The organism is Amycolatopsis orientalis DSM 40040 = KCTC 9412, from assembly GCF_000478275.1.
In the GTDB taxonomy this organism is placed as follows: Bacteria; Actinomycetota; Actinomycetes; order Mycobacteriales; family Pseudonocardiaceae; genus Amycolatopsis; species Amycolatopsis orientalis.
The window spans coordinates 1-115343 of the sequence record NZ_ASJB01000055.1 but is presented as its reverse complement, the minus strand read 5'-3'; the positions used below and the strand labels follow the sequence as shown (position 1 = coordinate 115343).

At 69.5% G+C, this 115343-nt stretch carries 101 protein-coding genes and 1 pseudogene (1 of these 102 running past the window's edge); 47 read left to right on the top strand and 55 right to left on the bottom strand.

The window, feature by feature from the left end:
• A protein-coding gene (locus L324_RS18290; protein ID WP_037309511.1) for a type VII secretion protein EccE crosses the window boundary here: on the top strand, positions 1-959 show its 3' portion. It extends 115 nt beyond the left edge of the window; only the last 959 of its 1074 coding nucleotides appear in the window; its start codon lies off the left edge, out of view; it ends in the stop codon at positions 957-959.
• 89 nt (positions 960-1048) lie between these two features.
• On the opposite strand, the gene eccD is transcribed toward L324_RS18290, so the two are convergent.
• Genes eccD through L324_RS18260 form a run of 6 tightly spaced genes read right to left on the bottom strand, consistent with a single transcriptional unit; the run spans position 1049 to position 6475 of the window.
• Positions 1049-2425, bottom strand: a complete 1377-nt coding sequence (gene eccD / locus L324_RS18285; protein WP_037309508.1) for a type VII secretion integral membrane protein EccD — start codon at positions 2423-2425, stop codon at positions 1049-1051.
• On the bottom strand, positions 2422-2751 hold the full coding sequence (locus L324_RS18280; protein WP_233223736.1) for a YbaB/EbfC family nucleoid-associated protein: 330 nt from the start codon (positions 2749-2751) through the stop codon (positions 2422-2424). Before L324_RS18280 ends, eccD begins: the two co-directional genes overlap by 4 nt.
• A complete protein-coding gene (locus L324_RS18275; protein WP_037309505.1) occupies positions 2748-3257 on the bottom strand; it encodes a hypothetical protein in 510 nt (169 codons plus the stop codon). Before L324_RS18275 ends, L324_RS18280 begins: the two co-directional genes overlap by 4 nt.
• A gap of 5 nt (positions 3258-3262) precedes the next feature.
• Entirely contained in the window at positions 3263-4612 is a 1350-nt protein-coding gene (locus tag L324_RS18270; protein ID WP_081736389.1) for a WXG100 family type VII secretion target, read from the bottom strand.
• Positions 4613-4629: 17 nt separating this feature from the next.
• Complete coding sequence (locus L324_RS18265) at positions 4630-5673, bottom strand: hypothetical protein (protein ID WP_037309499.1); 1044 nt, start codon at positions 5671-5673, stop codon at positions 4630-4632.
• 25 nt (positions 5674-5698) lie between these two features.
• Positions 5699-6475, bottom strand: a complete 777-nt coding sequence (locus L324_RS18260) for a WXG100 family type VII secretion target (RefSeq protein ID WP_037309496.1) — start codon at positions 6473-6475, stop codon at positions 5699-5701.
• Positions 6476-6629: 154 nt separating this feature from the next.
• Between L324_RS18260 and eccCa the strand changes: the two genes are divergently transcribed.
• From eccCa to L324_RS18245, 3 genes are all read left to right on the top strand, one after another.
• Positions 6630-10571 (top strand): type VII secretion protein EccCa, encoded by a 3942-nt coding sequence (gene eccCa / locus L324_RS18255; RefSeq protein WP_051173962.1) that lies wholly within the window; start codon positions 6630-6632, stop codon positions 10569-10571.
• A gap of 380 nt (positions 10572-10951) precedes the next feature.
• Positions 10952-11569, top strand: coding sequence for an RNA polymerase sigma factor (locus tag L324_RS18250; protein WP_037309494.1), 618 nt, complete (start codon positions 10952-10954; stop codon positions 11567-11569).
• Complete coding sequence (locus tag L324_RS18245) at positions 11566-12339, top strand: hypothetical protein (RefSeq protein ID WP_037309491.1); 774 nt, start codon at positions 11566-11568, stop codon at positions 12337-12339. Before L324_RS18250 ends, L324_RS18245 begins: the two co-directional genes overlap by 4 nt.
• Before the next feature lie 51 nt (positions 12340-12390).
• On the opposite strand, the gene cpt is transcribed toward L324_RS18245, so the two are convergent.
• The gene (gene cpt / locus L324_RS18240; RefSeq protein WP_081736388.1) at positions 12391-12915 is read right to left on the bottom strand and encodes a chloramphenicol phosphotransferase CPT; all 525 of its coding nucleotides are present in this window, start codon (positions 12913-12915) and stop codon (positions 12391-12393) included.
• Positions 12916-13123: 208 nt separating this feature from the next.
• Between cpt and L324_RS18235 the strand changes: the two genes are divergently transcribed.
• Positions 13124-13822, top strand: a complete 699-nt coding sequence (locus tag L324_RS18235; RefSeq protein WP_037309721.1) for a S1 family peptidase — start codon at positions 13124-13126, stop codon at positions 13820-13822.
• Positions 13823-13881: 59 nt separating this feature from the next.
• On the opposite strand, the gene L324_RS18230 is transcribed toward L324_RS18235, so the two are convergent.
• Complete coding sequence (locus L324_RS18230) at positions 13882-14655, bottom strand: hypothetical protein (RefSeq protein ID WP_235783564.1); 774 nt, start codon at positions 14653-14655, stop codon at positions 13882-13884.
• A gap of 78 nt (positions 14656-14733) precedes the next feature.
• The gene (locus L324_RS18225; protein WP_037309485.1) at positions 14734-15687 is read right to left on the bottom strand and encodes a hypothetical protein; all 954 of its coding nucleotides are present in this window, start codon (positions 15685-15687) and stop codon (positions 14734-14736) included.
• 229 nt (positions 15688-15916) lie between these two features.
• On the opposite strand from L324_RS18225, the gene L324_RS18220 reads away from it, so the two are divergent.
• The 6 genes from L324_RS18220 (at position 15917) to L324_RS18195 (ending at position 20169) form a co-directional block, all read left to right on the top strand.
• The gene (locus L324_RS18220) at positions 15917-16258 is read left to right on the top strand and encodes a WXG100 family type VII secretion target (protein WP_073848466.1); all 342 of its coding nucleotides are present in this window, start codon (positions 15917-15919) and stop codon (positions 16256-16258) included.
• A 21-nt stretch (positions 16259-16279) separates the two neighbouring features.
• Positions 16280-16582, top strand: coding sequence for a hypothetical protein (locus L324_RS18215; RefSeq protein WP_005155348.1), 303 nt, complete (start codon positions 16280-16282; stop codon positions 16580-16582).
• Between the two features lie 110 nt (positions 16583-16692).
• Positions 16693-17097, top strand: a complete 405-nt coding sequence (locus L324_RS18210; RefSeq protein WP_037309481.1) for a hypothetical protein — start codon at positions 16693-16695, stop codon at positions 17095-17097.
• Positions 17094-18404 carry a WXG100 family type VII secretion target gene (locus tag L324_RS18205; RefSeq protein ID WP_037309478.1) on the top strand — a complete coding sequence of 437 codons (1311 nt, stop codon included), beginning with the start codon at positions 17094-17096 and terminating at the stop codon, positions 18402-18404. The genes L324_RS18210 and L324_RS18205 overlap by 4 nt, the downstream gene beginning before the upstream one ends.
• Before the next feature lie 30 nt (positions 18405-18434).
• Complete coding sequence (locus tag L324_RS18200; protein ID WP_037309475.1) at positions 18435-19781, top strand: alpha/beta hydrolase; 1347 nt, start codon at positions 18435-18437, stop codon at positions 19779-19781.
• A gap of 10 nt (positions 19782-19791) precedes the next feature.
• Positions 19792-20169, top strand: coding sequence for a hypothetical protein (locus L324_RS18195; RefSeq protein WP_037309472.1), 378 nt, complete (start codon positions 19792-19794; stop codon positions 20167-20169).
• 633 nt (positions 20170-20802) lie between these two features.
• On the opposite strand, the gene L324_RS18190 is transcribed toward L324_RS18195, so the two are convergent.
• Genes L324_RS18190 through nadA form a run of 4 tightly spaced genes read right to left on the bottom strand, consistent with a single transcriptional unit; the run spans position 20803 to position 25568 of the window.
• On the bottom strand, positions 20803-21972 hold the full coding sequence (locus L324_RS18190) for a S8 family serine peptidase (protein WP_037309469.1): 1170 nt from the start codon (positions 21970-21972) through the stop codon (positions 20803-20805).
• A gap of 46 nt (positions 21973-22018) precedes the next feature.
• The gene (gene nadC / locus L324_RS18185; protein ID WP_037309466.1) at positions 22019-22909 is read right to left on the bottom strand and encodes a carboxylating nicotinate-nucleotide diphosphorylase; all 891 of its coding nucleotides are present in this window, start codon (positions 22907-22909) and stop codon (positions 22019-22021) included.
• Entirely contained in the window at positions 22906-24561 is a 1656-nt protein-coding gene (locus tag L324_RS18180) for an L-aspartate oxidase (protein WP_081736387.1), read from the bottom strand. The genes nadC and L324_RS18180 overlap by 4 nt, the downstream gene beginning before the upstream one ends.
• Positions 24558-25568 (bottom strand): quinolinate synthase NadA, encoded by a 1011-nt coding sequence (nadA, locus tag L324_RS18175; RefSeq protein WP_037309462.1) that lies wholly within the window; start codon positions 25566-25568, stop codon positions 24558-24560. The genes L324_RS18180 and nadA overlap by 4 nt, the downstream gene beginning before the upstream one ends.
• 122 nt (positions 25569-25690) lie before the next feature.
• On the opposite strand from nadA, the gene L324_RS18170 reads away from it, so the two are divergent.
• On the top strand, positions 25691-26326 hold the full coding sequence (locus tag L324_RS18170) for an NUDIX hydrolase (protein WP_037309459.1): 636 nt from the start codon (positions 25691-25693) through the stop codon (positions 26324-26326).
• Between the two features lie 40 nt (positions 26327-26366).
• Positions 26367-27083, top strand: coding sequence for an LON peptidase substrate-binding domain-containing protein (locus L324_RS18165; protein ID WP_037309457.1), 717 nt, complete (start codon positions 26367-26369; stop codon positions 27081-27083).
• Between the two features lie 91 nt (positions 27084-27174).
• Here L324_RS18165 and L324_RS18160 read toward each other — a convergent pair whose 3' ends face one another.
• The 10 genes from L324_RS18160 to L324_RS18115 form a co-directional block, all read right to left on the bottom strand.
• Positions 27175-28236, bottom strand: a complete 1062-nt coding sequence (locus L324_RS18160) for a M48 family metallopeptidase (protein WP_037309455.1) — start codon at positions 28234-28236, stop codon at positions 27175-27177.
• 43 nt (positions 28237-28279) lie between these two features.
• The gene (locus L324_RS18155) at positions 28280-28885 is read right to left on the bottom strand and encodes a DUF2567 domain-containing protein (RefSeq protein WP_037309452.1); all 606 of its coding nucleotides are present in this window, start codon (positions 28883-28885) and stop codon (positions 28280-28282) included.
• Positions 28886-29042: 157 nt separating this feature from the next.
• Positions 29043-29246: a biotin synthase auxiliary protein BsaP gene (gene bsaP, locus L324_RS18150; protein ID WP_037309445.1), complete on the bottom strand. Its 204-nt coding sequence runs from the start codon at positions 29244-29246 to the stop codon at positions 29043-29045.
• Positions 29233-30249, bottom strand: coding sequence for a biotin synthase BioB (gene bioB, locus L324_RS18145; RefSeq protein ID WP_037309442.1), 1017 nt, complete (start codon positions 30247-30249; stop codon positions 29233-29235). The genes bsaP and bioB overlap by 14 nt, the downstream gene beginning before the upstream one ends.
• Before the next feature lie 83 nt (positions 30250-30332).
• Positions 30333-31049 (bottom strand): dethiobiotin synthase, encoded by a 717-nt coding sequence (bioD, locus tag L324_RS18140; RefSeq protein WP_173426381.1) that lies wholly within the window; start codon positions 31047-31049, stop codon positions 30333-30335.
• A 174-nt stretch (positions 31050-31223) separates the two neighbouring features.
• On the bottom strand, positions 31224-33422 hold the full coding sequence (locus tag L324_RS18135; protein ID WP_152546898.1) for a SulP family inorganic anion transporter: 2199 nt from the start codon (positions 33420-33422) through the stop codon (positions 31224-31226).
• A gap of 253 nt (positions 33423-33675) precedes the next feature.
• A complete protein-coding gene (locus L324_RS18130) occupies positions 33676-35934 on the bottom strand; it encodes a bifunctional SulP family inorganic anion transporter/carbonic anhydrase (protein WP_037309437.1) in 2259 nt (752 codons plus the stop codon).
• A 239-nt stretch (positions 35935-36173) separates the two neighbouring features.
• Positions 36174-37454: an adenosylmethionine--8-amino-7-oxononanoate transaminase gene (locus L324_RS18125; protein WP_037309435.1), complete on the bottom strand. Its 1281-nt coding sequence runs from the start codon at positions 37452-37454 to the stop codon at positions 36174-36176.
• 25 nt (positions 37455-37479) lie between these two features.
• Positions 37480-38688 (bottom strand): cytochrome P450 family protein, encoded by a 1209-nt coding sequence (locus tag L324_RS18120; protein WP_037309431.1) that lies wholly within the window; start codon positions 38686-38688, stop codon positions 37480-37482.
• 25 nt (positions 38689-38713) lie between these two features.
• On the bottom strand, positions 38714-39067 hold the full coding sequence (locus L324_RS18115) for an SRPBCC domain-containing protein (protein ID WP_081736386.1): 354 nt from the start codon (positions 39065-39067) through the stop codon (positions 38714-38716).
• Positions 39068-39191: 124 nt separating this feature from the next.
• On the opposite strand from L324_RS18115, the gene L324_RS18110 reads away from it, so the two are divergent.
• Positions 39192-39815 carry a nucleoside/nucleotide kinase family protein gene (locus tag L324_RS18110; protein WP_037309426.1) on the top strand — a complete coding sequence of 208 codons (624 nt, stop codon included), beginning with the start codon at positions 39192-39194 and terminating at the stop codon, positions 39813-39815.
• Positions 39816-39821: 6 nt separating this feature from the next.
• Here the strand turns inward: L324_RS18110 and L324_RS18105 are convergent, their stop codons facing one another.
• From L324_RS18105 to L324_RS18085, 5 genes are all read right to left on the bottom strand, one after another.
• Complete coding sequence (locus tag L324_RS18105) at positions 39822-40979, bottom strand: glycosyltransferase family 4 protein (protein ID WP_173426380.1); 1158 nt, start codon at positions 40977-40979, stop codon at positions 39822-39824.
• Positions 40980-41056: 77 nt separating this feature from the next.
• Positions 41057-42109: a C40 family peptidase gene (locus L324_RS18100; protein WP_051173961.1), complete on the bottom strand. Its 1053-nt coding sequence runs from the start codon at positions 42107-42109 to the stop codon at positions 41057-41059.
• A 446-nt stretch (positions 42110-42555) separates the two neighbouring features.
• Positions 42556-42792: a hypothetical protein gene (locus tag L324_RS18095; protein ID WP_044850169.1), complete on the bottom strand. Its 237-nt coding sequence runs from the start codon at positions 42790-42792 to the stop codon at positions 42556-42558.
• A gap of 76 nt (positions 42793-42868) precedes the next feature.
• A complete protein-coding gene (locus L324_RS18090) occupies positions 42869-43861 on the bottom strand; it encodes a hypothetical protein (protein ID WP_037309419.1) in 993 nt (330 codons plus the stop codon).
• Between the two features lie 168 nt (positions 43862-44029).
• Positions 44030-45418 carry an NYN domain-containing protein gene (locus tag L324_RS18085; RefSeq protein WP_037309416.1) on the bottom strand — a complete coding sequence of 463 codons (1389 nt, stop codon included), beginning with the start codon at positions 45416-45418 and terminating at the stop codon, positions 44030-44032.
• 96 nt (positions 45419-45514) lie between these two features.
• Between L324_RS18085 and L324_RS18080 the strand changes: the two genes are divergently transcribed.
• The 7 genes from L324_RS18080 (at position 45515) to L324_RS18050 (ending at position 57833) form a co-directional block, all read left to right on the top strand.
• On the top strand, positions 45515-47236 hold the full coding sequence (locus tag L324_RS18080; RefSeq protein WP_037309414.1) for a DEDD exonuclease domain-containing protein: 1722 nt from the start codon (positions 45515-45517) through the stop codon (positions 47234-47236).
• 40 nt (positions 47237-47276) lie between these two features.
• Positions 47277-47561 (top strand): Lrp/AsnC family transcriptional regulator, encoded by a 285-nt coding sequence (locus L324_RS18075; protein WP_037309411.1) that lies wholly within the window; start codon positions 47277-47279, stop codon positions 47559-47561.
• Positions 47562-47975: 414 nt separating this feature from the next.
• Positions 47976-49061: a hypothetical protein gene (locus tag L324_RS18070; RefSeq protein ID WP_051173960.1), complete on the top strand. Its 1086-nt coding sequence runs from the start codon at positions 47976-47978 to the stop codon at positions 49059-49061.
• Positions 49062-49133: 72 nt separating this feature from the next.
• The gene (locus L324_RS18065) at positions 49134-51200 is read left to right on the top strand and encodes an AbfB domain-containing protein (protein WP_152546897.1); all 2067 of its coding nucleotides are present in this window, start codon (positions 49134-49136) and stop codon (positions 51198-51200) included.
• A gap of 83 nt (positions 51201-51283) precedes the next feature.
• The gene (locus L324_RS40970; RefSeq protein ID WP_081736384.1) at positions 51284-53455 is read left to right on the top strand and encodes an AbfB domain-containing protein; all 2172 of its coding nucleotides are present in this window, start codon (positions 51284-51286) and stop codon (positions 53453-53455) included.
• Between the two features lie 86 nt (positions 53456-53541).
• Positions 53542-57444, top strand: coding sequence for a nucleic acid/nucleotide deaminase domain-containing protein (locus tag L324_RS18055; protein WP_235783563.1), 3903 nt, complete (start codon positions 53542-53544; stop codon positions 57442-57444).
• Positions 57441-57833, top strand: a complete 393-nt coding sequence (locus L324_RS18050) for a hypothetical protein (RefSeq protein ID WP_037309406.1) — start codon at positions 57441-57443, stop codon at positions 57831-57833. The genes L324_RS18055 and L324_RS18050 overlap by 4 nt, the downstream gene beginning before the upstream one ends.
• A 121-nt stretch (positions 57834-57954) precedes the next feature.
• Here the strand turns inward: L324_RS18050 and qcrB are convergent, their stop codons facing one another.
• Genes qcrB through ctaE form a run of 4 tightly spaced genes read right to left on the bottom strand, consistent with a single transcriptional unit; the run spans position 57955 to position 62246 of the window.
• Positions 57955-59622: a cytochrome bc1 complex cytochrome b subunit gene (qcrB, locus tag L324_RS18045; protein ID WP_037309403.1), complete on the bottom strand. Its 1668-nt coding sequence runs from the start codon at positions 59620-59622 to the stop codon at positions 57955-57957.
• The gene (gene qcrA / locus L324_RS18040; protein ID WP_037309400.1) at positions 59619-60752 is read right to left on the bottom strand and encodes a cytochrome bc1 complex Rieske iron-sulfur subunit; all 1134 of its coding nucleotides are present in this window, start codon (positions 60750-60752) and stop codon (positions 59619-59621) included. The genes qcrB and qcrA overlap by 4 nt, the downstream gene beginning before the upstream one ends.
• Complete coding sequence (qcrC, locus tag L324_RS18035) at positions 60749-61567, bottom strand: cytochrome bc1 complex diheme cytochrome c subunit (RefSeq protein WP_037309397.1); 819 nt, start codon at positions 61565-61567, stop codon at positions 60749-60751. Before qcrC ends, qcrA begins: the two co-directional genes overlap by 4 nt.
• A gap of 55 nt (positions 61568-61622) precedes the next feature.
• Complete coding sequence (gene ctaE, locus L324_RS18030; RefSeq protein ID WP_005164165.1) at positions 61623-62246, bottom strand: aa3-type cytochrome oxidase subunit III; 624 nt, start codon at positions 62244-62246, stop codon at positions 61623-61625.
• 95 nt (positions 62247-62341) lie between these two features.
• Here ctaE and L324_RS18025 point away from each other — a divergent pair, with 95 nt between their 5' ends.
• From L324_RS18025 to trpD, 3 genes are all read left to right on the top strand, one after another.
• Positions 62342-62758, top strand: coding sequence for a hypothetical protein (locus L324_RS18025; RefSeq protein WP_037309391.1), 417 nt, complete (start codon positions 62342-62344; stop codon positions 62756-62758).
• Positions 62759-62820: 62 nt separating this feature from the next.
• Complete coding sequence (locus tag L324_RS18020) at positions 62821-63231, top strand: hypothetical protein (RefSeq protein ID WP_037309389.1); 411 nt, start codon at positions 62821-62823, stop codon at positions 63229-63231.
• 4 nt (positions 63232-63235) lie between these two features.
• Complete coding sequence (trpD, locus tag L324_RS18015; protein ID WP_037309386.1) at positions 63236-64267, top strand: anthranilate phosphoribosyltransferase; 1032 nt, start codon at positions 63236-63238, stop codon at positions 64265-64267.
• A gap of 102 nt (positions 64268-64369) precedes the next feature.
• Here trpD and L324_RS18010 read toward each other — a convergent pair whose 3' ends face one another.
• Positions 64370-65350: a helix-turn-helix domain-containing protein gene (locus L324_RS18010; protein WP_037309384.1), complete on the bottom strand. Its 981-nt coding sequence runs from the start codon at positions 65348-65350 to the stop codon at positions 64370-64372.
• Positions 65351-65402: 52 nt separating this feature from the next.
• On the opposite strand from L324_RS18010, the gene L324_RS18005 reads away from it, so the two are divergent.
• Complete coding sequence (locus L324_RS18005) at positions 65403-65822, top strand: cupin domain-containing protein (protein WP_037309381.1); 420 nt, start codon at positions 65403-65405, stop codon at positions 65820-65822.
• On the opposite strand, the gene L324_RS18000 is transcribed toward L324_RS18005, so the two are convergent.
• Complete coding sequence (locus tag L324_RS18000; RefSeq protein ID WP_037309378.1) at positions 65795-66757, bottom strand: GlxA family transcriptional regulator; 963 nt, start codon at positions 66755-66757, stop codon at positions 65795-65797. The two genes, L324_RS18005 and L324_RS18000, sit on opposite strands and share 28 nt — an antisense overlap.
• Positions 66758-66839: 82 nt before the next feature.
• On the opposite strand from L324_RS18000, the gene L324_RS17995 reads away from it, so the two are divergent.
• On the top strand, positions 66840-67730 hold the full coding sequence (locus L324_RS17995; RefSeq protein WP_037309375.1) for a DMT family transporter: 891 nt from the start codon (positions 66840-66842) through the stop codon (positions 67728-67730).
• A 72-nt stretch (positions 67731-67802) separates the two neighbouring features.
• Here the strand turns inward: L324_RS17995 and L324_RS17990 are convergent, their stop codons facing one another.
• Together L324_RS17990 and ctaC are read right to left on the bottom strand one after the other, a co-directional pair.
• On the bottom strand, positions 67803-68222 hold the full coding sequence (locus L324_RS17990; RefSeq protein WP_007029867.1) for a cytochrome c oxidase subunit 4: 420 nt from the start codon (positions 68220-68222) through the stop codon (positions 67803-67805).
• Positions 68223-68262: 40 nt separating this feature from the next.
• Complete coding sequence (ctaC, locus tag L324_RS17985) at positions 68263-69201, bottom strand: aa3-type cytochrome oxidase subunit II (protein WP_037309370.1); 939 nt, start codon at positions 69199-69201, stop codon at positions 68263-68265.
• Between the two features lie 219 nt (positions 69202-69420).
• Between ctaC and asnB the strand changes: the two genes are divergently transcribed.
• Positions 69421-71355, top strand: coding sequence for an asparagine synthase (glutamine-hydrolyzing) (asnB, locus tag L324_RS17980; RefSeq protein WP_037309367.1), 1935 nt, complete (start codon positions 69421-69423; stop codon positions 71353-71355).
• Between the two features lie 56 nt (positions 71356-71411).
• The gene (locus tag L324_RS17975) at positions 71412-72068 is read left to right on the top strand and encodes an alpha/beta fold hydrolase (protein WP_037309364.1); all 657 of its coding nucleotides are present in this window, start codon (positions 71412-71414) and stop codon (positions 72066-72068) included.
• Here L324_RS17975 and L324_RS17970 read toward each other — a convergent pair.
• Positions 72057-72773, bottom strand: a complete 717-nt coding sequence (locus L324_RS17970) for an SMI1/KNR4 family protein (RefSeq protein WP_081736383.1) — start codon at positions 72771-72773, stop codon at positions 72057-72059. The genes L324_RS17975 and L324_RS17970 overlap by 12 nt on opposite strands.
• 61 nt (positions 72774-72834) lie before the next feature.
• Positions 72835-73824 (bottom strand): carbohydrate kinase family protein, encoded by a 990-nt coding sequence (locus L324_RS17965; protein ID WP_152546896.1) that lies wholly within the window; start codon positions 73822-73824, stop codon positions 72835-72837.
• 150 nt (positions 73825-73974) lie between these two features.
• Here L324_RS17965 and L324_RS17960 point away from each other — a divergent pair, with 150 nt between their 5' ends.
• Positions 73975-74154 (top strand): hypothetical protein, encoded by a 180-nt coding sequence (locus L324_RS17960; protein WP_418189789.1) that lies wholly within the window; start codon positions 73975-73977, stop codon positions 74152-74154.
• 87 nt (positions 74155-74241) lie between these two features.
• Here the strand turns inward: L324_RS17960 and L324_RS17955 are convergent, their stop codons facing one another.
• Positions 74242-74619, bottom strand: a complete 378-nt coding sequence (locus tag L324_RS17955) for a HesB/IscA family protein (protein WP_005164197.1) — start codon at positions 74617-74619, stop codon at positions 74242-74244.
• 143 nt (positions 74620-74762) lie between these two features.
• Here L324_RS17955 and L324_RS17950 point away from each other — a divergent pair, with 143 nt between their 5' ends.
• Positions 74763-75419: a DUF3043 domain-containing protein gene (locus L324_RS17950; protein ID WP_037309352.1), complete on the top strand. Its 657-nt coding sequence runs from the start codon at positions 74763-74765 to the stop codon at positions 75417-75419.
• 55 nt (positions 75420-75474) lie between these two features.
• Entirely contained in the window at positions 75475-76464 is a 990-nt protein-coding gene (locus L324_RS17945) for an aldo/keto reductase family protein (RefSeq protein WP_037309350.1), read from the top strand.
• A 74-nt stretch (positions 76465-76538) separates the two neighbouring features.
• Here the strand turns inward: L324_RS17945 and L324_RS17940 are convergent, their stop codons facing one another.
• The 3 genes from L324_RS17940 to L324_RS17930 are packed head-to-tail and all read right to left on the bottom strand — an operon-like array spanning position 76539 to position 78356.
• On the bottom strand, positions 76539-76766 hold the full coding sequence (locus L324_RS17940; RefSeq protein ID WP_037309347.1) for a hypothetical protein: 228 nt from the start codon (positions 76764-76766) through the stop codon (positions 76539-76541).
• Complete coding sequence (locus L324_RS17935) at positions 76759-77610, bottom strand: phosphoribosylaminoimidazolesuccinocarboxamide synthase (RefSeq protein ID WP_037309345.1); 852 nt, start codon at positions 77608-77610, stop codon at positions 76759-76761. The genes L324_RS17940 and L324_RS17935 overlap by 8 nt, the downstream gene beginning before the upstream one ends.
• Positions 77607-78356, bottom strand: a complete 750-nt coding sequence (locus L324_RS17930) for a GntR family transcriptional regulator (RefSeq protein ID WP_037309342.1) — start codon at positions 78354-78356, stop codon at positions 77607-77609. Before L324_RS17930 ends, L324_RS17935 begins: the two co-directional genes overlap by 4 nt.
• A 170-nt stretch (positions 78357-78526) precedes the next feature.
• Between L324_RS17930 and L324_RS17925 the strand changes: the two genes are divergently transcribed.
• Positions 78527-78931: a hypothetical protein gene (locus L324_RS17925; RefSeq protein ID WP_037309339.1), complete on the top strand. Its 405-nt coding sequence runs from the start codon at positions 78527-78529 to the stop codon at positions 78929-78931.
• Here L324_RS17925 and L324_RS17920 read toward each other — a convergent pair.
• Entirely contained in the window at positions 78916-79596 is a 681-nt protein-coding gene (locus tag L324_RS17920) for an IspD/TarI family cytidylyltransferase (RefSeq protein WP_037309338.1), read from the bottom strand. The genes L324_RS17925 and L324_RS17920 overlap by 16 nt on opposite strands.
• Before the next feature lie 93 nt (positions 79597-79689).
• On the opposite strand from L324_RS17920, the gene cobT reads away from it, so the two are divergent.
• Positions 79690-80766, top strand: coding sequence for a nicotinate-nucleotide--dimethylbenzimidazole phosphoribosyltransferase (gene cobT, locus L324_RS17915; protein ID WP_037309335.1), 1077 nt, complete (start codon positions 79690-79692; stop codon positions 80764-80766).
• A gap of 138 nt (positions 80767-80904) precedes the next feature.
• On the opposite strand, the gene L324_RS17910 is transcribed toward cobT, so the two are convergent.
• Positions 80905-82008, bottom strand: coding sequence for a branched-chain amino acid aminotransferase (locus L324_RS17910; RefSeq protein ID WP_037309332.1), 1104 nt, complete (start codon positions 82006-82008; stop codon positions 80905-80907).
• Between the two features lie 117 nt (positions 82009-82125).
• Here L324_RS17910 and L324_RS17905 point away from each other — a divergent pair, with 117 nt between their 5' ends.
• Positions 82126-82437, top strand: a complete 312-nt coding sequence (locus L324_RS17905) for a hypothetical protein (protein WP_037309330.1) — start codon at positions 82126-82128, stop codon at positions 82435-82437.
• On the opposite strand, the gene L324_RS17900 is transcribed toward L324_RS17905, so the two are convergent.
• Both L324_RS17900 and L324_RS17895 read right to left on the bottom strand, forming a co-directional pair.
• Positions 82434-83060, bottom strand: a complete 627-nt coding sequence (locus L324_RS17900; RefSeq protein ID WP_037309689.1) for a ribonuclease FAU-1 family protein — start codon at positions 83058-83060, stop codon at positions 82434-82436. The genes L324_RS17905 and L324_RS17900 overlap by 4 nt on opposite strands.
• The gene (locus L324_RS17895; protein WP_037309686.1) at positions 83053-83907 is read right to left on the bottom strand and encodes a hypothetical protein; all 855 of its coding nucleotides are present in this window, start codon (positions 83905-83907) and stop codon (positions 83053-83055) included. Before L324_RS17895 ends, L324_RS17900 begins: the two co-directional genes overlap by 8 nt.
• Before the next feature lie 133 nt (positions 83908-84040).
• Here L324_RS17895 and L324_RS17890 point away from each other — a divergent pair, with 133 nt between their 5' ends.
• Positions 84041-85543 carry a leucyl aminopeptidase gene (locus L324_RS17890; protein ID WP_037309327.1) on the top strand — a complete coding sequence of 501 codons (1503 nt, stop codon included), beginning with the start codon at positions 84041-84043 and terminating at the stop codon, positions 85541-85543.
• 118 nt (positions 85544-85661) lie between these two features.
• On the opposite strand, the gene L324_RS17885 is transcribed toward L324_RS17890, so the two are convergent.
• Genes L324_RS17885 through L324_RS17860 form a run of 6 tightly spaced genes read right to left on the bottom strand, consistent with a single transcriptional unit; the run spans position 85662 to position 102378 of the window.
• Positions 85662-87521: a hypothetical protein gene (locus L324_RS17885; protein ID WP_037309324.1), complete on the bottom strand. Its 1860-nt coding sequence runs from the start codon at positions 87519-87521 to the stop codon at positions 85662-85664.
• Positions 87518-92605: a hypothetical protein gene (locus L324_RS17880; RefSeq protein WP_037309321.1), complete on the bottom strand. Its 5088-nt coding sequence runs from the start codon at positions 92603-92605 to the stop codon at positions 87518-87520. Before L324_RS17880 ends, L324_RS17885 begins: the two co-directional genes overlap by 4 nt.
• On the bottom strand, positions 92586-95624 hold the full coding sequence (locus L324_RS17875) for a hypothetical protein (RefSeq protein WP_037309319.1): 3039 nt from the start codon (positions 95622-95624) through the stop codon (positions 92586-92588). The genes L324_RS17880 and L324_RS17875 overlap by 20 nt, the downstream gene beginning before the upstream one ends.
• Positions 95621-96781: a Kelch repeat-containing protein gene (locus L324_RS17870; protein ID WP_051173957.1), complete on the bottom strand. Its 1161-nt coding sequence runs from the start codon at positions 96779-96781 to the stop codon at positions 95621-95623. Before L324_RS17870 ends, L324_RS17875 begins: the two co-directional genes overlap by 4 nt.
• Before the next feature lie 13 nt (positions 96782-96794).
• Complete coding sequence (locus L324_RS17865; RefSeq protein WP_037309316.1) at positions 96795-101378, bottom strand: DUF6603 domain-containing protein; 4584 nt, start codon at positions 101376-101378, stop codon at positions 96795-96797.
• Entirely contained in the window at positions 101371-102378 is a 1008-nt protein-coding gene (locus tag L324_RS17860; RefSeq protein WP_152546895.1) for a hypothetical protein, read from the bottom strand. Before L324_RS17860 ends, L324_RS17865 begins: the two co-directional genes overlap by 8 nt.
• A 300-nt stretch (positions 102379-102678) precedes the next feature.
• Between L324_RS17860 and L324_RS17855 the strand changes: the two genes are divergently transcribed.
• On the top strand, positions 102679-103662 hold the full coding sequence (locus L324_RS17855) for an SMI1/KNR4 family protein (RefSeq protein ID WP_037309312.1): 984 nt from the start codon (positions 102679-102681) through the stop codon (positions 103660-103662).
• A 56-nt stretch (positions 103663-103718) separates the two neighbouring features.
• Here L324_RS17855 and L324_RS17850 read toward each other — a convergent pair whose 3' ends face one another.
• Positions 103719-104063, bottom strand: coding sequence for a hypothetical protein (locus L324_RS17850; RefSeq protein ID WP_037309309.1), 345 nt, complete (start codon positions 104061-104063; stop codon positions 103719-103721).
• A 182-nt stretch (positions 104064-104245) separates the two neighbouring features.
• Here L324_RS17850 and lpdA point away from each other — a divergent pair, with 182 nt between their 5' ends.
• From lpdA to L324_RS17810, 8 genes are all read left to right on the top strand, one after another.
• Positions 104246-105619 (top strand): dihydrolipoyl dehydrogenase, encoded by a 1374-nt coding sequence (gene lpdA, locus L324_RS17845; RefSeq protein ID WP_037309306.1) that lies wholly within the window; start codon positions 104246-104248, stop codon positions 105617-105619.
• Positions 105620-105675: 56 nt separating this feature from the next.
• Positions 105676-107454 (top strand): 2-oxoglutarate dehydrogenase, E2 component, dihydrolipoamide succinyltransferase, encoded by a 1779-nt coding sequence (sucB, locus tag L324_RS17840; RefSeq protein ID WP_037309303.1) that lies wholly within the window; start codon positions 105676-105678, stop codon positions 107452-107454.
• Between the two features lie 194 nt (positions 107455-107648).
• Positions 107649-108731: a serine hydrolase gene (locus tag L324_RS17835; RefSeq protein WP_037309300.1), complete on the top strand. Its 1083-nt coding sequence runs from the start codon at positions 107649-107651 to the stop codon at positions 108729-108731.
• 22 nt (positions 108732-108753) lie between these two features.
• Positions 108754-109224 (top strand): ArsR/SmtB family transcription factor, encoded by a 471-nt coding sequence (locus L324_RS17830; RefSeq protein ID WP_037309298.1) that lies wholly within the window; start codon positions 108754-108756, stop codon positions 109222-109224.
• Between the two features lie 37 nt (positions 109225-109261).
• Positions 109262-110146: a TIGR01777 family oxidoreductase gene (locus L324_RS17825; RefSeq protein WP_037309295.1), complete on the top strand. Its 885-nt coding sequence runs from the start codon at positions 109262-109264 to the stop codon at positions 110144-110146.
• Positions 110143-110757 (top strand): phosphatase PAP2 family protein, encoded by a 615-nt coding sequence (locus tag L324_RS17820; RefSeq protein WP_037309292.1) that lies wholly within the window; start codon positions 110143-110145, stop codon positions 110755-110757. The genes L324_RS17825 and L324_RS17820 overlap by 4 nt, the downstream gene beginning before the upstream one ends.
• A gap of 10 nt (positions 110758-110767) precedes the next feature.
• A complete protein-coding gene (gene lipB, locus L324_RS17815; protein ID WP_037309289.1) occupies positions 110768-111511 on the top strand; it encodes a lipoyl(octanoyl) transferase LipB in 744 nt (247 codons plus the stop codon).
• 61 nt (positions 111512-111572) lie between these two features.
• Entirely contained in the window at positions 111573-111869 is a 297-nt protein-coding gene (locus tag L324_RS17810; protein ID WP_037309286.1) for a hypothetical protein, read from the top strand.
• A 70-nt stretch (positions 111870-111939) separates the two neighbouring features.
• Here L324_RS17810 and L324_RS17805 read toward each other — a convergent pair whose 3' ends face one another.
• Together L324_RS17805 and L324_RS17800 are read right to left on the bottom strand one after the other, a co-directional pair.
• Positions 111940-112875, bottom strand: a complete 936-nt coding sequence (locus L324_RS17805) for an LLM class F420-dependent oxidoreductase (protein ID WP_037309681.1) — start codon at positions 112873-112875, stop codon at positions 111940-111942.
• A gap of 25 nt (positions 112876-112900) precedes the next feature.
• On the bottom strand, positions 112901-113518 hold the full coding sequence (locus tag L324_RS17800) for a TetR/AcrR family transcriptional regulator (protein ID WP_037309283.1): 618 nt from the start codon (positions 113516-113518) through the stop codon (positions 112901-112903).
• A 132-nt stretch (positions 113519-113650) separates the two neighbouring features.
• Here L324_RS17800 and L324_RS17795 point away from each other — a divergent pair, with 132 nt between their 5' ends.
• The 3 genes and pseudogenes from L324_RS17795 to L324_RS42420 all read left to right on the top strand — a co-directional run.
• Positions 113651-114181, top strand: a complete 531-nt coding sequence (locus L324_RS17795; protein WP_037309280.1) for a hypothetical protein — start codon at positions 113651-113653, stop codon at positions 114179-114181.
• Between the two features lie 42 nt (positions 114182-114223).
• The gene (locus L324_RS17790; RefSeq protein WP_037309679.1) at positions 114224-115180 is read left to right on the top strand and encodes an oxidoreductase; all 957 of its coding nucleotides are present in this window, start codon (positions 114224-114226) and stop codon (positions 115178-115180) included.
• A gap of 37 nt (positions 115181-115217) precedes the next feature.
• Positions 115218-115343, top strand: a pseudogene (locus tag L324_RS42420) (lipoyl synthase); the annotation flags it as partial.

The following is a 115343-nucleotide window of genomic DNA, read 5'->3' as shown; positions in this document are numbered from 1 at the left end:
GGGAGATCGCCGGGATCGCCGTGCTGCTGGCCTTCACCGTCGACGGGATCCCGCAGGCGGCGCGGATCAGCATCACCGCGGCCGCCGGTGTCCTCGTGCTGACGACGTCGATCCGCTTCGCCGGACGGCATGCCGCGGGCTGGCTGTTCACCTGGGCCGGTTACCGGTTGAAGCGCCGCGCCAAGGGCGAAGTCCCCGATCCGCTGCACCGGCTCGCCGGTCCCGTCCGGGTGCGCCAGCACGTCGACCGCGCGGGCAACCGGTTCGGGGTCGCCGAGGTCGGCGACGGCTGGAGCGCCATCGTGCGGCTCACCCCCGGTGCGATGGAACCCGGCCCCGAACTGCTGGTCGACATTCTGCGCGAGGCCTACGCGGGTACCGGGATCCCGTTGTCCAGCGCGCAGTTGCTGACCTGGACCGTCCCCAATGGACAGTCGCTGCTGCGGGTCCGCTGGCTCACCGTCCGGTACCGGCCAGAGGACGCGCCGATCGCGGCGCTCGCCCGCGGTGGCGGCGAACTCGGCGCGTTGAGGAGCACCGCCTGCGCGGCGCTGTCGCTGATGGGGTCGCTGGCGGAAGCCGGATTCGAGAGCACCGTGCTCGAAGCCGGTGAGGTGGCGGAGGAACTGCGCGTCGCGCTCGGCAGCGGCCGGGACGCGCCCGTGCACGGCTGGCGCTCCTGGGACTGGGGTGGCGCGTCGCAGGTCTGCTACCGGCCACGGTCGGAGCGGGATCTCGCGCGGACGCTGGATCTTCACGTACCCGGCTCGGCGTTCACCGCGACTTCGTACACGCTGCGCCGTACCCCTGGCGGGCGGGAGAGGTCCGAGGTGACCATCCGGGTCGGCGGGCGGCCCGGAGCGGAGCCGGTGCGGCCGAAGGGGATCGCGGTGATCCCGTTGCACGGACGGCACGCGGCGGCGGTCCGGCGGACCCTGCCGCTGGCGCTGGAGGACTGAGGGGACGGTCTGTGGAGGATTCCTTTCCTCTCTGAGGGTAGGGAAGGAATCCTCCACGGACGTAACGTCGCCGCCTGGCGGGGGGTGGCTCAGTTCCGGACGGCCTCGTAGACCCCGGCGATCATGCCGACGAACGGGATCAGCGACAGCAGCACCAGGAACTCGATGATGTCGAGAGTCCTTGCCCAGTAAGGAGAACGGCGCCCCTTCGCGACCCGCGTCGCGTAGGTGAGACAGACGCCCGCCGCGACGACGACGGCGCAGCCCGCGCCGAACACGAACGAACGCGGTCCGCCCGCGGCGAGCCAGAAACCGGCCGCCGCCAAGGCCGCCGCGCCGAAACCGATCAGCACGAGCCGCTGCGAACGACCGGCGAAGGCGCGCGAGCGCAACATCAGCGCCAGTCCCAGCAGCGCGCACAAGCCCGCTTCCCAAGCCCCGCCCGAAGCCGACAGAACCACCGAAGCCGAGACCACGACAAGGCCGAGCGCGACGAGCAGCCCGGTCAGCAACGCCTGCGCGTAGGTCGTCCCGCCGACCATGTCCTCGCCCAGCGAAGGGTTTTCGTCGGCGCGGAACGCGTCCATGTCGTCGGGCACCCGAGGCAGCGGCAGCCTGCCGAGCCGCAGCGCCAGCATCGGCGCCACCGCGGCCAGCGCCGTCGCCACGACGGCGACCACGGCGGCCGCCGAAACCGGGCGGACGTCCGCGAGCACGGTGATGGCGGTGGTGATCGCGCCGAGCCCGGCGGAAACCGTCACCGCGACGAACCAGGGCAGCCGGTCGGCCACCGAAACGGCCGCGATCACGCCGTATACGGTCACGACGGCGAGCCCGACGGCCAGCGGTCCCGCCGACAGCGAGAACAGCGGATGCGGCGGCAGGATCGACATCCCGGCCAGCAGCGCGGCGCCGACCCCGGCGAGCGCCCCGGCGGCACCGGCCTCCGCGTCGCCGTACGCGCGGCTCAGCGCGCCACCGCCGAGCACCAGTACCAGCGCGAGCAGTCCGGTCCCGATCGGCGCCAGCACACTGCCGGACGCGGCCGCCTGCACCAGCAGGCCACCCGCGAGCAGCAGCACCACCGACGCGACGATGCCCGCCTTGCGCGCCACCGCCGGTCCCCAGCGGCCGGTGCCCGATTCGGCGACGCTGGCGATCGAGTCGACGACGTCGTCGAACAGCAGCGGACCCCGCGGGCGTTCCCGCGGGGTCAGGTGCAGCACCTCACCGTCGCGCACCTGGGCGGCGGCGACCGTGAGCCCGAGCGCGAGCGGAGCGCCGCCGAGCCGCGACAGCACCCAGCCCGGATGCTCGGCCGACGCCTGCCCCGAAGCGCCCGCGAGCCGGACGAGCTGCGGGACCAGTTCGGCGAACGTGCTCTGCTGCGGCAGCGCCACGTCGACGCGCGCCCTCGGTGTCACCACCGTGACGCGCCGGGTGGAGCCCGCGATCGCGGCGGTCATGCTTCGATCGACTTGGCGGACTCGATGACCGGGGCGAATTTGGCGCTGCTGGCCTCGGCCAGCTTCTGCAGCCCGTTGTTGACCGCCTCCAGCACGATCTCCGAGAGGTTGCGCGCGTCGTACTGGCGCAGCGCGCGCGGGTCGATGTCGATCGAGGTGAACCGGCCGTCACCGCGCAGCACGACGGTGACCTCGTTCTGCCGCGAGTGCGCCTTGACCTCCATCGCTTCGACCGAACGCTGGATGCGCTGCACCTCTTCGGTCTGCTTGCGGACCTGGTCCAGCAGCTCGTCCATGTCCGGCATGGCGTAGGGGTCGGTGGTCACGAGTCTTCTCCTTCATCTGCGGTGAAATCCCGCCGGACGTGGACACTGCCCACGAAGCGGCGGAAGTCGTCGCCGAGCCGGCGGGCCGTCTCGGGCGTCGCGGTGCAAGCGATTTCGAGGACCAGCCGGTCGGCGCGGCTCGCACCGGGCACGGTCAGCTGCACCTGGGTCTGCACGAGCTCCCGTCCCTCGCCGGTGCGCAGGCGCAGCACCTGCGTCACCCCGGGCGCGGCCGGACTGCCGACTTCCTTGCGCCGCACCACTTCGAGCGCGGCCATGGACCGGCCGAGGCGTTCGACGGCCTCGTCGGCGATGTCCGTGATCGACGCCCCGTCAGGCCGCTGCCCCACGCTCAGGGTGATGTTCGGGGTGAACTCTTCGGCCGATCCGGAATGCACGGCCACGAACACCGCGCCGTCGGCGCCGACCGACGCGGGCTCGACGGGCACCCAGCCGTCCGGGATGTCGAAGCCGAGCGGGAGCGAAACCCGGTCCTGTGCGACCATCCCGCTCACCACGTGCCCACGTAGGAGACCGCGTCGTCCCACGCCTCGCCGACGGCGTCCGCGGCCTGGCCCGCCGCGCCGCTCACCGCGTCGACGGCCGCGCCGCCGTATTCACCGACGGTGTCCGCGATCTTCGGCAGGTCGATGTCGATCTTCGCGCCGACCCCGGCACCGAGACCGAGTGCGAGACCGGCCTTGAAGTTGACCTTGATATGCCCGGCGTCGTAGACGGCCTGGCCGTCGAGCTGCGCGCCGAGTCCATATTGGAGGGTGCCGCTGGCGCCGACGCCGACCCCGGCCACGTCCGCGGCGAGTTCGCCTTCGAGCTTGCCGCCGACGAAAGCGTTGGCGTGCAGGCCGACGCCGTGCGCGCCGGCCTGGACCGAACCGTTCACCTCACCGCCGACGAAGGCGGTCCCCTTAGCACCCGCCGAAGCGACGCCCCATTCCTTCTTGCCTTCGGCTTCTTCCTTGAAGGCGGCCAGTTCGGCGTGCCCGGACGCCTTGACGTCCCAGCCCTGCGAGGAGACCTTGGCGTCCCAGCCCGGCGTGAAGCCGTCTTGTTCCTGCTTCCACTTGAGATAGGTGATCTCGGTGCTGTTCCAGGCCTTGTCGCGCAGGCCTTCCGGCTTCGGCCTGCCGAACGGGGTATCGGCGGCGCGCGGGGCGCGGGTGCCTTCGAGACCGTCCCAGGTGAGTTTCTTCCAGCCCGAATTGCCGAACCAGGACGGATGCGACCGCGGCCGCTTACGCCCGTCGAGCGTTTCGCCGTTGAGCCAGTACAACGGGCCCCGGCCCCATTTGCCGAGTTCGTGCTCGATCCGGCCGACGCCTTCGGGCGGGAACAGCCGCGCGAGTTCGTCGCTCAGTTCGTCGGCGATCTCCCGCGCCGCCTGCGCGGCGCGTTCACCGAGCTGCCTGGCGGCGGAGATGAACGCGTTGACCGCGCCAGCGTTCGCCGTCCGCGCCTGACTGACGAGCTGAGCGGCGTACTGGTCGAACTGCGCGAGGATCGAGTCCACACAGGACTTCGCGCCCTGCAGTGCCTGCGCGCCCGCCCGCAGCCGGTTCGACTGGTCGCTCAGCTTGGCGCCGAGTTCGGCGAGGTCCTGGCTCAGTTCAGCCGCGGACGTCGCGAACGCGATGTAGGCGTCACCCTCCCAGGAGGCGTTGAGCGCCTTCGCCGCCTTGCCGATCTCCTCCGCCCGGCCCGATACCGTCGACGCCCGCTCACCGCACCGCTGTCCCGCCGCGGTCAGCGCCGAGGGGTCACCGGTGACCCGCCGCTGGTACTCGACCACGAGCCGCCGGTAGTTCGACAGGATCGAGCTGACGACGCCCGACGCGTCGACCACACCGCTTCCCCACACGGCTACCTGCCCTTCGCCGGTGAGTCAGCTCCCGCATCGATGTCGATGTGCTGCTCGAAGTGCTTTCCGCCGTAGTTCATGTCGATGTCGATATCGATGTCCTGCCCGCCCGGCGCCTGGACCGTGGACTTCCCGGTGCTCAGGTCGGTGGTGATGGTGACCGTGTTCCCGTTGCCCGCGCCCGGCACCGGGCCGCCGGAACCCGAGCCGCCACCGGAGGGTCTGTCCACCGGGATCCAGGCGTCGGCACCGCCCGGCCAGCCGCCCTGGGACCCGTTGCCGCCCAGCGCGGGCGGCCGGTACTGGGTGAACGGCGGCGCCTCGCCCGGCGTCGAACCACCGCCGGAAGCGCCGCCCGCACCGCCGCCGGAGCCGCCGATCGCGGCCTGTCCCGCACCACTGGCGACCGAACCCGGCGCCTGCGGGGCGGTGACCGGGGTACCGGAGACGGCCGCGTTGCCCGCCGCGCCGCTGCCGGAGTCGTTGTGCCCGAACAGTTTCTGGACCTCGCCGATGATGGCGGCGATCTGGGTGATCTGGTTGGCGAGGTCGACGACGCCGAGTGCCTTCAGCAGCGCGCCGATCGCGGTGATGAACGCGCGCAGCGAGGCACTCGTGGCGGTGGAAAGCGCGACGGCGGCGCCGTAGGTCCACGGATTCGACATCAGGCCCGCGACGGTCGGGTTCACCGCCGAGACCACCGCCTTGTAGGCCGTCTGGGCGGTCTTGATCAGCGTCCCGGCGATGCCGAGCAGTTCGGCACCCCGCTGCACGACCTGGATGATCTTGGTCAGCGAGTTCAGGGAATCGGTGATCTTCTTCAACGCCGAGTCGGACGCGGCGCCGGACCAGATCTTGCCCAGCTGCTCGGCGGCCTTCGTCACCTCGTTGTACATGGTGAGGAACTCGTTGGCCTTCTTGAGCACCTCGAGTACGTGCTTCGCGATCTGCTCCGGCTGCCCGGTGAGGATCTGCGGCAGGATGGTGATCGGCCCGCCCGAGGACGCCGTGGCGTCCATCGCGCTGGAATTCGGGTAAGTCAGCATGGAACCTCGCTCCTCAGGCCGGAAGTCAGACGGAAGCCGGGCGGTAGACGCTGACCTTCGCCAGGCCGTTGATATCCGCCTCGATCAGTCCGTGGTTGTAGAGCTGGCCGCCTTCTCCGGCGATGGCGATGATCGGCTTGCTGTCGGAGAACAGGAGCGGTTCGACCACGACGACGTCCCCGGAGTGCACCCCGCCGGGGATGTCGCCGAAATGGCGTGCCGTACCGGCGTAGACCTCGATGACCCCGACCCGCGCCTGGTTGTCAGCGTCACCGGCCAGCCAGTCGTTGAAGTCCGAGACGCCCTGGAACCGCGTGTCGGTGATCGGGTGGTCGCCGAGCTGCCCCAGCCGCGCGTCCCCCAGGTACCGCAGGACGTTGCCGACCGAAGACGGTTCGCCCGCGCCGCCTGCGCTGTCGTTGATGGCCAGCGTCGCCAGTTCGGCCGCGTGCGAGTTCCCCCAGATCGACGACGTCGAACCGGCACCGCCACCGGGATGCCCGCCGTATCCGCCCGCGACGGCCTCGTCGGCGGCCTGATAGGCGTCGGCGCTGCTCTTGATGAAGCCGTTGATCTGCTGCAGCAGCTGCAGGAGCGTGCGGACCGCGACCACCTGCTGGCTCTGCATCGCCGTGTTGGCCGCCGCCACCGCGCTGCCGAAGGTGGCGAACGACATCGGCTGGAGAACGGTGCGTTCGAGGTCGGCGACGACGTTGATGCCCTGCATGATGATGCCGCCGAGGTTCCCGACCGCCGAGCGCATGGCCTCGGGCTCCGCCCGGTACTCGCCCGTGCCGACCATGGTTCTCCTTCTCTCGTTCCCCCGCGTCTGCCCTGTTCCAGCAGCGTAAGTTCGTCACCAGACGCGGGCGGACGGCAAAAGTACCCACCGCGAGGGCGGCACGAGTGGCCAGAATGATCGGCAGGATTACCCACAAGCGGCCAGAAAGACCCTGATGAGCGCCACTCGCGACCGCCTGCCGGCCCTGGGCGAGCAGCCCGGTGAAATCGTCCTGCAGTCCCCGCCGATGCTGCCGAAGGGCTCCGGCGGCGGAGCCATGCAGCTGCTGATGTTCATGCCGATGATGCTGGGCATGGGCGCCATGTCGTTCGTCTACATCGGACGCGACGGCGGGGTGATGACCTACATCTTCGGCGCGTTGTTCCTCACCGCGATGGCGGGCATGGTCGTCATGTCACTCGGGCGCGGCGGTGCGGCGAAGAAGGCACAGATCAACGAGGAACGCCGGGACTACCAGCGGTATCTGACCGGGCTGCGCGGCCAGGTCCGGGACATCGCGGACAACCAGCGCGCGGCGATGACGGCGCTGCAGCCCGATCCGGCCGATCTGTGGGCGTACATCGAGGCGGGGAAGCTGTGGGATCGCCGCCGGTCCGACTCGCAGTTCGCGCAGGTGCGCGTCGGGACGGGGCCGCAGCGGCTCGCGACCCCGTTGAAGGCGCCGCAGACCGTGCCGCTGGAAGACCTCGACCCGGTGTGCTCGACGAACCTCAAGCACTTCATCCGGACCTATTCGACGGTCGACGGGCTTCCGGTCGCGGTCTCGCTGCGCTCGTTCGCGCAGGTCATGCTGTCGGGTCGCCGCCCGGACACGCTCGGGACCGCGCGGGCGCTGCTGACCCAGCTCGCGACCTTCCACTCACCCGGTGACCTGCGGATCGCGCTGTGCGTCAAGGACGACCGGCTGCACGACTGGGAATGGGCGAAGTGGCTGCCGCACGTCGCCTCCACCGCCGCCGACGCCGCCGGTCCGCGACGGCTCGTCGACGCCGACTCCGGGAAGCTCGCCGATCTGCTGGGCCCCGACCTCGGCGACCGGCCCGCGTTCACGCGGCGGCCGGATTCCCGGCTCGACCTGCCCCATGTCGTCGTGGTCGTGGACGGCGGGCACACCCTCGGCGACACGAGACTCGTCGCCGAGGAGGGCAGGCTCGGGGTCACGGTGGTGGAGGTCGGCACGGAGCAGCCGCGGTCGGTGTCGTCCGAGCGGCTCCTGAGCCTGCACATGAGCCCGGGGCAGCTCGGGATGGTCGTCGGCGACGGGACCGAGCAGCACCTCGGTTTCCTCGGCACACCGGACACCCTGGACCGCGGGGCCGCCGAGGCGCTGGCCCGCATGCTGACGCCGCTGTTCCAGGGCGCCGCGGTGGTCAGCGAGGCGCCGATGTCGGCGACGTTCGGGCTGGCCGGGCTGCTCGGCATCGGCGACCCGCGCGACACCGACACCGCGGTCACCTGGGCGCCGCGTTCGGCGCGCGACCGGTTGCGGATCCCGCTGGGCGTCAACCCCGAAGGCAGGCCGGTCGACCTCGACCTCAAGGAGTCGGCCGAAGGCGGGATGGGCCCGCACGGCCTGGTCATCGGCGCGACCGGATCCGGTAAGAGCGAACTGCTGCGGACACTGGTCACCGCGCTCGCCGTCACGCATTCCTCGGAGAAGCTCAACCTCGCGCTGATCGACTTCAAGGGCGGCGCGACCTTCGCCGGGATGACCGGGCTGCCGCACACCTGCGCCGTCATCACCAACCTGTCCGACGATCTCGCGCTGGTCGACCGCATGGCGGACGCGCTGAACGGGGAACTGCTGCGGCGTCAGGAACTCCTGCACGCGGCCGGGAACTACGCGTCGGTGCGGGATTACGAAAAGGCCAGGGAATCGGGCGCCAACCTGCGGCCGTTGCCGTCGCTGCTGGTGATCATCGACGAATTCAGCGAACTGCTGTCCTCGCGGCCGGAGTTCATCGACCTGTTCGTCGCGATCGGACGGCTGGGGCGGAGTCTCGGGATCCACCTGCTGCTGGCGTCGCAGCGGCTGGAGGAAGGACGGCTGCGCGGGCTGGATTCGCATCTGTCGTACCGGATCGGCCTGCGGACGTTCTCCGCCTCGGAAAGCCGCGCGGTGCTCGGTGTCGCGGACGCCTACCAGCTTCCGCCGGTGCCGGGTTCGGCGTACCTGAAGTCCGACAACGACACCCTCGTCCGGCTCAAGGCCGCCTACGTCTCGGGTGAGCTGCCGCCGCGCAGCAAGATCGTCCGCAAGGACGGTCAGAGCCTCGGCCTGATGCCGTTCACGCTGGCGCCGGTGGAGATCCCGGTGACCGTCGAAGCGGAGGAGCCGGTCGAAAAGGGCACCGGCGAGACGATCATCGGCGCGATGCTCTCGCGGCTCGAAGGCAAAGGCCCGGAAGCACACCAGATCTGGTTGCCGCCACTGGCCGAACCGCCCACGCTGGACCAGCTGCTGCCGCCGATCGGCGAGGATCCCGAGCGCGGGCTGTGCCCGCTGGGCTGGGGCGGCAACGGCAAGCTGATGATCCCGGTGGCGTTGGTGGACAAGCCGTTCGAGCAGCGCCGCGACATGTTGTGGGCCGATTTCTCCGGTGCCGCCGGGCACGCGCTGATCGTCGGCGCGCCGCAGAGCGGCAAGAGCACGCTGATGCGCGACATCGCCGCGATGCTCGCGCTCACCCATACCCCGGAAGAGGTCCAGCTTTTCGTGCTGGACATGGGTGGTGGCGCGCTGGCACCGATCGCCGGGCTGCCGCACGTGTCCGGCTACGCCACGCGGCGCGACGCCCAGCGCTGCCGCCGGGTGGTCGCGGAACTGACGACCCTGCTCGAACAGCGTGAGGAGTTCTTCTCCGCCAACGGGATCGAGTCGATCACGACGTTCCGCCAGCGGCGTTCGGAGTTCAAGGAGAGCACGGAGGGCCGCGAGTTCGGCGACGTCTTCCTGTTCGTGGACAACTGGACCACGATCCGGCAGGAATACGAACAGCTGGAGGAGCAGATCACCAGCCTGGCCTCGCGCGGGCTCGGGTTCGGGATCCACGTCGTCGTCTCGATCAACCAGTGGATGGGCATGCGCGCGCCGTTGCGCGACGCCATCGGCACCAAACTCGAACTGCGGCTCGGTGAACCGGCGGACTCGCTGATCGACCGCAAGATCGCGCAGAACGTCCCGGCGGACAAGCCGGGCCGTGGGCTGACGGCGGACAAACTGCACTTCCTCGCCGCGCTCCCGCGTATCGATTCGGACCAGCGGCCGGAGACCATCGGCGCGGGCGGACTGGATCTGAACCGGCGGATCTCCGCCGCCTGGCCGCGTGCAACGGCGCCTCAGGTCCGGTTGCTGCCACCGGAGATCCCGCTGGACTCGCTGGAGACCGGACCGCGCAAGCAGGTCACGCTCGGCATCGCGGAATCGAACCTGCGGCCGGTGTACCTCGATTTCGCGACCGAACCGCATTTCCTGGCCTTCGGCGACGTGGAATCCGGCAAGAGTTCGCTCCTGCGCGCGATCGCGCAGGGCATCACCGCACGGTATTCGCCGGAAGAAGCGGCGATCGTCGTCGCCGACTACCGGCGCGGGATGCTCGGCGCGGTGGCGGAGTCGCATCTGCTCGGTTACGCCGGATCCGAGACCGTCCTGACCGGGCTGATCGAGCAGTGCCAGCAGGCGATGCGGAACCGGCTTCCCGGCCCGGACGTCACGCCGGAGCAGCTGCGGAACCGGTCGTGGTGGCGCGGGCCGGAGCTGTTCGTCCTCGTCGACGACTACGAGATGGTCGCGACCGTGGGGCGGAACCCGTTGCAGCCGCTGCTGGAATTCCTGCCGCAGGCGCGGGACATCGGACTCCACCTCGTCCTCGCGCGCGGCAGCGGCGGCGCCGGGCGTTCGCTGTTCGAGCCCGTCCTGCAGCGGATCCGCGAGCTTGGGTCGCCCGGGATCGTGATGTCCGGGTCGCGGGAGGAGGGCGCGCTGCTCGGCGACGTCAAACCGGAGCCACAACCGGCGGGGCGGGGCGTGCTGGTCTCGCGGCGGCATGGAACGGGCCTGGTCCAGGTGGCCTGGACGAAACCTGTGGAGGACTGAGCACTCCCACGGACTCGTGACACGACACCGGGGCCTGTCCACAAAGGACAGTTTTCGACGACTCGGCGTCCGGTTGATGCCTGAATGCACGTTCCTGAACGGGGTCGTGAGTGGCAAGGAGCGTTCTAACGCTCCTTGCCACTCACGACCACGGCCCGGCTTCCGCCAGCCAATCCGGACGCTCGCCAAAGCACGACATCTTTGCCTTACCTCTCACCCTGAGTGACAACTCGCGCTCTCGACCACCTCTCGGCATCTCGATCGCGCGTGAACGGTGACGCCGCGCCGGAGAGTCCCCGTTGACTCGGATGCAACGCTCTGGGAGCGAGCGGGGACATGGGGGTGTGACGACAATTGTGGATCAAGGGCGGGGGCGGGCGATGTGGGCCGACGTCGGTGCGGATGACCCGGCCGGCCACGCCGCCAGTGACCGGGCGTTGTGGGAACAAGCCGCGGGTGGCGACGTCGCCGCGTTCGGGGAGCTGTTCGGCCGGCACGCCGGAGCGGTGTGGAACTACGCCTACCGGCTGACGGGGTCGTGGTCGGTCGCCGAGGATCTGACCTCCTCCACGTTCCTCACGGCGTGGCGGCGCCTCGGCGACGTCACGCTGGTGAACGACAGTGCCCGGCCGTGGCTGTACACCGTGACCAGCAATGTGGCCCGCCGTGAACAGCGCCGGCTGAGCCGCTTCACCGGCGCGTTGTCGCGCCTGCCGCGGGGCGGTGTCGTGCGTGATCACGCCGAGGACGTCGCCGGCCAGGTCGATGCGGGCCGCCGGCTGAGGGTGGTCTTGGACGCGGTCGCCACCCTGCCCCGGGCCGAGCGACGGGCCGTCGAACTGTGCCTGATGGGCGGTTTGTCCACCGCGGAAGCCTCCGCCGTACTCGAAATCACCGAAGCGAGCGTGCGCGCCCGGATTTCCCGGGCCCGCAGCCGTCTGCGCGGCCTCCTTCAAGACACCGCCCTCAACGCACTGACCACCGAGGAACTGTCATGACCAACGACTTCGACCTGCCGCCGGACCGCCCGATGCCCGATCATCTGCGGAACGCCCTGTGGAACAGGATCGTGCCGGACCTGGCCGCTCCAGCGGGCGGCGCGCGACTCAAGAAGGTCGGCAAGCCGTTGGCGGTGGCCGCCGTGGTCGTCGGCCTCGCGGCCGGTGCCGCGGTGGTGTTCGCGCCGGTGCGCGACGCGGGTCCGAGCAGTGTCCCGGCACCGGCCGGCCCCGGATCCGGCTCCCCCGCTCGACACATGCCGTCGAGCCCTGAGGATGTGGAACTGGCCAGGGAATGTATCGCCGACCCGATCTCCTACGGACTGGCGGTACCCGAACCGGACAGCTGGTGGCCAGCCGTCAAGATCGATACGGACACCCCGCAGGGCTTCCTGGTCATCCGCAACGAGAAGGCCGCGGCGGTCTGCATCCTCTCCGGCGGCAAGGTCCGCATGATGGGCGCGGACGTCGAGGAGATGGCAGGCAGGCGCGGCGGTTACGCCAAGCTCACCCCCGAGTTCCCCTGCCACGAGTTCACCAGCATCGGCGGCGGCGGTGGGCCGACGTCGCTGTTCGGGATCGCGTCCGACGACGTGACCGCGGTTTCGCTGGTGGGACCGGACAACTCGACGATTCCCGCTTCGCTGCGTGACGGCACGTTCGCCGTGACGGTCAACGACGCACGGGTCAACGATCCGCATGGCGGCTTCCGCTACCGAGCGACCCTGAAGAACGGGCACGTCATCGACGTCTCGCGCAATGCGAGGTAACGCGACCATCGGTGTCCTGAGTGGACAGTGGGGCCGGAGAACGCGCGGTACTCACAGAACCCGCGCGGCGATCTCCCGAGCACAGGCCAAAGCCTCACCGGCCCCAGTGTCCACCTCGACGTCGTAAACCACGCCCCGATGCACGACTTCCGCCTGTGCCTCGGCCATCCCCGCGACCCGATCCCCGCGCGCCATCTCCCGCCCGGCGGCGATCACGCCGTCACACCGGACCCCGACCCACAGCACCGCAAGCCCGTCCAGCGCGTCACGCCATCGCCGCTGCGACCCGGCCCCGCCCAGGAAGGCGTCGTCGATGATGACCCGGGCACCCGACCGCACCATCGCCGCGACCCCCGCCATCCACGCGTCCTCGATGCGCCGGAACCCGGACCCCACGCTCACCCCGCCGTCCGCGGCGAAGTCGATTCCATCGGCCACAGTGGCGGGCATGGCGTCGATCAGGGTGTCCACGCCGAGTGTGAGCCACGGATCCGGCAGCACCGCCTGGAGACACCGGGCGATTCCCGATTTGCCCGAACTGGAGCCGCCGTTCAGCACGATCACCTGAGTCTTCACCAGAACACCCTAAAAGCCGCGGATGTCCCCATGCGCTTCGACCCCGGTGTCCACATCCGACTGTCCCACCCGGACGGCCCAATACTTTCCTCGCACCGGTTACCGACTTCGGTAGGTTACAAAAAGTCTTACCGCCGCCTAACTTGGTGAAACCGTTTCAACTCGAAACGAACTCCCCGACGCAGGCCGAAGGGCGTATTCAATGCGTATGTCCAAGATCGTCGCAGCGGTGGCCGGTACCGCCGCGGCACTGACCCTTGCCGCCACTCCCGCCGCGAACGCGGGCCAGGACATCATCGGCGGCGGCACCGTGAGTTCCGCACCGTGGGGCGCCCAGATCTACTGGGACGACGCCACCGCGTTCGGTGGTTTCAACTGCTCAGGCACGATCATCGCCCCGCAGTGGGTCCTCACCGCGAAACACTGCCTCAACGCCCCCGGCATGCACGTCAAGGTCGGCAACGTCAACCTGAACCAGGGTACCGAGGCCGACGTCGACCAGCAGAAAGCCGCCCCGAGCGGCGACATCGCCCTGCTGCACCTCACCTCCGCGATCAGCACGACGTACATGAAGCTCGGCAGCGCCAACCCGGCGACAGGCACCACCAACCAGATCTACGGCTGGGGCCGCACGGAGGGCACCAACCCGCCGTCGAGCGTCCTGAAGACGGCCAACGTCCGCATCACCGGCACCAGCAGCGACGCGTACGGCGGCCAGGCCATCGCGAGTGTCGGCATCGACGGTTCGGCGTGGCACGGCGACTCGGGCGGCCCGCAGCTTTCCGGCGGTGTCCAGGTCGGTGTCTGCTCGACCGGCAACAACTCCGGCTCGAACCCGCAGGGCACGCAGAACTACGCCAGCGTCGCGGCCAGCCGAAGCTGGATCCGCACCGTCGCGGGAGTCTGATCAGCTGAGGAAAGGGGCCGCCCGAAACCGGACGGCCCCTTTCTCGACGCGCGGAAACCCTAGGCGCACTTCGACTTCGGGTTGACCATCGACACCGATCCGACCTTGTCCCCGTTGACGGTGAACTCGTAGACCCAGTCCGGTTTCCCGTCGACGGGCACCTGGAACCGGCCGTTGTCGCCCGCCTTCATGCCCTTGGCGTCGTAGGCCGCTTTGAGGTCGGCCAACGAGGACCCTGCGCCGATCCCTTCGGCCGTCTTGGCGTCCGGCGGAGCCGCGAGTTCACGCAGCCCGTCCTTGCCGAAGGAGGCACCCCCGGCGGCGACGAACGCCTTGTCCCGCTCTTCCCGCTTGCCCGCGAGATCGGCGGACGCGAGCGCGGCGTCGGCGTACAGCTTGGCGTCCGCGGCGTCCTTCTCCGCGGCCTTGGCACTGTCCGCGGCGGACGAACCCGGTTTCGGATCCGGATTCGCCTGCCGCTCGTCGGCCTTCTTGTTCAGCTCCTTGGCCTTGGCCTCGACGTCGGTCTCCGCCTTCATCCGTGCCGGGTCGGGTGCCGGACCACCGGTATAGGAGAAATCGGTACAACCGTCCAAAGTAGACGTCGGTGCCGAAGCGAGCTTTCCGCCCGCCAGCGCGGCGTCCTTGGCCATGCCCGGAGTGAGACCGCGGTATCCCGCCGGGCCGAACACCTCGGGCGCCGCCGGCTTGGCTCCGTCGGGAGAGCCAGGCGACGACGAACACGCCACCCCGCCGATCAGCACCGCCGCGGCGGTGAGCACGACGCCCGCGCGTCTGCCCGAAATCCTCCGATTGATACGTGTCTCGTGCACGCTTACCCCCTTCATCACCCGGAAACTATCGGATCCCCGAGTAAGTCCCGAGTGGATTTCGTGGAGGTACGGTGAAGATCACGCAAGCCGGTGCATCGGCCGCGGCTGCCGCAGCGCGAGCGCCGATCCGGCCGCCACGACGGCGATGATCCCGGCGCCCGCGGCCAGGGTCCAGAAGTCGGGGTGCACGATGGACTGACCGCGCTGCGCCTGCCACGTGAGCAGCGCCAGCAGTCCCGCGAAGCCCACGGACGCGGTCCGGACGAGATTCCGCCGCACGAATTCCGCTTCGAGCACCGGGTACCGCCGAGCGAGCATGAGCAGTCCGAAGGCGATCAGGGGCAGCACCTGGATCGCGTGGATCCCGACGAAGTGCGGGATGCGCATGTCGCCGCCTTCGGTGCTCCACCCCAGCACCGGCAGTCCGGGACCGCCGTCGGGCACCCCGACCGCGTGGGCGCCGACGATCGACGGCCGCTCCCCGGACCGGAACTGCGCCTTCTGCTGCTCGTTCGGGCCGAACATCAGCATCGCGATCCCGATGCCCACCACCGACAACGCGGCACCCGCGCGTAACGCGGAGTTCATCGCCCGGTCGGGAAGACGCTGGAACAACAGGAGAATCGCGATGGCCGCCGTCGCGCCCCAGCCCGTGAAGGCACCATTCGCGACCATGTTGTTGATCCACTGGTCGTCCGGGGTCGCCCGGTTGAAGTGCAGTGTCCGGCCGCGCACGATGATCTGCCAGAACAGCAGCGCCATGTCCAGGCCGAGGCCGACCGCGAACACCGTCCCGAGCCACCAGCCGATCCGGCGGCCCCGCGTCAGCTGTCCGATCAGCCAGGCCAGGGTCACCGCGTAAAGGCCGACGGAAATCGTGAACTTGAGCGGTTTGAGCCAGATGGGCGCGTTGACGAGGCTGCGATCATCGAAAACGAGACCGCCGAGCGCGATCACCCCGAGTACCGCCATCGCGGCCGCCAAGATCATCAGCGGCCGATGCCGTATCGTCACGGATCCCTTGTCCACCATGGATTCGAGCGTGCCGGTGGGCCCCTGCCGAGACACTGGCGCACTCCCCCGGATCGGTGGTGGGGAAGGCCCTACCACCGACCTGTGGGTAATAGTGCCGTCACCGTGACCGGCAGTTGTGCCGTTTGACCACACTCCCCGGTTTTCTAGCGTGTCCTTCACAAGAGCAGACAGGGGCGCCCTGGTGCTCACCGGGATTTCCAGCGAGATGAGAGGAGGTGGCCCATCGATGACCGGTACGGGATATCAGGCTGACGCAGCCGCGATGGCGCGCGCCGTCCAGGGGTTCGAGGAAACCGCGTCGAACGCCAAGACGACGATGGCCAGCTTGGAGAGCGAGCTGACCCAGACCCTGCACAACTACAAGGGTGACCAGGCGGTCGCGTTCTGGGATCTGCAGCGTCGTCTGCAGGAGAAGATGACCATCGCCGTGAACGAGCTCAACACGATGTCGCGCCTTGTCCACGAGAGCAACCGGAACTACAACTCGGGTGACGAGCAGGTCCGGGAAAGCCTGACCGGGGTCAGCGGAACCGTCGACCAGACCGTGATCCACCGGCTGAACCCCTGATCCGCGAGAGGACCACCAATCATGGCTGACGTCGTCGAAATCAACTTCGCCGCGCTGCAGCACAGCTCGGCCTCGCTGGCCGCCAAGGCCAAGGCGCTCACGTCCCAGCTCGAACAGCTGCACACGAACCTGCAGCCGATCACCCAGACCTGGTACGCCTCCGGCAGCTCCGCCGGTGAGGCGGCCCGCGCGTCCGAAACCCGCCTGCGCCAGGCCACCGCGGACATCGTGGCGATCATCGCGCAGTTCGGTGGCAAGGTCGGCGACGCCCACGATCTCCAGCACAGCCTGGAGAACCGCAACCAGGGCCTGTTCGCCGGCTGATCCCCCAACCGTCGGCCGGCCGGTGCTTTCACCCCCCTCGGCACCGGTCGGCCGGCTTTGCGCGTAGTCGTCCTTCGATGGCATGGCCGATCACGAGAGAGCCGGGATCAATGCAAGACCAGTCGTACTACGTCCATCTGGAATCACTGAAGGACTTCGTGCGGGAACTGGAGACCCAGATCCACGCGATGTCCAAGCCGAACGACTTCCTGCTGACCCTGAGCGAAGAGCCGTTGCTGTTCGGCGAGTTCGGGGAGGCGGGTTCCCTCACCAAGGCCCATCAGGCGGCGGTCGCCGAGATGCAGGGCCTGCTGGATCAGGTCAAGGGCGCCATCACCTTCGCGCAGGACGTCACCACGACCGTCGCCGACGGCTACGCGGCGGCCGACGACTCGGTGGCGGGCGACATGAACCACTCCAGCCGGCAGACCGGATTGCTCGATCCGCTGCTCAACGTGCTCGGCGGAGTCCTCGGCGGCAACGGCGGCTCTCACGGCGGGGGGATCAAGGGATGACGAACACCGCGCACACGAACTTCGCCGCCTACTCCCATCAGCAGCTCTACGCGATGTTGCAGGCGGGCGACCCCAACACGGCGCGCCACGCGGCCCACAAGTGGCAGTCCACGGGTTCCACTCTGTTCGAACAGGCCGAAAACCTGACCGGCGAGCTGAAGGACTTCTCCGGCAGCTGGACCGGCGGCGCGGCCGACAAGTACCACACGATGATCACCGACCTCGTCGGCGGAATCCGCAAGGTCGCCCAGACCGCGAACGCGATGAACCACCTTCTCGAGGACGCGGCGGACGCGCTGGTGAAGGCCAAGAAGGAGATGCCGCCGCCGGTCGCGGTGCCGGACGTCTCCCCGGCCGACGTGGCGCTCGCGGTCAATCCGCCGTTGCTGCCCCCGGATTCGTCACAGGCGACGATCATCAGCGCCGCCCAGCAGCGGCAGCAGGCGATCGCGAACGTCGAGGCCCAGCAGCAGGCCGCGGGTGCGGCCAGCGCGGCGCACAGCAAGGCGATCGTGGTGATGACCCAGCTCGCGGGCGAGTACTCCTCGGCCGAGGAGTCGATTCCCGCCTCGCCGTACGCCGTCACCCCGCCGCCGGTGACCGGTGGCGGCACGGCCCCGGGCGGCGGCGCCGTCGGCAACGACATCGGCGGCACTCCCGGCGTCGGCGTTGTCCCGGGCGACAACACGCACCCGCTGCCTTCGGACGGCTCGACCCCGCCCACCACCGGGCAGCCTGGTCAGCCCATCAAGTCGAACCCGTTGTTCGGCGACATGTTCACCGCCGGTCTCGCCGCGGCCTCGGCCGCCGCGTTCGGCCGGTTCGGCTCGATCATGCCGCGGGTGCCCGGCTGGGCGGCAGGCAAGAATCCCAAAGAGGACAAGAAAGACGGCGAAGTCGTCGGCGGAGGCGCTGGTGCGGGCACCGACGCGACCGCGGGCGGCGCCGGAGGCGGCATCCCGATCGGCGGTGGCGGCGCGCCGTCGCTGGACGGCGGCGCGATCGGCGCGGGCGGCGGGTTCTCCGGTCCCGGCGAGGCACCGGCCGCGTTCTCGGGTCTCTCGGGCGACGGTTCGGCGGGCAGCGCGATGAGCGGGCTGGCAGGCGGAGCCGCCGGTGCCGCGGGCGCGGCGGCGGCCAAGGGCGCGATGCCGATGATGCCCATGATGCCGATGGGCATGGGCGCGGGCGGCGACCTCGGCTCCGGCCGCCGGATCCCGCCGTGGCTCGTGGAGACCGAGAACGTCTGGGGCCAGTCGTCCCCGGTCGCCCCGGCCGTGCTCGGCGAAGAACCCGAACAGTACTGAAATCCCTGAAGCAGGAGAGGCGGCTCGGTGATGGCATCCAGTGCGGGCGGTTACCGGGTCGCCCCCGCCAGGCTCGAAGCGGCGGCGGCCGAACTCGAACAGCGCGCCGGCGTGCTCAAGACCGCGCAGGCCGCGCTGGCGGGTGAGAACGTGCCCGCCACCGCGTTCGGCCACGTTTCCGCGTCCGGCGCGGCTTCGGCGACGTACACCAAGACGATCAAGGACGTCGCCGGCAAACTCGAGGGCCGGGTCACCAGGGCGACCGTGATCCACCAGGGCCTGACGGCGGCGGCGGGCGGCTACCGGCGCACCGACGTCCAGGTCGCCGCCTCGTACCGGGCGCTGATGCCGGAGAACCCGTTGCCCAAGGCCGGGAATCCGGCGGGCGTCGGCGGCGCGGCCGACACCGGCAAGTGGGCCACCGCGATCGCCGAGAACCGCGTCAAGGTCTCCGACGCGCTGACGTCCGAACGCGACAGACTCGCGAATCTCCTGGCACACGGCGGAAAAGCCGACGACATCGCGAACTCGCGCACCAGGATCGCGCTGTACGAGGACATTCTCGCCAACGACCGGCAGATCCTGCGGTTCGACCCGTCCGGGAACGGGCGCATCGCCGAACTGGTCGGCCGGATCGAACCGGGCACCCGCAACGTCGGCCTGTTCGTGCCCGGTGTCAACACCTCGTTCGGCAACTTCCAGAGCTACGCCGATCTCGGCAAGAGCCTGGTCGCCGCCGACGCCACCGGACGGACCGCGATGGTGGTCTGGGCCGACGGCGTCTTCCCCCAGAACGTCGTCACCGAAGGCCCCGCCGCGCATTACGCCCAGACGATGGCCCCCGAACTCAAGGCGTTCGGCGACGAACTGCGCGGGCAGATCGACAGCCACGCCGGCCCTGGCGTCGTGGTCACCGCCGTCGGGCACAGCTACGGCGGCGCGACCGTGGGACTCGCGGAACAGCTCGGGCTCAGGGCCGATCAGGTGCTGCACGTCGAATCCGCGGGCATGGGCCACGGGATCTGGGGCCCGAACGACCTGCCCGCCAGCCAGGCCGGGGTACAGCGATACTCCATGACGGCTCCCCTCGACCCGATCGTGGTCGCGCAGGGCAACGCCGGCCTGATCGAATGGCTCGGCGCCGGGCACGGAGCGGACCCCGACCGCTTCCCCGGCGTCGTCGAACTGGAAACCGGCCGCGACGCGAACGGGGACCTGCAGTGGGGCTTGGATTCCCACAGCGGGGTCCTCAAGCCCGGTTCGGATTCGTGGAACAACATCTACGGTGTGATCACGGGCGGACCGGTCACGCACGAGGGCTTCACGGGTGGCTCCCTGCGGGAGATGGCCGTCGAAGGCATCGGCCGAGGCTTGTGAAGGGTTGGTCATGATCACCAGGAACACCGGGCTCGAGCCGCTGGCCGAAGACCTGACCGCGGTCATCGACGGTGTCGCGGGCACCTTCGGCAGCAGCGCGGAGCGCACCGTGGAAGGCGAACTGGACTGCGATCCGACCCAGCCGGGCCGCCTGTTCTGCTGGCAGTACGGCCTTCGGGTGGACGACGCGACCGACGCGGTGCGCAAGCTCGTCGACGTCGTCCTGCCGATGCTGGAAGGCCAGGGCTGGCGGACCCGCGATCGCAGCAACCCGCGTGAGCTGATCGCGCAGTTCAGCCGCGACGGCGCCGACTTCAACGTGCATGTCTCCCGCGTCGGCGACGGCGTGGCCATCGTGGGCTCGACAGCCTGCGTACCCGTCCCCTAGAACCCCGGGGGTCGCGAAAGACCTCGTGAGCGGCAGTGGTGTCCCCCAGTACGCCGCTGCCGCTCACGAGGCACTGTCCGGTCTCGCAATTAGTCCTCTGATTGCGTTTCGGGTGTCGTCACGAATCACTTTCCAGGCCATAAGTGTTCGGCTTGAGCAATTTGCGCGGTCTCGCGCGCTGGTCGTGAGTGATAAAGAGCGTTCTATTTGGCGAGTAAGGCAAACTTGGCGTGTTGCGTGCGCTATCGGCTCGCGCCGCGGTCTGATGTCTCCAATGTGGCATTGGGGGCGCTCAGCGTCTCCAATGCCACATTGGAGACATGCCCGGCTTCCGGAGGCTTTCGCGACATGATCGGCAGCAGCGGCTTCGGGAGAACGCGCAGTTGGGGGTGTCGGTCACGACAACTTTGCCTTACCCCTCAAATAACCCTCTTTGCCACTCACGACCCCATTCAGGACCGTACAGGCAGGCATCAATCGGACATCGATTGACCGCAACTGTCCCTTGTGGACAGTTGCGAGGCGCTCTGTCTCACCAGGGAGCCATGCCCCGGCGGACCCTCGAAGTACATGATGGCCCCCTTCCTTGCGCCTGGCGCAAGGAAGGGGGCCATCATGTACTGGGGAAAGCCCCTACCGCTCCACGAAACGCGAAGGCCGCCAGCCGCGGCGCTTGCCCCGCCGGACCGCGGCCACCACCACGCCCGCCGCGACGGCCGCGGCCACCCCGGCGAGGGCGAGCACACCGGAAGCCTTGTCCGCGCCACCGCGCGCGGGGGCGGCCGCGGGGACGACGACGGTGTCCGGGCCGACGCTCGGCGGCCCTCCCGGTCCCGGGGTCCCGGCCGGGATGGCGGCGGAAACGGCGGCGTAGGCGTCGATCGAGCCCCAGCCCCGGCGCGGATCGTGCCCGCCGCCCGGGCCGCGGTGCGCGGTCAGGGTCAGCCGGGCGACGACCTGTTCCGGCGAAAGCCCGGGGTGATAAGCGCGCACGAGCGCGGCGACGCCCGCGACATGGGCGGCGGCGAGGCCGGGATCGCTCACCGGCCACCGGTGCGCCACGGTCCCGCCCGCGCCGGCCGAGGTGCTGACCAGTTCGGCGCCGGGTGCGGAAATCCCGAGGTAGGAGCCGGATTCCGCCTGCACCGCCTCACCGGCCTGATTGGTCGACCCGACCGCGAGCACGCCGGGCGTCGCGGTCGGATAGGACGTCTGGCCCTGCTGTGTCCCCGCGGCGGGCGACACGATCAGCGCGCCCTTCTCCCTGGCGCGCGAGACGGCGCCGGACAACGCGGGGCTGTCGGAAGCGGCCGGGACGGCGATCAGGATGATCCCGGCACCGCGGTTGAGCGCCGTCTCGATCGCGGACGCGAGCTGACCGGGATCGCCGCCGCCGTTCGCCTGCGTGTAGCGCAGCGGCAGGAGCTTCACCCCGGGAGCGATCCCGGCGAAGGTGGTGGACGGATCCGGTTGCGCGCCGACGATCCCGGCGGCGATCGTGCCCCGGCCGTCGCAGTCCTCGGCCTCGGTGCCCTGCCCGCCGACGAGCTGGCCGCGGGCGAACTGGCCGTTGCCGCCGTCCACCCCGGTGCCGATCACCGCGACCAGCTGCCCGGTGCCGCGCGAAAGCGGCCAGACCCGTGCGGGATCGATCAGCCGCTGGCCCCACGGAACGGCGGCGGTATAGGTCCCCGTCGGGTTCGCGCACTGCTCGGCGACCGCCGTGGCCGGGACCGGTGCGCCGAGCAGTGCCATGAGACCGGCGCATCCCGCGACGGCACTTTTACCGGCAAAGCCCACCATTCCTCCAGAATTCCCTTGTCACACAAGGAAATTCTACTGCCGAAGGTCAGCGCAGGTCCATCCCGAGGTCGAGGGCGGGCGAGGAGTGGGTCAGCGCGCCGACCGCGAGGAAGTCCACACCGGACTCCGCGTAGGCCCGCGCGACGTCCAGCCGGAGTCCGCCCGAGGATTCCAGCCGGGTCTTCGGCGAGACCTCGTCGCGCCGGTCGACGGCCTTCGCGCATTCGTCCGGCGTGTAATTGTCGAGCAGCACCTCGTCGGCCCCCGCGGCGAGCGCCTCCTCCAGCTGGGTCAGGTCGTCGACCTCGACCTCGCAGTGCAGTTCGGGCGCGTGCGCACGGGCCGCGGCGAGCGCCGCGGTCACCGAACCGGCGGCGACGACGTGGTTGTCCTTGATCAGCACCGCGTCGCCGAGGCCGAGCCGATGGTTCACCCCGCCGCCCGCACGGACCGCGTACTTCTCCAGCAAGCGCAGTCCGGGCAGGGTCTTGCGGGAATCGCGAACCTGACAACCGGTACCGTCCACTTCGGACACCCAAGCCGCGGTCGCGGTGGCGATGCCGGAGAGGTGGCACAGCAGGTTCAGCGCGGTGCGTTCGGCGGTGAGCAGACCGCGCACCGGACCGCGCACCACCAGCGCGGGCTCGCCGGCGGTCAGCCGGTCACCGTCGTCGCGGGCGGCCAGGATCTCCAGGTCCTTGCTGAGGACCAGGTCGAACACCGCGAGCGCCACCGGGATCCCGGCGACCACGCCCGCCGTCCTCGGCGTGAGTTCGGCCAGCGCGTTCGCGGATTCGGGCACGGTGGCGTTCGTCGTCGCGTCGGGCCCGTACCGCAGATCCTCGGTCAAGGCCGTCGTGACGACACGGTGCACATCGAGGACGTCGAGACCGTGATCGGCCAGCGCCTTGGTGACCCACGGGGAGAATTCGCTCATGCCACACCCTCCAAAGCGATCGGATCGGCCAGCACCGGCTGCCCCGACGGGCTGAGCCGGATGAGCTGGCCGCGTTGCCAGACGTTGTCGTCGCGTTCGGGGAAATCGGTCCGCACATGGCAGCCGCGGGACTCCGTCCGGCGCGCGGCCGCCGCGACCAGTGCTTCCGCCACCAGGGTGAGCGCCGCGTCTTCCACGATCCGAGGCGTCCACAAAGGACTTTCGATCACCGAAAGATCCAGCACTGAACCGACGACCGAAAGACCTTCTGCGTCCCGGCCGATCGCGGCGTAGCGGCTCATCGCGCGCTGCAGCGCGTCGCGGTCGGCCACCGGAACCTCCGCCGGAGGCACGAGCACGCCGCGGCGCGGGTCGGCGAGCCTGCCGGTGGCGAGATCCGCCGCGACCGCTTCGGCCGCCCGCCGACCGGCCACCAGGCCTTCGAGCAAACTGTTGGAGGCCAGGCGATTCGCGCCGTGCAGACCGGTCCTCGCGACCTCACCCGCCGCGTAGAGGCCGCGGACACCGGAACGTCCGTCCACAGTGGTCACCACTCCGCCGCAGGCGAAATGCGCCGCGGGCGTGACCGGGATCGGCTCCGTCGCCGGGTCCAGCCCGATCGCCGCACACGCCGCGTGCACCGTCGGGAAGCGTTTGGCGAACCCGGAGATCCCTGTAGCGTCAAGGAAAACGTGGTCGTCGATTCCGCCGGGCGCCTGCACCATCCGGCGGGTGATCGCCGCCGACACGACGTCCCGCGGCGCGAGATCACCGAGCGGATGCACCCCGCGCATGACCGAAGCACCCGTCGCGTCGTGCAGGGTCGCGCCTTCACCGCGCACCGCCTCGGTGACCAGCGGGAGGCGGCCGCGCGCACCGGGTGTGAACAGCACCGTCGGGTGGAACTGGACGAACTCGACGTCCGCGACCTGCGCCCCCGCGCGCAACGCGAGCGCCAGCCCGTCCCCCGTGGCGATCTCCGGATTCGACGTCGCCTGGTAGAGCTGCCCCAGCCCGCCACTGGCCAGCAGCACCGCCGGTGCCCGCACGACACCGGGCACACCGTTGTGGTCCAGGACGGTCACGCCGACGACCTCGCCGGCGGGGGTGCGGATCGCGTCGACGGCGATGTGGTGTTCCAGCACCGGGATCCGCCGGTCGCCGGCCTTCGCGACCAGCGTCCGCTCGACCTCCGCGCCGGTCGCGTCGCCACCGGCGTGGATGACACGGAACGCGCTGTGCCCGCCTTCCCGGGTACGCGCCAGTTCCTCATGGCCTTCGACGGCCGGGTCGAAGCGGGCGCCCTCCGCCCTCAACCTGGCCACCGCGGCCGGGCCGCCGTCGATGATCGAGCGGACGGCGTCCTGGTCGCACAGCCCAGCGCCCGCGGTGACCGTGTCCGCCGCGTGCTTGCCGACCGAGTCGCCCGGCTCGTGCTCACCCTCCAGCACGACCGCGATCCCGCCCTGTGCCCAGCGGGTGTTCCCGTCGGAGACCGCCGCCTTGGTGACGACCAGGACGTGCAGCCCGAGTTCCCGCGCGCGCAGCGCGGCGGTGAGACCGGCGACCCCGCTGCCGATCACCACGAGATCGGCGGCGGCCTCCCACACCGGGTGAGTTTTCGCCTGAAGGGCGGTAACCGGGTCGGTCATTCTCCGCCGCCAGGCTGCCCGATCTCGATCATGCGCTGCACGGAAGCGCGGGCACGGGCGGCGGTCTCGGCGTCGACGTGGACCTCGTCGGCACCCTCACGCAACGACCGCAGCAGGGCGGCGGGCGTGATCATCTTCATGTACCGGCAGGACGCCCGGTCGTTGACCGCGCGGAAGTCGATCTCCGGCGCGGCCTTGCGCAACTGGTGGATCATGCCGATCTCGGTGGCCACGAGCACCGACTTCGCCTTGGTGTCGCGGGCGGCGTGGACCATGTCGCCGGTCGAGAGGATCTTGACCCGCTCGGGGGCGACAGCGCCCTCCCCGGCGAGGTACAGCGCCGACGTCGCGCAGCCGCATTCCGGGTGGATGAACAGGTCGGCGTCCGGGTTCTCCGAAGCCCGCTCGGCCAGCTCGGCACCGTTGATCCCGGCGTGGACGTGGCATTCCCCGGCCCAGATGTGCATGTTCTCGCGGCCGGTCACGCGCTTGACGTGCGCGCCGAGGAACTGGTCCGGCAGGAACAGAACCTCCTGGTCAGCAGGGATGGAGGCGACCACGTCGACGGCGTTCGACGAGGTGCAGCAGATGTCGGTCTCCGCCTTGACCTCGGCGGTGGTGTTCACATAGGACACGACGACCGCGCCGGGGTGCTCGGCCTTCCAGGCGCGCAGCTGCTCGCCGGTGATCGAGTCCGCGAGCGAGCAGCCCGCCCGCGCGTCCGGGATCAGGACCGTCTTCTCCGGCGCCAGGATCTTCGCCGTCTCGGCCATGAAGTGCACGCCGCAGAAGACGATGGTGGACGCGTCGCTGCTCGCCGCGATCCGGCTGAGCGCGAGGGAGTCACCGGTGAAATCGGCGATGTCCTGGATCTCGGGGACCTGGTAGTTGTGCGCGAGCAGGACGGCGTCGCGCTTGCGAGCGAGGCTCCGCACCTCCTCCGCCCAGGCCGCGTCGGCGACGACGCCACCGTAGGGAGTCAGGTCGTTCTGCAGGATGCTCGTCATCGTTCTGGCCCTCCGGACCGATTTGTCCACTGTCGGTTTTCGCCTTATAATCGAAAACCGTGCGAAGTCATCTTAACACCCAGACCCCCCTCGCCCACGAGGTTTTGGGAGCGGTCCTGCAAGTGCGCTCGGACACACTCCGGGTCCTGCTGTGGCGTCGTGCGCTCGATCCGCATCTGGGCCGCTGGTCCCTTCCCGGCGGCAGGCTGCGCCCGGACGAAGATGTCGAGGCGTCGATCCGGCGGCAGCTCGCCGAGAAGGTCGACATCTGCCAGCTGAAGCACGTCGAGCAGCTGGCGGTGTTCAGCGCGCCGGACCGGGTGCCTGGGCCACGCGTTGTGGCGACGGCGTTCCTCGGCCTCGTACCGTCCGATGTGGACCCGGAGATCCCGGAAGACACCGAATGGCACGACGTCTCCGCGTTGCCGCGAACGGCGTTCGACCACGAGTCCATCGTGCTGCGCGCGCGGGACCGGCTTCGTTCGAAGCTCTGCTACACGAATCTCGGGTTCGCGCTCGCCCCGGAAGAGTTCACCGTATCGGCGTTACGGCGGCTGTACTCGGCAGCGCTGGGTTACCGGGTGTCCGCGACGAATCTGCAACGCGTGCTGTCCCGGCGAGGGCTGCTCGTCCCCACCGGGCACACCGCGCCGCCCGGCCGCAGCGGTGGCCGTCCGGCGGCGCTCTTCTCCTTCGCGGGCAAGGGGATGCAGATCACCGACCCGTTCGCGGTGTTCCGCCCGCCCGCCGGGAAGTGACCGTCCTGCGAAGTCCTCGCGGTCCCCGTACCTTGAACGGGTGACCGAGCCGAGCGAGGAGTCCACCGGGAAGGCGATCTTGCCGCTGTTCCCGCTACAGACAGTGCTTCTGCCCGGAACACACCTTCCGTTGCACATCTTCGAACCGCGTTACCGGCAGCTGATGACGGATCTCGTGGGCGACGTCATCCCGGACCGCGAATTCGGTGTCATCGCGCTGCGCACGCCGGTGATCAGGGAGGTCAGCGGGCCCGAGCACGTCCACGAGGTCGGCTGCAGCACGGTGCTGCGCGAGGCAAAACGGCTGCCGGACGGCAGATTCGACGTCGTCACCACCGCGCGGCGCCGGTTCCGCCTGCTCGAACTCGACCGGGTTTCGGCGCCCTACCTGATCGGTTCGGTCGAATGGGTGCCCGACGACCGGGTCTCCACCGTGCCCGGCGAGACCGTGACCAGGCTCGCCGACGTCGCCAAGGCCGCGCACCGGCGCTACTGCGAGTCCGCCTGGCACGCCGACGACTGGACCACGCCGCCGGACGACGGCGACATCGCCGCCCTCGCCTACCGGCTCACCGCGGACTGCCTGCTCCCCTTGGAGGACCGGCAGTACCTGCTCGAGGAGACCAACCCGCTGCGGCGGCTGCGGATCGCGTGCCGCCTGCTGACGCGGGAGGCCGGGTTCCTGAACACCCTCGGCGCGGTGCCGATGCCGCCGGGGGAACTCGGCGAGTTCACCCGCCCTTCGAACCTGAACTGAACCCCTCGAGACTGAACCCCTCAAGCGCCATGAAAGGTCCTTTCCTTGCAAATTTTGCAAGGAAAGGACCTTTCATGGCACGCGCGAGACCCTACTTGCCGGACTCCTGGGCAGGACCTTCGTCGTCCGAACCGTTGCCGCCGCCGAACTTGCTCCACACCTTGCCCGCCGCCCCGGACACCGCCTCGCCGACGTCGCTGAACACCTTCGTCAGCGGGTCGGCCGAGCTGTTCCAGGAGTCCTTGTACGACTTCGCGGCCGACTTCAGGTCGTCGGTCCAGGTGGAGGACGGCGAGTCGGCGTCACGACGCGGATACTCGCCGGCCAGGATCGTCCGGTACTCCTCCGAGGCGGCCCATTTCTGCAGCTGCGCGGCGCGCACGACGGCCAGCGGATGCGACATCGTCTCGACGTAGCGCAGCTTGAGGTAGCTGTCCCGGATGTCGTCGACCGACTCGTACTCCGAGGCCTGCTGCAGGAACGCCGGGATGTCGATCTTCGCCGGGTCGACGCCGCCCGCGACCAGGATCTGCGATCGCAGCGCCGCCGTCGGGTCCTGCGAGCACAGCAGCCCGGCGCGGTCGCAGGACAGCTCGGCCTTGCGGTACCACTCCCGCAGCGCGGCGATGACGACGCGGATGCCGATGGCGCTCACCGGCGTCCACGACATCGACATCTGCAGGCCGATCAGCCGGATCATGATCGTGCGGTACACCGCGTGCCCGGACAGCACGTGCCCCATCTCGTGCCCGATCACGAACCGCAGCGACGCCAGGTCCATCGCCTCGACGGCCGCGGTGTTGAGCACGATGAACGGCTCGTCCATGCCGATCGTCTGCGCGTTGACCTCGGGACTGCGGGCGACGAACAGGTTCGGCACGCGGTCGAGGTCGAGCGTTTCGGCGCATTCGTTGCGCAGCTTGTCCAGTTCCGGGTACTGCTTCGGACCGACCCGGATCGCGGACGCCAGCGCCATGAGCCGCTCGCCGCGTTCGGCGTAGAAACCGGAAACCGCCTTCACGACCTGCGCGAATCCGGGAACCGCGCGCAGGGTGGCCAGCGCGCCGCGGTCGACGGGATGTTCGTAGGCCCGCGGGCTGATGCCGGGGAACCGGACGGCGTTGTGCCGGGAAACCTCGATGTCGTCAGTCAAGAAAAGCCCCCTAGAGAAGTCCCGGCCCACCCTAGAGGAAAACTCAGCCGAGGCGGCGGCCCAGGTCTTCCCGGCCGTTCCACGCGGTCAGCAGCGTGTAGGCCAGCGTGGTCATCAGCGGCGCCGCGAGCATGATCCAGGTCGACTCGATCTGCGGCGCCTTCAGGATGACGTCGCCGACGGCTGGTGCCGCCCCGATCTCGTAGCGGCCGTTGGCGAACGAGACACCCATCGTCGTGCCGAGCCAGCCCGCGAGAGTCGCGCCACCGGTGGCGGCGATCAGCACGACCGGGCCACGGCGTTCCCGCAGGAGCCAGGTCACGATGCCGACCAGCAGCCCGGCGGCGAGGGCGAGGAAGCCGTAGATGGCGAGGTCGTCGAAGCGGTGCCAGCTCTCCAGTTCCAGTGGCGCGAGGCCGCCCTCGGCGTTGATCACCCGCATGCGCTGCGGCGGCGCGAGCCGCGACCACAGCCACGCCAGCGGGAAGCCGAGCAGCCCGGCCGTGGACAGCACGCTGACCGCCGGCAGCAGATCGGCCTTGACGACGACCTTGGGATGCGGGCGGCGCGGCTTCGGCAGCATGGGCACCGACCAGGGGTCGGGCACGCTGGAAGACAGGTGTGCCGGTTTGCCCGACGTCTCGCCCAACCCGGACTCCTCCCTCACGCTGCTTGTGCAGAGCGTAACCAATGACGCCCCCAGCGCACGCAACCCGGCACCGCGTCGCACCCCTCTCTCACGCGTTTCGTCCTCTGGATGCGGTACTTGCGCGTGCAACTACCGCATCAAGAGGACGAAACGCGAGTCAGCCGGAGAGCGAGCCGTGGCGGCTGCACCGCGCGGTCCAGCCGACCGGGGTGATCTGGACGACCATCCGCCGCGCGCAGAACGTGCAGTAGCGCGGCGGTTCGAGCGCCGTTCTCGGGTTGTGGCAGGCGGGATGTTCCGCGCCGCCGTCGGACGGCTGTCCACAGTGGACGCAGAACGCCGGTCGGTCAGAGGACGTCACTGATCGCCTTCACCGGCATCTTCAGCTCTTCGAGCATCTCCAGATCCGCGGTGGCCGGGCGGCCGAGGTTGGTCAGGTAGTTGCCGACGATGATCGCGTTGATGCCGCCGAGCATGCCCTGCTTGGTGCCCAGGTCGCCGAAGGTCAGCTCGCGGCCGCCGGAGAACCGGAGCAGCGGACGCGGCATCGCCAGCCGGAACGCGGCTACGGTGCGCAGCGCGTCCTTGCCCTCGACGACCTCGTAGCCCTCGTACGGCGTCCCCGGCTGCGGGATGAGGAAGTTCATCGTGCACTCGTCCGGGTTCAGCTCGGCCAGCTGCGCGGCGAACTCGGCACGCTGCTCGATGCTCTCCCCCATGCCGATGATGCCGCCGCAGCAGACCTCCATGCCCGCCTCGCGGATCATGCGCAGGGTCTCCCAGCGCTCTTCCCACGTGTGCGTGGTGACGACGTTCGCGAAATGCGAGCGCGCGGTCTCCAGGTTGTGGTTGTAGCGGTGCACGCCCATCTCGACGAGCTCGTCGACCTGCTCCTGGGTGAGCATCCCGAGCGAGCAGGCGATCTGGATGTCGTTGCCGTCCTCGCGGATGGCCTTGATCCCCTCACGCACCTGCGAGAGCAGCCGCTTGTCGGGACCGCGGACCGCGGCGACGATGCAGAACTCGGTCGCGCCGGTCTCGGCGGTCTGCCGGGCGGCCTTGACCAGGCCGGGGATGTCCAGCCACGCCGAACGGACCGGCGTCGGGAACCGGCCGGACTGCGAGCAGAAGTGGCAGTCCTCCGGGCAGCCGCCGGTCTTGAGGCTGATGATGCCCTCGACCTCGACCTCGGGGCCGCACCAGCGCATCCGGACCTCGTGGGCCAGCGCCAGCAGATCGGTCAGGTGCTCGTCGCCGAGCCGCAGCACTTCGAGGATCTGCTCTTCGGCGAGCCCGACGCCACGCTCGAGGACCTGGTCACGCGCCACGGCGAGGATGTCGACGGTCTCCGGGGCTGTGGTCACGGGGCGGCTCCTGTTCGGGTGGGGCGTCAAAGCGAAGACACATCATCGTGCACGACCGGAAGGCTCTCACACAGCGATGAAGGTCACTTCTGGGCGGAGGCGCTGCCGACGAAGCATTCCGGGTCGAACTCCCCACCGAACCACGGCGAGAGACCCGCCCTGGCCCGCGCGGCGAACTCCTCCCGCCCGGCCGTGCCCAGCCCGGCGGGCAGCACACCCAGCAGCGGGGCGCCGGCGGCGACCGGCAGGTCACGCAGGTTCGACACCGCGGCCAGATCCGGTTCGTCGGGCCACGAGCCGATGATCACCCCGGCCACGGTGAGCCCGCGCCTGGTCGCGACCTCGGCGGTGAGCGCGGTCGCGTTGAGCGTGCCCAGCCCCGCCTCGGCCACGATGATGACCAGCGCGCCGAGCGACCACGCGACGTCGGCCAGCGTGGCGCCGTCGGCGTCGAACCGGACCAGCAGGCCGCCCGCGCCCTCGATGAGGGTGAGGTCGTGCTCGCCGTTGAGATCGCTCGCGGCGGCGGCGATCTCGCTCGGGGACAACGTCGGCTGCCCGGACAACCGCGCGGCGGCTTCCGGTGACAGCGGATCCGGGTATCGCCGCAGCTCGCGCGTGGTGACCGGACCGGCGAGGCGCAGGACGTCGGCGAGGTCGCCGGGCTCGTCCGGCCCCACCCCGGTCTGCGCCGGTTTCAGCACGGCGACGCGCTGGCCCTGGCCGGCGGCCAGGGCGGCGATGGCGGCGGTGGAGATCGTCTTGCCGACACCGGTTCCGGTGCCGGTCATGACCAGCATGCTCACGTGAGCTGAATCTAGTGGGTCGGGCTGGAGGGGAGCTGAAGGGGACCATCCCCGCATGCGATCGGGTGAAGGGCCCTTTCGCCTCATGTGATCGGGCGAAGGGCCCTTTCGCCTCATGTGATCAGGTGAAGGGCCCTTTTACCTCATGGCATGCGGGGAAGGCGTCCTTCAGCTCCCGGAAGCGGTCACGGCACCCACCGGGACGAAGGACGGGCTCCCGTCGTCGGTCAGGTAGACCTGGGCCGCCCCGACGTCGAAGTACATCCCGGTCAGGTGCAGTTCGCCGCGCGCCTCCGCTTCGGCGATCAGCGGATAGTGACGCAGGTGGTCCAGCTGCTGGAGCACGTTCTGCAGCGCCAGCCGGTTGACCTCGGACTCCGGCCGCTCGCCGTCGAGGGTCACCGTGACCTTGCGCTTGGCGCTCGGCTCGGCGTGCCGCAGCCAGGAGGCCAGCATCGGCGCGCCGTCGGGGGCACCGGTGGCCAGCGCCTGCATCGCGCCACAACCGGAATGCCCGCAGACCACGATCTCGCGCACCTTCAGCACGCCGACGGCGAACTCCACGGTGGCGCCCATCGACGGGTCGGCCTGGCGCGCGGGCACCAGGTTCCCGATGTTGCGGACGGTGAACAGGTCGCCGGGACCGCTGGTGGTGATCATGTTCGGCACGATCCGGGCGTCACCGCAGGTGATGAACAGGGTGTGCGGCGACTGACCGCCCGCCAGTTTGCTGAGCGCGGGCTGCATGAGCGCGGCGGTGCGCCGCTGGAACTCGGTCGCCCCGCGACGGGTCGGCCCGCCGCGCTGGCCGGGCACCTCGACGTCCTTGGCCTGCCAGTCCGACCAGGGCGCGAGGAACCGGGGCACCGAACGCACCGCGTCCGTCCGGGTCAGGGTGGGATCGCCGGACTTGCCGTTGGCGAACCACGGATGCCCGATCTCGTCGACGACCACCTCGCCGCCTGCCCGTTCGTGCGCCTGCTGCCAGTTCGAAAGGCTTTCGAAAGCGGCGTGGTCGAGGTAGTCGACGACAAGCTCCAAGGTCACCTTCGCGCCGTTGGGCACGGTCGCGAGCACCCGGCTCAGCCTCGGCACCGAAAGGAACGTGAGGACGCCTTCGACGACGACGCGCCACTCGTCACCGTGGCGTTCGGCGTGGATCCCGGACCACACCGTGCGCCGCAGCATGAGCAGGACCGACAGCGCGATGCCGAGCAGCACGCCGGTGAGCAGGTCGAAGACGACGACACCGGCGAGCGTCACCAGGTACAGCCCGAGGTCACCGTGTTTGAGGACCTGGCGCATGTGCCCGGGGTTGACCAGTTTCGCGCCGACGTGGACGAGCAGGCCCGCCAGCGCCGCGAGCGGGATGTTCTGGATCAGCCCGGCGAACGCGGCGACGAAGACCAGGATCCAGAGCCCGTGCAGGATCGCGGACGCGCGGGTGCGGGCCCCGGTGGCGACGTTGGTCGAGCTGCGGACGATCACGCCGGTGACCGGGAGGCCGCCCAGCGCGCCGGAGGTCATGTTCGCGGCGCCCTGGCCGATCAGTTCGCGGTCGAGGTTCGAGCGCGGCCCGGTGTGCATCTTGTCGACCGCGACGGCCGACAGCAGGCTCTCCACGCTCGCGATCAGCGCGATGGTGATGACCGCGATGGCGAACGCGCCCCATCCGGTGTCCGGGAACTCGGGGGCGAAGCGGATGTTGAGCAGGTCACCGGGCAGGTCGACGCGGGGCAGGGTCATCCCGGCGACGACGGACAGCACGGTCGTCACCGCGATGGCGGCCAGGGGGCCGGGGATCTTCCGGACGGACTCGGGCAGCCGCGGCCACAGCAGCAGGATGCCGATGGTGAGCACACCGATCAGCGTGGCGGTGTCGTGATGGCCGACGATCTGCGCGGGCAGCTGGGCGATGTTCTTGAGCGCGGAGCTCTGGGCCGAGCCGCCCAGTACGACGTGGAGCTGGCCGAGGACGATGGTCACGCCGATCCCGGCGAGCATGCCGTGCACGATGGCCGGCGAGATCGCGAGTGCCGCGCGGGCGATGCGGCTCAGCCCGAGCAGGATCTGCAGCGCCCCCGCGGCGACGGTGATCGCGCAGGTGGTCGCCCAGCCGAAGGTCGCGATCGTTTCGGCCATGATCACCGTCAGCCCGGCGGCCGGGCCACTGACCTGAAGCGGGGAGCCGCCGAGCGCGCCGGCGACCACACCGCCCACCACGGCCGCGATCAGCCCGGCGACGATCGGTGCCCCGGAGGCGAGCGCGATCCCGAGTGACAGCGGGACGGCGACGAGGAACACCACCAACGAGGCGGGCAGGTCGTGCCGGAGCACGGCGAGAGGTCGTTTCGAGGACACCAACATGATCACCAGGAAACTGGTGATTTGTCCGCTATGCACCACCTGATCGAGTGAATATCGTCCTACAACTGGGTGGCGTGGCCCACTTTCGGGCTGCTTTGTTACCGGGAGATGTCCCGGGCGTTTCGAACAGCCCCGCCCCGTCCCGGATCCTGGGAGTTATCGATCGGCCACCCGCCCAAGCCGCGTTGCGCGTGAAGGCCTCCTTCCCTCGGCTGAGCCGAGGGAAGGAGGCCTTCACGCGCTTCCGGAGGAGTCAGGACTTCACCGGCGAAGCGGCCGAGGTGAACGACCGGTGCGCCGCGTCGAGCAGGTACACGCTCGCCTTCCCGACGTCGAAGTACATTCCCGTCAGCCGGAGTTCACCGCGGGCCAGCGCGGCCTCGACCACCGGGTACGTGCGCAGGTTTTCCAGCTGCCGCACCACGTTGTGCAGCGCGAGCTGATCGGCCTCATGGCCGGGACGGGCGCCGTCGAGCAGCACCGGCCCCTCGCTTCCCCTGCGCCGCACCGTTTCCTCGCCATGGCGCAACCAGCCGCCGAGTTGAGTGAGCCCGGCCGGCGCGTCGCCGAGCAGCGCCTTCATCGCACCGCAGCCGGAATGCCCGCACACCACCACTTCCCGTACCCTCAGCAGCCCGACGGCGTACTCGATCGCCGCCCCCACCGAGAAATCCCCATCGGCACTGGCCGGCGGGACGAGATTCCCGATGTTCCGCACGGTGAACAGATCCCCCGGCCCGCTCGTGGTGATCAGGTTCGGCACGATCCGCGCGTCGCCGCAGGTGATGAACAGCGTATGCGGCGCCTGCCCGTGCGCGAGCCCGTCCCAGGTCCGCCGCAGCAGCGGCGCGGTCCGCCGCTGGAATTCCGAAGCACCACGGCACAACGGGACGCTGCCGCCGCGCTGGCCCGGCAATTCGAGGTGCTCCGCCTGCCATTCCGACCACGGCGCGAGCCAGCGCGGCACCACCCGGGACGCCACACCGCGCCGCACGGTCGGCACGCCCGCCTTGCCGCGCTCGAACCACGGATGCCCGATCTCGTCGACGACGACCACGCCGCCGGTCCGCTCGTACGCGCGCTGCCACCCGCGCAAGCAGTCGAAAGCGGCGTGGTCGAGATAGTCGACGAAGAGTTCCAGCGTCACTTCGGACCGTTCGGGGACTCCGGCGAGGACGGTCGTGAGCCTTGGCACGGAAAGGAAAGTGAGCGCGCCTTCGATGACGACGCGGGTCCGCGCGCCGTCCGGTTCGATGTGGATGCCGGAGAACAGCATCCGGCGCAGCATGAGCGCGAGCGACACCGCGATCCCCGCGGCGACCCCGGTGAGCAGGTTGACGGCGACCGCGCCGGTCAGGGTCGCGAGATAGACGGGGAGGTCGCCGTGGCGGCGGACCTCACGGAGGCTGGTGACGTTGACCAGTTTGGCGCCGACGTAGACGAGGAGCCCGGCGAGCGCGGCGAGCGGGATCAGTCGCAGCGCGCCCGCCAGGAACAGGCAGCAGCCGAGGATCCAGGCGCTGTGCAGGATCGCCGACATCCGGGTGCGGGCGCCCGCTTCGAAGTTGGTCATGGTGCGGACGACGACGCCGGTGACCGGGAACCCGCCGAGCGATCCGGCGGCGATGTTCGCCAGCCCCTGTCCGATCAGTTCGCGGTTGAGGTCGGTGCGGGGCCCGTCGCGCAGCTTGTCCACGGCGAGGGCGGAAAGCAGGCTTTCCAGGCTGGCGATGAGCGCGATGGAGAGCACGGCGCCGGTGATCGCCACCCAGGAACCGGACGGCGCTTCGGGGACGAAACCCAGTCCCGGCAAGCCGTTCGGCAGGTCGACGCGCGGCAGGTCCATGCCGGCCGCGACGGAAAGGGTGGTGGCGACGGCGACGGCGGCGAGCGGACCGGGGACGCGGCGCACCGAACGCGGCATCCGGGTCCACGCCAGCAGGACGCCGACGGTGACCACGCCGACCAGGGCGGCCTGGTCGTGGTGGCCGACGATCTGGCCCGGCAGCGCGAGGACGTTCGCGATCGCGGAACCCTGCGCCGCTCCGCCCAGCACGACGTGCAACTGGCCGAGGACGATGATCAGGCCGATCCCGGCGAGCAGGCCGTGCACGATCGCCGGCGAGATCGCCAGCGCGGCCCTGGCGAAGCGGCTGACGCCGAAGAGGATCTGGACCAGGCCCGCCGCGGCGGTGATGGCGCAGGTGGCGGCCCAGCCGAAGGTGGCGATGGTCTCCGCGAGAACGACGGTCAGCGCGGCGGACGGTCCGCTGACCTGGAGGGCGGAACCACCGAAGAGGCTCGCGACGAGTCCGCCGACGACGGCGGAGATGAGTCCGGCGAGCAAGGGTGCCCCGGCGGCGTGTGCCACGCCGAGGGAAAGGGGAACGGCCACGAGGAAGACGACGACCGAGGCCGGGATGTCGTGGCGGAGGGTGCTCAGGAGGGTCGAAGTGGAGCGGCGGCGGCCCGGAGGCCCGGTGTCGTGCTCGTCACCAACGATGTCGATCATGGGGGCAGGAAACCGGATCCGCGCCGAAAAGTCCGCTACGCAAAGGTTTCTCAGGTTTGCTTGTGCGCCCAAGAACTAGGGCATACCGGCCTTTTGCGACATACCACCCCGAAAAGGTCTCGATCGGACTCGCCCGTTCGCCTGACCAAGATCAACACATGATCACGCGCTGTACCCAGCGTGGCCTTCCAGGTTTCCTGTGGCTGCCGTCACACTCTTTATGGTGAACTTTGCCGTTTTTACGCTTTTTGTGCGGCCGAGACCATTGCGGAAGTGATCTCCGCGAGGTCCTCGGCGCCGGAGATGTAGGGCGGCATCGCGTAGATCAGGTTCCGGAACGGCCGCAGCCAGACCCCGTTCGCGGTGAGGACCTCGGTCGCCACCGCCATGTCCACCGGGTGGTCCAGCTCCACCACGCCGATGGCGCCGAGCACCCGCACGTCGGTGACCGAAGACAGCTCGCGAGCGGGTTCGAGCCCGGCCTTCAGCGCGGCCTCGATCCGCGGGACGTCGGACTTCCAGCCGCCTTCGGCCAGGATCCCCAGCGAGGCGTTGGCCACCGCCGAGGCCAGCGGGTTCGCCATGAACGTCGGCCCGTGCGCGAGCACCGGCAGTTCCCCGCGGGAGATGCCGTCGGCGATCCGCGGCGTGCACAACGTGGCCGCCATCGTCAGGTAACCACCCGTCAGCGCCTTGCCGAGGCACAGGACGTCGGGCGTGACCCCGGCGTGCTCGGCGGCGAACATCCGGCCGGTGCGGCCGAAACCGGTGGCGATCTCGTCGAAGATGAGCAGGACGTCGTTGGCCTCGGTGATCTCGCGCAGCGCGCGTAGGTACGCGGGCGGGTGGAACCGCATACCGCCGGCACCCTGCACGACCGGCTCGACGATGACCGCGGCCAGTTCGCCAGCGTGCCGCTCGATCCCGGCCGCGAGCAGGTCGAGGTACTCCTGATCCGGTTCGTCGCCGAACTCGCCCGGCGGTTTGGGCAGGAACAGCTGGTCCGGCAGGATGCCGCGCCACAGCGAATGCATCCCGCCGTCGGGGTCGCAGACGCTCATCGGCGTGAACGTGTCGCCGTGATAGCCGCCGCGCCAGGTCATCAGGCGCCGCTTCTCCTTACGCCCCACCGACTGCCAGTACTGCAGGCACATCTTGACGGCGACCTCGACCGACACCGACCCGGAGTCGCACAGGAAGACGTGCCGCAAGCCCTCCGGGCTGAGATCGACCAGCGTCTTCGCCAGCCTGATGGCCGGTTCGTGGGTGAGCCCGCCGAACATCACGTGACTCATCCGGCCGGCCTGGTCGGCCAGCGCCGCGTCCAGCACCGGATTCCGGTAGCCGTGGATCGCCGCCCACCAGGACGACATGCCGTCGATCAGTTCGCGGCCGTCGTCGAGGGTGAGCCGGACACCGCTCGCCTCGCGGACCAGCAGGGAGTCGATCGTGCTCGGCATCGGCCCGTACGGGTGCCAGACGTGTTCCGCGTCGAGCGCGAGGAGTTCTGCGGCGTCCATCCCGCGACCCTACGACACGCCCTTCTCAGCGCAGGCGCACAGGGAGGGTCTCCAGACCGTGGACCAGGGCGCTTTCCCGCCACCGCAAGGTTTCCGGCTCGGCGTCCAGGCCCAGCCGAGGGAACCTCTCCAGCAGGCCACGCAAAGCGATCTCCGCCTCCAGGCGGGCCAGCGGGGCACCGACGCAGTAGTGGATGCCGTGACCGAACGCGAGATGCCCGGTCGCCGACCGCGTGACGTCCAGCCGGTCCGGGTCCGGGAAGCGTTCCGCGTCGCGATTGGCGCCGAGCAGGGAGACGAACACGAACTCGCCCGCCGGGATCTCGACGTCGCCGACCTGGACGGGTTCGGCGGTGTACCGGATGGTCGCCAGGTGGATCGCGCCGTCGTAGCGCAGGAACTCCTCGACCGCTCCGGGCAGCAGGGCGGGATCGGCGCGGAGCGCCGACAGCTGGTCCGGCCGGCGCAGCAGGGCGAACACGCTGTTCGAGATCAGGTTGACCGTCGTCTCGAAGCCCGCCACCAGCAGCAGAAACGCCATCGCCAGCAATTCCTCGCCGGAGAGCGAATCGCCTTCGTCACTGGCGTGGATCAGGCCCGAAAGCAGGTCCTCGGCGGGCTTCGCGCGCTTTTCGGCGATGAGGTCGACGAGATACGCGTGCATCTTCGCCGCCGCGGCTTGGAGGTCCTCCGGCGTCGACCAGGCGAGCATCGTGTTCGACCACCGCGCGAACGACGACCGGTCGCCCGCGTGCACGCCGAGCAGTTCGCAGATCACCTGGATCGGCAGGGGAACGGCGAAAGCGGGCAGCAGGTCGACGCGCTCCGCGTCACCGATCCCGTCCAGCAGTTCCGCGGTGATCTGCTCGATCCTCGGCCGCAGCCGGGAAACGGTGCGCGAGGTGAAGGCCTGATTGACCAGTTTGCGCAGCCGCGTGTGATCCGGCGGGTCCGAGTTGAGCATATGCCCGCCGAGTGCGCGGACCGCGCTGTCACCGGCCGATTCGAAACCGTCGCGTTCGAAGAGCCGCTGGATGGCCGCCGGGTCCTTGCCGACCCGGGAATCCGCGAGGATCGCGCGGGCCTCGGCGTGCCCGGTGACGATCCAGGCGTTCAAGCCTCGCGGCATCCGGACCTTGCGAGCCGGGCCTTCCTCCCGCAGCAGCGCGGAGATCCGGTGCGGGTCCTGGAGAAAATCCTCTGTCAGCTGCCTCGGTTCTTCGGATGACTGCATCGGTACGCCTCCCCCGGCGCGCCGGTCAGCGTTCGGCCAGCGCGGCCACCACTCGCTCGGTCACCTCGGTCCAGTATGCCCGCTGCTCCTCGCGCTCGTCGGCGCCCGCGAGCCATTCCTGGTGGAAGCGGAGCGTGGTCTTCTGCTCGGTGCCCCTCACCGTGATCTGCAGGGTCGAGTCGTGATCCCAGTCCTTCGGCCGCCAGGTCAGCCGGAGCTTGTCACCCTCGGAACGGCCGCGGATCTCGCCGGTCGTCCCGTTGGCCGTCTCGTAGGGCGCGCCCAGCTCACTGCCGAGTTCGGCACCCGGGCCGAGCCAGATCCCCACACCCTCGCGCCCGACCAGGAAGTCCCACACCTGTGCGCCGCTGTACGGCACGGTTTGGGAAACGCCTACCTGCCAACCACTTCCGGCTGTTTTGGCCACTGCTTTCGTCACCGGCCCATCCTCCCACCGGGTGTACCGTGCGAGGTTCACCGGTCCGGGTGGAGGATCTCTTTCCGTGCGCTACCGTCCGATTTCTCCCACTCTGCTGGTCTCCGAACTGACCGAACGCATCACGGCGATCACGGCCCGCCGCCGGATCGCGGTCGCCGTCGACGGCGCGGCCGGTGCGACCAACACCACAGAACTCGCCGACGCCCTGGTCGATCCCCTGCGCGTCGCCGGTCACGCGGTGTTGCGGATTTCGGCGAAAGACTTCCTCCGCCCCGCCTCGCTGCGCTTCGAACGCGGCAAGGAAGACCCCGACGCGCGCTACACCGACTGGCTGGACCTCGGCGCCCTTCGCCGCGAGGTGCTCGATCCCCTCGCCGAGGGCGGCAGCGGGCGGGTCCTCCCCTCGCTGTGGGACCCGGTCCGCGATCGCGCCACCCGTGCCGAGCGCGTCGAACTGCCCGAAGGCGGTGTCGTCCTGTTGGACGGCGAGTTCCTGTTCGGCGCGGGCCTCGCGTTCGACCTGAGCGTGCATCTGTGGCTTTCACCCGCCGCACTCAAACGGCGGGTGCCCGACCGGTGGGCGCTGCCCGCCTACGAGCGGTACGAACAGGAAGTCGATCCGACGGCACTGTCCGACGTGGTGGTCCGCGTCGACGACCCGAACCACCCCGCGCGCTACGAGCCCTGACGGCCCTTACCGCACCGCCGCGACCGGGTCGCCGTCGAGGAGGCCGGAAAGCCTGCTCGCCATGGTGTCCCAGCGCCAGTTCCCGGCGACCCATTCGCGACCGGCGGCGCCCATCCGCCGCGCCCGCACCGGATCGGCCAGCAACGCGGCCAGCGTCTCCCTCAGCTGCTGTTCGTCACGGCCGTCGACGACATGCCCGGTGACCTCGTCCAGCACCGTTTCCGGGGCACCGCCGGAATTCCCGGCGACGACCGGCAGCCCGGTCGCCGAAGCCTCCAGATACACGATACCGAGCCCCTCGACGTCGAGGCCCTTCCCGCGCGTCCGGGCCGGCATCGCGAAGACGTCACCGGCGTTGTAGTGCGCGGGCAACTCCTTCCACGGCACCGATCCGGTGATGACGACGTTGTCCCCGACCCCCAGCGCGTCGACGAGGCCGGTGAGCGTCTTGCGGTACGGACCGCCGCCGACGAGCAGCAACGCCACGTCCGGGATCTGCCTGCGGAGTTCGGGCAGGATCCGGATGAGCATGTCCTGGCCTTTGCGCGGCACCAGCCGGGAGACGCAGACGATCGTCGGACGGTCGCCGAGGCCGTGCCGATCGCGGATCTCCTTGCCCGCGGCGGCGTCCGGCCGGTACAGCGCGGTGTCGACGCCGCACGGGAGCATCTCCAGGCCAGCCATCGGGCCGAAAGCGGCCGAAAAGCGGGAACGCGTGTACTTGCTGACGTAGGTGATCACGTCGACGGTGTCGCCGATCCGCCGCAACGCCTGCCGTGACCCCGGGAGCATCGACCAGCCGACCTCGTGGCCGTGCGTCGACGCCAGCACCCGGCGGGCGCCTGCCGACCGCAGCGAATGTCCCAGCAACGCGAGCGGCGCGGCCGCGCCGAACCAGACGGCCTCGCAGTCGCGGGCCCGCATGATCTCCTTGGCCCGCTTGAGAACGTCCGGTGTCGGCAGCATCAGGGACGTCGGATGCCGGACCACCTCGAACGGGGCGGCGGCGTCGAACTCGGTGTGCGAGCCGGTGCTCGATTCCCAGGACGGCGCGTAGACGACGAGGTCGTCTGCGGGCAGGCGGGTGGCCAGCGAGTTCAGGTAGTTCTGGATACCGCCTGGCCGGGGCGGGAAGTCGTTGGTCACCAGCAGGGTCCTCAGCACCCCTGCAGGCTACTTGGCCCTCCGCACGCGAAAGGGGCGGCACCGCTTGCGCGGTACCGCCCCTTTTCGGGTGTTCGTCAGGCAGTCGGGCGACGGGCGCCGACGTAGTTGTTCTGCAACGGCGACACCTTGACGACGTCACCGGAGGTCGGCGCGTGCACCATCATGCCGTTGCCGACGTACATGCCCACATGCGAAACGGGCGAGTAGTAGAACACCAGGTCGCCCGGCTGAAGCTGCGACCGCTCCACAGGGGCGCCGAAGGTGGACTGCTGACGGCTCGACCGCGGCAAGGTGAGACCGGCCTGCTTGTACGCCCACAGCATCAGACCCGAGCAGTCGAAGGTGGACGGACCGGTCGCGCCCCAGACGTAGGCGCTGCCGAGCTTGCTCTTCGCCGCCGCGAGGGCCGCCGCGGCGGCCGGGCCCGGGGCGGGCAGGTTGGGGAAGGCGCCGCCCTTGTCCTTCTGGGCGGCCTTGTCCGCGGCGCTCAGGTTGCCGCTGGCCCGCTCGATCTCCTTGAGCTGGTCGTTCAGCGTCTTCTGCCGCGCCTCGATGTCCGTCGTCAGCTTGGCGGCGGCGTCACGGGCGGCGGTGGCCGTGGCCTGCGCGTCCGCTGCCTGCTTCGCGGAGGCGGCGGCCTGGGCGACAGCACCGCTCAGGTTGTTCAGGGCGGCGTTCTTGTTCGAGGCGAGGACCTCGAGTGCCGAGGACCGGTCCAGGAAGTCCTGGGTGGACGCGCCCGACAGGAGCGACGACAGCTTGTTCAGCTGCACACCGCTGGTGAACGACGCACCGGCGAACTTGTTGACCTCGGCCTGGAACGTCTTCTCGTCACCGGCCGCCTTGAGACCGGCGTCCTTGGCCGCCGCGGCGTCCGCGGTGGCCTTGTCGAGCTCTGCCTGCTTCGCGGCGAGATCATCCTTCGCCTTGAGGAGGTCTTCGTTGGCCTTCTCCGCCTGCGCCGCGAGGTCGCGGTACTTGGCGAGAGCGTCCGAGCCGGACGGAGGCTGTTGGAGGGCGGGGGCTGGGGCAGCAGTGGCAGCAGGCTGGGCGACCGTTACGGCGGTGATCACCGCGGCCGCGGCCAAAGCTCCTGACACCACGCGCTTGACTGGATGCGACTGCACGGTCGCGCGTGTCTCCTTTGCTGTCGGCCACTGACGCAGAAACCCGGACGAAGAGGTCGGGGGCCCTCTTCCGCGAAGCCGCGTCGCCGGCCGTGAGGCCCGCGCGGTTCCCCGCGTTCCTGCCCTGCACCTGGCCGACTGCTAACGCAACAGGTTTGGCACAAGGCTGGTTTCTGGTGCAACTCCCCGACAAAGCTGCCTCAGTGGCGATCCCGTGTCGTCGTCTGGCGACGACTTCCGGCCACGAGATCTCGGACAGGTTACGAAACCACAGGCACCGCGTCCACCACACCCACCGCAAAAACTCTCCGTGATGCGCCGAAACACCTTCGGACCAGCATGAGCGGAAAGTTGTGACGGGCGTTACATCCTGGGGGCTATCGCGACTACCTACCGTTCACCCGGTCGGATCGACCACTCGTCGAATGCCCCGGTCGCGGCGTGTCTCAAGCTGTCATCCGGCGCCTCTGTTCGACCATCTCGACCATCCGGAGGCGGGGGATCATGCCCGCCTCCGCGAGCGCGTCCACCGCTTTTCGCTCGTCGGCGTCCCATTCGAGCGACGACGGCGCGCCAAGGAGGACGCTGACGACACAGTCATGACATGCGTCACCCCGGACCGCGCAGCGGTCGCAATCGATGACGAGCGTCTCTATGTCCGCTATATCGGCGATCGGTTCCATGGCAGACAGCGTAAGAAGGGTCACCGACAGTTTCGGCCTCGTGAGTGGTAATGACGGTTAGAACCGTCATTACCACTCACGAGCATTTCGGGCAGGTGACGTGCTCGCCCGCCGGGCGCCACCCCTCCCTGACGAGGATCGTGCGGACCTCGGCCGCGACCTGGCACGGGGAATCCCGGACGTCCTGCCAGCCGTAGACGAGGCGCGCCCGGTCCGCGAGTTCCGCGGCGTTGTCCCGGCGACGGTCCCGGAAGGCGACGGCGGCCATCGCGTGGGTCGCGCGGCCGTCCAGGCGGACGGTGACGGCCGCGCCGTACGAGTCGTAGGTGATGTCCTCCCATAACGTCTTCCCGTCCACCTCGACGGGCGTCTGCCGATCACCCGGTGGCAGCCCGTGCGCTTCCTCGACCTGTTCCTCGAACTCCACTTCGAGTGCCGACATGAGCCCGCGGGCCACGAGTTCGAGACCCCGCAGGATCTCGGCGCGGAACCGGAACGGCGGGCGCATCGAGACGCAGTCCCGCATCGCGTGCACCGCGACGCGGCTCCGGCTCACCAGGTCGACGACGACGTTCACCGCTTCCCGCGCGGTCGGTGCGGAGACCGCCAGATCGACGATCGTGTCGGTGACCCTGGTGCGGGGTGGCCACGTCTCCACCGTCGAATGGTCGAGTGCCCGTGAACGATGCACCTTCACCAGTGGAGGCTGGGAGATCGCCGAACTCGAATAGGGCACGGTGATCTCCACCGGGCCCTCGGTCACCGGCACCAGCCCCCATTCCTCGGCCGCCGTGCGGTGGCTCAGCACCGCGAACCCACCGCCGTAGCGGAGAGCCGCGTGGATCCCGGCCGCCCGTGGGAGAGCGCCCGTGAACGTGGCATAGACGCGGGGCAGCACCCGCTGCCATCGCCCCGCCTCCAGATTCGCGACGATGTCCGCCGCCGAGTGTCCGTAGGCCCGGAGCTGGGCTCTGGTCACGATGCCGTGCTGTTCTCGCAGCAGGATCGGCCAGCTCGGCCGTTGTCCGGCCGGGATGGCTTCCTCCGACCAGCGTTTGTGTAAAGGCACCTATCCACCATCACCCGCTGGTCCAGGGCGTGGAGACACCGCGGGCGAATCTGTGGACAAAGGAAGTGGTTGTGGATAACCGGTCCGGCAGTCATCAAGTCTCGTGAGTGGTAATGACGGTTAGAACCGTCATTACCACTCACGAGGCCCGATGACCTGCTGTCGGCTTCACACGCGGCTGAGCCGCGACACCAGGACCGCGGACGGCACCGGATGCGCGCCTTTCCGCCGCACCGAGTCCGCCACGGCCCGGTCCGTGCTCGCGACCACCATCGGCCGCCCTGGCGGCTCGGCCGCGACCAGGGACCGGATGACGTCGTCCGCGAGGACGCCGCGTTCGGAGAACAGCACCCGCACCCCGCGCGGCACCGCCGCGGGCACGGAAAGCACCCCGGCACCGTCGAACACCACGGTCACCTCGGCGCCGGTCCGCGCGGCCAGCGCGGAAAGCTGGTGGATCAGCCGATCGCGCTGGTCGGACAGCGCCAGCTCCGGATAGCCGGTCTTCGTGACGTTGTAGCCGTCGACGATCAGGTGCACGTTGGGCAGCGCGAGATGCCGGTCGAGCGCGGTGACGTCCTGGATCTTGCCGCCCGCTCCCAGGCCGGACGTCGCACCGCGGACCAGATCCGCCGGACGCTGGCCGCGCGCGCTCACCGAGAGTTCCCGGCGCAACCCGCCGACGGCGCCCTCGATCGTGTCCAGCAGCAGCCCGAGCCTGACCTCGTCGGCCTGACGCGCCTCGCGTGCCGACTGACGGGCGATCTCGGCGTCCGTGACGGCCTTCTCCGCCCGCGCCCGCTCGGTCGCGACACGCTGCCGCTCACGGTCCAGCTGGGCCTTCAGCGCCTTGATCTCCTCGGCGCGCTCGGCCCCGCCGGCCTCCAGCTCGGCGCGGGCCTCGGTGACCGCGTCCCTGGCCTGACGCAGCTGGACACCTTGCTCGCGCAGGCGTTTCAGCAGTTTCTCGACCTCGGCTTCGCGTTCACCCCTGGCGTTACTCGCGACTTCCCTGGCCTCGCGCAACTCTTCGCGCGCCTGGGCCAGTTCGGTCTCGAGTCGCTGGTTACGGGCGAGCGCGGCGTCCCGTTCGGCGCGTAACGCCGTTTCGTCCGCGTTCTTCGCCACCAGCCGGACCCGTCCGGCGGCACCCGCCTCGCCCAGCAGCACGGCGGCGGCCGCGGCGGCGACGGAATCGGGGTCGTTCGGGTCGAGGGCGTCCTTGCGGTGGTCGCGCAGCCATTCGGTGACCGCGACCCGGAACTGCGACGACTCCCCCAGCGCGGCGAGCAACGCCGTCCCGCCGAGTTTCGCGCGTTTGGCCGGGGCGAACTTCGCGACCGGGCGCAGCTGCCTCGGCACGTCGGCGACCGGCAGCTTGCCGACCGCGGCCGCCGCCAGCTCGGCGATCCGCTCCCGTACCGCCTCCGGCAGGCCGGTCCAGCTTTCGGCCGGTACCTCCTCCGACGGCTCCGAGTCGTCCGCGGACGCCACGACACCCGAGGGTCCGCCGATGGCGTCCTCGGGCAGTTCGGGCACTGCGGGCTGCGGTTGCATCGCTCCAGCGTAGGCCCCATGGCCTCGCGGCGCGCTGGATGGGACGGCGTGCGGCGATCCCGGGATTGTCGGTGCCCGCCCCTAGTGTGCCCGATCATGGACACCGGACGGCGGCCCGGCGCGGCGCAACTCGCCTTCGACGAGCTGGGAACCCCTTTGCGGGACACCACTTTCGTGGTCTTCGACCTGGAAACCACCGGAACGAAACCCGGCCCGGACGGGATCACCGAGATCGGCGCGGTCAAGGTCCGCGCCGGCGAGATCCTCGGCGAGTTCGCCACCTTCGTCAATCCGGGGATGCCGATCCCGCCGCAGATCGTGGAACTCACCGGCATCACCGGCGCGATGGTCTACGACGCTCCCCGGATCGAGCGGGTGCTGCCCGCGTTCCTGGAGTTCGTCTCCGGTGCCGTGCTCGTGGCGCACAACGCCGCCTTCGACACCGGTTTCATGCGCGCGGCCTGCGAAGGTCACGGGTACCGCTGGCCCAAGACGGCCGTGGTGTGCACGGTCCGGCTCGCCCGCCGGGTGATCTCCCGCGACGAGACGCCCAGCTACCGCCTTTCCGCGCTGGCCGCGTTGTTCGGGGCGCGCACGACACCCAACCACCGCGCGCTCGCGGACGCGCGGGCCACCGTCGACGTCCTGCACGCGCTGCTCGAACGCGTCGGCAACCTCGGCGTCCACACCCTCGAAGAACTGCTCGACTACCTGCCCGAGGTCACCCCGGCCCAGCGGCGCAAACGGTCGCTGGCGGAGCACCTGCCGTCCAGGCCGGGGGTCTACCTGTTCCGCGGCCCGAGCGACGAGGTGCTCTACGTAGGGACCTCGTCCGACCTGCGCCGACGGGTCCGGCAGTACTTCACCGGCTCGGAGAGCCGCGGGCGGATCCGGGAGATGGTCGCGCTGGCCGAACGGGTCGACGCGGTCGAATGCGCGCACGCGCTGGAGGCCTCGATCCGGGAACTGCGGCTGATCGCCGCCCACCGCCCGATGTACAACCGCCGTTCCAAGAACCCACGGCACGCCTGGTGGGTCGCGCTGACCGAGGAGGCGTTCCCACGCCTGTCGGTGGTCCGCATGCCGCGGGACGGGATGCTGGGGCCCTTTCGCAGCCAGACCGACGCCCGCTCGGCCGCGGACACCCTCGCCGGCGCCTCCGGGCTGCGGACCTGCACCCAGCGCATCTCCGCGACCGCGCCCAACGGCAAACCGTGCGTCCTCGCCGAACTCGGCCGCTGCGGGGCACCGTGCGCCGGGCGGCAGACGGTCGAGGCGTACCGGCCGGGCGTGCTGGCGGTGTCCGGTCTCATCGCCGGGACGGACGGGCGGCCGCTGCGGGCCGCCGCCGATCAGCTGGCCAGGCTCGCCGAGGCCGAACACTACGAACAGGCCGCCCAGCACCGCGATCAGCTGGCCGGGCTGATCCGCGCGGTCGGCCGGGCACACCGGCAGTCGGCGCTGGCGGGTATCCCGGAACTGATCGCCGCGGGCCCCGACGGCAACGGCGGCTGGGAACTCGCGGTGATCCGGCACGGCAGGCTCGCGTCGGCGGGGGTCGCCCGGCGCGGAGTGCCGCCGATGCCGGTGGTCGAGATGCTGGTGGCCTCGGCGGAAACGGTGATCCCGGGTCCGGGGCCGCTCTTCGGCGCGATCCCGGAGGAGGTCCGCATCCTGTTGCGCTGGCTGACCCGGCCGGGGGTCCGGCTCGTGCGCACCACGCACCCGTGGGCGGAACCGGCCGCCGTCGCGGGCGGCTGGCAGGAATGGCTGGATCTCGCGGCGAGCGCGACGGCGTTGGAACACGTGGCGGGCTAGGATCGCGGCGACGGAATCATCAACGTAGGAGGACCCCCCCGTGATCACCGCGATCGTGCTGATCCAGGTCGAAGCCGATGCGATCCCCGAAGCGGCCCAGGCGATCGCGGACATCGCCGGGGTCCGCGAGGTGTACTCCTGCGCGGGTGACGTCGACCTGATCGCCTCGGTCCGGGTCGCGGCGCACGAGGACCTCGCGGACCTGATCCCGGCGAAGATCGGCAAGGTTCCCGGCGTGCTGAGCACCGTCACGCACATCGCCTTCCGCTCGTACTCGAAGGCCGACAGCGAGTCCGCGTTCGACATCGGCGTCGAAGGCGCCTGACGGCAAACGAAAACCCCGCCCCGTCGGTGACTTTTTCACCAACAGGGTGCATCTTGCGCGAACCGGGCAATCGCGGTTAAGTAGGATCAGAACCGGAATTTCACTGGGGGAATTTCGGTACTGGGGATTTTGAGGTATGTACCGATGATCGATCCGCCATGGGATCGCGGCGATTGTCGCCGCCCTCATCCAGCGCGAGCCACCGTCGGCCGCAATGGCCGGACCACCTCTCACCGAAGCCGTCGACCACGCGGTCACTGACGAAAACCAACGATTTCCCGGTGAACGAAACATCCACCGGGAAGTCATTGGCGTTTCCGCGACAAGTTTCGAAAACCCTCTAATTCATCCCCCGGCAGCTTCCGGGGGATTCTCGTCGAACCCACTTACACCGAAGCTTACTGGGGGCTTGGAGTGTACAAGCGTATTTTGTCCTGCGCGCTTTGCGCCGCGGCGCTGTTCTCCGGGACGGTCGCCGTTCCGGCGGGATTCGCCGCCGAAACCGGAGTACACGCCGCGGCCGCGGCGATGACCCCCGGCGAGATCGCCCGCTGGGAGGTACTGACCTACGCCAGGTACAGCGTCCACAGCACGGTGAAGACGGACGCGTGGGCCGCCCTGCTCAGCGCAGACCCGGAAGCGGCGTCCATCGAGTTCCTCCGTTCTCCGGGCGGCGGGCTCGAATACGCGACACAGCGGGCGCTCAACCGCGACGAAGGCAACAAGCGATTCCTCCGGCGACTGCTGGAAACCCACCTCCGCGCGTATTCGCCAGAGGTGTACGAAGCGGCGAACCTCTACTTGACGTCGTCCGCGTCCAAACGGGAACAGTTCTGTCACGGCGGCGGCTACGAAGCGGCGAAGGGGCGGGATCAGAGATTCCGCGCCGAGCTCGGCGAGCAGAAACGCGCCCTCGCCGAGGAGGACCGCCGATACGTCCGGACGCTCGCCGAACGGGACCCGGGTACTCAGGTGCGATTCGCCGCGGCCTACGCGGTACGCGAGGGATCGACCGACGACGACCTGACCGATTTCTTCGCCTGGGGCTGGGCACAGGGCGCGCGACTGGACGTCGAGAACTTCCGGGAAGAGATGCTGCGCGAAAACCGTCAGTGGCAACTGACGATCGCCCAGCTGATCGTCGACGCCGAAGCCGCCGAAAAGGCGGCGCGGGAAATCGAAGGCGAGGCGGGGAAGGAGGCCCGTGACCAGGCGGCGGCCGCCTGGCGCAAGGTCGGCACCGGCGCTTCGCCCGCGCGGTCGAAATGGGAAGAGGCGAGGGACTTCGCCCAGCAGCAGGCGGAAACCTGGCACGCCATCCTGCTCGCCGCGCAGCAGGCGGCGCAGAACCCCAACTGGAAAGCGGTCATCGATCCCGCGAGGACGACGGAAGGCGACTGGACGGACAACCGTTCCCTCTCCGGCGAAAACGTCGCGTACTGGGAGTCGCTGCTGCAGAAGGCACTCGAAGGCGAGCAGAGGATCAAGAACCCGAGCTGATCATCCCGCCGCCCGGTTTCCCGCGGCGGCTTCCTCTCGAGAATAGGTGACTGGGGTATGCGAAGAACGTCCATGTCAAGGCCATGGCTCAGCCGTGGCATAGCGGTGGCCGCCGTCGCCGCCATGTTCACGGGGCTGCTGGGCGCACCGGCGGGTGCGGCCGAACCACCACCCGGCCAAGGGGGGCCGCCCGCCGTGCCCACCGCGGAACCCGACATCGGGTCGACCACGGTTCCACCGGCGTCGCAGCAGGACAAGGTGCTGGCCGTCGAGGCCATCGAGGTCGGCGACGCGACCGACGATTGGCTGAGACTGTCCGACAAGAACTTCGTCTTCAAGGTCTACGAGAAGATCAGCATCGACAACTTCCCCCGAACCAAGGCGGAAGCGTCCCGGATCTACAGCCTCACCGTCGCCGACGCCTCGGCGTTCATCCGGACCGGTATCCACGAATTCGTCCAGCGCGACCACGACGAGAAGATCCTCCGCGACATCGAGCGGCGGGACCGGATCGGCGCGCGGATGAAGGCGCTGGAGAACGCCCGCATCATCCCGCTGGACCCCGTGCTGCTCGACCTCACCGACCGGAACTTCGTCTTCCAGGTCGCCAGCCGGGCCAAGAGCGGCTCCAAGGTCCAGAGCGGCGCGATGACCGCGTACAAGGGCGACGCCGCCACTTGGAAGACCTTCATCGAGGTCACCATCCTCGACCTCGCCGAGCAGGACATCGTGGAACACCTGGACCGCCTCCGGCAGGAGAACGCCGAGAAGGCGGCCCGGGAAGAGCGCGACATCAGGCGGCGCACCGCCGTCGCCGAGATCCCGGCCACCTTCCAGAACGTCTGGCTGGACGCCGAGGACGACGTCTTCATCCGTGAGCTGCTGCGGCTGCCCGAACTGGCCAACCCGGCGAACATCGAGATCAAGGACGCCACAGAGCGCGCCTCCCGCAGCACGGATCCCGCGGCGTGGAAGGCGTTCGTCGACACCGGGCTCAAGGCGGCGGCCGGACGCGACAAGGCCCGCCGTGAGGCTCAGGAAGACCAGGCCAACCGCGACGCCGTCCGGCAGCTCAAGGTCCGCGCGGAGAACAGCGGGCTCCGGCCGCGGCTGGTCGCGGCGGCCACCACGGCGCTGGCGGGCAACCGCGACGCGGTGATCACGTTCCTGCGCACGGGCCAGTACGAGGTACTGACCCAGTCGTTCGGGACCTACACCCCCGGCGTCCGGGGCTGGCACGTCCACACCGGCGGCGGCGACGCCTGGATCACCACCGGGAACCCCGGCACCGACGGCACCAAGGCGTTGCCGAACGCGACCTGGAAGGTGGCGAGCGGTCTCGCCGACCCGCTGTGCTACTCGCTGGAGTCCACCGATCGCGCCGGGAACTACCTGCGGCAGCAGGATCTGCGGGTCAAACTGCACGGCAACGACGGCACCGACCAGTTCAAGAGGGACGCCACCTGGTGCCCGCGGCGCAACGGCGCCGATGTCCAGCTGGAGTCGAAGGCGCACCCCGGGCGGTTCATGCGGCATATCGACGCGCAGCTCTGGATCGCCCAGCTGGGCGGCGGGAACTGGTTCGACACCGACCGCCTCTTCCACGAGGACTCGACCTGGCGGACGGTCGCGCCGAATCCCGAAGTGTCGACGCCGCTGATGCTGGACTGGTTCAACGACGACGGCCTGCGCGGACTCGCCGGGAATCCGAAGGCGGCGGAAAGCTACGACGCGGGTGCCCGGTTCCGCGAATTCACCAACGGCCGCCTGTACTGGAGCCAGGAGACCGGCGCGAAGTTCATCAACGGGGAGATCCTCACCCGGTATCTGGATCTCGGTGGGCACAAGTGGCTGATGCCGAGCACCAACCAGGTCAACGCGGCCACCCGGGCGATGATCAACTTCAACGGCTACAACATGGCGATCTACTGGTCTCCCGCGACCGGCGCCAAGTACGTGATGGGCTCCATCCGCGACAAATGGAATTCGCTCAACGCGGAAAACGGCGTACTCGGTTTCCCGACCAGTGACGAGTTCACCATCCCCATCGGCCGCCAAAGCAACTTCCAGCACGGTTACATCACCTGGAACTCCACCACCTACGAAATGCACGTGTACCGGTCCATTTCCGGCCAGTAACCGATTTCGATCTGCTCCGGCCGGGGGCCTGGGAAACGCTCCCAGGCCCCCGGCCGGCCTTTCCGCTGAACAAAGGTATCGAAATGCGAAGATCACTGATATTCGGCAGAAGACCTGCCAGGAGTGTCGCTGTTCTGACCGCGGCGACCGTGCTGTGCGGCCTGTTCACCCCGGCCACCGGGTACGCCGCCCCACCGGCGCCGTCGAGCCCGACCGCCGAGGCGCCGGCCCCGGACGTCCCCCAGGCACCGGCCCCCCAGGCACCGGTCCCCCGGGAAAGCCCGGACGCCGCAGCAGCCGAACTGCCGACCTCGACCGAAATCGAAAAGGTGCGGGCGGTTTTCGAGATAGAGGTCGGCGAAGCCACCAAGGAATGGCGCGAAGCCACCGACATGAATTTCGTCTTCAAGGTCTACGACAAGATCAACCCGACGAACTTCCCCGTCACCAAGGCCGAAGCCTACCGCGTCTACAAAGTCATGCTCGACAACAACACCGCCCCCGACGCCACCGCGTTCATCCGCACCGGCGTCTTCGATTTCGCCGCCCGTGACCGCGTCGAACGGCAGCGTCGCCAGGATGCCTGGGACCGCACCGTCCAGCTGCGCCGGGAAATCCTGATCGACGCCGACATCATCGACTTCGACGACGTCATGCTCAACGACAACGACCAGATGTTCATCTACAAGGTCTACCAGAAGGCCAAACCGGAACACCCGAAACTCAAACAGGGTGCCTTCGACGCGTTCGGCGGTGACGCGGCGGTGTGGAAGGACTTCATCGAGAACAAGATCAGGGCGCTGCACCATCAGGACCAGCTCGACTACCTCGACCGGTTGAACCGGGAGAACCAGGAGGCCGCCCGCCGGGAAGCCGCCAGGATGGCGAAGAAGGACGCCTGCGACAGGGTTCCCGTCCTCGCCGTCGCGGCCTGGCTCGACCTCGCCGACGACGACTTCATCCGCGAACTGCTCAAGACCCCGGAACTGGCCGACCCCGCGCACCGCGAGATCAAGAGCGCGGCCACCCTCGCCCTCGCCGGGGTGGCGGCCGACTGGGACCGGTACATCAGAACCGGGGTCGCCGAGGCCCGCGCCAAGGACGACGCCAGGATCCTCCGCGAACGGGAGGAAGCCGACCGGCAGAAGATCCGCGACATCAAGGCCAAGGCCGACGCGAGCAGGCTCCGTCCCCGGCTCGCCGCGGCGGCGGCCGACGTCGCCGCGAACGGAACCTGGGACCAGGTCAAGGATTTCCTCGCCAAGGGCCAGTACACCGTGCTGGAACAGGCGTTCGCCGGAGTCACCGCCGGCCGGAGAGGCTGGCATGTCCGCAGTGCGGGCGGCGATGCCTGGGCCACCCCGGGGACCCAGCCGACGGATGTCGTCACCGCACCGCTGGGTGAGGCCACCTGGAAGATCGTGCCAGGGCTCGCCGACCCCGCCTGTTTCTCCCTCGAATCGGCCACGCGGGTCGGCAGTTACCTGCGTGTCGCGGCCAACCTGCGCGTCCAGTTGGCCGGCAACGACGGCACCGACGTCTACAAGCTCAACGCGACCTGGTGCGCCAAGGCGGGCAAGGACGGCAGCCCGACCAACGTGACGCTGGAGGCGAAAGCCCACCCCGGCCGCTACCTGCGTCAGTACTGGGGCCAGCTCTGGGCGGCCAACGGTCAGAGCAAGGAGAACAACTTCGACACCGACGGGAACTTCGCCGCCGACGTCAGCTGGATTCCCGTCGGCCCGAATCCCTGGATCACCACGAAGATCGACGAGCGCTGGTTCAACGAAGACTGGTGGGGCTGGAACGGACTCGGGCCGCAGATCCAGCCTGAGAACATCTTGAACGGCATCCGGTACAAACGCTTCCAGAAGGGTGGCGCCTTCTGGTCGGCCCAGCACGGCGTGGTTCGGATAATGGACCCGCTGCTCGCCAAGTACCTCGAATCCGGTGGCCGTAGCATCCCGGGATTCATTCCCACCGGGGACACGGGATACCTGCCCGACGGGAAGGGCATGCGCAATCTGTTCGCCGGCCCCAGAGGCATCTGGTACCACCCGGACATCGGCCCGAAGCTGATCTACGGCGCCATTTTCGATCGGTGGGCGACACTGCAATACGAACGAAGCAGGCTCGGCTATCCCACTTCCGACGAAATGGATTTCCCCGGCGTACCCGGTAAACGCGTGAGCTACTTCCAGTACGGAAGGATCGAACACACCGCCGCCGAAGGCGCGAAAGAGTACTACAACTGACAAGCCCGAGGTGCCTTGCCGGGTACACCGGCAAGGCACCTCTTTCACCCCGCAGTAGTTCTTTTCACCGATACCTGGGGGTTCTGATGTCGAGAACGAGATATCTGCTGAGAACGTTCCTTGTCTTCCTGGCCACCGCCGTACTCGCCGGGCTCATCAACCCGGTGCCCGCGGTGGCGGCCGACGATCCACCACCGACCACGCCACCACCGACGTCCCCGGCCCGTCCCATGCCGGAAGACCCGTACCGCAACTGGGACGGCCGATCGGGCGTACCCGACCTGGTGGGCAGTCCCGTCGTCCGGCAGATCATCGCCGATCAGGCCGAGCTGGCCGAGGAGCCCGAAGTACGTGAGGCCGCACGGGCGGCGCTCGACGCGGGCACCGAAGCCGCATTGCACGAATTCCTCGAAACCGGCCTCGACGCCGCCAAGGCGAGGGCCGCGGCGCGTGAAGCCGAGACCGCGCGCCAGAACCGGGTCACCATCCAGGCGATGGCCGGCACCGGCGGGCCGATCTTCAACGCCGAGGTCCAACGAGTCCTCGCGGGCGGCGACATCGACCGCGAGCAGTTCCTCGCCTACGGCAAGGAGATCGCGAGGGAGCGCGACGCACAGGTCGCGGCGGGCGGCCAGGCCCGTGCCGACCAGCTGCGGGCCAGGGTCACGGCGCTGCTCGGCGTCGCCGGCCAGCACGTCAAGACCGCGGCACAGGCCGCGCTCGACGCGGGTGACGCGGCGATCGCGGAGTTCCTCGACACCGGGTACCTCGCCGCGGCGAAACGTGACGCCGACGACCGGGAGAAGCAGGTCCGTGATCAGGAGGCCGCGGCGCGCGCCGCCGATCAGCTGAGCGACCTCGCCAAGCGGGCCGCGCGGGCGATGACCGCGCGGCGGAACCTGATGGTGGCGCACGGGGACGCGCTGCGCGCGCTCCAGCGGATCGCGAACGCGATGGTGCTCGCTGGGAACGAAGCCCGTAAGGCCAAGCAGATCCTCGACGCGAACGACGCGGCAGGCAACCACCCCGCCGATTCCTTCGCGTTGGTCAAGGCCGAGGCCGCCCGTCAGGTCGGCAACGCCCGTACCGCCGCGACCGACGCCGTCCGCGCGGCCGAGCAGGCGGGCGTCCAGGCCGCCGAACTGGTCGCTGTCGGACTGCCCTACGGCACCCAGTGGGCCGACATGGCGCGAGGAATGAGCGCGGCCGGACAGGCCGCGGTCCACGCCTCGGAGACCGCACAGCACGCGATCGACGCCACCGAAGCCACCGACCAGGCACGCAACGCCCAGGAACGCGCCGAGAAACACGCCGAGCAGGCTCGCCAATGGGGGCTGCACGCCGAAGAGCACGCGGTCGCTGCCGCACAGGTGGCCGAAGCGGCACGAGTGCAGGCGGTGGCGGCCAAGGACGCGGCCGTCCGGGCCAAGCAGGCTCGCGAAGCAGCCGAAGCCGAGGCCAACGCCGCCAGGGCCTCGGCCGACCGCACCCGCGCGCATCGCGAAGAAACGGAACGGCAGCGGGACAGGGCGAAGAACGCCCGCCGGGTCGCCGAGGCCGAACGCGCCAACGCGGCCGCCGCCCGTCAGCGTGCCGACCAAGCGGCCGCGGAAGCACGTCGTCACCGCGGTGAAGCCCAACGCCAAGCCGGTATCGCCAACGACTCCAACCTCCGCGCGCAGGAACAGGAACGGCTCGCAGGGGAAGCCGAACAGCGGGCGGTGGGCGAAGAAGGGAAGGCGAGAGCCGCCCGCGACGCCGCCTTCACCGCGGAACGGCTGAAGCAGACCGCGCAGGCGAAGGCGGACGCACTGGACGCCGCCGCGGCCGCCGCACGAGGCACCGCGGCGGAGACCGACGCGAAGAACGCCGCCATCGCGGCGCGGAACGAGGCCAACAACGCGACCGCCGCGGCCACCGCGTCCCGCGACGCCGCCAACCGGGCGACCGGCGCGGCCGTGGTCGCCAGGCAAGCGGCGGGCGAGGCGACCCGAGCGGCAGCACGGGCGCGCGCGGCCGCTCAGGAAGCCCGCGCCGCCGCCTCGGCGGCCAACCACGCGGCCAACCGGGCCGAGTCGTCGGCGGCGGAGACCCATCACCACGCCACCCAGGCCAACGTGAAGGCGGCCGAGGCGACCGCCGAGGAGACCAAGGCGGCCGAGGCGGCACGGAACGCGGTTCAGCTCGCGGAACAAGCGGCAGGCGAAGCGATGCGTTCGCTGATGGCGGCGGAGCGTACCCGCGCCGAGGCCGACGCGGCGTTCAACGAGTCGGTCTCCGCGGCGACGCAAGCGGATATCGCCCTGCGGGCGTCCACCGCCGCGCGGTCGTCGTCGAGTGCGATCACCGATCCGGCCAACCGGGCGATCACCGTCGTCGCGCCGTACGCGGGTTCGGACCTCGACGCCGATTTCGTCATCCTGGTCGCCAACCAGGCCAGGACGGTCGGAGCCGAGCAGGCGCGAGCGGCCCGCGACCGGGCCACCGAAGCGAGGCTGGCGGCGGATCAGGCCGCCGAAGCCGCTGCTCGGGCGCAAAAAGAGGTGAAACCCGCGTTCGAAGCGGCGGCACGGGCAGCGGCATCAGCCGCCGCCGCCGCGAACTCGGCGGCCGAAGCGCAGGAAGCGGCAGCCGTCGCCGCGGCCGAAGGCGCGCTGGCTCGCGCCGCGGGTGAACGGGCGAACGCGGCGGACGCGGCCGCCCGTGCGGACGCGCAGACCGCGCGAGCCGCGGCCAACGAGGCCAACGCCGACGCCGCCATCGCCGGCCGGAGCGCCGCCGCGGCGGAACGCGAGGCACAGGCGGCGAGGGACTCGGCGTCGCGTGCCGAACGGGACGCTCAACTCGCCAGGGACGCGGCGACCGCCGCCGAAGCCTCGGCGGCCGAAGCCAGGACCGCGGCCGACCGGGCGGAAGAACACGCGCGCAACGCGGCCGCCGCCGCGGAACGGGCACGTCAAAGCGCGACCGAAGCACAGCAAGCCGCCGACCGCGCGGAGGAACAGCAACGAAAGGACGAAGAGGAAGCGAGACGCCGCGCGGCGGCGGAGACCGGGGCCGGGCTGCCCGATCTGAGCCAAGAAGAAGTCGCCATGCTCTCGACGACCGAATTCGGCCGGATGCTGCTGGACGAGTACCGCCAGGCCGCCGAGCAGTCGAAGAACGGCGGCAGTGTGACGGCCTTCCTGGTGGAGGTCGGGGCCGAAGTCCTGCTCGAGGTGATCGGCTGGCGTGACGCGGAGCGGTGCTTCGGCGAAGGCAACATCGAGGCCTGCATCTGGACCGTGGTCAACGTGGCGTCGATCGTCGTCGTCTTCCTGAAGCTGCCGAAGGTCGCTTCGGCGGTCGTGAAGATCATCCAGAACATTTCCAAGTTCTTGAACAGGTCCGCGATCTTCCGCAAGGTCGCGGCCAAGGTCACCCCGATCTTCAAGACCGTCCGCAAATGGTGCAAGCGGCTCTCCGAAGTCCCGGTGGCCGCCGCCAAGACAGCGGATCTCCCGGACTTCACCTGCGGGCTCGTCGACTACGACAGCGGCGGGATGTCGTCCATCGCGATGGACGCGAGGATCGAGTCCGGCTTCGGGATCAGCCGCAACATCGCCGTCGCCTATCTGGAAGGCTGGACCAACCCCGATGGCAGGTACCCGAACTACGTGATCGGTTTCAGCGCGGGCGACGACCACCACTCGGAGAAGGACATCGTCGAGAAGGTGCGAGCCAAGGGGAAGAACCCGAAAATGATCAAGGCGCTATACAGTGAGCGAGAGCGGTGTCCCGATTGCGCACGGGACTGGCTCCCCGAAATGGCCGATGATCTCGTCTTCTCCTTCTCCGTGAACTGGACGGGCATACCGGAGATCGACACGGGTTACAAGCAGATCCTGCAGGGCTACATGCGGAAGGCCTACCGGAAACGCGGAATCAACTTCCCCGGTGCGCTGGTCGCCGAAACCAAGGAGGAACGCGTGCTCGTGGGTGCCGGATGACGTCGCCGCGCCGGGTCTCCCCCGCCGAACAGGAACGGCTGCTCGCACTGGGCGGCCGGACCGCGGCCGTCCTGCGGGAAGCGGGCTTCCGGGTGATCGCCGAACCGGACCTCACCGGCCTCAGCGACGAGGGCGGCGCGGCGATCGACGTGGACCTCTTCCCAGGAGGAAGCGGCGTCTACGTGAACTGGCTGATGAACGTCGCCTGGCAGGAGGAGGTCCACCGGCACCTGACGGCCGGGGAGTTCGAGCATCCGAGGGTGCGGCAGCTGAACGCGGCACACGCGGCGGTGAGGGCGGCGCTCACCGCGGTCCTCTCCGCCGCGGGCCTCACCGTGGTGCCGAGCAAGGACGACATGCGGCCGCTGGAGCTGCGGGTCGTCGACTGACGGTTCACCGACACCCGAAACGCCATTAGAGGACTAAACGCGGGACCCCTGACACGCGTGAAGGCCCCCTTCCCTCGGATCAACCGAGGGAAGGGGGCCTTCACGCGTTTCTCGCCAGGCGCTAGTGCCCGGAAGTGATCTCCTTGCGCTCCTGCGAGGGTTCACCGCCGATGTCGTCGACCTTGCCGTTGCCGTGCCCGTTGGCCCGGGCGCGCTCCAGCGCGATCGTCTCCTCGACCGGGTCCGGCGACCAGACCGAACCCGCGACGGCGTGCCCGGCCGAGCCGAGCTTGTTCATCTTCTTCGGCACCGACGCGCCCTGGTACTCGAGCGGCAGCGGGTGGCCGTGGTCGTCCACCGGGCCGAGGGGCTGGTGGATTTCGATGAACTCACCGTGCGGCAGGCGCTTGATGATGCCGGTTTCGACACCGTGCTCCAGCACCTCGCGGTCGGCCCGCTGCAGGCCGAGGCAGATCCGGTAGGTGATGTAGTACGCCAGCGGCGGCAGCAGCAGCACGCCGATCCGGCCCGCCCACGTCGTCGCGTTCAGCGAGATGTCGAAGGCGAACGCGATGATGTCGTTGAAGCCCGACAGCATGATGACCGCGAAGAAGGTCAGGGCCATGATGCCCAGCGAAGTCCGGACCGGGACGTCGCGGGGACGCTGCAGCAGGTTGTGGTGCGCGGTGTCCTTGGACAGCTTTCGCTCGATCCAGGGATACATCACCAGCAACCCGATCAGCAGCGGCATCCCGACCGCGCCGGGGAAGAACACCGCCGGGACCGTGTAGTTCCCGAGGTAGAGCTCCCACGCGGGCCAGATCCGCAGCATGCCGTCGGCCCAGGCCATGTACCAGTCAGGCTGCGAACCCGCCGAGACCTGCGCCGCGTTGTACGGGCCGATGTTCCAGATCGGGTTGATCTGGAAGAGGCCCGACATCAGCGCGATGACGCCGGTGACCAGCGCGAAGAACGCACCGCCCTTGAGCGCGAAGACCGGCATGATGCGGACGCCGACGACGTTGGTCTCCTTGCGGCGCACGCCAGGGAACTGCGTGTGCTTCTGGTACCAGACGAGCGCGAGGTGCGCGGCCACCAGGCCGAGCATGATGCCCGGCAGCAGCAGGATGTGGATCGTGTACAGGCGCGGGATGATCTCGTTGCCGGGGAACTCCCCGCCGAACAGCGCCCAGTGGATCCAGGTGCCCATGACCGGCACCGAAAGCACGATGCCCGACAGGGTCGCGCGGATACCGGTACCGGAGAGCAGGTCGTCCGGGAGCGAGTAGCCGAAGAAGCCCTCGAACATGCCCAGGACCAGCAGCAGCGCACCGATGACCCAGTTCGCCTCACGCGGGCGCCGGAACGCGCCGGTGAAGAAGATCCGGAACATGTGCACCATCATCGAGGCCACGAAGATCAGCGCGGCCCAGTGGTGCAGCTGCCGGACGAACAGGCCGCCGCGGACGTCGAACGAGATGTCGAGCGTGGTCGCGAAGGCCCGCGACATCTCGACGCCCTGCAGACCGGTGTAGCTGCCGTTGTAGACGACCTCCTCCATGGAGGGGTCGAAGAACAGCGTGAGATAGACACCCGACAGCAACAGGATGATGAAGCTGTAGAGCGCGATCTCGCCGAGCAGGAACGACCAGTGCGTCGGGAACACCTTGTTGAGCTGGTGTCGCATGCCCTTGGCCAGGTGATACCGGTCGTCGGCCCACTTCGCACCAGCGCCCGCGGCCTTCTCGACCGGGTTCGTCCCCTTTGTCGGGGTGGTGAGTGAACTCATGACTTACGCTCCCAAAAGGCCGGTCCGACGGCCTCGTTGAAGTCTCCGCGCGCGATCAGGTAGCCCTCTTCGTCCACTGTAATCGGAAGCTGGGCCAGCGGCCGCGTCGCCGGTCCGAAAATCGGCTTGGCGTAGTGGAGCGCGTCGAACTGCGACTGGTGGCAGGGGCAGAGGATGCGGTTGGTCCGCTGCTCGTACAGGGAGGTCGGGCAGCCCACGTGGCTGCAGATCTTCGTGTACGCGTAGTAGTCGCCGAAGTTGTAGTCCTCCTGGCCCTGACGCTTGACGACCTTGGCGGCGTCGGTCGGGCGGAGGCGGATCAGCATGACCGGGTTGTCGACACGCTTGAAGGCGGCCGACAGCGCGTGCTCGTCTTCACGCTCGGACTCGCGGAACGGGAAGACCGTCTCCATGGCGCCGGCGTCGAGGTCCTCGACCCTGACCAGGGAGACCTCGTGCGGACGACCGGTGTTGCGGCGGAGGTAGACCTTCTCTTCCGGGAAGTTCTTCTTCCAGCCCGAGTGCCACAGGGAATCGCGGTTCTCGGTGTCCTTCCACGGGTCCTTGATGAAGGAACCGATCGGCAGCGCCGCGACGGCGAGGCCGAGCACACCGGCACCGGCGCCCGCGGACCGCTTGATCAGCGAACGGCGCGCGATGGTGCTGCTGGTGCCCGATTCGGCCAGCTGGGCCAGGATGGTGGCCTTGTCGACCTCCTTGGACCCGCCGTCCCCGCGCTCCTGCACCGAGACCTCGGCCGGGATGAACTTCTTGGTGTAGAGGATGACGCCGACACCGAGGCTGAGGACGGCGAGCCCGAGGGTGATCCCGAGCAGCGGCGTGTACAGCGTGTACTTGGTGTAACCGGTCGTCCCCGGCTCCTTGTACTCGAACCAGTGCGGCCACGCGACGAGGACCACGAACGCGAGGCCGGACAGCGCGGCCAGCACGAACCAGAGGGCGACGACGCGCTCGGCGCGCTTCTCCGCCCGCGTCCCCTCGACCGGCCACGGCTTCGGGTACTCGACGATCTCGACCCCGTCGAGCGCGGTACCCAGCTTGACCAGCTGGTCGCGATCCATGTCCGCCAACTCCGCCTCTGTCGGCGGCTTCGGCCCTTCGGCGCTCATGCCTTCGATCCAATCCACAACGTCACGCCGATCAGCGCGGCGATCCCGACGATCCACGCGATCGCGCCCTCCGAGGCCGGGCCAAGTCCGCCGAGCGAGCTACCGCCGGGTGAGTTGTTCCCGTGACTCACGGACTTCACGAACGCGATGATGTCCTTCTTCTCCTCCGGCGACAGCTGCCGGTCGGAGAACTTGGGCATGTTCTGCGGCCCGGTGAGCATCGCGGTGTAGATCTGCTCTTCCGTGGCCGGGTCCAGGTTCGGGGCGAACTTGCCCGACGAGAGCGCACCGCCGCGGCCGGTGAAGCCGTGGCACGAGGCGCAGTTGAGGCGGAAGAGCTCGCTGCCGCGTGCGACGTCCTCGCCGCGCAGCGCGTCACCCTTCTCGGTGGGACGCTGCGCGCCGCCGCCGTTGGCCTGGATGTAGGCACCCAGCGCGTTGATCTCGGCCTCGGACAGCTTCGGCGGCTTCCGCTGCGCCTGGGCTTCCTGGCGCACGGCGGGCATGCGGCCGGTGGAGGTCTGGAAGTACACGGCCGCGTCGCCGATGCCGATGAGGCTCGGGCCCCGGTCCTGGACGCCCTCGAGCTTCGGCCCGTGACATTCGATACACGTGTTGTTGTAGAGCTTCTCGCCCTCGCGCAGGAGGGCGGATTCGCCCTGCGCCTGCGCGGTCTGCGGCTCCGGGGCGAAAACGGCGTACAACCCGCCCACGCTGAGCAGCGCGATCCCGAGCGCCAGCGCGCCGGCGAACCGCCTGCGAGCCTTCGACCGCTTGCGGAAGCGGCGCTCCGTGTTGTCCTTGCTGGAGGTCATCTTGCGGCAACCCTTGCTGTCAGTTCAGGCCGATAGGTCGTGGTGGCGGCTTCGTTCACGGAAGGATGTAGATCACCGCGAACAGGCCCACCCACACGATGTCGACGAAGTGCCAGTAGTACGACACGACGATCGCCGAGGTGGCCTGGGCCGGGGTGAACTTGCTCAGCTTGGTGCGGATGAGCAGGTACACGAACGCGATGAGCCCGCCGATGACGTGCAGGCCGTGGAACCCGGTCGCGAGGAAGAACACCGTGCCGAACGGGCCGGACGGGATCGTCATCCCCTCGTCGATCAGGTGGAGGTACTCGTAACCCTGGCCGCCGACGAAGATCGCGCCCATGATCAACGTGATGATGTACCAGCGTCGAAGGCCGAAGACATCGCCCTTTTCGGCGGCGAACACGCCGAACTGGCAGGTGAACGAGGACGCCACGAGGATCACCGTGAACGGGATCGCCAAGGCGACGTTCAACTCGAACGGCTCACCGTGCAGCGGCGGCGGCCACTGACCGGTGGCGTTCTGCGCCTTCACGGTGAAGAACATGGCGAACAGTCCGGCGAAGAACATCAGTTCGCTGGACAGCCACACGATGGTGCCGACACTGACCATGTTCGGCCGGTTCAGCGAGTGGACCCGCTGGCTGATGGTGGGAGCTGCCGTTGTCACGCGTCGCATTATGTCCTCTCACGCACGGGGCCCGCCGGGTGGGTCCACGGCAAGTCGCGTGCGTGTCGGGTCACATCTGAACGAAAGTGGGAACAGGGCTACTCATGGGTTTACTAGATCGGCTTCGTGACCTGGTCAAGAAGCAGGACCGCCCAGGTCTGACCGTCGACACGCCCGGCGTGGAGATCGTCGTGGAAGCCTTCGACCCCGCCGAGGCGGACTCTTCGGCGTTGCGGAGATCACCCGCTTGGGTCGCCGAAGCACCGGCGATCCTGCGCCACCACTTGAAACTGCCGCCCGAAAAGGTGGCGGAGGCGACTTCGATCCTCGCCCAGGACGGCTGGGAGCTGCGGGAACAGGGGCCGGACGGCGACCTCACGCTGGCGCACGCGGTGCGTGTCCAGGTCCTCGACGCGCTGCACTGCGCGCAGGAACGGTCACGGATGGCGGGACTCGCGCAGCGGCTCGGCGGCGACTCGCTGGGCTGGGACGCGCTCCAGCCGTCGGGTGCGTCCACGTGATGTCGGTCATGGCGGATAACATCGCCGGTGTCGAGATGACTAGACGAGGCGGAGGCGCGCTCATGGGCGAGCAGGCGATGCGGATCCTGGTGTTCAGCCACAAGGCGGAGGTGCGCGAGGCGATCATCAACGCCGTCGGCCGCCGGCCCGCCGCCGACCTCGGCCGGGTGGACTACACCGAGGCTTCCGGCATCTCCGAGGTCCTCGTCGAGATGGACGCGGGCAACGTGGACCTGGCCATCCTCGACGGCGAGGCGCAGCCGACCGGCGGCATCGGGTTGACCCGCCAGCTCAAGAACGAGATCGAGGACTGCCCGCCGATCGTGGTGTCGGTGCGACGGAAGGACGACCGCTGGCTCGCGACCTGGTCGCAGGCCGACGCGGTGCTGGTCCACCCGCTCGACCCGCTGACCGCCGCCGAGACGGTCGCCGACGTACTGCGCGCCCGGCGGGTGCCGGTCGTGCACGGCTGACCCGATGGGCGCGGCAGCCAAGACCTGGCCGTCCCTGCTCAACCAGCTCATCGCGCGGACGGACCTGTCCGAGGAGGACACCGCGTGGGCGATGGACCAGATCATGAGCGGGGCGGCGACGCCCTCCCAGATCGCCGGGTTCGCCGTCGCGCTGCGGGCGAAGGGCGAGACACCGGCGGAGATCTCCGGCATGGCCGACGCCATGCTGGCGCACGCCAAACGGGTGACGATCGACCGGCCGTCGGTGGACATCGTCGGCACCGGCGGCGACCGGTCCAATTCGGTCAACATCTCCACCATGGCCACCGTGGTGACCGCCGCGGCGGGCGCGCCGGTGGCGAAACACGGTAACCGGAGCGCGTCGTCGAAGTCCGGCGCGGCCGACGTGCTGGAAGAGCTGGGCGTCACCATCGACCTGCCGCCCGAGACGGTCCAGCGCAGCGTGAACGAACTGGGCATCGGCTTCTGCTTCGCGCCGAAGTTCCACCCCGCCCTGCGCCACGCCGGCCCGACGCGGGGCGAACTCGGCGTGCCGACGACGTTCAACCTGCTGGGCCCGTTGACCAACCCGGCGCAGCCGCGTAGTTCGCTGATCGGCTGCGCCTACGAGGACAAGACCCGCGTGCTGGCCGAGGTGTTCGCGCGCCGCGGGATGACCGTGCTGCTCGTGCGCGGCGACGACGGGCTCGACGAGATCACCACCACGACCACCAGTTCGGTGTGGGTGGTCTCCGGCGGTGAGATCACGGAGCGCAGCTTCGACCCGTCGTCGCTGGACGTCCCGCGGGCGACCGCGGAGGACCTGCGCGGCGGCGACGCGGCGCACAACGCCGAGGTGTTCCGCCAGGTGATGGCCGGGAAGACCGGTCCGGTGCGGGACGCGGTGCTGCTCAACTCGGCCGCCGCGCTGGCCGCTTTCGCCGGTTTCTCGGGGTCGCTGGAAGACGATCTGGCGGCCGGGCTCGCGCGGGCCGCCTCGGCCATCGACTCGGGCGCCGCCGCCGACCTGCTGAACCGGTGGATCGCCTTCGCCTGACCCCACGCTCAACCCGGCGGACTCTCTCCTGGCGTGCCATGAAAGGTCCTTTCCTTGCAAATTTTGCAAGGAAAGGACCTTTCATGGCACGGGTATGACCGCCTAAGAGGCGGTGCTGAACCGCGCCCGGTAAGCCGAAGGCGTCAGCCCCGTAGCCCGCCGAAGCTGCGTACGCAGGTTCGCGGCGGTACCGAAGCCCGACGCCCGCGCCACCCGGTCCAGCCGCTGCTCGCCGCGCTCGATCAGCCGGCACGCCAGCGCGATCCGTTCCGTCGTGAGCCACGCCAGCGGCGTCGTCCCCAGTTCGGCCCGGAACCGCCGGTGCAGCGTCGCTTGGCTGGCCGCCGCCCGCGCGGCGAGGTCGGCGACGGTGAGCGGCCGGTCCAGTCGTTCGCGGGCCCATTCGAGCACCGGCGCGAGCGAGGTGTCCGGCACCGACGGCACCGGACGCTCGACGAACTGCCGCTGGCCACCGTCGCGGTGCCCGGCGAACACGAGGCGGCGGCTCACCGCGTTGGCGACCTCGGCGCCGTGGTCGCGGCTGATCAGGTGCAGGCCCAGGTCCAGCGCGGCCGCGCTGCCCGCCGCGGTCAGGACGTCGCCGTCGTCGACGAACAGGACGTCCGGCTCCAGCCGGACCTCGGGGAACAGGGTGCGGAACAGCCCGGCCCATTTCCAGTGCGTCGTCGCGCGCCGTCCGTCCAGGACACCCGCCCGCGCGAGGGTGAAGGCGCCGGTGCAGAAGCTCACCAGCCGGGCTCCCCGCGCGGCCGCGTCGCGGATGGCCGCCAGCACCGGTTCCCCGACCGGGAGTTCCGGTTCTGGCCGGTTGGGCACGATCACCGTGTCGGCGGATTCCAGCGCCTCGAGTCCGGCGATCCCGGTGAGGGTGAACATCCCCAGGTGCATGCGCACGGACGGCTCGGCGGCGCACAGCGTGAAGTCGTACCAGGGCCGGTCCAGTTCCGGCCGACGCAGGCCGAAGAGCTCGGTCGCGACGCCCATCTCGAAGGGGTTGGAGCCCTCGTCGACCAGGACGGCGACCCTGTGCGAAAAGACCCGGTGCGAGAAATCATGCGACATATGCGATTCCTAGCACTCACCGCCGCGCCGGTCCAGCGGCCAGGATCGGTTCATGAGCAAGCAGCCGATCGATCTGGGAACCGCACTGGCCGGATTCGACGAGATCTGGAGCCCGCGGATCGTCGCCCACGTCAACGACTACGACGTCCGCCTCGCCAAGGTCGCGGGCGAGCACGTCTGGCACGTCCACGAGAACACCGACGAGTTCTTCCACGTCCTCGACGGCACTTTGGACATCGCGTTGCGCGAGGAGGCGGGCGAACGCGTCGTCACGCTGCCCCGCGGCTCGGTGTTCGTCGTCCCGCGCGGCACCTATCACAAACCGTCCTCAGTGGACGGTGCGGCACTGTTGCTGTTCGAACCGACCGGGACGCTCACGGTCGGGGACGCGCACGAGGAGGTCCCCGAGTACGTCGACGTCACCGTCGGGCACGACATTTCCGTTCAGCCGGCGGAAAACGTCTTGCGGTAGGCGCTCGGACTGGTGCCGCGGAGCTTGCCGAACTGGTGCCGCAGCGCGGCGGCGGAGGCATACCCGCAGGCGACCGCGATGTCCTCAATGGACAGACGGCCTTCTTCGAGCAGTGCCTGCGCGCGATCGAGGCGGCGTTCGGTGAGCCATCGGTGCGGTGTCGTGCCGGTGGCCGCCGAGAACCGGCGCAGGAACGTGCGCTCCCCCAGACCGCTGCGGCGGGCGAGTTCCGCGATGGTGAACGGCCGGTCCAGCCGCCGCTCGATCCATTCGAGGGCTTCGGCGAGCACCGTGTCGTCCGGCGCGGCGGTCTCGGGGACGGGCGCCTGCACGAACTGCGCCTGCCCACCGGCCCGATGCGGGGCCGCGACCATCCGCCTGGCCAGCGTGGTGGCCGCGGCGACGCCGCGCAGTTCGCGCACCAGATGCAGGCACAGATCGACGGCGGCGACGGTCCCCGCGCTGGTGAGGACGCCGCCGTCGTCGACGTACAACGCCTTCGGATCGACCTTCGCCGTCGGGAACCGCGATCGGAACTCCTGCTCGTAGACCCAGTGCACGGTGCAGTTGCGGCCGTCGAGGAGTCCCGCGTAGCCGAGTGAGAAGACGCCCGCGCAGAAGCCCGCGACCCAGGCGCCCCGGCCCGCGGCGTCGCGCAGGACCTCGAGAACCGGCTCCGGCGGGCTCGCGCTGCGCGGCGCGCAGGTCGGGACGATCAGCAGATCGGCGGACGCCGCGAAGTCCAGGCTTTCCAGCCCGTCGAGCCCGAAACCGGACCAGCTCCGCACGGCGCCGCCCCCGGGCGAACAGACGGCGAAGTCCCAGCCCTCGATGCCGTCGGCGCTGCGATCGGTGCCGAACACCTCACAAGCGACGCCGAGTTCGAACGGCGAGACCTGGTCGGCGAGCACCACCGCGACCTTCTTCACGTCCATTCCGGCAGTGTGTCACAAGTTTTGCGGTCGATGTCATCTCTGACACTGGTCGGCCGGGCGCCCGAGGCCGAAAGTGGTCGCCATGAACAAGAACAACCCCCTCCTCCAGTGGACGGCCGCGATGGCGCTGTCCGGCACGATCGGCGCCGTCGTCCTCGAAAGCGGCGCCGACGCGCCCGCCGTGGCGTTCGCGAGGAGTCTCGTCGGCGGCCTGCTGCTCCTGGTGTGGAGTGCCGCGCGCGGCTGGCTCCGGCCCTGGACGCTCACCCGCCGCGACCTGTGGCTCGCCGTCCTCGGCGGCCTGTTCCTGGTCGGGAACTGGGTGCTGCTGTTCGCCTCCTACGCGCTTTCGTCGATCTCGGTCAGCACCGTCGTCTACCACACGCAACCGCTGATGCTGGTCGGTCTCGCCGCGGCGTTCCTCGGCGAGAAGATGGCGAAGAGCCAGCTGGTCCGGGCGCTGATCGCGTTCGGCGGAGTGACCCTCATCTCACTGTCCGCACACGGCGTCGACGGCAAACCCGTGCGGCTGGAGGGCATCGCGCTCGCCCTCGGCGCGGCCGCGCTCTACGCCGGCGCCTCGTTCGTCGCGAAGCAGCTCAAACACCTGCGCCCGCACGTCCTGGCGGCCGTCCAGCTGGTGACCGGGACGATCGTGCTGGCACCCGCGCTGCTCGTCACGCCGCTGCCCACGGACACCTCAGGGCTGTTGTGGCTGGTCCTGCTGGGGACGGTGCACACCGCGCTGATGTACGTCCTGATGTACGCGAGCATCGGCAAGCTGCCGACCACGACCGTGGCGCTGCTGTCCTACGTCTACCCCGTGGTCGCGGTGGTGGTCGACGTCCTCGCCTACGGCCACCGGCCGACCTGGCCGGAGGGCGTGGGGATGCTGGCCGTCCTGGCCGCGGCGCTCGCACCGAAGCGCGCTCCCAAGCCCGCGCCCGAGGCGCCCCATCCAGCCCGCATTTAGTCCTCTGAATGCGAATGAATGCGAAACGGCGCCCCGATCCGAAGACCGAGGCGCCGTTTCGACGTCAGAACGTCACTCGTGGTTGGGACCGGTGTGGTACTCGAAGACCAGCCCGCCGATGGCGACGATCACCAGGCCCAGCGCGATGATCAGCAGCCAGACGTGGAAGAACGCGAGCGCGACACCGGTCAGCGCGGCGGCCGCCGCGAGACCGATCGGCCAGTAGCTGCCGGGGCTGAAGAAGCCCAGCTCACCGGCGCCGTCGCTGATCTCGGCGTCTTCCCGGTCCTCCGGCCGCGGCTCGATGCGCCGCGCCACGAACTGCAGGTAGCTGCCGGCCAGGAAGGCCAGGCCACCGGTGAGGATCAGGGCCACCACACCGACCGGCTCGACGCCGTCCCGGGTCATCGTTCCGGTCATGTACGCGTAGATACCCGCCACGACGACGGAGAAGACCGCGACGAGGAAGAAAATCCGTCCTTCGACCTTCATGGACGTTGCCTCACTCCTGTTTCGGGCTCGAACAGCCGGGTCAGTTGGACGCGACCCGCGCGGTGCGGTCGGTGTTGAACGGGGTGGTGGTGACGGCGTAGGGCGCGCACAGGTCGCCGCAGTTCATCGCCGTCAGCGCCTCGGACGCCGTGTTCGGCTTGCCGCTCTTCGGGTTCACCGTGCCGCGAAGCTGGATGTACTGCGCGTACTTGTCCGGCGACAGGGCCCTGACCTCGAAGTTCATCCCCGAGTGGTAGGTGCCGCACAGCTCGGCGCACCGGCCGACGAACGAACCTTCCCGGTCGATCGAGTTCTGGAAGGTGAAGTCCTGGTTGTTCTTCTCCGGGTCCGGCATGACGTCCCGCTTGAAGTGGAACTCCGGCACCCAGAACGAGTGGATGACGTCCGCCGACCGCAGGTTGTACTGGATCGTCTTGTTCGTCGGCAGGACGAGCAGCGGGATCTCGGTCGAGCTGCCGACCGTGGTGATCTCGGGGTCGTCGTGGTTCTTGGAGTCGCTCTTGTACTTGAACTCCCAGTTCCACTGGAACGCGACGATGTCGACCGTGACGTCCGGGTTGTCCGTCTCGGCGAGCACGCGGTTCTCGGTGGTCGCGGTGAAGAAGAACAGCACGCAGACCATGATCGTCGGGACGACGACCGTGAAGATCTCCAGCGGGATGTTGTACTGGAACTGACGGGGCAGTTCCTCCTCCGCGCCGTCGGCGGTCTTCTTCTTGCGGTGGAAGATCGCGGTCCAGAAGATCAGCGCCCAGACGATGACACCGACGGCCAGCGCCGCGACGACCGTCCACGTCCACAGGGTGCGCATGTCGTGCGCCTGCGGGGTCACCCCGACCGGCCACCCGAAGCGAAGGATCTCGTCCCCGGAACAGCCCGTCGCGGTCAGCATCACCAACGCCGCGAGCGCTGCGATGCGACCAGCCCGTTTAACGGGGGTGCGCTCTGGATTTCCCACTGCGCCTTGCCCTTTCACCCAGAGCCTCCTCGACCGATCTTCTTGTTCACGCGGAGCCTAGCCGAGTTGTGGCGCCACGCTGACCAAGGGGTGACCCCAACACGCGTATCCCCCACCACATCCGGGTGTACCCACACCCAGGCATCGGGTGTACCCACACCCGGGCATACTGGGCCCTTCTCCCCCGCTCGGCCACAACAAGAGGTGTGTGAACTAGACGTGTGCGGCCTGCTTGGACTGATCTGTTCGACCGAAGCCGACGCGGCCGGCGCCCGCGAGGCGGTCGACACCGCCATGCGCTGCCAGCGGCACCGCGGTCCTGACGAGCACGACACCTGGGCCGACGCCGAAGTGGTCTACGGCTTCAACCGGCTGGCCTTCATCGACGTCGATCACGCCCACCAGCCGCTGATCTGGGGCCCGCCGGAGGCTCCTGAGCGCTACACGCTGAACTTCAACGGAGAGATCTACAACTACAAAGAGCTGCGCGACGAGCTGGCCGCCGAGCACGGTGCGAAATTCGCCACAGAAGGTGACGGCGAGGCGATCGTCGCGGCGTACCACTACCTCGGCGACGACGCGGTGAAGAAGCTGCGCGGCATGTTCGCCTTCATGATCTGGGATTCCCAGGAGAAGGTCGTCTTCGGCGCGCGCGACCCGTTCGGGATCAAACCGCTGTTCTACGCCGCCGGCCCCGGCAAGATCGCCTTCTCGAGTGAGAAGAAGAGCCTGCTGGAGCTTTCGAGCGTGCTCGGCGTCGAGGACAAGCTGGACCGCAAGGCCCTGCAGCACTACCTGGTGCTGCAGTACGTGCCAGAGCCCGAGTCGCTGCACACCGGGATCCGCCGCGTCGAGTCCGGGACGTCCTTCCGGGTCGTCCCGGGCGGCGAGGTCGAGTTCACCCGCTACTTCCACCCGCAGTTCACCGCGAAGCCGGTCAACGGCCAGGCCGAGGCGGAGGCGCTGTACGAGCGCATCGCCGACGCGATGCGCGACTCGGTCGGCAAGCACATGATCTCCGACCCGGACGTCACCGTCGGCGCCTTCCTGTCCGGTGGCATCGACTCGACCGCCACCGCGACGCTGGCCAAGGAGCACAACCCGAACCTGATCGCGTTCACCAGCGGTTTCGATCGCGAGGGCTACTCCGAGGTCGACGTCGCCGCCGAGACGGCCGCAGCCATCGGGGTCAAGCACGTGGTCCGGGTGGTGTCGGCGGAGGAGATGATGGAGGCGCTGCCGCTCATCGTCTGGTACCTCGACGACCCGGTGGCCGACCCGGCGCTCGTGCCGCTGTGGTTCATCGCCCGCGAGGCGCGTAAGCACGTCAAGGCGGTGCTGTCCGGCGAAGGTGCCGACGAGCTCTTCGGCGGCTACACCGTCTACAACGAGCCGATCTCCCTGGCGCCGTTCGAAAAGATCCCCGGCGGGATGCGCAGGATCCTCGGGAAGGTCTCCACGAAGATTCCCGAGGGCACTCGCGGCAAGGACCTGCTGCGGCGCGGGGCGCTGCCGCTGGAGGACCGTTACTACGGCAACGCCCGCAACTTCCGCGACGACCAGCTTCGCAAGGTGCTGCGTACTTACGAGGAAGGCGTCGGCTTCAAGGACGTCACCGCTCCCTGGTACCAGGTCTCCGAGGGCTGGGACCCGGTCGCGCGGATGCAGCACGTCGACCTGTTCACCTGGCTGCGCGGCGACATCCTGGTCAAGGCCGACAAGGTGACCATGGCCAACTCGCTGGAACTGCGCGTGCCGTTCCTCGACTCCGAGGTGTTCAAGGTCGCCGCGACCATTCCCGTCGACCAGAAGCTCACGCACGGGACCAGCAAGTACGCGCTGCGCCAGGCGCTGGCGAAGATCATCCCGGCGCATGTGCTGAACCGGCGCAAGCTCGGCTTCCCGGTGCCGATCCGGCTGTGGCTGCGCGACGAGATGTACGACTGGGCCAAGGGCATCATCTCGGACTCGCAGACCGGCGAACTGCTCGACAAGAACGCCGTCCTGGCGCTGCTCGACGAGCACAAGGCCGGCCAGCACGACCGCAGCCGTCAGCTGTGGGCGCTGCTGGTGTTCATGCTGTGGCACGGCATCTTCGTCGAGAACCGCATCAAGCCCGAGGTGCCGGAGCCTGTCTACCCGGTGAAGCTCTAGTCACGACTCGCCATGCCGGCCTTCACCGTTCAGGGGGTGAAGGCCAGCATGGAGGGATGGACTTCGTCCTCGTGCACGGCACGACGCAGAGCCCGGCGAGCTGGGGCCGGGTGGCCAAGCTGCTCACCGCCGCCGGGCACCGCGCGATCGCGGTGGACCTGCTGACGCCGGAAGACCTGCCGGTCGAAGGGTACGCCCAGCACGTGCGGGACCAGTACGACGGCGAACGGCCGGTCGTGGTGGCCCATTCCGGGACCGGGGTGCTGCTTCCCGCGATCGCCGAAGCGCTCGGCGCGCGGTCGCTGGTGTGGGCCGCCGCCTACATCCCCGACTTCACGGGCGGCCGGTGCCTGCGGGACGAGGCCCGCGCCTTGCTCGAACCGGACTGGATCGGCGTGGATCCGGCCGCGGAGCCCGCGAAGGCGTCGGAGTTCCTCTTCCACGACTGCGATCCCGAGACCGAACGGCTGGCACTGGACAGTGTGCGGCTGTTCAGCCCCGAAGTCCTCGCGACGCATCCCGCCGGGCCAGCGCCCGAGGTCCCGTCGACGGTGATCGTCCCCACCCGCGATCGCACGCTGAGGCCGGACTGGATGCGCCAGGCCGCCAGGGAACGGCTCGGCGTCACCGCGATCGAGATCGATGCCGGGCACTGCCCGCATCTGTCCCGGCCCGCCGAGATCTGCGGGATCCTGACCGGTTCACGGCGTTAGGCACTTTAGAGACTCGGTGAGCCAGGCGTCGTACCATGCCTCGAAGGTCGGCGTGGGCCCTAGATCGATCACTTCGTCCGGGCCTGGGCGGCCCGAGCGGGCGGCGTGGGCGGTCATCCAGCCCCACTCGTCCATGTCCCACAGCGATCCCGCCAGTTCGCCGGTGGTGACCAGCATCGTGAAACCGCTGCAGCCCTGTTCGCTGATGGCGACACAACCAGACAGGTCGGGCCCCACCTCGATGCCCTTGAACCAGCGGCCCTCGGGATCGCGCTGCCAGTCACGCCACTCCTGATGAACCTGGTGAGCGTCCGCCGCTGTGAACGGGAACTCCTCGGCCGGCTTCAGGTCCTCGGACCACTCTCGCAGCTCGGCCATGTCCAGCAGGCCGTGATAGGGCCCGGCACCGGCGCCGACCCGGCGGAGAAAGTCGCGATAGCCGGCCGGGAACTCGACGCCGAGATCGGCCTCGACGGCCGAGATCTCAGCTTCGTCCTGCGGTTCGCTGCGATACAGATGCGTGTACGCGCCGAAGATCACGAACTCGTCGTCGTACCGGCGCAGATGGTGAAGAGACTCGGGGAGGTCTTCCTCGATCGCGCGCAGTCGCGCGAGTTTCGCGGCGAGGGCGTCGGTGTTCACCGGCACATTCTGCTGGAGATAACGCAGGTCAAGCGATCCATTAAGGCTGAAGGGGCCCTTCACCGCGTCTCACGCGGTGAAGGGCCCTTTCGTCGCATCAGATGAGGGGAAAGTCCCCTTCAGCTCACGCGGGCAGGATCGCGGCGATCTCCTCGGCGGATTCCGGACCGAAGGCCTCCTTGAGCCGGCCCAGGGCGTCTTCGCGCTGGAAGGTCCACTCCTGCGTACCGACGGTCTCCAGCACGAGGACGGCGATCAGCGAGCCCAGCTGCGCCGAACGCTCCAGGCTGAGACCGCCGTCGATCCCGGCGATGAACCCGGCGCGGAAGCCGTCGCCGACGCCGGTCGGGTCGACCTTGCCGCGCTCCGGGACGGCGCCGATCTGCAGCGCGAGACCGTCCTTGCCGATGATCTCGACGCCCTTCTCCCCGAGCGTCGTGATCCGCATGCCGACGCGGTCGAGGACGTCGGCCTCGGTCCAGCCGGTCTTCTGGAGCAGCAGTTCCCATTCGTAGTCGTTGCTGAACAGGTACTTCGCGCCCTCGACGAACGAGCGCACCTGCTCGCCGTCCATCCTGGCCAGCTGCTGCGAGGGGTCGACGGCGAAGGGATAGCCGCGCTGGCGGCACTCCTCGGCGTGGCGGACCATGCCCTCGGGGTCGTCCGGGCTGATCAGCACGAGCGACAGCTCGCCGGCGTGCGTGGCAACCGGTTCGAGTTCGATGTTGCGGGATTCGGCCATCGCACCGGCGTAGAAGGTGGCGATCTGGCACAGGTCCTCGTCGGTGGTGCAGACGAAACGGGCCGTGTGCGCGATCTCGGACACCAGCACGCCCGCGGTGTCGACGCCGTGCCGCTCGAGCCACGAGCGGTAGTCGGCGAAGTCCGATCCCACCGCGCCGACCAGGATCGGGCTCTTGCCCAGCACACCGAGGCCGAAGGCGATGTTCGCGCCGATCCCGCCCCGCCGGACGACCAGGTCGTCGGCCAGGAAGCTCAGGGACACGCGGTGCAGCTGCTCGGCGATGAGCTGCTCGGCGAACCTGCCCGGGAAGTGCATGAGGTGGTCGGTTGCGATACTGCCGGATACTGCGATCCTGGCGCTGTCTGCCACCGGTTCTCCTTGATCGGTCGGCCTCGCCGAAACGAGGACGGCTAAGTTACCCGCAGGTCATGCCCCATACGGGTTGCTTCAGGCACGGCCATGAACACTACCGGTTGGTAGTGGTGTCCTCTTCGAACGCGAGTCATTAACTTGTCGTTCGTGACCACTTCCGCGTATCACCTCGAACCGGAATCCATCGGCGAACTCATCGCCGACTGCGCCGGTATCCCGTCGTCCCTCCAGGCCGAGAATCTGCCCCTGCCCCGGCAGATCGCCCCGCCCTGGACCGTGGACGAGCGGTGTCTCGCCCAGGTCGACGATCTGGACGCCTACGTCTGAGCCCGCGGCGGTACGAAGAACCGCGGGCATGAAGAAGGGCCGCGACCTGGGTGAGGTTCGCGGCCCTTCTTCATGCCCGGATGCGGCTCAGTGGAAGCTGTCGCCGCAGGCGCAGCTGCCGGTCGCGTTGGGGTTGTCGATCGTGAAGCCCTGCTTCTCGATCGAGTCGACGAAGTCGATCACGGCGCTCGACACGTACGGCGCGCTCATCCGGTCGACGGCCACGCGAAGCCCGTCGAAGTCACGGAACAGGTCGCCGTCGAGCGTGCGCTCGTCGAAGAACAGCTGGTAGCGCAGGCCCGCGCACCCACCGGGCTGGACGGCGATGCGCAGGTGCATGTCGTCACGGCCCTCCTGCTCGAGCAGGGCCTTCGCCTTGACGGCGGCGGCGTCGGTCAACGTGACGCCGTGGGTCTCCTCGGCGGTTTCGGCCTGAGCTGCGGCTGCCTGCTCAGCGGTCGTCATGGTTCTCCCTCTGGTCGAACTCGCTGCGGGTACTCGTCTTGCATCTGGTCCAACACGTCGGAGTCCCGATCTGTTCCCCTCCATGGTGACATATCGCTCGGCCTGGTGCGTGGCACCGTGACGCCTGCAACTACCCTGGTGAGGTGAGGTTCCTGCGCCGTAGCACCACAGACTCCGCCACGACCGACGCCGAGACGCCCGACACCGAGGCCGTCGAGGTCCAGGCCAAGGCCTATACGCCCGGAAAGGGCAAGGCCACGCCCAAGCGCCGCGAGGCCGAGGCCAAGCGCCGTGGTCCGGTGGCGCCCCCGCCGACCACCATGCGGGAGGCGATGAAGCGGAACAAGGAACTCCGCAAGTCCGCGAAGGCCGACCCGGAGTACAAGGCCAAGCAGCGCAACGCCGCGAAGGAACGTCGCGAGCGGATGATGGCGGGCGAGGACAAGTACCTGCTCCCGCGCGACCGCGGCCCGGTCAAGGCCTATATCCGTGACCTCGTCGACTCCCGGCGCAACCTGCTCGGTCTCTTCATGCCGCTCGCGATCCTGGTGTTCGTCGCCCTGCTGGTGCCGTACCCGGACGTGCAGCGCTACGCGACGCTGCTGTGCACCGTGATGCTGCTCGGCATGATCGTCGAAGGCGTGCTCAGCGGCCGCCGGATCGCGAAGATGGTCCGGCTGAAGTTCCCGAACGAGACGGTCAAGGGCGGTTCGGTCGGCTGGTACTCCTTCATCCGCGCGAGCCAGATCCGCAAGCTGCGCGTGCCCAAGCCGCGGGTCAGCCCCGGCGACAAGGTCTGAGCAGGCGATTCCCAGGTCGTTAGCGTGACTAACGGCTTGGGGTAGAGTCGCGTGCATGGAGTTCCGACGCCTCGGCCGCAGCGGCCTCAATGTCAGTGAGATCTCGTACGGCAACTGGCTCACCCACGGGTCCCAGGTGGAAGAGGACCAGGCCCAGGCCTGTATCAAGGCCGCGCTCGACGCCGGCATCACCACCTTCGACACCGCCGATGTTTACGCGAACACGGCCGCCGAATCGGTGCTCGGCCGCGGGCTGAAGGGCCTGCGCCGGGAAAGCCTGGAGATCTTCACCAAGGTCTACTGGCCGACCGGCCCCAAGGGCCCCAACGACCAGGGGCTGGGCCGCAAGCACATCATGGAGTCGGCGAACGCTTCGCTGAAGCGGCTCGGCACCGACTACGTCGACCTCTACCAGGCGCACCGGTTCGACCGGACCGTCCCGCTCGAAGAGACGTTCCTCGCCTTCGCCGACCTCGTCCGCCAGGGCAAGGTGCTCTACGTCGGCGTCTCGGAGTGGACCGCCGAGCAGATCACCCAGGGCGCCGCGATCGCACGTGAGCTGAAGGTGCCGCTCATCTCGAACCAGCCGCAGTACAACGCGCTGTGGCGGGTCATCGAGGCGCAGGTCGTCCCGGCGTCCGAACGTGAGGGCCTCAGCCAGATCGTCTGGTCGCCGATCGCGCAGGGCGTGCTCACCGGCAAGTACAAGCCCGGTCAGCCGCTGCCCGCGGGCTCCCGCGCGACCGACGAGAAGGGCGGCGCCAACATGGTCGCCCGCTTCCTCAACGACGACGTCCTCGAGCGCGTCCAGCGGCTGCAGCCGATCGCGGACAAGGCCGGTCTGTCGCTGGCCCAGCTGTCCGTGGCGTGGGTGCTGCAGAACCCGAACGTCGCTTCGGCGATCATCGGCGCTTCGCGGCCGGAGCAGGTGCACGAGAACGTGAAGGCGGCCGGCGTGAAGCTGGACGCGGATCTGCTCGCCGCGATCGACGAGGCCCTCGACGGCGTCGTCGAGACCGACCCGACACTGACCCGCTCCCCCTGATCCCCCGCATTCAGCCGACTGACTGCGGACGCTTTTCCCGCAGTCAGTCGGCTGAATGCGTCAGCCGCCAGTCGTCAGTCGCCGTGCACCAGGGACTGGTACGCCACCTGACCGTCGAGGTCGAGGGCGTCGCCCGGAGCGCGCAGCGGCTCGATCCCCAGCCCCCGCAGCAACCTGCTCGCGCCGGCGACGCGGTCACCCGCCCGGCCGTCGGCCCGCTCCGGCCGGTGGCCCCGCTGGATCAGCAGGCCCTCGACGTCGTCGATCAGCCGGTACGGGTCGTAGACCTGCGGGTCAGGCATGGCCACCACCGGGAACCCAGGTCTTCCCGGTGATCCTCTCGTAGACCTCGGTGTAGCGCTCGCGGGTCGCCTCGACGATCTCGTCCGGGATGGCAGGCCCCGGCGGCGTCTTGTCCCAGCCGGTGCTCGCGGACCAGTCGCGGACGAACTGCTTGTCGAACGCGTGCTGCGTCCGGCCGGGCTCGTAGTCGTCGGCGGGCCAGAACCGCGACGAGTCCGACGTGAGGACCTCGTCCCCGAGTGTCAGCACCCCGTCGGCGTCGAAGCCGAATTCGATCTTGGTGTCGGCGATGATGATGCCGTTCTTCGCCGCGTGCTCCGCGCCCTTGGTGTAGATCTCGAGCGTCAGTTCGCGGATGCGGTCCGCGGTCTCCTGGCCGATGTCGTTCACGACCTCGGCGAAGGTCATGAACTCGTCGTGGCCGGTGTCGGAGATCTTCGTGGTGGGCGTGAAGATCGGCTCGGGCAGCTTGTCCGCCTCGACCAGGCCCGCGGGCAGTTCGACGCCCGAGACCTTGCCGTCACGCTGGTATTCGCGCATGCCGAGACCGGTGAGGTAGCCGCGCGCGATGCATTCGACCTGGATCATCTTCAGCGGCTTGCAGCGCATGGCGCGGCCGGCGAATTCGGCCGGGACGTCGGTGGTGGAGATGACGTGGTTCGGCACCACGTCGGCCAGCTTTTCGAACCACCAGGCGGAAAGCTGGTTCAGCAGCGCGCCCTTGTCCGGGATCGGGGTCGGCAGCGAGACGTCGTAGACCGAAACGCGATCCGACGCGACGAGCAGAATGTCACCGTCGATTTCGTAAAGGTCCCGGACCTTACCCGCGTGAATGTGCTTCATGCCCCGTCCTCGATGTTGTATTCGTAGAAAACCCAGTGGTCCGGCAAGGCCGCCGATTCGCCGTACTCGAGTACGTCGCCTTCCGCGGAGAGAAAACTGTTGCGGCTCAACAAGATCGGCGTCTCCTCCGGCACGCCCAGCTCCGCCGCGTCTTCGGCGTCCGCGCGTCCCGCGGCGTGCTGGGTGCGGGTCGACGAGAGGACCCGGCCCGTCCGGTCGGCGACGTATTTCACCGTGCCTTCGACGATCCGCTCGGTCTCGAACAGCAACGGGGCCTTGGCCGCGAGCGCGCCGTCGAACCAGGAGACCGACGTCGACACCGGCTGTTCGTCGCCCACGTACGTCGTGCGCCGCCGCCGGATCGCGGGCGCGCCCTCTTCGATGCCGAGCGCGTCCGCCACGCGCTCCGGCGCCGGAAGGAGCCCCGCCTCACGGATTTTCGCGTAGTGGCCCGGTGGATAGACCTTGCCGGTTCTCGCGATCGAGATCGTCCTGTCTTGCGCGGAACGGTGCAACGCTCTGGTCTGCACCACTGTCCCGATGCCGCGGACCGCGCGGACCAGACCCTCGGCGCGGAGCGTCGAGAGGACCTTCATCGCCGTCGCCATGGCGACGTTCCAGTTTCTGGCGATCTCCCGTGCGGACGGGACCGCGTCGCCTTCCTTGAGCCTGCCCGAAACGATGTCGTCGCGAATACTTCCCGCGATCTGGAGATACGGCGGTTCGGGTCGGTCGACGGCGGGCAAGGTGACTCCTCACAAGGTCGCGCGGTGCGCACAAGCGTTCTAGCACACCAATGGGCGAGCACCAAGGATCCTGCTCACACCCCATTATTACGTACTAGTACACATTCTGGACGGTGCTCTAGTACACCTGTTACTCTCCGCAGAGTTCCCGAAACCCGTTGGGGGGCTCGATGAACCATCTGAGCATCGACGAACTGCTCGAAGAGCTTCGAAGACGCCGGTGGGTCGTCTACATCTTCGGTCCCCGGGAGGAACCGGAGGTCTGCGCCGCGGTGTTCCAGTGGGACACCTGTGCCGACGTCCTCATCCTGCGCGGTGAGGAACGGGCGAGCGCCTTCCGGGTCACCACCCTGCCCGACACCGACGTTTTCCAGCCCGCGCTCGTCTCCTGGCAGTACCACTCGACGGCCGACTGGACATTGCGCGCGGTGCTCACCATCCCGCCGCCCGGCGACGCCGCCGCGCCGATCCAGTTGCTGCAACCACATCCGGACTGCGTGATCCCGATGGAAGCGCGCCAGCCGGTCACCATCCTGCCCGCCAACGGAGCCACTGCCGATCAGGGCGATCCCTGACCTCGGCCGATCACCTGCTCGGCGACAACGAGGTCGTGCGGGTAGGTGATCTTGAGGTTCTCCGCGCTGCCTGGAACCCACCGCACCGGCAGCGCGGAGAACCTTTCCATGCACGAAGACGTGTCCGTGCCGACGAAACCTTCGCGCTCGGCGGTTTCGTAGGCCTCCAGCAACGGGGCGGCACGGAAACCCTGCGGCGTCTGCACCCGGATCGCGCCGGGCAGCGCCCCGGAAACGGAATCGCCGTCCACGCGCACGACGTCGTCGGCCGCGATCCCCGGCACCGCTCCCCCGTACCGCCGCGTGTCGGCGAGGACGTCCGCGATCAGGTCCGGGGTGACGAGCGGGCGGGCCGCGTCGTGCAGCAGCACCGCGTCGATCTCGCCGCTTTCGATCCGGGAAGCCAAGTGGCGCAAGGCGTTCAGCTCGGAACCCTGGCGCGTGGCGCCGCCGTGGACGAGTTCGACCTCGGCCGGATGCGCGGCCAGCACCTCCCGCGCGAGTCCGGTGTCCTGCGGCCGGATGACCAGCACGAGCACGTCGATACCGGGCACGCGGGCGAAGGCGTCGAGCGACCACGCGACGACCCTCCTGCCCGCCACCGGCAGGTACACCTTGTTGAGCTTGGCGCCGACCCGGGTGCCCGCTCCGCTCGCGAGCACCACCCCGGCGGCCTTCGTCTGAGCCACAGGCAACTCTGGCACAGGCGGGTCGGTAGGTTGGGCGCGGCCACCGAAGCGATCCGAAGGGGCAGGGCGTTGGACGACGATATCCTCGAATTCGCCGAAGTCGAGCAGCCTGATGAACACGCACGCTCGGCGGCGATCGCCCTGCATTCGAAACTGATCAAGCCGGCGGGGTCGCTGGGCAGGCTCGAAGAACTGGGCGTGTGGGTCGCGGCCTGCCAGGGCCAGTCGCCGCCGCGGCCCTTCACCCGGCCCCGGGTCGTGGTGTTCGCCGGAGACCACGGCGTCGCCGCGAAGGGTGTCTCGGCCTATCCGGGCGAGGTCACCGCGCAACTGGTCGGCAGCATGCTGACCGGCGGCGCGGCCATCAACGTGCTGGCGGCCTCGGCGGGCGCGAGTGTCCGGGTCATCGACATGGCCGTGGACAGCGACGCCCCCGCGACCCGGTCGATCGGCGAGTTCAAGGTGCGGCGCGGATCCGGCTCGATCGACGTCGAGGACGCGCTGACCGACGCCGAGGCCCGCGCCGCCGTCCGCGCGGGCCGGGCGATCGCCGACGCCGAGGTCGACGGCGGGGCGGATCTGCTGATCGCGGGCGACCTCGGGATCGGGAACAGCACCCCGGCCTCGGTACTGGTCGCGGCGCTGACCGGCAGCGAACCGGTGGCCGTCGTCGGCCGCGGTTCCGGGATCGACGACAACGCTTGGATGCGCAAGGCCACCGCGGTCCGCGACGCGCTGCGGCGGGCGAGGGCGGTGCTGGCCGACCCGGTCGCGCTGCTGCGCACCGCCGCGGGCGCCGACATCGCCGCGATGACCGGGTTCCTCGCGCAGGCCTCGCTCCGGAAGACACCCGTGATCCTGGACGGCCTGGTCGCCTGCGCGGCGGCACTGGTCGCCGAGGAACTCGTCCCCGGCGCGCGGCAATGGTGGACCGCCGGTCAGCGCGGCGGCGAACCCGCGCACGCGCTGGCGCTGGAGCACCTCGACCTGGACCCGATCCTCGACCTGGACGTCCGCCTCGGTGAGGGGACCGGCGCGGTCGCGGCGCTGCCGCTGGTGTTCATGGCCACGCGGGTGCTCGCGGAGATGGCCACGCACGAGCAGGCGGGGGTGAGCGGTCCGCTGATCGAGGCGCCCGCCACCTGACGCTCCCTCGTCTTCCGCATTTAGTCCTCTGGATGCGGGGCCGGCCCACCCCCTCAAGTGCCATGAAAGGTCCTTTCCTTGCGAATTTCGCAAGGAAAGGACCTTTCATGGCGCGCGCAGGGGCCGGAAGGCGCGAACTCAGCCCAGCGGGTACATCCACCCTTCCGGGGCGGGCCGGGTGCCCTCCTGGATGCCGGTCAGCGCGCCGCGCAGCTTCATCGTCAGCTCACCGGGCTGCCCGCCGGCCACGGAGAACTCGCCGCCCGCGTGCTTCACGTGCCCGACCGGCGTGATGACCGCCGCGGTCCCGCAGGCGAACACCTCGGTCAGCTCGCCAGAAGCGGCGGCCTTCTCCCACTCGTCGGTGGAGACGCGCCGCTCCTCGACCTGGTGCCCGAACGACTTCGCCAGCTCCAGCAGCGACTTGCGGGTCACCCCCGGCAGCAGGGAACCGGTCAGTTCCGGGGTCACGACACGGGCCTCGTCGCCGGAGCCGAAGACGAAGAACAGGTTCATCCCGCCCATCTCCTCGACCCAGCGCCGCTCGACGGCGTCGAGCCACACGACCTGGTCGCAGCCCTTCTCCACAGCCTGCGCCTGCGCCACGAACGACGCCGCGTAGTTGCCGGCGCACTTCGCCTCGCCGGTGCCGCCGGGGACAGCGCGGACGTACTCGGTCGAGAGCCACACGCTCACCGGCTTGACGCCGCCGGCGAAGTACGAGCCGGCGGGCGAGCCGATCAGGGCGTAGAGGTACTCGTTCGCGGGGCGGTTGACGCCGAGGCCTGCCTCGGTGGAGATCATGAAGGGCCGCAGGTACAGCGACTCGCCCGGCTTCGTGGGGACCCAGCGGGAGTCGACCGCGATCAGCTCGCGGATCGAGTCGAGGAAGACCTCCACCGGCAGCTGTGGCATCGCCAGTCGCTCGGCCGAGTTACGGAAGCGGACCGCGTTCGCGTCGGGCCGGAACGCGGCGATCGTCCCGTCCGGCTGGCGGTAGGCTTTGAGGCCTTCGAAGATCGCCTGACCGTAGTGCAGCACCGAGGTCGCCGGGTCGAGCGTGAAGGGCGCGTACGGCCCCACGGTCGCGTCGTGCCAGCCCTGCTCGGCGGTCCATTTCACGGTCACCATGTGGTCGGTGAAGTGCAGCCCGAAGCCGGGTGCGGCCAATACGTCCGCGACGCGTTCCGGGCTCGCGGGGCTCGGGTGCGGGAGGTGGGTGAACTGCGTCGAGGTCGTCATGGCTAAGACGATAACGCTTGGTCGGACCCTCGTTAGTCGGACGTCCGCATATCTTTACCTCCCGCGATCTGTCCGTCGGGACGAACACGGGAGGGCCTTCGCCCCTAGGATGGCGGCGTGACGTTAAACCCGATGCAGCCCGCTCACCCGGCCAAGCCCGCCGCCTCCGGCACGGGGGCCGACATCAAGACGTTCGCGACCGCGGTACTGCTGACCTTCGGCACCGGCGTGCTGATGATGGACGGCTGGGCCCTGCTGGACAGCGGCTTCGGCGCGTTCCTCGGCCTGATCGCCGGCGGTTTCGGCATCTTCTGGTGGAAGAGCATCCACGGCAGGGTGTTCCCGCGCGAGCTGGGCACGAAGTCGGTGGTCATCCTCACGGTGCTCAACGTCGTGCTCGTGCTGCTCCTGCTCCTCCAGGTGAGCTAGAGCAACCCGTCGGGGAGGCCCGGCGCCGGCCAGTCCGGCTCCGGCCGGAAGTCGGTCCACGTCCCGTCGAAGGGGAACCGGCCGGCGTCCGCGAGCGCCCCGATCCGCTCGCCCTCGGCCCGTAGCCGCTCCAGCTGCCCGGCGGTGATGCGGCCGGCGAGGACGGCCTCCTCGGCCTCGTCCTCGTCCTTCCACTGCCAGCGCCCGCCGGGTTCGACGGCGACGTCGAGGATGCCGTCGATCCGGTCCGGCCCGGTCGCCGTGCGCCCCAGCGGGACCTCGAGGTTGACGTACCAGTTCAGGAAGTGCCCGGCGGCGTCGAAGAACCACCAGACCGACGACCATTCGTCGTCGGCGATCCGGCGCAGGGTCGAGGTGTCGCGCCAGAAGTCGGCGACGCGCACCCTCGGCACCCGGAACCGTTCCTCCAGGGGAGCCTCTCGGAAGAGCCGTCCGTCGGCCAGTCTGCTGCCGATGATCGGGGTGTCCGCGGGCAGCCAGCCGAGCAGCACGGTGCCGTCGTCGGAGATGACGCGCAGCGGATGATGCTGGCCGATCGAGCCGTCCGGTCGCAGGAACCGTTCGACGACCGTGTCGCCCGGGGTCCAGAAGGGATCACGCACGCCTTGCACGGTACCGACGGGCACGGACCCGCAGAACCAGTTCGGTGAGCGTTCCCACTCCCGCGAGCCCGAGGGCCACGACCGGCCCAGCGAAGGCCGCGGCGACGGCCACGATCAGTCCACAAGCGAGTGTCGCCTTCGGACGTTCCGGGGAAAGCCGCTCGCGGCCGTCGGTGAAGGCGTCCACCGCGACGGGCACGGTCGCCAGCGCGACCACCACGGTCAGCACCGGCAGCAGCGAGACCGCGTCGGCGGCGGCGAGGAGTTCGCGGAACGACGTCGCCGAAAGACCCATCCGGATCGGCCCCAGCTGGTAGAGGGCGACGGCGATGATCGCCACGGCCACGGCACCCACCGCGGCCGCGCGGCCCGCGCCGGGACGGCGAGGTGTCAGGAACGGCAGCAGGACCAGCACGGCGAGACCGAGCCCCGGCACGGACGGCGGGTCCGGCGCGATGAACTGCGCCAACGGCGGGATGCCGACGCAGATCGCGATCAGGGAGACGGCCGCGGCCAGCAGCAGGCCGGTGACCCAGCGGGCGGCGTAGTCGCCGAGGCGGACCCCGGCGAGATCGGCGACGGTCACCACCACGGCGAACACCGCGGCGGCCGCTCCCGGCGCCGACGGGAAGAGGTAGTGACCGAACGTCGTCGCGAAGACCAGGACCAGGCCCAGCCGTGAAACGGAGCCCGAGATCCGCTCCGGCCGCGACTCCCCCAGCGGCGGCAGCAGCGCCTCCGCCGCCACGGCGCACAGGACCGCGACCACGGCGGCGAGCAGCACCCAGTAGTCCGCTCCGGAGGTGCCCACCGCGAGCGCGATGAGCAGACCGCCAGCCAGTCGCACGCCGTCTCCCTTCCAGAACATCCAGTTATCCGGTCGGCCCCGCTGTTACCCCAGGTCCGACTGTCATTAGCATGGCTCACGATCCGACCGGGCGGCCGCCCGGTACCCACCGCGAACGCGCGAGGAGCCAGAAGTGACCGTGCCGAAGCTTGCCCTGACCGAGAACGCCGAAGCGGCGCTTGCCAAGACGCGCGCCGATGTCGTCGTCGTCGGCACCTTGCAGGGCGAGGACGGTCTGGCGCTCGCCGCCGGTTCCTCCGTTGCCGACGCCGCCTTCGACGGCAAGCTCGCCGAGGTCCTCGGCACGCTCGGCGCGTCCGGCAAGGCCGACGAGGTCGTCAAGGTGCCGACGCTGGGCAAGCTGTCCGCCGGTGTCGTGCTGGCCGTCGGCCTCGGCAAGGCGGGCGCGGACGGCGTCACCGCCGAGCAGGTCCGCCGGGGTGCCGGTGCCGCCGCGCGGGCGCTGAGCGGCACCGAGCGCGCGTTCGTCACGCTGTCGGCGATCGACCTGCAGGCCGCCGTCGAGGGCACCGCGCTCGGCGCGTACAGCTTCACCGAGTACCGCTCGGAGAAGGGCGACGGCCCGGTCGCCAAGGTGGACTTCGTGAGCCCCGAAGAGGGCACCGCCAAGGACCACAAGGCGACGCTGAAGGCCGCCGGTCTCATCGCGGAGTCGGTGATCATCGCCCGCGACCTGATCAACACCCCGCCGAACGACCTGTTCCCGGCCTCCTTCGCCGACCGCGCGAAGACGCTGGCCGAGGCGAACGGCCTCGAGTTCGAGGTCCTTGACGAGAAGGCGCTGAAGCGCAAGGGCTTCGGCGGCATCCTCGGCGTCGGCGGCGGTTCCTCGCGCCAGCCGCGCCTGCTGCGTCTGGCCTACAAGCCCGCGAAGGCGGCGAAGAAGGTCGCGCTGGTCGGCAAGGGCATCACCTTCGACTCGGGCGGCATCTCGATCAAGCCCGCCGCGAACATGGACCACATGACCTCGGACATGTCGGGCGCGGCCGCCGTGCTCGCCTCCGTGGTGCTGGCCGCGAAGCTGAAGTACCCGCTCGAGGTCGTCGCGCACATCCCGCTGGCGGAGAACCTGCCCTCGGCCACCGCGTACCGGCCGGGCGACGTGCTCAGCATGTACGGCGGCAAGACCGTCGAGGTGCTCAACACCGACGCCGAAGGCCGCCTCGTGCTGGCCGACGCGATCGTGCGCGCGGGCGAGGAGAACCCCGACTACCTGATCGAGACCTCGACGCTGACCGGCGCGCAGCTCGTCGCGCTGGGCAGCCGCACCGCCGGTGTCATGGGCTCGGACGAGTTCCGCGACCGGGTCGCTTCGATCGCGCAGGCGACCGGCGAGGGCGGCTGGGCCATGCCGCTGCCGGAGGAACTGCGCGCCGACCTCGACTCGCGTCTGGCCGACCTGGCCAACGTCACCGGGCACCGCTGGGGCGGCATGCTCGCCGCGGGCATCTTCCTGCGCGAGTTCGTCGCCGACGGCCTGCCCTGGGCGCACATCGACATCGCGGGCCCGTCGTTCAACACCGCCGGGCCGTGGGGCTACACCGGCAAGGGCGGCACCGGCGTCCCGGTCCGCACGATCGCCGCAGTCCTCGCGGACATCGCCGCCAACGGCTGACCCACTGGAACCGCGGCTCCGCTGCGAGCTGAAGGGAGCTTTCCCCGCATCTCATGCGGGGAAAGCTCCCTTCACCGCATGAGATGCGGGGAAAGTCCCCTTCAGCTCTCGCGGGTGATCACGGCGCCGGAGGCGGCGGCGTGTCCTCCAGGAGGTCGAAGGCCAGCCCGCTGGAGCCCTCGCCCCGGCCGACACCGCGCCGCACACTGAGCCAGACGACGACGCGGCCGTCGCGCCAGCGCGTCCGGTTGTAGGCGACCGAAAGCCGCGTGCCCGCGCGGGGTACCTCCTCCTCGTTGACGTAGTACTGCGGCTTCTGACCGGCCGGGAGATCGTCGAGACCCGGCCGCAGCAACGTCGTCCGCGGTTTCACCGGCCGCCGGTCCACGACGTCCGGCATCGCCGCGCGCTGCAACCGGATCTCGCGGTTGTCCCCGGGCGCGTGCACCGGGATGAACGGGATCCAATGCTCCGGCACGCTGTTCATCGCGACGTACGAGATCGGCGCCCGCGGCGGATCCTCCCCGGCCGCCGCCGCGACGGCGTCGTGCAGGCGCCGCCGGAACGCGACGACCTCCGCGGCCGCCTCGCTTCCCCGCCGCGGTTCCCCGACCGGCGTGGTGATGGTCTGCTCGATACCCCAGACCAGGTTAGCGGTCTCGTCGCGGATCAGCAGGACCTCCTCCAGCGCGGGACCTTCGGCCACCTTCGGCACACTCGGCGGGAGCAGCAGGTCTGTGTCGGCCCGCACGTCGCCATGACCGGCGGTGTCCAGGGTGAACATCGACCACCGGCGCCAGTCCTCGTCCCGTCCCCGGCCCGCCGGGGTGATCCACTGCTTCTGCCCGAAGACGTCCGTGACGACCAGCCCCTGGATCCTGGAGAGCGTGCCGGCGGGCAGGTCGCACGGCACCTGGTACCAGTCGTTGGAGAACACGAGCGCGAACTCCAGGAAGACCAGCCGCGCGAGGTCGGTGCTGTCGGGCCGGACGGCGGCGAAGTTGGTCTTCCCGTCCTCCTGCGCCCACCAGCGTGCCAGGGGCATCCCGGAATAGCGGACCGGCGCGGGGAACACGGTCCTGGTCAGCGTCGGCTCCGGCGGTTTCGTCCCGCCGACCGGATTCTCCGGATCGACCGAGAACGCGTGCCACTCCAGCGTCCCGCCGGGGTATTCCTCGGCGGAAAGCTTCTTCTCACCCCCGCCCTCGACACCGGCGGCGACCGAGAACCGGTGCTCGAACCGGCCGGGATCCCAGGTCGCGTCCGTCGGTTCCGCCACGGGCCGGTCGATCAGGTTCTCGTACCACCGCACCAGCCGGGCCCCCAGCTTGCGCAGCAGGGCGCTCTGCAGCTGCCCGAGCAGACCGGTGCCGTCCTCGGCGTGCCCGCCGCCCTTGAGGTGCAGATAGAACAGGTAGCCGTCCATCCGGCGTCCGGCGACCGTCTGCATCATCGACCAGACCTCGGGATGCGCCAGCTTCGCGACGTCGTCGGGATTCCCCGGATCAGGCAGCGTGATGGGATAGCGCTCGATGTAGGCGTTCCTGAACCCGAGGAGATTGCCGAGCAGGAGCCGCTCGGCGGCCATCAGCTTGAACCAGTGACGGCCGATCGCCAGCCTCAGGTCGAAGCCGATCTTCTCGGTTCCGGGAGTACCGAACGTCAGCTGCGGACGCCGCCGCTCCGCGACTGTCTCAAGTGGACGATCGGTGCCCAGGTCCTGCGGAGGCCCGGCGGGCGGCTGGAACCGGGTGGGCCTCGACGGCGACACCGCGTAGGTCACGGTGACCGGGCTGCCCGCGTCCGTCCCGCGGAACTCCCCCAGCTGCCACTGCCGGGTGAGCATCCACAAAGGATCCCGGACCTCGGCTCGCAGGGCGCGGTCGAAACCGGTGGTGCGGGGGCGGCCTTCCAGCCGGTTCCACACCCCGACGGCGGGGGCGGCGAGTTCTTCGGTGAAGGACTGGGTTCCGGTCATCGGGTGGCCTTCCAGCGCAGGGTGGCGACGGCGAGGTCGGTACTGATCGTGGCCTGGTCCCGGACCGCCGACATCATCGTCGCCGGGAGGAACTGCCCGAGCACGGTGCCTTCGAGGTGATCGGGTTCCACGGCCCGCGTCTTCGCCAGGTCGAAGGTCTCCTCGATCGCTTCGAGGAGCAGGTCCGTGGTCCAGTTCCCGTCCGGTTCCAGTACCGGCGGGACGACGAGCAGCATCGACTGCGGCGGCTCGGCGTCCGGGCCGTCGTAATGCAGCGCGATCCCCGTCGTCTCGCGTTCGGCGGGGACCACCTCGGTCCATTCGTCGAGCAGCAGCCCGCACTGACGTTCACCGTTCAGCGAGGCCGCGTAGTGCGCGGTGTAGAGCAACCGGTCCTCGACCAGCTGATCGCCCACCTTCGCCGGATCGAAGAATTCCATGGCCAGCCAATGGTCGTCCTCGGCATAGGGCAGCTGGACCGGCGTCAGCCGCGGCTCCTGCCAGCCCCCGATCCCGGTGCCGAGCAGGCCGCCGGGTTCGAGCAGCGCGCCGGCGAGGTGCACCGTCTTCTCCCACAGCCGCGGCTTTTCCCGCACTCTGGCCATCCCGTGCAGCCAGTCGTCCACCGGGAAGTCACGGTCGGGTTTGCCCGGCCGATCGTCGGTCAGGTGCTCGACGAGGGCCTCACTGTCGTTCCGCGCGTCGCGCCATTGGTCGAGCATCTCCTCCGACGGCGTGAACTCCGGGACCACCAAGACGTCTTCCCCGAGCAGTGCCTTGAGGGCGTCGATCCCGGCGGCGACCCGCTCCGGTCCGGCAGGCACCTCGTCATAACGAACCAGGAGCTTTTCCGCGGCCTGCCGCCGTCCGTCCTTGTGCGCGGCGGCGTCACCGATGAGGTCGGTCTTGAGCTTTCCCGCCCGCGCCAGCAGTTCCGCACCGTAGGCGAAGATTTGGTCTTCGAACGGTTCGAGGTCGAGACCGGCCGGATCGATGTCGGTCAGCGGCAGTTCGCGTGCCACGTCGGCGAGCAGGCCGCTCAGCGTCGACTCGGTCGTCCCGGCGATCCCGGTCAACCGGCCGAGGCGGGCCTCGAACGTCGTGCGGGCCGAACGCACCCGCGCCCGCATCCGGAACACCGACGTTTCGCGCGGATTCGGTTTCATCACCAGCAACCGCTCGATCTCTTCCAGCAGCCGGAACCGCTCCGCGTCCGATGCGGACGACGGGAGCTTCTCGTACCGGGTGAACAGCACGTCCGCGGCCTTCAGCGCACGGTCCATCCTCGCGACCACCTCGGCGACGGCATCGAGGACGCGGGCGAACACGCCACCCCGCCACAGCGACAGTTCTCCCCAGCCGCTGACACCCAGTCCAAAGTCGCCCGCGGCCTTGGCCAGTTTCGCGTACCGGGCGAGGAAATCGTCGATGTGCTCGACGACCTCCGCCGGTTCCAGCGCACCGAGATCGGCGAGGAATTCCGTGACGTCCTCGCCGAGGCTGGTCAGGGATTCCAGAACCGCGGCGGGGCGTTCCCGGGAGAGCGAGACGGCGTCGTCGGCCGCGCGTTCGACCCGCGCGGTACCGGCCGCGGGGATCAGATCGGTCGGCCGCAGCGGCCTCGCCGTCGTCAGCAGCGAACGCAGGGCGCCGATCAGCGGGGACAACTCGAAGAAGCTCACCTTCCCGGAAACCCGTTCCGTGTACTGGATTTCGAGTTCGGCGTCCGGTCGCGGGCGCGCCTCCTCGATGACGACGCCGAGAATCCGGTCGTCCAGGTCGGTGGCCTCCGCCGCCCGCGCCGGCGGCACCGCCCACAGCAGGTCGATCGCCTGCAGTCCGGCCTCCGCCTGGGTCACCACGTGGACGTGCTTCTTGTTCTTGTGATCGAGCCAGGTGACCGACGCCGCCACCGAGCCCGGGTCGGGCAGCATGTCGGCCAGCCAGTCGTTGACCGCCGGTTCCGCCCTGGCGCGGGGGTTGTTCCGGCCCGGCAACGGCGCGCCGTGATCGGGTCCGAGGCCGGCGGCGAACTGCAGGCCCAGCCGATGGGTGAGGGTGGTCCCGCCGCGCGGGGTCTCGACCACCGCGGGCTCGGGCAGGACACCGCCCTTCGCGTAGGAGTCCAGCGTCGCCGACGCGCGTTCGGTGTTGCCCTGAAGCACCTGATGCGTGCCTTCGGCGACGATGAGATCCGCCAAAGCGTCCTGCGCGTCACGCAGGGCATCGACCTCTTTGCCGATGTCGTCGAGCTTGCCGGGATCGGTGATCTCCGGGAGACCGGTGAGCTTGTACGGGTACACCCGCTCTTTCTTGTCCAGCTTGTCCACGTGACGAAGGAAAGCGAGCCCGTCGATGACGTTGCGTGCCTCGACCTGTTCGACGCTCGTCGGCAGCCCCGGCCCCTGGGCCGGATCCGGCACCGACTCCGCGATCTTGTTCGCCCGCAAGGGGAAGTGGAACCGAAGACCGGCGATGACCTCGTCGAGCCCGACTCTGCGGTCGTGCAACCCGCGTTCGAATCGGTAACCGAGCAGCGCCCCCGGTGCCTGACCTTGTCGCATGCCGTCCAAAAGGGACAGTGCGACCCGGACCCTGGAGGAGCTGAGGTTCACGGCGAACGTACTGTCCGCACGCTGCTTGCCGTTGGCGAGAAACCCGGCCCGCAGCACCGCGGCCGTACGCGCGTGGGCGGGCGACGGCGCGTGGATGTAACCACCGTTCTTTTCGTCGTGGGGCAACGGTTCGGTACCGAAGATGGCGGGCAGACCGTCGGGGAGCCGTTCCGTCGCCGGGGTCCCGGCTCGCTCGATCTTCTCCAGCCTGCCGTACGCCCCGAGATGGAGACCGCGTTTCGGCGGGCCACCGGCGGGATCGCGGCGCAGTTCGGCCAGCCGCTCGTTGACGAGCCCGAGGCGCCAGGCGTCGAGCCGGTAGGTGGCACAGTCGAGGTGCTCGGCGAAGACGCGCTCCAGCCGCGCCGTCGGTACCTTCGAGAGCAGGCGCAGCGCCTCGATCTGCTCGGACAGGTCCGCGGCGGCGGGGCTCGTGTCGAGCACGACTTCGGCACCGGGCGTGCTCAAAGCGAGCCTTCGGGCGGCCTCGGCGGCGCCGAGCAGTACGGCGTGCCGTGCCAGCAGGTACAGCAGCGCCGACGGCGGGACGTTGTCGTCGAACCCCTCTTCCTTGCGTACCTTGTCCAGATTTTCTTTGCCGTAGTGGGCCAGCCAAGCCAGGTAGTTGCCTTCCGGCGCGTAGTCGCGGATCGGGTCCACTTCGGACAGTTCGCGATCGTCGACGACCGGCGCCGGTATCGGCTGGGCCTGCTCCTCGAACACCCGACGCAGCAGGTCGGGTTCCGGGTCCGGATCGACGGTCCGGTGACCGAACCTGGCCAGTACGTCCCGGATCGGCGCGCTCAGGACGGTCTCCAGCCGCTCGGCGAGCCCCGGCTCCCGGACGGCCAGCTCTTCGGCGCTCCTGGCGAACCGCTGGTGGTACTCGGCCGAGGTCGGGTGCAGCGCGAGGATGTCCAGCAGCTTCTGGTGCGGGTCCCCCGTGGCCGAGTCGAGATACTGGACCTTCGGGAGCGCGTCGTGCCAGTCGCGCGATGCCTCCTTCAGCACGTTGTTCAGTGCCGCGCGGTGCGGCGCGGTCGGCGGGAAGGCGAGCTTGGAGAACACGGTCGTCGGCAGGATCCCGTACGGCTGTCTGCCGATCTTCACCACGGGAAGCGGTCCGCGACCGGACACGTGCTCCAGGAAGAACTGCCGCGTCTGCGCGATCTGCTGCTCGGTCAGCACCCCGTTGAGCAACGCGGGAAGGTAGTAACCCCAGGTCGCGGGCCACAACGCGGTATGCGCCGCCCTGGCCTCCCACCGGTCGCCGCCCTCGGCGTTCGCCACCCCGGCCAGTACGGCCGGATCGAGACCGAGCAGCTCGGCGAACCACTCGCCATCGGTCTTCTCCCACCACTGCGTCGCGCCGGCCGCGAATCCGGCGGCCGTGGCGAGCTTCGACTCGGCCTCGGCCCGAGGGTCCTGGCCCGCGGCCGCCCGGTCCGAGTTGTTCGTCGGCGTTCCTTGGGGCAGGAAGCCGAATCCGGCCGGAGTGCGGATCTGGTCGGTGAGCAGCTTCGCCCAGTCGTCGGCGGACTTCTGCGGGGTGGCCCCCTCACGGAGACCGAGCACGACGAGCCGATCGAGGGTGCCGAAGGTGGCCCCCACCGTGACGCGGATCCCCATCCCGACGTCTTCGGCCGCTTTGAACTCGGTGAGCCACTTCAAGGCGTCCGGAACTCGCAGCGCCCCGGTCTCCTCGTTGATTTCGAGCTGTTTCTCCCTGGGCTCGGCAGGGTCGGGGCTGACGGCGAGATCGGCTTTGACCGGTCCGCCGCTCTTCGTGAAGATCCGCGTATCACCGACGTAGCCGAAGGCCGTGAACTTGTCCGGCAGCAGACTCGCTTTCGCGGCGGTCGTCCAAGACTCCTCCGCGATCTCTCCCGCGGGCAGCGGCGGGAGTACCATGAACGCCACCGTCACCAAGATGCCCGTACTCGACGCCGCACTGTCCAATCCGGACGGACGCACCGCCCGGATCGCCTTCGCCCGGATCGCGCCCACGGCGACGAGCAACGCGATTTCCGCCTCCCGCAGCTTTTCGCGGTCCCCATGCGCCTTCCAGACCGAAGTCCAGTAGGTCACGGTCGGCTGACGATCCTCCTGCGCGACGGGCCGCGGGGTGACCACGACCAGGATCGTGGTCCCGGTGGCGACCTGGGTCGGCCGGTCTCCGGGATTGGCGGGCTTGTACTTCTGAAGCAACCACGCCGCCCGCCCGGCGGCGACCCGGGTGGAGAGCTGTTCGAACGCGACCCGCTCCGCGAGCGGCGAGCCGCCGGCGGCCCAGAGCGTGACCCAATAAGCGTCCAGTGCGGCGAGTTCGGCGCGGGTGGGGCGCTCTTCGAACTTGTCGATCGACCATTCGTCGGGGAACACCCGGATGAGCAGTTCGTCGCCGACGTACCGGGTCTCCACCCGGACCGGTCCCAGCAACACCGGGAAATCAAGTTTGAGGTCGGGCATCGGCCAGCATCTCCTGTGCGTGTACGGCCACCAGGACCGGTGCCTGGAAAAGGATGTAGGCGACGTCGGCGGCACTGACGTCGGGCGCCCACTCGGTGATGTTCACGTCGTCTTCGCGCTGCCGCTGCTTTTCCTCATCGTCGTCGTCGCCGTTGAAGTCGTCGAGGCCGACTTCGACGCCTCGGTCGAACCGGATGAACCCGGATCCCGGCGTCCCGGGATCGAGATGGCCCCAAGTGGCGTCGTTCCACACCTCGACTTCGGGCAGCGCTCCCGGTGGTGGTTCGTCGAGCCCGAACCGGGGATCACCGGGACGTTCCTTGAGCACGAAGAACCAGCCGAGCCCGTCCGCCCCGCCGAACCGGGCTTCTTCCTCACCCAACGGGAAACCGAGCAGGTAGATGTCCGGAGAGATCTTGGCTTCGTAGATCGGCAGGCGCACCATGTCGTCGGTGAGCGGGACGTTCGCCGGAATGGGCAGGATAGTGCGCTCGCCGGTCTTGTTCTGCGTCCCGTCCTTGTTCAGCGGCCAGGTGGCCTTGTGCGCGTAGATCGCCACGTTCGGGTATTTCTTGAGCAGTTCGCCGCGGATCACGAGGACGAGGTCCTTGAATTGTTTCTCGCCCGGTTGCCGCCGATGGTTGTTCTCACCGAGCTTCGCGGTCTTGCTCCAGCGGTGCAGCGGCAGGATGTCGTACAGCCGTTCCCGCCACGCCTCCCGGGATTCACCCGGCTTCAGCGGCACCGGTCGCGGATCCCAGAACTGCCGGAACGGTGTCCCCCGCTGATCGGTGGGGAACTCCCGCCAGAGCAGCTCTCTCGCCATTTCGTGGTTGAGCCCGATCAGGTAGGACTCGATGAATTGCCGGTTGTTCTCCAGCAGGGTGATCGAGTTCTCCGGCAGCAGGCCGATATTGGGCACGAACGTCTCGGCGGAGAATTTCGCCAGCTCTTCGTACATCGGCATGTCGAACACCGGATACGCCTGGATCTCGATCAGCTCGCCGATCGCGAGCCGCAGCCGCTCCGGCAGGTTCATCGAGTCCGCCAGGCTCTCCAGCAGGGTCTTCTCCGCCCGCAGGCCGTCGAGCATGTCGTCGATGGCTTCGATCACGCCGAGCTGGTCGTCGACGACCTCCGCTTCCCCCATCGCCGCGAGGGAAAGGTCGACGCCGAACGTAGCGACCGTGACCGGTGGTGCGCCCTTGGTCCGCGCCGCACTGACCTCTCCCCGGTCGATCCGGTCCACCAGCACGTCGAACTGAGCGCCCGTCGGCAACAGCCGCTTCCTCAGCCGCGATCCCGGCCGGGTGATCCGGCGCATCGGCGCGGACATCGGCGCGGCGGTGACCCGGCTTCTGTCCACTTTGTACCCGACGGCGAACAGCTCAGGCTCTTCCGCCGCGGCTGCCCTGGCACTGGCCGAGGCTCGCCGTTCGACCACGCGTCCGTGCACCGGCGCCGTCAACGTCAGCGCCCGCGCCGAAACCGGCTGGTCCGCGGCCGCCGCGCCGGGCGGCCGCGCGGGAGCGGTCGGGGCGAGGTGCTTGCCCTGCAGGCTGTTCCCGAGCTGACGCGCCAGCTGCCCGGCCCGGATCAGCGCGTTGGCCCGCTGGATGTCGCCGAGCTGGCTCCACGCGGAGGCCATGAGTTCTTCTTGCCGTGCCTGGACGACCTTGGTGCCGAACTGCGCGGCGACGCGGTAGCGCGGATCGAGGTTGAGCCGGTGCACCCAGTTGCGCTGCCGGCCGGCCGGGACCGGCTGCCCGTCCTCGGTCAGCAGCGTCCGGGTCAGCGACGGCCAGCAGCCGTACAGCGGCGGGGTGATCACCGGATCGGTCACACCCGCGACCGCGGCGACCCCGGCCGTCCCGGCGGCTTCGGCGTTCGCGGCGGGCGGCGGTTGCTGCCGGTAGGCCTGTGCAAGGTTGACGAAACTCGCCATCGCCCGCTGCCAGTGGTTCGGATAGGGCGACGCCTGTTCGGTCAGGTAGCCGTCCCAGTTCTCGAATGCGTCGGGATGGCTGTCGGTACGGGGAAGCTGAAGGGCGCCACCGAGTTTGAGGACCCCCTGGGGGTCGGTCGGTGTGGTCAACGGCGGCAGGTCGTACACCGGGCGGTGCGCGTCCATGGGACGTCTGCCGACCGGATCGTCCGCCTCGTACGGCTTGAGCAGCCGGACCAGGTACTCGAAGTCACCGACCGTGCTCGTGGTGAAGGACCAGCGGTGGTAGTACGGCAGAACGACCTGACCGGCTCCCGTTCCCCAGCTCGGGACGCTCGCCTTGAGATCCTCGGGAACTGGCTCGCCCAGTCCGGCCAGACGGCCCGCTTCGAAGGCGGGCACCAGGAAGGCGTGATAAGTCGTGGCGGGCTTCAGATGCCGGGGACAGAGCAGCCGCGAACAGGCGCTGTCGGGCGATTCACGCAGCACCCGGCTCAGCCTGTCCAGCGCCGCGTTCATCTCGGCCGGTTCTCCAAGGGCGAGCCGCTCGCCCAGCTCCCCGTTGACCTGGACGTGCGCCCACGCGCCGAGTTCGCCGGACGGCTGCAGCGCCCGCGGGTTCGTCACTTTGACGAACGGCAGCGGTTTGTCCGGCAGGACACCGTCTTCGAACTCCGCGGGCCCCGTTTCCCCGCCTGCGGAAAGGACGATCAGCGCGAGCCAGGGAGCCAGCCGTTTCGTCGTGTCGTCCGGTTTCGCCGGACTGTAGCGCCAGAGGAAGTCCTCGTCGTAGAACTCGATGTGCGCCAGGTAGTTCGGTTCGAAGTTGGGGATGCCCGGCTTCGGTTCCGTGCGGGAGATGGCGCGCGGATCGACGCCGACCACGTCACCAGGGCCGTAGAGCTGCACCGATTCCTTGACTTCCCGGTACGGCACAGGGCCGTCTTCGATCGCGTCCCCGGTCAGTCTCAGCTCGACCGGGATCGTCGCGCGCGGCCCGGCGACGTCACCCTGGATACGGGTGGTCAACCCGGTCCGCAGCCAGGGCAGGAAGGAGTAGGCGTTCGCGCTCACGAACCGCTCCCGAACTTCTCGGCCGTGGCCGCCAATTCGGCCTTCTGTGCCGCGGCGGCGAGGCCAGTCCTGGCGATGCCGCCGACGACAAGCACGGTGGATCCGGAAGCCACGGCGGCGAAACCCCAGCGTCCCTCGGCCAGCCCCGGCGTCACCGGCTTCCACTCGCCCGCCTCGTAGCGCAGGACACTGCGGTAGCCCGCTTCGTTCGCGACGTCGTCGGCGCCGCCGGTCACCACGACCCGCCCGCCGCCCACGGCGACCGCGCGATGGAGGGCTCGGCCGCCCGACATCGGTTTGGCGTCCCGCCAGGCGCCGGTCGTCCCGGTGAGTTCGAAGATCTCGGTGGTGCCGCGGGCGAACGGGTCGAACGCGCCCTCGGCCGTCACCCCCGGCGCCTTCCCGCCGGTGACGAGCACGGTGGTGTCGGACAAGGCCGTCGCGGTATGCCCGCTCCGGGGAAAGCGCATGGTGGCGGCGGCCGTCCAGGGGCTGGTGCCCGCCGCGGCCGTCGAGTCGTAGATCTCGCAGAACGCCAGTGCCGGGTCGTCGCCCGTCCCGACCGGCACGCTCCCTCCGCAGACCAGCACCTTTTTGCCACCGCTCAAGACCACCGCGACATGCCCGGTCCGCGCGTCGGTCATGTCACCCGCCGTCTCCCAGGTCTTCGTGACGGGATCGAACAGCTCGGCGGAACGCAGCGCCATCGCCTTGCCGCCGGGCCGGAGCGTGCTGCCGCCCGCGACCAGGACCTTGCCGTTCGACAGCGTCACGGCGCTGTGTCCCCACCGGCCCGCCTTCATCGGCTTCTCGACCGGCAGCCATTTGCCCTCGGCCGGGTCGTACAACTCGGCCGTGGCCAGCGCGGGTCCGCCTGCCGCGCTGATCCCGCCGGTGATCAGCGCCTTCCCGCCCGCGAGCGGCGTCAGCGCGTGCAGCTGCCGTGCGGTCCCGAGCAGGAGGGGATCCGACCACTTCCCGGTATCGAAGTCGAAGACGGCACTGTGCTTGACACCGGCGAACGTCTCGTCCGCGCCTCCGGCGAGGAGTGCCTTCTTGCCGCCTTCGAGCAGCACGGCGGCGTCGTGCTGTCCGGCCCACGTCACGGCCACGGCGTAGGGAGGAGCGGTCGGGTCGGCCGCGAGCACACTGGTCATGGGGCGATCCCTTTCATGGCAGGTAGATCTCGGCTTTACCGTTGAGTTCGGCGGGCTCTGGTCCCGGCGCACCGGCCCCCGTGCGGGCAAGGCCCGCGACGGCGAACACGCGGCCGTCGGCCAGGGCGACCGCCGGGAAGTCCCAGCGCCCACCGGCGAGCACACCGGTTTCGGTCCAGGTCCCGGAATCGGGATTGAAGGCCACGGTGGACCGGAAACCGGCCGTCGCTTGTGGACGGCCGACGCCCCCGGCGACGACGGCGCCGACCGGCGTGGCCAAGCAGCGGTGGCCGCTCCGTCCGCCGCCGGGCAGCCGACCGGCCGGGGACCAGGTCTTGCTCACCGGGTCGAAGATCTCCGCCGAGGCAAGGCTTCCCGGGTGATACGGAAGCTCTCCGACGGCGTCTCCTCCGGTGACCAGTACCCGCCCGTCGGGCAGCACCGCCGCCGAATGTCCCTTGCGGGGCACGGCGAGCGAGCCGGCCGGGAGCCAGGTCCCGGTCGCCAGGTCGTAGATCTCGCAGGTCGCCAGCGCGCGCTCACCCTCGCCGGTCGTCGTCGCGCCCCCGATGACCAGCACGCCCGTCGCCTTCTTGGTCTCCTTGTCGGTGAGGACGACGGCCTGATGTCCCGTGCGGGCGTCGGTCATCGCCGCGACCGGCGTCCACTGGAGGGTCCGCGGGTCCAGCGACTCCGCCGAAGCCAGTGCGGCACCCCGATCGGAGGTGCCACCCACGACGAGCAGGCGGGTGCCGATCGGCGTGGCGGTGTGCCCGCCGCGTGCCGTGTTCAGGGTTCCCGTGTCCTGCCAGGACTTCGCGAGCGGGTCGAACACCTCCGCCGAGGACAGCGGCATCCCATCGGCGTCGAGTCCACCGGACGCGACGACCCGGCCGTCGGCGAGCCTGGCCGTACCGTGCCGCAGCCGCGCGGTCTTCAACGATCCCGCACCGGTCTCCCAGCCGACCGCCACCGGGTCGAACAGCGACGTCGTCGTCACCGGTTTCCCGTACGCGTCGGCGCCGCCCGCGATGAGGACCTTGCCGCTCACGAGACGGACCGCGTCGGTCGCCGAGACCGGTGACGGCATGTCCAGTGCCGACCAGGTGCCGGGTTCGGCCACCGCGCCGCCGGCGCCTTCCGTGCGGCGAAGGAGATGCACCTGCCCGGCGAGGTTCGGTTCGGCGGCGATCCAGCTCGCCATCGCGTCGGCCGCGCTCGCCTCACTCCGGAAGCTCGCCGTGGTCGACCCCGTCTTCGCGGGCGGGAAGGCCTGCACGTTGTTGCGGCGGTAGGCGACGATGAAGGTGTCACCGGTGACCCGCACCGTCTCCGACGGCGCGAACGGTTGCCGCAAGCGGGTTTCGTGCTGGGACAACGACGAACGCGCGGTACTGCTGCCGTCGAGCAGCGTGCCGAACACCGACGGCGGCGGGCTGTACAGCTTCGGCTTGGCGGGCGCCTTCATCGCCATCCCGACGCGGCGGCGCCGCATCCCCAGGGTGGTGACGGTCTCCGGCGGCTCATTGTCCACTATGTACAGTTCGTACCGCGCGCTGCGGCGCACCACACGCGGCGACGCGATGGCCCCCTTTTCGGCGGTGAGCTCCAGCCCCGCGTTCTGCTCCTCGTACGCCGCGCGGGAAAGCTTCTCGGCGTCGTTCGAGTCCTGGAACTGCCCCATCGCGAACTTGTCACCGGTACTCGACACCCGCTCCAGGCCCTTGTGCGGCATCGGTTCGATCTTGAACCGCTTGCCGTCGCTCGGCCGCTGCGCGCCGACCCGGTCGATCCGGACGTCGAGCGGGATCGCCCGCTGGTGGATGAACAGCGACCCCAGCGGATGGAGCACGAGGTCGTCGGTCCCCGGCAACTGCCGCAACGTCACCAGCGGGTTGAACCCGCCCGCGGGCAACCGGGTCCGCCAGCCCTCGATCTTGCGGATCTCGTTCTCCAGCAGGCCGATCACCTCGACCGGGGGCAGCGCGGTGTCGCGCTCCTCACCCCAGGAAATGTCGAAGTCCGCCGAGATCTCGAAGAACAGCAAGGAGATCGAGCCGCGGCCGTGTGCCCGCCACAGCGACGGACCCTCCAGCTGGAAATCGAGATCGATGCCGAAGACACCGACCCCGAACGCCTTCAGCGAGACACCGGCCGAGATCTGGATGACGAACGAAAACGGGGAGAACCGGAACAGCGCGTCGAAGGCGAGATGCCCCTCGATCCCGAAGCCGCCGAACCCCAGCCGCAGTTCGGCCTTGGCGCCGAACTGCGCGGTGTTGCTGGTGACCGCGAAGTAGCCGGAGACCCGGATCAGCCGCCCCGGAGAGTTGAGGATGTCGATCGACAGCCTCGGCGGCACGGGGAACGGCAGTGGCGGCGGCTTGAACGACGGATGGAAACCGCCCACGCTGAGCACGAAGTCGGGGTTGTCGCTCCAGTCGACGAGCAGCCCCATGCCGCCCTCGATGGTCATCGTCAGGATGCGCGAGTCGAAAAGCTGGGCGTAGAACCAGAGTCTCGACTTGTCGACTTCGAGCGCGCCGATGAAGTTGACCTGCAGCTTCAGCAGGGCGACGTCCTCACTGGGCAACACGCATTTCAGCACGCCGAGGATCGCGATGTTGCCCGGCGGGATCTCCACGATCACGCCGAGCGACACGGTGACCAGCGCCGGTGTCCCCCAGCCGATCTTCGCCATCGGGCCGATGAGGAACCGGCCCTCCTCCGGCGGGAAGAAGCGCCGGAGGTCGCTGATGATCCGCGGCGCGTTCGCGATGACGTCCTTGGGGAACATCACCGATTCGATGCCCCCGCTGACGACCCCGTCGAGCAGCGCGGCGAAATCCATCCGCCGGTTGAGCCCCAGCACCCCGCCGACACCGAGCAGGGTGAACCCGAACCCGAGCTGGATCCCCCCGCCGCCGAACTCGGTGGCGATCACGATCAGCAGCGAGAACCCGTCCGAGCCGTCCGGCATCCGCGTGGTGATCAGCCCGATCGCCTTGAGTTCGACCAGCCCGGCGAACTCCAGCTCCAGCGCACCCGCGTACTCGCCGCGATCCGGGTCGAAATAGAGGTATCCGCCGCCGGAGACGATGCCGGCGTCGACCGACAGCCCGACCCCCTTGGGCGGTTTGAACCCGAAATCGAGCTGAGCGGGCCCGACGTTGCCACCACCGTCCGGAAAGGACAGTTCGATTTCGAGCCCGACCTGTTCGACGGTCGCTTCGATCGGCCCCAACGCCGCCGAGAGATCCGCCGAAAGCTCCAACGGCACCTTGCCGTCCGCGATGCTCGCGGCGATGTGTAAGGCGCGGATCGCCGCGGGTCCGAGCTCGACATGGACGGGGAGCAGAATCTCCAACCCTCCGGTACCGAGGAACTGGAGCCCGCGTTCGGGATCGAGCTCGAACTCGGCCCCGAACCCCGCTTCCAGGCGAAGACCCGCGAGGATCTTCGCGATGAAGCCGTCGGCCTGAGAGGTGTCGATGACCAGCTTCCCGCCGACGAGCCTGCCGCCGAGCACCGGGACGGCACCCTCTCCGCCGAGTTCGATCCCGGCGGAGAGTTCGACTCCCGCGATCTCGAGCCTGCTCCCGCCGGTCTGTCCGATGAGGACGATCGGCTCCGGAGGAGTTCCGCTGAGCACGACCTCGGCCCGCGCCTTGGGTGCCCCGGAAATCGTCAACGGCGACCGCACCTGGATCGACGTCCCCGCACCCGACTCCCATTCGACCAGGACTCGCGCCTGCCAGCCTGGTTCTCCGAGGGGGAAGGTGGCTTCGACGTGGTCGGACACGGCGTCCACCAGCACGATCTCGACCCCGCCGCCGGAAGGGATGATCTCGAAACCCAGCGATCGCAGGCGAGGAACGCCGAGAAGACCCTCCGTGGTGACCGACGCCGGGAGGCCCAGCAGCGCGAGCGCGTCACGCAAGCCGTTCAGCAACGCGAGCCCGTCGGACGCCGGATCCCCCCACCCGTACCGGGACCGCAGGTTCCCGGCGGGATCGGCGAGGAACGCGAGCAACCGCCCGACGTCCAGCCGGACCGCCTCGTACGCGGGCCTGGTCGGGTTCGCCGGGTCACCGGCGTGATCGACCCGGTCGACCAGTCCGGCCAAGAGGGCCATCGCGGAGGCCCCTGGCGACGCGTGATCGATAGAGGCGACGAAGATCTGGTCGAACAGTGCACGGCGCAGGCCGTCCACCAGCTCGTCCACCTGAGGCTGCCCGATGCCGGGCAAGGTGGCGCCGTGCTGCCGGATCTGTGACCCGAAGGCCTCCAAAGCGGTGACGGTACCCGCGACGGCGGCCAGCAACGTCCCGCCCGCGACGACGATGGCCGATGGCGCCCCCACCTTGATCGCGTTTTCCAGCTCGATGGTGGCGGCCTTCAGCGCGCCGGCCGCACCCACCGCGGTCGCTCTCGCCGGGGTGATTCCCGGCGCGGTCAGGAACCCTGCGGGGAACCGGACGCCGAGCAGGGCGAACGTTTCGAGTACGTGGTCGTCGTCGAGGGCGGTCCCCAGCTGTTCGACCGCACGGCCGAGCCGGAGTGCCAACTGTTCGAGGGTTCCCGCTTGGTCAGCCATTTCCGAACTCTCCGGCGAAACGCTGCGTGAGGTGGGTCAAGGTGTGCCCGCCACCGGTCTCGAGGAACCGGCCGTACTTTTCGACGTCCGCCCGGAGCGTGGGCGAACCGTGCTCGCCGAGGATCCCGAAGACGGCTCGCAGCCGGTCGCCGAACGGTTGCCCCCGCACCTCGACCGGAAGGGTCCGCTCGGCGTCGTTCGCCGCGTCCACCAACGCCTGCAGGATCTCCGGCCCGCCGTTCCGGCGCCAGCTCGCCGCGCCCCTCAGGTTTCCCCTGACCAGGGAACGGACTTCGGCGTAGTGCCGTTCGAACACCACCAAGGCCGCACGCCCGGCGGGCGAAGCGAACAACCGCGCCGTCCGAGGGTCGCGGGCGAGGGTTTGCGCGAGGGTCGACGCCGGTTCGATCGGGACCACGACCGTCGTCGTCAGGATCTTGATCTTCAGCCGGTCCTCGACGAACTGGATCGGCGCGGCGTACGCCGCCGCTCCACTGCTCCCGTGCAGCAACGCCACCACGTTGTTGTCCATGTCGAGGACGACGGAACCGGAGTCACCGTTCTGCGCGAACGGTATCGACCCCTCGTCGCCGTAGATCACGAGCTGATCGGTTCCGAACCGATAGAAGAAATGCCCACCTTTCGACGGATAGTTCATGCGGATCTTCTTCTTTTCCCAGGCGAATATCTTTCCGCGGGTCACCCTGCCGGTTTCCGCGCCACGCATCTGCACCGGGATCTGCTGTGTCGCCTGATTCTCAGTCAGGTGGCGGACCCCTTTCACGGCTCCTATTTCGAGGACCTGGGGTACCGACGGAATTCCGGAGATCTCCGCGATCGCGGCGTCGCAGAGCAGGTCGACCTTCGGGTCCGTCGTACGCAGGACCTTGCCGACCGGATGAGAGAAGGTGTCACAGCAGGAGGACATCGACGGATGGCCGACGGTGATGTCGGAACCGATCACGAAATCGGCGATCACGTGCGCGTTGGAGAGAATCACCCTTTTTCCGGCATCCAGGGTTTCCGCGATACAACCCAGACTGCCGGAGCCTGCGACGCTGATTCCCCGTTTGGCCTCGACCTGCATTCCACCGGCGAGTGTCTTGTATCTGGCGCTGTCCCCCATACGAAGTCTCCCCTCGCACCGTCCGAACTCGGCGGGCGGCTGATCGCGGCCGGGCATTCCGTCGAAGCGGTCACCAGCGTGGCGGCCGAGTGGATCAGCAGTCAACGAATGGCCCGATGAACTGCCCCATGAGGCAGAGGGCAGGGCGAACCTCGTTGTGGCAAAGTCGTTTCCGTGGACAGGGACGCGTATCTCGAAGGCGCGATCAGGGACGTGCTCAGCGGCGACGAGGCGACGCTCGACGACCGGATCGGGCACGCGGCGCTGCTGTTCGCCACGTCCGGGGCCATGGCGGAGGCCGACAGGCTGATCACGCACTGGCACGCGCTCACCGAACGCCCGGTCACCGCGCTCGTCCCCGGCGCCGTGCAAGCCCGCGCGTGGGCGATGCTCTTCGAAGCTCAAGGCACCCGGCCGGACTGGGCCGCCGCGCTCACCCCACTCGACCTCGACGCCGAAGAACGCGCCCACGACACGTACCTCGCCCGGCGGGTGTCCGATCTGGACGGTCTCCTCGCCGGATCCCCGTTCGGTGAGGCCGTCTCTCACCTCGGGCCGTCCAGACCGGATCGATTACGCGAGGCCGTCGCGCACGGTGACCTCGACGCCTGGGCGGAGATCGCCTCACGACAGGGCCGCCCGGACGTCGCCGTGCTCGCCGGGTCACGGCGGCTCGCGCCGCGGCTGGTCGCGGGCGCCGATCCGCTCGGGCTGGGCGACTGGCCGGGACTGTGCGCCGGGTCACTGGTCGCGGCGCTGTACGAACGCCACCCGCCGGACACCGGGTCCTGGCGCGAGATGATCGCGGGCATCCTCCGGCTGCGCGGCGGCGGCAGCGCGCCCCCGGCGGCGTCGGCACGCAACGTCGACGCGGCCGAAGCGCGCCTCGGGCTCCGGCTGCCCGCCGACTACCGGGAGTTCCTGCTGACCTGCGACGGCCTGCCCGCCGACGTCGTCTTCCCGCGTCTGCTCGGGACGGCCGAACTCCGCGCGGAAGGCGGTGTCGTGGTGATCTCGGATCCGGCCGTCGTGCTGCTGACGGCCGCGGGCGAGCAGTGGCGGACGGTCGAGATCGACCCGGCGCTGGGCACCACGGTCCATCCGACGTTCCGCGCGCTGCTGGAGCGTCACCTGCTCCTGCTGGCGCAATCCGCGTGAGGTCAGGCTCGTGAGTGGTAATGACGGTTAGAACCGTCATTACCACTCACGAGCGCTCAGGCCTGCCCGCGCTTCTTCCGCTCGGTGTACTCCCGCATCCGCTTCGGGTAGCCGACCCGCGCCACCTCGTACACGGGGATCGACCGTTTGTGACCGAACTGCTGTGCGGCGTCCAAGCTGTCGATCCGGCGCCGGGTCCACTCACCGTCGTGTGCGATGAGGACGACTGTGGTCTCGGTGACGTTGGTCTTGGGCTCCACATAGGCCTCGACACCGGTCCGTGAAGAGGCCCACTCTTCGAGATGCTTGAAGTCGTTCGAAGAGGCTTTCCGCAGCGTACCGGGCTTTTGCCCGCCCTTGGAGCGCCGACGCAGCGAGTCGAACAGACCCACTCCGACCACCTCACTTCCCACTCGCGTCCGGTGTCCATTATCCCGACTCGGGCGTGTGCTCACCGTCGCATACCCGGCTAGGTCGCAGGCCCGCCGCGCGTAGTGACAAGATGGCAAGTGTCCGCGCGCGCGTATACCGCGCGAAGCGGCGCCAGAGCACCACCCCTACCGCTTGCCGAGGAGTTATTGAAGTGACCGACACCTCCGCCGACCTTGTGATCCTGGGTGGCGGATCGGGCGGCTACGCCGCCGCGTTCCGCGCGGCCGAGCTGGGCCTTTCCGTCACCCTGATCGAAAAGGACAAGCTTGGCGGGACGTGCCTCCACCGAGGCTGCATCCCGACCAAGGCCCTCCTGCACGCGGCGGAGGTCGCCGACGAGACCCGCGACGCCGAGACCTTCGGTGTCAAGGCCGTGCTGGAAGGCATCGACATCGCCGGGGTCAACAAGTACAAGGACGGCATCGTCGCCCGCCTGTACAAGGGCCTCCAGGGCCTGGCCAAAGCGCACAAGGTGAACCTCGTCGAGGGCACCGGGACGTTCGTCGGCGGCACCACCGTCGAGGTCGACGGCACCCGTCACACCGGCAAGAACGTCATCCTCGCCACCGGCTCGTACTCGAAGACGCTGCCCGGCCTGGAGCTGGGCGGCCGCATCATCGCGAGCGAGCAGGCGCTTTCGCTGGACTACATCCCGAAGAAGGTCATCGTCCTCGGCGGTGGTGTCATCGGTGTCGAATTCGCGTCCGTGTGGGCGTCCTTCGGCGTCGACGTCACCATCGTGGAGGCGCTGCCCCGCCTGGTCCCGAACGAGGACGAGTACGCGTCCAAGCAGCTCGAGCGCGCTTTCCGCCGCCGCAAGATCGCCTTCAAGACCGGCGTGCGGTTCACCGGCGCCAAGCAGGACGACAACGGCGTCAGCGTGTCGCTGGAGTCCGGCGAGACGCTCGAAGGCGACCTGCTGCTCGTCGCCGTCGGCCGCGGCCCGAACTCGGCCGGGCACGGGTACGAGGAGGCCGGGGTCAAGATGGACCGCGGTTTCGTCCTCACCGACGACCGCCTGCGCACCAACCTGCCGAACGTCTACGCCGTCGGCGACATCGTCCCGGGCCTGCAGCTCGCGCACCGCGGGTTCCAGCAGGGCATCTTCGTCGCCGAGGAGATCGCCGGCCAGGAGCCGCGCGTGATCGACGAGAGCGGCATCCCGCGCGTCACCTACTCGCACCCCGAGGTCGCTTCGGTCGGTCTCACCGAGTCGCAGGCGAAGGAGAAGTACGGCTCCGACGTCACCACCTTCACCTATGACCTCGGTGGCAACGGCAAGAGCCAGATCCTCAAGACCTCCGGTGGGGTCAAGCTGATCAAGGCTCCGGAAGGGCCGGTCGTGGGCGTGCACATGGTGGGCGACCGCGTCGGCGAGCTGATCGGCGAAGCGCAGCTGATCTACAGCTGGGAGGCGTTCCCCGAGGACGTGGCCCCGCTCATCCACGCGCACCCCACCCAGACCGAGGCCCTCGGTGAAGCGTTCCTCGCCCTGGCGGGCAAGCCGCTGCACGTACACAGCTGACGTCTCACCGTCGAAGAACCAGACCAAGCAAGACATATCAAGGGAGTCAGCGAACGATGGCCTACTCCGTCACGTTGCCGGAGCTCGGTGAGAGCGTCACCGAGGGCACCGTCACCCGGTGGTTGAAGCAGGAGGGCGACACCGTCGAGGTCGACGAGCCGTTGCTCGAGATCTCCACGGACAAGGTCGACACCGAGGTCCCGTCCCCGGTCGCCGGCAAGGTCGTGAAGATCAGCGCTCAGGAAGACGAGACCGTCGAGGTCGGCGGCGAACTCGCCGTCATCGACGACGGGACCGGCGGGGTGCCGGAGTCGTCCGGTTCCTCGGAGGACACCTCCGAAGCGCAGCCGGAACCCGAGCCCGAGCCGGAGCCGGAGCCCGCGCAGGAGCAGGCCTCCGCGCCGTCCCAGCCGGACACCGCGCCCGCTTCCGGCGGCGAAGGCACCGAGGTGAAGCTGCCCGAGCTGGGCGAGAGCGTCACCGAGGGCACCGTCACCCGGTGGCTCAAGCAGGTCGGCGAGAGCGTCGAGGTCGACGAGCCGCTGCTCGAGATCTCCACGGACAAGGTCGACACCGAGGTCCCGTCCCCGGTCGCCGGCACCGTGCTGGAGATCCGTGCCGGCGAGGACGAGACCGTCGAGGTCGGCGGTGTGCTCGCGGTGATCGGCGCGGCCGGTTCCGCCCCGGCCCCGAAGGCCGAAGAGAAGAAGCCCGAACCCAAGCCGGAGCCCAAGCCCGAGCCGAAGCCGGAACCCAAGCCGGAACCGAAGCCCGAGCCCAAGGCCGAAGCCGCTCCCGCGCCGAAGCCCGCCCCGGCTCCGCAGGCCGCCCCGGCCCCCAAGGCCGAGGCGAGCAGTGCCAACGGTTCGGACAGCGGACCGTACGTGACGCCGCTGGTCCGCAAGCTCGCTTCGGAGCACGGCATCGACCTGTCGTCGCTGAGCGGCAGCGGTGTCGGTGGCCGCATCCGCAAGCAGGACGTGCTCGCGGCCGCGGAGGCCAAGCAGAAGAAGGAAGCCCCGGCTCCCGCCGCCCAGCCCGCCGCCGCTGCCCCGGCCGCCGCGGCGCCGTCGGCTCCGCGCAAGGCCGCTGTCTCGCCGGAACTGGCGGCACTGCGCGGCACCGTGCAGAAGGCCAGCCGGATCCGGCAGATCACCGCCACGAAGACCCGCGAGTCGCTGCAGGTTTCCGCGCAGCTCACGCAGGTCCACGAGGTGGACGTCACGAAGATCGCCAAGCTCCGTCAGCGGGCGAAGGCGGCCTTCAAGGAGCGCGAGGGCGTCAACCTGACGTTCCTGCCGTTCTTCGCGAAGGCCACCGTCGAGGCGCTCAAGCAGCACCCGAACGTCAACGCGTCCTACAACGAGGACACGAAGGAGATCACCTACCACGGTGCGGTGCACCTGGGGATCGCGGTGGACACCGAAAAGGGTCTGCTGTCGGTGGTCATCCACGACGCGGGTGAGCTCAGCCTCGCCGGTCTCGCGCACCGCATCGCCGATCTGGCAGGCCGCGCGCGTTCGGGCCAGATCAAGCCGGACGAGCTGTCGGGCGGCACCTTCACGATCACGAACATCGGCTCCAACGGCGCCCTGTTCGACACGCCGATCATCGTGCAGCCGCAGTCCGGCATGCTCGGTACCGGCGCGGTCGTGAAGCGCCCGGTCGTGATCGCGGACGCCGACGGCAACGACACGATCGCCGTCCGGTCGATGGCGTTCCTGCCGCTGACCTACGACCACCGCCTGGTGGACGGGGCCGACGCGGGCCGCTTCGTCACGACGATCAAGCAGCGTCTGGAAGAGGGCAACTTCGAGGACGAGCTGGGTCTCTGATCCTCCAGTAGTCCGTCAAAGGCCCTCGTCCCGCTTCGGCGGGGCGGGGGCCTTTGCCATCCCCGCGTTTCGTCCTCTGGATGCGGTAATTGCGCGCGCAACCACCGCATCCAGAGGACGAAACGCGAGGTTTGACAGACACCCGGAACTCTAGTAATCCGGAATTACGGAAAAACTAGAGGGAGGGATCACTCATGCTGACCAGACGCCATCTGCTGGCGGGCGCCGCCGCGGGATCGGCGGCGTTGCTGCTGCCGGGGACCGCGAACGCGGCCGGGCCGGACAGGAGTACCGAACAGGGCTGGCTCGACTGGCTCGCCTTCCACCGCCGCGACGTCTCGGCCCTGATCGACGACGGCGCGGGCCGCCGTGCCGCGCGCAACGCCGACGTCCGGCGCGTGCTGGCCTCGTCGATCAAGGTCGTGCACCTCAGCGCGTACGCGGTCGCTGTGGCCGAAGGCAGGCTCGATCCGCGGGAAGAGATCAGGGTCGGTGACTGGGACGCCCACCATCCCTTCGTCGCCGACGGCCGCGCGCATTTCCAGGCTTTGAACTGGCTGGGCGTCCCTTGCGACGACTACGGGATCGCCAAGGACCCCGAACAGCGTGTCCCGCTGGCGCGGATCCCGGAAGCGATGATCCTCTTCAGTGACAACGCCGCCGCGGACTACCTCCGCACCCGCCTCGGCGACCCCGCCCTCCAGCGGGCCGCGGCGCGGGGCGGGTGGAGAAGGCCGGACACCCGTTCGTTCGGCGGCGAGGTCCTGATGCTGATGATGCCCGAGCACCTGCCCCCGCCGGGCAGCCCGGCCGCGGTCCGGCGGGCGATGGGCGACGTCCTCGCGCGCCGGTTCGTCCGCGACCCCGGGTTCCGTGCCGAGGCGATGCGGCGCTGGCCGGAAATGCCTTCGACCAGCGAGGGACAGTGGCCGTGGACGCAGGGGCACGGTCAGGGTTCGGCTTCGGACCTGTTCGCCCTCCACCGCGGTATCGCCAACGGCCTGTACCCGCCGGCCCGCGAAATCCTCGCGCGGCCGCTCTCCGATCGCGTACCGCCGGGAGCGAGCGAAGTGCTCTTCAAGGGCGGAAGCCTGCCGCGCACCCTCACCGTCGGACTGTCCGTGCGCTGGTCAGGTGGGCGTTCGGGCACGGCGGCGGTCCTCCTCACCGGCGTGAGCGACCAGGAGGTGCAGAACGCAGGCCCGCTGATCGACGTCCTGATCGCGGCGCTGGCCGCCCCGGAACGCTTCGAGGCCCTGCGGCGAGCACTCGGCTGACCGACGGTGTAGATAAACCGGTATGAACGCTGAGCTCGCCGACCGGATCGCCGCCCTCGAAGAACGGGTCGCCGCGCTCGAAGGACAGCACGAACCCACGACGCCGCCCGCCCTGCCCGGCGGCGTCGTGGCCTACCACGGCGAGCTGACCGAACCCGTCGAGCTGACCTGGACCGTCCAGATCCCGCCGGGAGTGGTGCTCGCGAAGGACGACGGGCCGCGGGTGGAGGTGCTCGCGGCCCTGTCGAGCGCCGCGCGGGTGGCGCTCGTGCGGACGCTGGCCGAACAGGGCACACAGACCGCGCCCGCGCTGCAGGAGGCCGCCGAACTCGGCTCCCCCGGCCAGCTCTACCACCACCTCAAGGCCTTGACCGGAGCCGGGATCGTCGAGCAGGACAAACGCGGCAGCTACCGCCTGCGGCCCACCGCGACCATCCCGGTGCTGGTGCTGCTCACCGCCGCGTCGGACGTCGCGGGTCAACTGAAGACCTGAGCGTGCGCCCGGATCCCGGATACGACACGATCGGATCATGCGAGTTCTGATCGCGGGCGCGAGCGGACTGATCGGTACCTCCCTGACGACGCGGCTGCGCGGATCCGGGCACGAAGTGATCCGCCTCGTACGCCGGGAAGAGCGGGCCGGGGACGAACGCCGCTGGGATCCCCCGGCCGGGGAGATAGCCGACGGCGCGCTCGACGGGGTCGACGCCGTGGTGAACCTCGCGGGCGCGCCGCTGCTGCCCGGCCGCTGGAGCGCGGCCCGCAAACAGGTCCTGCTCGACAGCCGGGTCGAACCGACCGAGGTGCTCGCGGAAGCGGTCGCCGAACACGGGATCCCCGTGCTGGTCAACGCCTCCGCCGTCGGCTATTACGGCGACCCCGGTCCGTCCGTTGTGGACGAATCGAGTCCGGCGGGACGCGGTTTCCTCGCCGGGCTCTGCACCGCATGGGAAGCCGCCACCGAGACCGCGGCCACCGCCGGCGCCCGCGTCGTGCGCATCCGTACCGGGCTGGTGCTCGCGCGCAAGGGCGGGCTCCTCGACGTCCTGCGGCCGCTGTTCCGCCTGGGTCTCGGCGGGAAACTCGGCGACGGCAAGCAGTACATGCCCTGGATCTCGCTCGACGACGAGGTCGGGGCGATCGTTTTCGCACTGGAGCACGAATCCCTGTCCGGCGCGGTGAATCTCAGCGGACCGCAGCCCGCCACGAACGCCGCCTTCACGAAGGCGCTGGGCCACGCCGTGCACCGGCCCGCGATCTGGCAGGTGCCGGGATTCGCCATGAAGATCGCCCTCGGGCAGGCGGCCGAGGAGATGGCGCTCTTCGGGCAGCGCGCCATGCCCCGGGCGCTGGAGGAAGCGGGTTACCACTTCCGTCACCCGACCCTCGAAGACGCGCTGGCCGCCGCGACATGACCTTGCAGCGCGGCCTGTACACCCTCGCCGGAGCCCTTCTGCTGATCGGCTTCATCGTGCTCGGCCTGTTCGTCGACGACCGCCCGCCGCCGGTGGACGTCGCACTCGCCGACGCGTTCCACGGCCAGTACGCCCGGCCGGCGGGACAGGTGGCGGGCCTGGTCACGAACGTCCTCGGGCCGGTCCTGCCGTTCGCGCTGGGCGCGGTGCTGGCGGTACTCGCCTGGCAGCGGCGGGATCTGACGGCGTTGTGCGTCAAGCTCGCCGTCGTCCTGGTGCTGTGCCGGATGACCAGCCTGATCGCCAAACCGGTGTTCTACCGCGAGCGGCCGCGCGAATTCCCCGATCTGAGCTACCCGAGCGGGCATGTCGTCGCCGTCGCCTGCACCGGTTTCGTCGCCGTCCTGCTCTGCGCGTGGACCCGCCCGCGTCTGGTGCGCCTGGCGATCACGATCGCCGTCGCGGCCACGGTCGTCGGCGCGCTCTGCCGGGTCGTACTGGGTGTGCACTGGCTGACCGACACCGCGGGATCCGTACTGGCGGTGGGCGGTGTGGGCCTGATCTCGGCGACCGGACTGGGCCTGCTGCCCCTGCCCCGCGACCCGGCGTAGTGTCGCTGACGTGAGCTCTTCGACCGCTTCCTGCCGTGCCAGTTCCGAGCCCGTCGACGTCCGTGAGATCGGGACGATCGACTACACCGAGGCCTGGGAACTCCAGCGCCGCCACGTGACAGCCAGGGCCGACGGCGAAGGCCCCGACACCATGCTGCTGCTGGAGCACCCGTCGGTGTACACCGCGGGCAAGCGCACCGAAGCCGAGGACCGGCCGACCGACGGCACCCCGGTGATCGACGTCGACCGCGGCGGCAAGATCACCTGGCACGGCCCCGGCCAGCTGGTCGGCTACCCGATCATCAAGCTCGCCGACCCGATCGACGTCGTGCACTACGTACGGCGTCTCGAAGAGGCCTTGATCACCGTCTGCGACCAGCTCGGCGTGCACACCGGCCGGGTCGAGGGCCGCAGCGGCGTCTGGATCCCGGCCGACGACCGCGGCGTCGAGCGGAAGATCGCCGCCATCGGCATCCGCGTGCAGCGCGGCGTGACCATGCACGGCTTCGAGCTGAACTGCAACGCCGACCTGGGCGCCTTCGACAAGATCGTCCCGTGCGGCATCCGGGACGCGGGCGTGACGTCGCTCTCCTACGAACTCGACCGCGAGGTCACCGTGGCGTCGGTACTGCCGATCGCCCGCGAAGCCGTGCTCGCGGCGCTGGAGGGTGACCTTCCGGTGAGCGACGAGCGCTGGCTGCCGCGTCCCGAGGCGCCTGCCGCCCCGGGCGTCACGTTCGCCTTGCAGAACTGACGTCTGCGAAGATCCTCGGTACGACCGCCGGAAAGGCCGGTGGTCGTACTGGGAGGAAATCATGCGCAAGTTTTCGCGCGTTCTGGCGGCGGCCGGTATCGCGGTCGCCGCGTCGGTGAGCCTGCCCTCGGCGGCGTCGGCCACGCCGCCGCCCGGCTGCACCGGCGGCCACGACGGGGCGAAGTACGCCTGGGCGAGTTGTACGGCTTACGGCACCCACATGTACCGGGTCACCGCCTACAACTGCAGCCCGGTCTGCGGCAACGCCGTCGGCGAATGGGCCGCCAACGGGGCGACGTCCTACCTCACCATCAGCTGGCCGGCGAAGATCCTGGACATCGGCGTCGAAATCGTGTGAGCCCCAGCGCGTGAAGGCCCCCCTTTCCCTCGGTTGAGCCGAGGGAAAGGGGGCCTTCACGCGCAAAGCGTCAGTCCAGCTGCGGAGCGACCTCGGCGGCGACCAGCTCGATCTGGTCCACGTCCGAGAGGTCCAGCAGCTGCAGGTAGAGCCGCGTGATCCCGGTCTTCTCCCGCCACTGCCCGATCTTCTCGACGACCTCCGCCGGTGTCCCGGCGAGACCGTTCTCTCGCAGCTCCGCGACATCGCGGCCGATCACCGCGGCGCGCTTCGCGACCTCGGCGTCGTCCCGGCCCACGGCTACGACGAGCGCGGCCGAGCGGATGATCTCCTTGGGGTCGCGGCCGATCTCGCGGGCGGCGTCCTCGACGCGGCCGAACTGCTCGGCGGCGAATTCGGGCCCCACGAACGGCAGGTTGAACTCGTCGGCGTAGCGCGCGGCGAGCGCCGGGGTGCGCTTCTTGCCGCCCCCGCCGATGATCACCGGCGGCCGGGGCCGCTGAGCGGGCTTCGGCAGGCCGGGCGAGTCGACGAGCTTGTAGTGCTCGCCGTCGAAGGAGAACGTCTCGCCTTCCGGCGTCTCCCACAGCCCGGTGACCACCGCGAGCTGCTCGGCGTAGCGGTCGAACCGCTCCTTGATCGGCGGCAGGTCGAGGCCGTAGGCGGTGTGCTCGTCGTCGTACCAGCCCGAACCGAGGCCGAGTTCGACCCGGCCGCCGGACATCTGGTCCACCTGCGCCACCGAGATCGCCAGCACCGACGGGTGCCGGAAGGTGGCGGCGGTGACCAGGGTGCCCAGTCGCACCCTGCTGGTCTCACGGGCGAGACCCGCGAGGGTGATCCACGCGTCGGTCGGCCCGGGCAGTCCCGAAGCCGAACCCATCTTGAGGTAGTGGTCGCTGCGGAAGAAGGCGTCATAACCCGCGTCCTCGGTGGCCTTCGCCACCTGGAGCAGGTCGTCGTAACTGGCCCCTTGCTGGGGCTCGGTAAAGATCCTGAGGTCCACGGACGCCACAATATCGACGGTGCCGTCAGCTCGCCTTCCCGTGCTCGGCGGGCGGAACACGGCGGAACCCGACGAGCAGCCGCACCAGGACCTCTTCGACCTGGGCGCTGACCTTCTTCGGCTCCGGTGAACTCGCGATCTCGATGGCCGCGCTCGACAGCGCACCGAACAGGAGCCGGGCGGTGACGTCCACCGGGACGTCCTCGACCTCGCCGACGTCGATGAGCGACTGGATCCCGGTGCGGACCAGGCCGAAACTGCACCGCTCCTCCGCCTCGCGCCAGCGCTCCCAGCCCATCACCACCGGCGCCTCGTGGATCGCGATGCGCTGATACGCCGGGTCGAGACAGCTCTGCAGGAATCCGCGCAGCCCGGCGAGCGCTCGCTCCCAAGGCGATTCCGGTCCGTGCATGATCTTCTCGAGCCTGTCGAAGACCTGGCTCTCGACCGTGTCGAAAGCGGCCTCGAACAACGCCTGCTTGCCACTGAAGTGGTGGTAGAGCGCGCCCTTCGTCACCCGTGCCCGTTTGGCGATCTCGTCGAGGGACGTGCCCGCGTACCCGCGTTTGGTGAACAGCTCCACGGCACTCTCGACGAGTGCCGACCGGGTGGACTCGGAATAGTCCAGCCGCCTTGACCTCATTGTCGCCACCTTCACAACTTTACGCCGACGGTTCCGGTCCATACCCATGGTATGTTGGCTGCTGTCAGGTCCGTACCGGGAGTATGCCGCAAACCTGCGGTATGAACCGGGTCACGGAGGGGAGCCTTCATCATGAGCTGGAACGACTTCTACCAGCGGCGCGACATCCTCGAAGCCGCAGTGCGCCAGGCGGGTCACCACCCGTCCGAACCGCTTTCACTCGACGAAATCCCGGGGGCCACCAAGTACTTCGCGACCGAAGAAGAGCTTCTGGTCGCGCTTCGGTACAAGTGGAACCAGGTATTCGGCGGATACCTTCGGGCCGAGATGGCCGACCCCGACTACGCCGATCAGGACCTCCCGCTCGACAGGGTCGACGCCGTCACCCGTGCCTGGAACCGGGCCACGGCCGAGCACGAGGCCCTTCGCGCGGTTCTCGACGCCGCGCTGGAGCGGTGCCCCGCGCTGCTGCCGTCGCACGAAGCCGAGCTGCGCACCCTCGCGCTCACGGCGGGACTGGCCGACGGGAACGAGCCGGCCGCGGAGATCACCAAGGTCGGCGCCGCGTTCGCCACCCTGCTCCGGCACGGCCGTCAGGCCAAACCCGCCCGCCGCCGCAGCCCCATGGGGCACCTGCTCCGGTTGCTCGCGCCCAGCGCGTGATTCCCGTGGCGGCCTCATCGCCGATGTAGTTAGGTGACCGACATGGCTGCTCACTCGCGCTGGACCGAGGCCGACATCCCGGATCAGACCGGCCGCACCGTGTTCGTCACGGGGGCGAACTCGGGGCTCGGCCTGCGGACGGCCGAAGTGCTCGCGGGCAAGGGGGCCCGCGTGCTGCTCGGCTGCCGGTCGCCGGAACGCGGCGCGAAGGCACTGGAACAGGTCGGCGCCGCCGCGACCGGGGAAGCGCCCGAACTCGTCCGGCTGGATCTCGCCGACCTCGCGTCGGTCCGCGAGGCCGTCAAGCAGGTCCAGGAACTGTCGGGGAACAAGCTCGACCTCCTGGTCAACAACGCCGGCGTGATGGCGACCCCGCGTGGCCACACCAAGGACGGCTTCGAGACCCAGTTCGGCACGAACCATCTCGGGCACGCGGTGCTGACCTGGCTGCTGATGCCGTCGCTGCGCAACGGTTCGGGCGCCAGGGTGGTGACCGTGTCGAGTATCGCGGCGACCGGCGCGCGCCTCGACGTCGCGGACCCGAACTTCGAACGCCGGATGTACAACCCGGGTTCGGCCTACGGCCAGTCGAAACTCGCCAACCAGATCTTCGCGCTCGAACTCGACCGCAGGCTGCGCGCCGCGGGCGAAGGTGTCGTCAGCGTGGCGGCCCACCCCGGCTACACCTGGACCGGGCTCGGTTCGGGCATGGCCCGCTCCTACCGCAACCCGGTGGTCCGCGCGCTCGTCGGCGCGGGCAACCGGATCGGCGAGGTCCTGATCGCGCAGAACGCCCGCAAGGGCACCCTCCCGCAGCTGTTCGCGGCGACCGCTCCGGAGGTGACGGGCGGCGACTACATCGGCCCGCACGGCCTCGGCGGATTGCGTGGCAACCCGGTCAAGGTGCGGCCTCTTCCCGCCGCGCGGAGCGAATCGCTCGGCGCCGCGTTGTGGGACGTGAGCACCAAGTTGACGGGCGTCACCCCCGACCCCGCGTGAGCGGCGACCATTACTACGGCGGGCGTAGGGTGGCGGTGTGAGTGCTGCCCCAGATGGCCGCAAGCTGTTGCGGCTCGAGGTCCGGAATTCCCAGACTCCCATCGAGAAGAAGCCGTCGTGGATCAAGACCCGGGCGCGGATGGGCCCGGAGTTCACCGAACTC

Bases quoted from the DNA above. Each gene is read 5' to 3' on its own strand.
- L324_RS18085 (WP_037309416.1), bottom strand. From the start codon at position 45,418: ATGCAACCGCAGCCCGCAGTGCCCGAACTGCCCGAGGACGCCATCGGC.
- L324_RS18000 (WP_037309378.1), bottom strand. From the start codon at position 66,757: ATGGACGTGAAGAAGGTCGCGGTGGTGCTCGCCGACCAGGTCTCGCCG.
- L324_RS18010 (WP_037309384.1), bottom strand. From the start codon at position 65,350: ATGTCGCATGATTTCTCGCACCGGGTCTTTTCGCACAGGGTCGCCGTC.
- L324_RS18265 (WP_037309499.1), bottom strand. From the start codon at position 5,673: ATGCTGACTTACCCGAATTCCAGCGCGATGGACGCCACGGCGTCCTCG.
- L324_RS17935 (WP_037309345.1), bottom strand. From the start codon at position 77,610: ATGAAGCACATTCACGCGGGTAAGGTCCGGGACCTTTACGAAATCGAC.
- L324_RS17880 (WP_037309321.1), bottom strand. From the start codon at position 92,605: ATGCCCGACCTCAAACTTGATTTCCCGGTGTTGCTGGGACCGGTCCGG.
- L324_RS18095 (WP_044850169.1), bottom strand. From the start codon at position 42,792: ATGGAACCGATCGCCGATATAGCGGACATAGAGACGCTCGTCATCGAT.
- bioD (WP_173426381.1), bottom strand. From the start codon at position 31,049: ATGCTGGTCATGACCGGCACCGGAACCGGTGTCGGCAAGACGATCTCC.
- L324_RS18025 (WP_037309391.1), top strand. From the start codon at position 62,342: ATGGGTTTACTAGATCGGCTTCGTGACCTGGTCAAGAAGCAGGACCGC.
- L324_RS17945 (WP_037309350.1), top strand. From the start codon at position 75,475: ATGGAGTTCCGACGCCTCGGCCGCAGCGGCCTCAATGTCAGTGAGATC.
- L324_RS17800 (WP_037309283.1), bottom strand. From the start codon at position 113,518: ATGAGGTCAAGGCGGCTGGACTATTCCGAGTCCACCCGGTCGGCACTC.
- L324_RS18275 (WP_037309505.1), bottom strand. From the start codon at position 3,257: ATGGTCGCACAGGACCGGGTTTCGCTCCCGCTCGGCTTCGACATCCCG.
- L324_RS17990 (WP_007029867.1), bottom strand. From the start codon at position 68,222: ATGAAGGTCGAAGGACGGATTTTCTTCCTCGTCGCGGTCTTCTCCGTC.
- L324_RS17830 (WP_037309298.1), top strand. From the start codon at position 108,754: ATGAACGCTGAGCTCGCCGACCGGATCGCCGCCCTCGAAGAACGGGTC.
- eccCa (WP_051173962.1), top strand. From the start codon at position 6,630: ATGAGCGCCACTCGCGACCGCCTGCCGGCCCTGGGCGAGCAGCCCGGT.
- nadA (WP_037309462.1), bottom strand. From the start codon at position 25,568: ATGACGAGCATCCTGCAGAACGACCTGACTCCCTACGGTGGCGTCGTC.
- L324_RS18180 (WP_081736387.1), bottom strand. From the start codon at position 24,561: ATGACCGACCCGGTTACCGCCCTTCAGGCGAAAACTCACCCGGTGTGG.
- trpD (WP_037309386.1), top strand. From the start codon at position 63,236: ATGGGCGCGGCAGCCAAGACCTGGCCGTCCCTGCTCAACCAGCTCATC.
- qcrB (WP_037309403.1), bottom strand. From the start codon at position 59,622: ATGAGTTCACTCACCACCCCGACAAAGGGGACGAACCCGGTCGAGAAG.
- L324_RS17940 (WP_037309347.1), bottom strand. From the start codon at position 76,766: ATGCCTGACCCGCAGGTCTACGACCCGTACCGGCTGATCGACGACGTC.
- L324_RS18250 (WP_037309494.1), top strand. From the start codon at position 10,952: ATGTGGGCCGACGTCGGTGCGGATGACCCGGCCGGCCACGCCGCCAGT.
- L324_RS18120 (WP_037309431.1), bottom strand. From the start codon at position 38,688: ATGCAGTCATCCGAAGAACCGAGGCAGCTGACAGAGGATTTTCTCCAG.
- L324_RS17810 (WP_037309286.1), top strand. From the start codon at position 111,573: ATGCGCAAGTTTTCGCGCGTTCTGGCGGCGGCCGGTATCGCGGTCGCC.
- nadC (WP_037309466.1), bottom strand. From the start codon at position 22,909: ATGAGCGAATTCTCCCCGTGGGTCACCAAGGCGCTGGCCGATCACGGT.
- L324_RS17870 (WP_051173957.1), bottom strand. From the start codon at position 96,781: ATGACCAGTGTGCTCGCGGCCGACCCGACCGCTCCTCCCTACGCCGTG.
- L324_RS18065 (WP_152546897.1), top strand. From the start codon at position 49,134: ATGTCAAGGCCATGGCTCAGCCGTGGCATAGCGGTGGCCGCCGTCGCC.
- L324_RS17865 (WP_037309316.1), bottom strand. From the start codon at position 101,378: ATGGCTGACCAAGCGGGAACCCTCGAACAGTTGGCACTCCGGCTCGGC.
- L324_RS17910 (WP_037309332.1), bottom strand. From the start codon at position 82,008: ATGACGACCTCGACGCAGTTCACCCACCTCCCGCACCCGAGCCCCGCG.
- ctaE (WP_005164165.1), bottom strand. From the start codon at position 62,246: ATGCGACGCGTGACAACGGCAGCTCCCACCATCAGCCAGCGGGTCCAC.
- qcrA (WP_037309400.1), bottom strand. From the start codon at position 60,752: ATGAGCGCCGAAGGGCCGAAGCCGCCGACAGAGGCGGAGTTGGCGGAC.
- L324_RS17825 (WP_037309295.1), top strand. From the start codon at position 109,262: ATGCGAGTTCTGATCGCGGGCGCGAGCGGACTGATCGGTACCTCCCTG.
- L324_RS18080 (WP_037309414.1), top strand. From the start codon at position 45,515: ATGGACACCGGACGGCGGCCCGGCGCGGCGCAACTCGCCTTCGACGAG.
- L324_RS18210 (WP_037309481.1), top strand. From the start codon at position 16,693: ATGCAAGACCAGTCGTACTACGTCCATCTGGAATCACTGAAGGACTTC.
- L324_RS18125 (WP_037309435.1), bottom strand. From the start codon at position 37,454: ATGGACGCCGCAGAACTCCTCGCGCTCGACGCGGAACACGTCTGGCAC.
- L324_RS18050 (WP_037309406.1), top strand. From the start codon at position 57,441: ATGACGTCGCCGCGCCGGGTCTCCCCCGCCGAACAGGAACGGCTGCTC.
- L324_RS17820 (WP_037309292.1), top strand. From the start codon at position 110,143: ATGACCTTGCAGCGCGGCCTGTACACCCTCGCCGGAGCCCTTCTGCTG.
- qcrC (WP_037309397.1), bottom strand. From the start codon at position 61,567: ATGACCTCCAGCAAGGACAACACGGAGCGCCGCTTCCGCAAGCGGTCG.
- L324_RS18260 (WP_037309496.1), bottom strand. From the start codon at position 6,475: ATGGTCGGCACGGGCGAGTACCGGGCGGAGCCCGAGGCCATGCGCTCG.
- L324_RS17955 (WP_005164197.1), bottom strand. From the start codon at position 74,619: ATGACGACCGCTGAGCAGGCAGCCGCAGCTCAGGCCGAAACCGCCGAG.
- L324_RS17835 (WP_037309300.1), top strand. From the start codon at position 107,649: ATGCTGACCAGACGCCATCTGCTGGCGGGCGCCGCCGCGGGATCGGCG.
- eccD (WP_037309508.1), bottom strand. From the start codon at position 2,425: ATGACCGCCGCGATCGCGGGCTCCACCCGGCGCGTCACGGTGGTGACA.
- L324_RS17795 (WP_037309280.1), top strand. From the start codon at position 113,651: ATGAGCTGGAACGACTTCTACCAGCGGCGCGACATCCTCGAAGCCGCA.
- L324_RS18020 (WP_037309389.1), top strand. From the start codon at position 62,821: ATGGGCGAGCAGGCGATGCGGATCCTGGTGTTCAGCCACAAGGCGGAG.
- L324_RS18055 (WP_235783563.1), top strand. From the start codon at position 53,542: ATGTCGAGAACGAGATATCTGCTGAGAACGTTCCTTGTCTTCCTGGCC.
- L324_RS18235 (WP_037309721.1), top strand. From the start codon at position 13,124: ATGTCCAAGATCGTCGCAGCGGTGGCCGGTACCGCCGCGGCACTGACC.
- sucB (WP_037309303.1), top strand. From the start codon at position 105,676: ATGGCCTACTCCGTCACGTTGCCGGAGCTCGGTGAGAGCGTCACCGAG.
- L324_RS18005 (WP_037309381.1), top strand. From the start codon at position 65,403: ATGAGCAAGCAGCCGATCGATCTGGGAACCGCACTGGCCGGATTCGAC.
- L324_RS17790 (WP_037309679.1), top strand. From the start codon at position 114,224: ATGGCTGCTCACTCGCGCTGGACCGAGGCCGACATCCCGGATCAGACC.
- L324_RS17975 (WP_037309364.1), top strand. From the start codon at position 71,412: ATGGACTTCGTCCTCGTGCACGGCACGACGCAGAGCCCGGCGAGCTGG.
- L324_RS18225 (WP_037309485.1), bottom strand. From the start codon at position 15,687: ATGGTGGACAAGGGATCCGTGACGATACGGCATCGGCCGCTGATGATC.
- L324_RS18220 (WP_073848466.1), top strand. From the start codon at position 15,917: ATGACCGGTACGGGATATCAGGCTGACGCAGCCGCGATGGCGCGCGCC.
- L324_RS17925 (WP_037309339.1), top strand. From the start codon at position 78,527: ATGAACCATCTGAGCATCGACGAACTGCTCGAAGAGCTTCGAAGACGC.
- L324_RS18190 (WP_037309469.1), bottom strand. From the start codon at position 21,972: ATGGTGGGCTTTGCCGGTAAAAGTGCCGTCGCGGGATGCGCCGGTCTC.
- L324_RS18195 (WP_037309472.1), top strand. From the start codon at position 19,792: ATGATCACCAGGAACACCGGGCTCGAGCCGCTGGCCGAAGACCTGACC.
- L324_RS18205 (WP_037309478.1), top strand. From the start codon at position 17,094: ATGACGAACACCGCGCACACGAACTTCGCCGCCTACTCCCATCAGCAG.
- L324_RS18200 (WP_037309475.1), top strand. From the start codon at position 18,435: ATGGCATCCAGTGCGGGCGGTTACCGGGTCGCCCCCGCCAGGCTCGAA.
- L324_RS40970 (WP_081736384.1), top strand. From the start codon at position 51,284: ATGCGAAGATCACTGATATTCGGCAGAAGACCTGCCAGGAGTGTCGCT.
- L324_RS18135 (WP_152546898.1), bottom strand. From the start codon at position 33,422: ATGTTGGTGTCCTCGAAACGACCTCTCGCCGTGCTCCGGCACGACCTG.
- L324_RS17995 (WP_037309375.1), top strand. From the start codon at position 66,840: ATGAACAAGAACAACCCCCTCCTCCAGTGGACGGCCGCGATGGCGCTG.
- L324_RS17885 (WP_037309324.1), bottom strand. From the start codon at position 87,521: ATGACCGGAACCCAGTCCTTCACCGAAGAACTCGCCGCCCCCGCCGTC.
- L324_RS18245 (WP_037309491.1), top strand. From the start codon at position 11,566: ATGACCAACGACTTCGACCTGCCGCCGGACCGCCCGATGCCCGATCAT.
- L324_RS18130 (WP_037309437.1), bottom strand. From the start codon at position 35,934: ATGATCGACATCGTTGGTGACGAGCACGACACCGGGCCTCCGGGCCGC.
- L324_RS18215 (WP_005155348.1), top strand. From the start codon at position 16,280: ATGGCTGACGTCGTCGAAATCAACTTCGCCGCGCTGCAGCACAGCTCG.